This is a genomic window from Pseudarthrobacter xylosi (assembly GCF_055412765.1).
Genome location: NZ_JBVAYT010000008.1, coordinates 1 through 115,343 on the forward strand (window position 1 = coordinate 1; position 115,343 = coordinate 115,343).

The window sequence follows — 115,343 nt, forward strand, 5'->3', positions numbered from 1 at the left end:
GGGAGAGTAGGTCACCGCCGGAACATCATTAACGGTCGAGAGCCCCCCAACACACACGTGTTGGGGGGCACTCCCTTTTAACCACCCAAACACCCCGCACACCCAAGGACCCGCAATGGTGTCCCGGGAACCCCGCAGAAACTGCGAGACGCACCGCTGGGAGTGTGAACATTCCCACGACGGCGGCCTGGAGGCGGATCCATGTCACCTGTCGATGGGCTCTCGCCTAGAATTGACTGAGATGTACGGACTTCGAAGCGCTTGATTTCGGGTTGCGTAGCATAACGAAACACGGAACGAGCGGCTGCGATTGCGCCAGTGGTCGGCTCATAACAGGAGGAATCCCCATGGCTGAGCACAACGGCGGCAACCGCGGCGGTAACGACCGCGGTCCTTTCCGCGGCAATAACAATTCCGGCGGCGAGCCGCGGGGATTCCGTTCCCGGGACGACCGTAACTCTGAGGCGCCGAAGCGGGCGCCTGGCTCCGGTGAACGTAAGCCTTTTGGTGATCGTCCGCGCCGCGAGGGCGACGGCGAACGTCGTAGCTTCGGTGCTGGAGAGCGCAAGCCCTACGCTGGCGGCGGTGACCGCAAGCCATTCAGTGGGGGCGGTGACCGTAAGCCGTTTAGCGGTGGTGGCGAGCGGAAGCCTTACGGTGACCGTGACAACAAGTCCTTCGGTGACCGACCCCGTCGTGAGGGTGACGGCGAGCGGAAGCCGTTCAGCGGTGGCGGAGAGCGCAAGCCCTACGGCGACCGCGACAGTAAGCCTTACGGTGACCGCCCGCGCCGCGAGGGCGACGGCGAACGTCGTAGCTTCGGCGGCGGTGACCGCAAGCCCTACGCTGGCGGCGGTGACCGCAAGCCATTCAGTGGGGGCGGTGACCGTAAGCCGTTTAGCGGTGGTGGCGAGCGGAAGCCTTACGGTGACCGTGACAACAAGTCCTTCGGTGACCGACCCCGTCGTGAGGGTGACGGCGAGCGGAAGCCGTTCAGCGGTGGCGGAGAGCGCAAGCCCTACGGCGACCGCGACAGTAAGCCTTACGGTGACCGCCCGCGCCGCGAGGGCGACGGCGAACGTCGCAGCTTCGGCGGCGGTGACCGTAAGCCGTTTAGCGGTGGTGGCGAGCGGAAGCCTTTCGGTGACCGTGACAACAAGTCCTTCGGTGACCGCCCGCGCCGTGAGGGTGACGGCGAGCGTCGCAGCTTCGGCGGCGGTGACCGTAAGCCGTTTGGCGACCGCCAGGACCGTGCCCCCCGCAGCTTCGAGCGGGGAGATACCGGCCCCCGCCAGTTCGGCAGGGACCGTGCCGAAGACCGCCCGGTCCGTGTACCCAACGCGCGTGATCTTCGCAGCGCCAACCGTCCCGACCGCGAGCGTTCACCGCAGATCGACGACGATGTCACGGGCAAGGAACTGGACCGCGCCACGCAGCACCAGATCAAGACCCTCGAGGACAACAGCGCCGAGTGGGTGGCCCGCCACTTGGTAATGGCCGGACGCCTGATCGACGAAGAGCCCGAGCTGGCCTTCCAGCACGCCCTCGCCGCGAGCCGGCGTGGTGGCCGCTTGGCTGCCGTCCGTGAAGCCGTCGGACTCACCGCTTACGCCGCAGGACACTACGGCGAAGCCCTGCGCGAATTCCGGACCTACCGCCGCATCAGCGGTTCGAACGTCCACCTGCCCGTGATGGCCGACTGCGAACGCGGACTGGGCCGGCCTGACCGCGCCCTCGACGTGGTGCGGTCCGAGGAAGCCAATGACCTGGACGCGCCCGGCAAAGTCGAACTGGCCATCGTTGCAGCCGGGGCGCGCTCTGACCTCGGCCAGTTGGACGCTGCCGTGGCGGAACTTGAAATTGCCCAGCTGGACATCAACCGGGCGTTCTCTTACAGTCCAAGGCTCTTCCGGGCGTACGCAAACGCCCTGGCCGCCGTCGGTCGCGAAGATGAAGCAGCAAAATGGCAGAGGCAGGCCGTTGTGGCTGAAAATGCCTTGGGCATTGGTGCCGATGAGGAACCGGACATCGTGGACCTTGGCTGGGACGAGGAAGAGGAAGCCCGCGAGGAAGCACAGCGCCGGCGCCTGCTCGAGCGCGCTGCCGCAGACCCCGAGACCAGTGCCTCCACGCCTGCTGCCCGTTCCGAGGTAGCCGCGGACAAGACCGTTGTTGAGGCCGCCGGCGTGGATGCAGCCATCGATGACGTGGAATCGGATTTCTTCGAGTCCGATGACGCCGAAACTGACGAGGATTCCGTCGAAGCAGACGAGCTGGAAGCCGGCGACGCCGAGCAAGATGACGAAGAGCGCGACGCCGAGCCCAGCGGCGCAGACGACAACAACAACGGCAGCGATACCCACTCTGACGGACGGGACAGCTAGCCCGCTATGACTGAAGTGCCACTGATTTCCCTGTTCGACGCCCTTTTGGCGGACCTGGACGGCGTTGTCTACGCCGGCCAGCACGCTATCCCGGGCGCCGTGGATTCGCTGCAACAACTGGAGGGTTTGGGCATTGGCCTGGGGTATGTCACCAACAATGCCTCCCGCACTCCGGCGCAGGTGGCGGCGCATCTTCGTGAACTGGGTGCACCGGCAGACGACGAACAGGTAGTCAGTTCCTCGCAAGCCGCGGCTGAGCTCCTGGCATCACTCGTCGCCCCCGGAGCGCGGGTGCTGATCACCGGCAGCCCCGCCCTGGCACAGGAAATCGAGCTAGTGGGACTGACCCCTGTTTACAGCCAGGATGAGGGTCCGGTGGCCGTGGTCCAGGGATTCAACCCCGGGATCGGCTGGAAAGATCTGGCCGAGGCGGCGTACGTCGTGTCGGCCGGTGCACTTTGGATTGCTACGAACACCGATATGTCCATTCCCCAGGCCCGGGGCATCGCCCCGGGCAACGGCACCCTGGTGGCAGCAGTCGCCGCCGCCACCGGTCAGACTCCGCGGGTTGCCGGCAAGCCGGAGGCTCCGCTGTTCCACGCCGCCGCCAAACGGCTCGCGGCTGACCGCCCGCTGGTGGTGGGCGACCGCCTGGACACGGACATCCTCGGCGGCAACAACGCCGGGTTCGCCACCGTGGCGGTGCTGACCGGCGTCGACACCACGGCCAGCATCCTTGCCGCGCGTACGGCCGAGCGTCCTGACTACATCATCAATTCCCTCAGCGACCTCCACCGTCCCTACCCGGCCGTGGACCACACTGACGGAATGCACCGCTGCGGAGCCGCCACCGCGCGGGTCAGCGGTGACACCGTCCAGATCAGCGGCAGCGAGAGCGACCTGGATTCGTGGCGGGCCGCCTGTGCCGCTTGGTGGACTGCGGTCCCTGACGCAGACCGGGCCACCGAGCCCAAACTCGAGTGGCGCAATCATTAGACTGGTCCGATGACTGAGCTGAACGAAGTACATCCGGAAGCAGCCCAGCCAACCCCGGAATGGCCTGACAAAGCTGCGCCGGCCGCCACGGATCCGTCCGTTGCGGCCCTAATGGCCGTTCTGGACGGCATCCAGGGGCTGCCCGTATCTGAGCATGAAGCCGTTTACAGCGACCTCCACGATGCCCTGCTGCATGCGCTGAACGACGAGGCCCCAAACGGCGAAGGAGAAGCTTGAGCATGGCACGACTGGACCAGGCGCTCGTCGCCCGCGGCCTGGCCAGATCCAGGACCCACGCAGCATCGCTGATTGCCGAGGGCAAGGTGAGCTCCGCCGGCCAGATTCTGTCCAAGGCGTCCCTGCAGGTTGACGACGGCAAGGACCTGTCGGTCGAGCACACGGAAGCGGACAGCTACGTCAGCCGTGCCGGTCACAAGCTGGCGGGTGCTTTGGACGTATTCCCGGAAGTCACGGTTGCGGGCAAGAGGTGCCTGGACGCCGGGGCGTCCACCGGCGGCTTCACCGAGGTGCTCCTGCGGCGCGGTGCGGCACACGTGGTGGCGGTCGACGTCGGCCATGACCAGCTGGTCCCCCAGCTCCGCGCCGATGACCGCGTAGCCGTTCACGAGGGCCTCAACGTGCGCTACATGGCGCCTGCGGACATCGGCGGGGAGGCTGAACTCACAGTGGCCGACCTCTCCTTCATCTCCCTGACCCTGGTGGTCCTGCCCCTGGCGCTGTGCACGCAGCCTGGCGGTGACCTGGTGCTGATGGTGAAGCCCCAATTCGAGATCGGCAAGGACCGGCTGGGCCGTACCGGCGTGGTCACGTCCGAGCGCGAACGCCGGATGGCAGTGGAAAAAGTGGCCAATGCAGCGCTCGACGCCGGGCTGGACTTATGCGGCTTAGCGGCCAGCCCGCTACCTGGCCAGGACGGAAACGTCGAATACTTCCTGTGGATAAAGCGCAGGATGGCCCAAGAACTGCCTAAGATCGAAGAGCGCCTCGCAGCCATTGACGGTTTGCTTGGCCGAATCTGGCCGAACCACTAGAAAGCGGAACCCGATGAGCAGGCGAGTACTTGTCCTTGCCCACACTGGCCGCGAGGAATCACTGAAGGCCGCCTGGGAAGCCTGCGCCCAACTCCATGACTCCGGCATCGTCCCGGTCATGCAGGAATCTGAACTGCGTGACATGGAAAGATTCTTCGGGCAGCTCACCCAGCCGGTGGAAATCCTGCACGACCACGTCCAGTTACCGGACGTCGAACTGGTGATGGTCCTCGGCGGTGACGGCACCATCCTGCGCGCCGCAGAGCTGGTGCGCGAGGTTGACGTTCCCCTGCTGGGTGTCAACCTTGGCCACGTCGGCTTCCTGGCCGAGAGCGAGCGGGCAGACCTGGCCCAGACGGTGGAATGGATTGCCCGCCGCGACTACACGGTGGAAGAACGCATGACCATCGACGTCCAGGTCTGGGTCCGCGGCCAGAAGATCTGGCACACCTGGGCCCTGAACGAGGCCGCCATCGAAAAAGCCAACCGCGAACGCATGATCGAGGTGGTGACCGAAGTGGACGAGCGCCCACTGACGTCTTTCGGCTGCGACGGTGTAGTGGTGGCCACTCCCACAGGTTCCACCGCGTACGCGTTTTCCGCCGGCGGACCTGTGGTCTGGCCGGAGGTCGAGGCCCTGGTGATTGTTCCCATCAGCGCCCACGCGCTCTTTGCCAAACCGCTGGTGGTGTCGCCGCGGTCCCGGCTTGCCGTGGAAGTCCTCACCCGCACCGGTGCCCAGGGTGTGCTCTGGTGCGATGGCCGGCGCTCCGTGGACCTCCCGCCCGGCGCCAGGGTTGAAGTGACCAAGTCCGCCACACCGGTCCGGCTGGCCCGGACGCACCAGACGCCGTTTTCAGCGCGGCTGGTCAGCAAATTCGAACTCCCCATTCACGGCTGGCGCGGGCCCGTGCCGCAGTCGGAGACCATCCACACCGGACCCATCCCGATCGTCCGGACGCCTGGGCCCAGGCCGCCGCTCCAGCTTTCCTCCGGCGACCAGCCGGAGGACGACACCGATCCCGCGACCGCAAAGTGAACCATGCTTGAAGAACTGAGAATCCGCGATCTGGGCGTCATCACCGACGCCACATTGCCGCTGGGCCCCGGGCTGAGCGTCGTTACCGGCGAAACCGGTGCCGGCAAAACGATGGTGGTCACCGCCGTCGGCCTCCTGCTGGGTGCAAGGTCCGACGCCGGGGCCGTCCGGAACGGTGCGAAGAGCGCCACGGCGGAGGCCGTGCTCAAGCTCGATGCCGGGCACCCGGCGATCGCCCGGGCAGTGGAGGCCGGTGCCGACGTAGAGGAGTTCGACGGCGGCACTGAGCTCATCCTTGCGCGTCGCCTCGGTGCCGACGGGCGCAGCCGGGCCTTCCTCGGCGGGCGGGCAGCCCCGGTGGGCGTCCTCGCGGAGATCGGTGAAACCCTCGTGGTGGTCCACGGCCAGTCGGACCAGATCAGGCTGAAGGGGGCGGCCGCCCAGCGCGGTGCCCTGGACAAATTTGCCGGCGATGCGCTGGCTGGCCCGCTGGCCTCCTACCAGGCGCTCTACAGCCACTGGAAGGCCAGCCAGGCGGAGCTGGAAGCCCTCCGCAGCGCCGCGCGTGACAGGCTCCGCGAAGCAGAGTCGCTCGAAGTCGCGCTGGCCGAAATCAGCACCGTGGATCCGCAGCCGGGGGAGGACGAGTCCCTCAAAGCCGAGGCCGTGAAACTGGCCAACGTCGAAGAGCTCAGGATTGCCGCGAACACGGCGCACCAGGCGCTCATCGCGGAGGACTACGGGGACTCCGGCGACGCCACCACCCTCGTGGACGTTGCGAAAAGAACTTTGGAGCACGTGGCCGAGCACGATGCCGAGCTGGGGTCCGCCGCCGCCCGGTTGGCCGAAGTGGGCTTTCTGCTCAACGACATCGCTACGGAGCTGGCCAGCTACCAGGCCGGCCTGGACTCGGAGGGCCCCGAACGCCTGGCCGAGATCGAGGACCGGCGGGCCGCCCTGGCCACACTGGTCCGCAAGTACGCCCCGAGCATCGACGAAGTCCTGGTGTGGACGGAAAACGCCCGGGTCCGTTTCGACGAGCTGCAGGACGACTCCACCAGGATCGAAGCCCTGGACGCCGACGTGGTCCGAACCGAAGCGGAACTTCAGAAGCAGGCGGGCGCCGTCAGCAAAATCCGGGCCAAGGCCGCCAAGGACCTGTCCGGCCGGGTGAGCGCGGAGCTGAAGGCACTCGCCATGGCGGACGCCACCCTGGTGATTACCCGTGAGGCGGCGGCTCAGTTGACACCGCATGGAGCGGACGAGATCACGTTCCTGCTCCAGCCCCACTCCGGAGCCCCGGCCCGTCCGCTGGGCAAGGGCGCCTCCGGCGGCGAACTGTCCCGTGTGATGCTGGCCATCGAGGTGGTGCTCGCCGCGGTGGATCCGGTGCCCACGTTTGTGTTCGATGAGGTGGACGCTGGAGTCGGCGGGCGTGCCGCCGTCGAAATTGGCCGCCGGCTGGCCATGCTGGCACAGCACGTTCAGGTTCTGGTGGTTACACACCTGCCGCAGGTTGCCGCCTTCGCGGACCAGCACATCACCGTCACCAAGACATCCGTCAGAGGGGCCGACGGCGGCACCGCCACCGGGTTCACGTCCAGTGACGTTCGCCTCCTCAACGGCCCGGAGCGCGTGCGGGAGCTCGCCCGGATGCTGGCCGGCCAGGAGGATTCAGAATCGGCCCAGGCACACGCCCAGGAGCTCCTGGACGACGCAAAACTGCTGCCGCAGCGAGCCTGACCGCCTGCACCCCTTGCTCGCAGGGCGCCTCGCCCTGCACACTGGATCATTTGGGGAGACAGTTCCTGATCCGGGAAAGGCTCAATTGATGATAGGCTCGAATTCCGTGGTGCAGCGATCAAATTCCCGTGTAAATTCCCGGTTCCCGGGCTCGTCCAAGACGACCAAACACATCTTCGTAACCGGTGGTGTGGCGTCCTCGCTCGGTAAGGGGCTGACGGCTTCGAGCCTCGGTCACCTCCTGCGGGCACGCGGCCTGTCTGTAACTATGCAGAAGCTCGATCCCTACCTGAACGTGGATCCGGGCACGATGAACCCCTTCCAGCACGGCGAAGTCTTCGTCACTGACGACGGCGCCGAGACGGACCTGGACATCGGACACTACGAGCGGTTCCTCGACGAAAACCTCGAGGGCTCGGCCAACGTGACCACCGGCCAGGTCTACTCCACGGTGATCGCGAAGGAACGCCGCGGCGAATACCTCGGCGACACCGTCCAGGTCATCCCACACATTACCGATGAGATCAAGCGGCGGATGCGGCTTCCGGCCGAAGGCAAAAACGCGCCGGACGTCATCATCACCGAAATCGGCGGCACCGTGGGTGACATCGAGTCGCAGCCCTTCCTCGAGTCGGCCCGCCAGGTCCGCCAGGACATCGGCCGCGGCAATGTGTTCTTCGTCCACGTCTCCCTGGTTCCCTACATCGGACCCTCGCAGGAACTGAAGACCAAACCGACGCAGCACTCCGTGGCCGCCCTGCGCTCGATCGGCATCCAGCCCGAGGCAATCGTGATCCGCTCGGACCGTGAAGTCCCCGAGCCCATGCGCGCCAAGATCGGCCGCATGTGCGACGTCGATGTCGAAGCCGTCATCGGGTGCCCGGATGCACCCAGCATCTACGACATCCCCAAGACCCTGCACACGCAGGGACTGGATTCCTACATTGTCCGTGCCCTGGACCTGCCGTTCAAGGACGTTGACTGGACCAGCTGGGACAAGCTGCTCGAAGCAGTCCACAACCCCAAGCACCACGTGGAAATCGCACTGGTGGGCAAGTACATCGACTTGCCGGACGCCTACCTGTCCGTTACCGAGGCCCTGCGTGCCGGCGGCTTCGCCAACGACACCAAGGTCAAGATCCGCTGGGTACCCTCGGATGAGTGCGAAACCCATGAAGGAGCCGTGGCATCCCTGGACGGCGTGGACGCCATCTGCGTACCCGGCGGCTTCGGCATCCGCGGCCTCGAAGGTAAGCTGGGCGCCCTGAAGTACGCCCGCGAATCCAAGCTGCCGGTCCTGGGACTGTGCCTGGGCCTGCAGTGCATGGTGATCGAATATGCACGCAACGTTGTGGGCCTGGAAGGCGCTTCCTCCAGCGAGTTCGAACCGGATTCCAAATACCCGGTGATTGCCACCATGGAAGAGCAACTGGACATCGTGGACGGCAAGGGCGATCTTGGCGGCACCATGCGCCTGGGCCTGTACGAAGCCAAGCTCGACGACGGCTCGGTCATCGCAGAGACCTACGGCAAGACCACGGTCAGCGAACGGCACCGGCACCGCTACGAGGTCAACAACAAGTACCGCGACCAGATCGCTGCCGAGGGCCTCGTGTTCTCCGGAACGTCGCCGGACGGCAAGCTCGTGGAATTCGTTGAGCTGCCCCGGGAGGTCCACCCGTTCTACGTGGCAACCCAGGCGCACCCCGAACTGAGCTCACGGCCCACTCGGCCGCACCCGCTCTTCGCCGGGCTTATTAAGGCCGCCCTGGACCATCAGAACGCACAGGACGCGCCGGCCGCCAAGCCGTTGCGTACGGTTGCCGCGAAATAAAACCGAATAAGTAGAGGACGGCGCGATGCCCGGCACACCTGAAACCCCCCAAGCTGCACGGCAGGTTTCGGACGCACCGAGCCCGCGCCGTCTTCTGTCTACGGAGAAGGTCTATGAAGGCCGGATCTGGGATGTGGTGAGCGACAGCTTCCAGCTGAGCGAGACAGGGGAGTCCCTGACCCGCGACTACATCGACCATCCTGGCGCCGTGGCCGTCCTGCCCATGAACGATGCCGGCGAGGTGCTGCTGATCAGGCAGTACCGGCACCCTGTGGGCATGGACCTTTGGGAGATCCCAGCCGGCCTGCTGGATGTGGAAGGCGAGGATTTTGTGGTGGGTGCCGCCCGCGAACTCGCCGAGGAGGCGGACCTTGCGGCCGGCGAATGGAATGTCCTGGTGGACTTCTTCAATTCGCCGGGCTCCTCCAGCGAGGCCATCCGCATATATCTTGCGCGCGGCCTCACCGAGGTCCCTCACCACGAACGCCATAAGAGGACCGATGAGGAAGCCGAGATTGAGTTCCACTGGATCGCTTTGGACGACGCCGTGGCCTCGGTCCTGGAAGGCAGGCTGCACAACCCGTCCGCCGTCGTCGGAATCCTGGCTGCCGCTGCGGCGAAGGCTGACGGCTTTGGCGGACTGCGTCCCGCGGATGCCCCCTGGCCCGCGCACCCCAGCCAGCGTTGATGACGGCGACTACTGAGGCGGAAGCCCCGACGCCGCCGGTTCGGCCACTGACTGCCATCGACCTCGCCATCACCGAGTATCTGCAACATATGGGTGTGGAACGCGGCCTGGCCGCCAACACACTCTCGGCCTACCGCCGTGACCTGGCGCGGTACTCCCGCTACGTGACATCGGAGGGCTGCCACGCCCCGGACCAGATCACCCGCCACCACGTGACGGGGTTTCTGATGGCCCTCAACGACGGATCCGACGGTGGCACGGCCCTGGGTGTCAGGTCTGCTGCCAGGACCGTGGTGGCCGTCCGGGGACTGCACAAGTTCTGGGCCCTGGAGGGGATTACCACGACGGACCCCGCCAGCGACGTCCACCCGCCAATGCCGGGCAAGCGGCTGCCCAAGGCCATCAGCGTGGACGAAGTCACCCGGATCCTTGAAGCCGCGGGTACGGACACTCCCACAGGGCTCAGGGACCGTGCCCTGCTTGAATTCCTCTATTCCACTGGTGCACGGATCAGCGAGGCCGTGGGCCTGGACGTTGACGACATTGCCCTGCAGGAAGCCGAAGCCGGGCCCGCCGTGGTCCGCCTGTTCGGGAAGGGATCCAAGGAACGGCTGGTGCCGCTGGGATCCTATGGGGCGCGGGCTGTGGACGCATACCTGGTCCGCGGACGTCCGCTGCTGGCGGCGAAGGGCAAGGGCACTCCCGCCCTGTTCCTGAACGCCCGCGGGGGAAGAATCAGCCGGCAAAGCGCCTGGACCATCCTGAAGGCAGCCGCGGACAAAGCCAACATCACGAAGGATGTCTCCCCGCACACACTCCGCCATTCCTTCGCAACGCACCTACTCGAAGGCGGCGCGGATGTCCGCGTGGTGCAGGAACTGCTGGGGCACGCCTCGGTCACCACAACGCAGGTCTACACGCTGGTCACCGCTGACACCCTCAGGGAAATCTACGCAGCAGCCCACCCCCGCGCGCTGGGTTAACGTCCGCGGCCAGGTTACCGGCTATAGGGTTGAGGGCATGACGTTCACCCCTGTCACGCTGTGCTTCCTCACCCGTAAGTCCGCCGGGGTGCCACAGGTCCTGCTCGGCCTGAAGAAAACCGGCTTCGGCCGCGGCAAAGTGGTGGGGCTTGGCGGCCATGTTGAACCGGGGGAGACGGATGAAGAGGCTGCCTGCCGTGAAGTCCACGAGGAAGCAGGCCTGGTGGTCCGGCAGGAGGATCTGCACGACGCCGGCGTGGTCACCTTCGATTTCCCGGCCCGCCCGGAATGGAACATGAGCACCCGGCTCTTTGTCGCAGCGCGTTGGACCGGGCAGCCAGCCGAAAGTGCCGAGATCCGGCCGGAATGGTTCGACGTCGGCGCCTTGCCGGTGGACCGGATGTGGCAGGACGCGGCGCACTGGCTGCCGCTGGTCCTGGGCGGGTCTTTATTGCGGCTGACAGTGGTTTTGAACGATGACAACGAAACCGTCCGCGAAGTGCAGGACTACTCGACCCGCTGAGGCCGACGCTCAAAACGGCGGGCCGGTCACCTTCAAAGGTGACCGGCCCGCCGTCGTACGGTTGGGCCCACGCCGGCGAGGGACCCGAACCGAGCTTGCGAGGTTTGGGAGCCGGTGGGGAGGGTCAGGGTACGTGCCGTTCTTCCGGTCCGTTGTATTCGCTCAGCGGGCGGATCAGGGAGTTGCTGGCTGCCTGTTCCATGATGTGGGCGGTCCACCCGGTGATTCGGCTGGCCACGAACAGCGGAGTGAACGTGGGGGTGTCGAAGCCCATCAGGTGGTAGGTGGGGCCGGCCGGGTAGTCGAGGTTCGGCTTGATGGCCTTGGCCTCGTCCATGGCCTGTTCGAGGCCGTTGTAGAGACCCAGCAGCTCCGGGCGGCCGTAGTGGGCGATCATCTTGTCCAGCGCGGCTTTCATGGTGGGGACGCGGGAGTCACCGTGCTTGTAGACGCGGTGGCCGAAGCCCATGACTTTTTTCTTCTGGGCCAGTGCGTCCTCCATCCAGGCCTTGGCGCGGGTGGCGGCTTCGTCCAGTGATTCCTCAGGCCGGATGCCGATCTCGTCGAAGGTGTGCATCACGGCTTCGTTGGCGCCGCCATGCAGTGGGCCCTTGAGCGCGCCGATGGCCGCCGTCACGGAGGAATGAAGATCGGACAATGTGGACGTCACCACCCGGGCGGTGAACGTGGAGGCGTTAAAGGAGTGCTCGGCGTACAGGATCATCGAGACATTGAAGGCCTCCACGACTTCCGGGACCTGCTCTTCGCCGAACGCCATCCACAGGAAGTTTTCCGAGTAGCCCAGGTCATCCCGGGGCTCAACCACTTCCTGGCCGCGCCGGCGCCGCTGGTCGTAGGCGACCACCGCGGGCATGGCTGCGAAGAGATCCACGGCCTTGGCCATGTTGGCCTCGGGCGACGAGTCTTCCGCCAGGGGGTGCCGGGCGCCCATGACGGACGCTGCGGTCCGGCAGACATCCATCGGGTGGGCAGTGGTGGGAATTGTGTCAACGATCTGCTTCACCACAGGATCAAGGGCCCGGCCGGCGCGCTCGCGGGAAGAGAACGCGGACAGCTCTTCAGGGGTGGGCAGTTCGCCGTTCCACAACAGGAAGGCCACTTCCTCGAAGCTGCATTTGGCCGCGAGCTCCTGGACCGGATAGCCGCGGTACAGCAGCGAATTGGTATCCGAGTTGACCTTTGAAACCGCGGTGTAGTCCACCACGACGCCGGCCAGGCCCTTCTTAATATCGACAGCTTCCATGCTGTCCTCCTTCGTTCATTGGGCAAGCCCGGATGCGCCGGAATGCTTGCAGTCTCCTTGGTGGCTCCCGGGCCCTAGCGGACGCCGGGAATGTGGAAGTTGAAAACGCCGGTATCGAAGTGGTTGTAGGCCTCGTAGTCCACAAGGTCATAAAGCCGCGCACGGGTGAGCATGTTCTCCACCTGTGATTCCTGCGACCCTGTGGCCTTGATCGATTCCAGAGTACGCTCTGCTGCGCCCATGGCAATGCGTAACAGCGTGACCGGGTAGATGACCATGTTGACGCCTACGCTTTGGAGCTGGTCCACGGTGAACAGGTCGCTCTTGCCGAACTCGGTCATGTTGGCCAGGATGGGCACGTCCACGGCGTCGCGGATGGCCTGGAACTCGGAGAGGTCCCTCATGGCTTCCGGGAAGATGGCGTCCGCGCCGGCATCCACCAGGGCCCGTGCCCGGTCCTTCGCAGCTTCGATTCCTTCCACGGCCCGGATGTCGGTCCGGGCCATGATGAGGAAGTTCGGATCGCGGCGGGCGTCGGCTGCGGCGCGGATGCGTTTGGTGGCCGTGTCCTGGTCCACCACGTTCTTGCCGTCCAGGTGTCCGCACCGTTTGGGGTTGAACTGGTCTTCGATGTGGCAGCCGGCCAGGCCGGCGTTTTCGAGTTCCTGGATGCTGCGGGCCACGTTCATGGGCTCGCCGAAGCCGGTGTCCGCGTCCACCAGTGTGGGCAGGTCGGTCATGCGGGCGATCTGCCCGGCGCGGGTGGCGACTTCGGTGAGGGTGGTCAGCCCAATGTCCGGCAGGCCAAGGTCATTGGCCAGTACGGCACCGGAGACGTAAACACCGGCGAAGCCCTTTTCCTCGATCAGCCGGGCGGAGAGCGGGTTGAACGCGCCGGGGAACTGCTGGATGGTGCCGGACGCGAGCATGTCGCGCAACGCGATCCGCTTCTGTTCCGGGGTGGTCTTGGAATAAAGCATCTGGTTCTCCTGTGCGGGGTGGGTAGGCAGAGCTTAGAAGAGGCCGGCCGGTGCGTTGCTGAGGTCGATGACGCCCGGGGCGGCGGTGATGTTCAGCTGGTCCAGTTCGCCCGGGCCCAGGTCCGGAAGGCTTTCCGCGGCTGCGAGGAAACGCTCGATTTCCGCCTCGGCGACCAGTCCGGCTGCCAGGGTGCGGAACTTGTTGATGTACTGCTGGCGGGCGAAGGGCCGGGCGCCGAGCGGGTGGGCGTCGGCTACGGCGATCTGGTCGGTGATGACCGTGCCGTCGGTGAGGGTGATCTCTACGGAACCGCCGAAGGCCTTCTCGGCGATGTCCAGCGAGTGGTAGCGGCGGGTCCATTCGGCGTCTTCAACGGTACTGACCTTGTTCCACAGTTCCACGGTGTCGGCGCGGCCGGCCCGCTCGGGGCTGTAGGAGTCAACGTGGTGCCAGGAGCCGTCCTGGAGTGCCACGGTGAAGATGTACGGGATGGAGTGGTCCAGGGTTTCCCGGCTGGCCGTGGGGCTGTACTTCTGCGGGTCGTTGGCGCCGGAACCAATGACGTAATGCGTGTGGTGGCTGGTTTTGATCAGGACCGACTTTACGTTGGTGGGGTCGGTGGCCTCCGGGTGCTCGGTGTGCAGCTTGCGTGCGAGGTCGATCCAGGCCTGGGCCTGGTATTCGGCGGAGTGTTCCTTGGTGTAGGTGTCCATGATGGCGCGCTTAGCCTCCCCGGGAGTCGGGAGCGGGACCTCGTAGGAGGCGTCCGGGCCGTCCAGCATCCAGGCGATCACGCCGTCTTCGCCTTCGTAGATCGGCACGGGGGAGGTCTGGCCGCGCATGGAGCGGTCCACGGCTTCCACAGCCATCTTGCCTGCAAACGCCGGTGCGTGCGCCTTCCAAGTGGAGATTTCGCCCTTGCGGGACTGGCGGGTGGCGGTGGTGGTGTGCAGAGCCTGGCCGACGGACTGGAAGATGGTTTCGACGTCCAGGCCCAGGAGGGTGCCGATGCCGGCAGCGGCGGACGGGCCGAGGTGCGCTACGTGGTCGATCTTGTGCTTGTGCAGGCAGATCGCCTTGACCAGGTTGACCTGGATTTCGTAGCCGGTGGCGATGCCGCGGATCAGGTCCTTGCCGCTCGCGCCGACGTGCTGGCCGACGGCGAGGATCGGCGGGATGTTGTCGCCCGGGTGGGAGTAGTCCGCCGCCAGGAACGTGTCATGGTAATCGAGCTCGCGGACGGCCACGCCGTTCGCCCAGGCTGCCCACTCGGGGGAGACGCGGTCCGTGATGCCGAAGACGCCGGAGCCCTTGCCGTTGGTGGTCGGTGCGTGGGTCAGCGCCTGGGCACGGGCAGCCACGATCGGGCCGCGGTTCAGGGAAGCGATGGCCACGGAGGCGTTGTCGATGACGCGGTTGATGACCATCTCGGTAACCTCGGGCGTAACCTCGACGGCGTCGGCGGCGACGGCTGCGATCTTGTGGGCCAGCTGGTCTTCACGGGCGAGGTTCTCTTCGCTCTTGTAGACGCGGACGTGGTTGAGCTTAACCATGGTGCTCCTTCTTAGTGCTGTGGGTGGGTAGCTTTGACGTGGGAAAGGCTGCGGTGCAGGTGCAGGGTGGTGGCTGCTTCGGCGAGCCTGGCATTGCCTGCGGCGATGGCCTCGGCAATGGCCGCGTGTTCGACGGCGGCCGCGTGCAGTCGCGGTGCGTCATCGGCAGCGAGACGGCGGACCCGGACCAGATGGACCCGCAGGCTGCGCATCGCCTGGGCGAGGTAGGAGTTTGAGATGGCAGCGTCGATCGCCTCATCCAGCCGGCCCACCAGGGCGTAGTACTCATGCCGGGCAGGATCGGTGTCGCTGATCAGCTCCTGCGCCCGCAGAAGATCGGTGTGGAGCTTCGCAAAGACAGTGCGCTCGCCGCGAACGGCCGCGAGCGCAGCGGCCTTGCCCTCCAGGGTTTCGCGGAGCTCAAACATCTCATCGATGTCCTCCAGTGAGATGTCGGTGACGACGACGCCGCGGCCGCCTGCCGCCGTCGTCAGCCCCTCTGCGCTGAGCCGGCTCAGCGCCTCCCGGACCGGGGTGCGTGAGACGCCCAGGCGCTCCGACTGCTCCACTTCGGCGAGGACCGTTCCGGGCGTCAGGCGCCATTCGATAATGTCTTCCCGAAGCGTTGCATAGGCTTTGTCGCTGGCCCGCATGGTTCCTCCCGTCAATCTGCTCATGGGCACCAGTGTATACATGTAATGCCGAATAGCCCAGAAAAACCGGATCATCAGCGACATGGGTGCATGTATGTATACACAGACCTTGTCTGGGACGGGTGGGCCGCATAGCATGGTGGCAACACAGCGACGTGAACGGGAGCCCATGACGGTCAGCGGAAATTACCGGGAAGCATATTCGCGCAGCATCGAACACAAGGATGCCTTCTGGCTCGAGGCCGCGGGAGGCGTGACCTGGTCCAGGACTCCTGAAACCGCGCTCGATGGATCGGCCGCCCCGCTGTTCCACTGGTTTCCCGATGGCATGCTCAACACGAGCTACAACGCCCTGGACCGCCACGTTGAGGCCGGCCGCGGGGACCAGGCTGCGCTCATCTATGACTCCGCGATGCTGGGGATCAAACGCACGTACAGCTACGCCGAACTGACGGACCTCGTGGCGCGGTTCGCGGGTGTGCTGCGCTCGCAGGGAGTCGGCAAAGGGGACAGGGTGGTTATCTACATGCCCATGATTCCCGAGGCGGCCATCGCCATGCTGGCGACGGCCCGGCTCGGGGCCGTGCATTCGGTGGTCTTCGGCGGGTTCGCACCCAAGGAACTCGCCGCCCGCATCAAGGATGCCGGTCCGGCCGCGATTGTGACGGCGTCCGGCGGGATAGAGCCCTCACGCCGGGTGGAGTATCTTCCGGCGGTCGCCGAAGCACTCGAACTCGCCGGCGCCAGGCAGACGCCCGTCATCGTCAAGGACCGGGAAGGCTTTATGCATTCGGGCTCCGAGTATCCGGACTGGCTGGACTGGGACCGGTGCCTTGACGCTGCCGCCCCGGCGGCACCCGTGGACGTCGCAGCAACCGACCCCCTTTACATCCTGTACACCTCCGGCACCACCGGCACACCGAAGGGCGTTGTGCGCGACAACGGCGGCCATGCCGTCGCGCTCAGCTGGACCATGGCAAACATCTACGACGTCGGTCCGGGTGACGTGATGTGGACCGCGTCCGACGTCGGCTGGGTGGTGGGGCACTCCTACATTGTTTATGGCCCGCTGCTGGCCGGTGCCACCACGGTCCTCTACGAGGGAAAGCCCGTGGGGACCCCTGATGCCGGAGCATTCTGGCGCGTCGTACAGGACCACAAAGTCAACGTCCTGTTCACCGCGCCCACCGCCCTGCGCGCGATCCGCAAGGCAGACCCCCAGGCTGCGGAACTGGCCCACTACGACATCTCCACCCTGCGAACGCTGTTTGCCGCCGGCGAGCGGCTGGACACGGACACCTACCGCTGGGCAGGTGAGGTCCTGGGTGTTCCCGTGGTGGACCACTGGTGGCAGACCGAAACCGGCTGGGCCATCTGCGCCAACCCGCGCGGGCTGGATGACCTCCCCTTCAAGCCCGGGTCACCCACCGTGCCCATGCCCGGCTTCGAACTGAAGATTGTGGACGGCTCAGGGGCTGCGGTGCAGCCGGGGGAGGAGGGAAACATTGTCCTGCAGCTTCCCTTGCCTCCCGGTACCCTGACCACCCTGTGGCAGAACGACCACCGCTATGTGTCCTCGTACCTGGCGGCGTTTGAAGGCAGCTACGCCACAGGCGACAGCGGCTACCGGGACGCCGATGGCTATGTCTTTGTGATGGGCCGGACCGACGACATCATCAACGTGGCGGGCCACCGGCTGTCCACCGGTGCGATTGAGCAGGTCATCGCCAGCCACCCGGCCGTCGCCGAATGTGCCGTGATTGGCGTGGCGGATCCCCTCAAGGGTCAGCGCGCCAGCGGGTACGTGGTGCTCAAAGCAGGCGTGACCGCCAACGAAAACGAGGTGGTCCGCGAGCTGATCGCCCTTGTCAGGAAGGACATCGGGCCGGTGGCTGACTTCAAGCACGCCATAGTGGTCGAAGCACTCCCCAAGACCAGGTCAGGGAAGATCCTGCGCAAGACCATGCGCCAGATTGCCGACGGCGACGATTACGTTGTGCCCTCTACGATTGAGGATCCCGAGGTGATCGGGCAGTTGCTGGGTGTGCTCCGGCCGGAAGGCGCCGTTAATACCCGCGGCAGTAGCCCGGACGCAAAGAATGCTTGACTGACGAAGGAGTTCCAATGCCACAGGCTTTGACCTCACGGTTCCTGTTCGGTCCGGGACCGAGCAATTGCTACCCGGAAGTGACCGCCGCGTTGGCGCATCCGGTGATTGGGCACCTGGATCCGGTCTTCATTGAACGGCTCGACAACACCTGCGAGGGCCTCCGCACGGTCTGGGGAACTCAGAATGCCCGCACGCTGCCTTTGAGCGTCACCGGTTCAGGCGGCATGGAAGCGGCTTTTGTGAACACCGTTGACGACGGCGATGTGGCAGTGATCGCCGTCAACGGGCTCTTCGGTGAGCGTATGTGTGAGGTGGCCCGCCGCTGCGGCGCCACAGTGGTTCGGGTTGACCACGAATGGGGTACGCCCATCGACGTCGAACGCGTTCTGACGGCTCACCCGCGGCCGAAGGTGATTGCGGCAGTCCACGCCGAAACGTCAACGGGCGTCCTCTCCGACGTCGCATCGCTCGGGCAGAACAAGGGCGATGCCCTGTTGATTGTCGACGCCGTGACATCCATCGGCGGGCTCGAACTCCGCGCAGACGACTGGGGAATCGACGTCGGCTATGCCGGCACCCAGAAATGCCTCGGCGTGCCGCCGGGGCTCTCGCCGTTCACGATGACGGGAAGGGCCTTCGAACGAAGGATCAAGGATCCCCGCTCCTGGTACCTGGACGTCGGCCTGCTGGGCGGTTACGTCGGCGCCGCCAGCGGCAGCGGTCGAACTTACCATCACACGCCGCCGGTCACCATGATCGCCGGCCTGGAGGCGGGCTTGCAAAGAATCCTGGCCGAGGGACTGGACGCCGTCCAGGCGCGCCACCGCGCGGCAGGGGCGGCGTTGCAGGCGGGGCTCCAGCAGATGGGACTGGAGCTCTTCGCGGCCGAAGGCCACCGGCTGCCCAGCCTCACCACTGTCAAGGTCCCGGACGGCGTCAACTCCGCGGCCGTACGCCATCATCTTCTGGAGCATTTCAGCATCGAGATTGGCTCAGGGGCGGGCAAGTACGCTTCCAGCATCTGGCGGATCGGGCTGATGGGCCCCAACGCAAACGCCGCATCAGTGACCCTGGTGCTGGGGGCTCTGAAGGAAGCCATCTCCTCTGCCTAGCCGCGGGCTCTCCGGAAACACGTCTGTAGTTTCAGGGCCGCTTCCAGCCGTATTCGTTTTCCGGCCGGCCGGGCGTGCCGTAGCGGGGCGCCCGGGAGGCGATGCCGGCGTCGGCGAGGTATTCGAGGTAGCGGCGGGCCGTCACGCGGGACATTCCAAGCGCCGCCATGACTTCCGTGGCCGAAACGGATCCCGAGTGCTGTTTCAGGTAGTCCCGGACCGATTCCAGCGTGGAGACGGAGAGGCCTTTCGGCAGGGGCATTTCCGATGGCGCGCGCAGGCTTGCGAAGGCCTGGTCAACCTCGCTCTGGGACGCGCCGGTCCTCCCGGCCCCGGACCCGGGGGAGGCGAGCTGCTGCCGGAACAATCGGTAGCTGGAGAGTTTGTCTTCGAACGTGGCAAAAGTGAAGGGCTTGATCAGGTACTGGACCACGCCGATGGCCACGGCGCTCCGGACAATCGCCACTTCCCGGACCGCTGTGATGGCAATAATGTCCGCCAGGATTCCTGCCGCCCGCATCCGCCGGGCGATGTCCAGGCCGTGCAGGTCCGGCAGGTTCATGTCGAGCAGGACCAGCTCCACCGGCTGGCCGGCGGCCACCAGATCCGTCAGGAGCCTGAGAGCGGACTGGCCGTTCGGGGCCGTCCCGGCCAAAGTGAATCCGGACATCCTGCCCACATAGGCTGCGTGCGCGGCCGATGCCACCGGTTCGTCCTCCACGACGAGGACGCGGATATCGGTCACTGGAACTGCTCCTCTTTGTCGGTTCCGCCGGCCATGGCCGGCAGGAAGACATGGAAGCGTGCGCCGTCCTTGCCTGTGATGGTCATGGTACCGTCCAGACGCTGCACGGCCTGGCGAACGAGGGCCAAGCCAATTCCCCGCCCGAAAGGACTGGAACCCTTGGTGCTGTAGCCGTGCTTGAAGATGCGGTCCACGTCGGCCGGGTCTACGCCGGGGCCCGAATCCTGGACCATGATGTCCAGGCCCTCGGCGTCAGACTCCACGGTCAGCTCCACCTTCTTTGGTGACTCGCCGTCCGCGGCGGCGTCGATGGCGTTATCCAAGAGGTTCCCCAGGATGGTGACCAGGTCCTGGACGGCCAGGCCCGCAACGGATGCGGAACCTTGGACGGAGACCGCCAGGTTCACCCCGCGCTCATTCGCTTCGGCGGCCTTGCCCATGATCAGGGCGCTGAGGACCGGCTCGTCCACGGAACGGACCATCTTGTCGGTGAGCTGCTGGCTCAGTTCGAGGTCCTTGGTGGCGAACTCCAGAGCCTCCCGGGTCCGTCCCAGTTCCAGCAGGGAAACCATGGTGTGGAGCCGGTTGGCATGCTCGTGTGTCTGGGCGCGGAGGGCGTCTGACAGCGTCCGCATCGTTTCCAGTTCACTGCCCAGTGACTCTATTTCCGTGCGGTCGCGGATGGTGGCCACGGTGCCGTACACCGCCGGTGGCCTGTGGCCCGGGGAGTCCGTGCCTACAGCCGGTCCCTGGTTGACCACTACGATCCGGGGGCCGGTCAGATGGATTTCATCGTGTGACGTGCGGCCGGATTCAAAAAGACTCTTCAGGCTGGGGGCCAGCGGGAGGTCCGCCAACAGTGGGGGATTGGACGGGTCAGCGCCCGAATCGCGTGGTGCCAGCCCCAGCAGCTCGGCGGCCTGGTCGTTGTACATCACCACCCTCCCTCTGGTGTCGATCAGGATCAGCCCCTCGCGCACGGAATGCAGGACCGATTCGTAGTAGGCGAACAGCTGCGCCAGCTGCTCCGGACCCCAGCCCCTGGTCACGCGGCGCAGGTAGCGGCCCAGCAGTAATGAGGCCAGGGATCCGCCCACCAGCAGTGCCAGGCTGATGGCCAGCAGCGCCGGCAACCGGCCGGAGAGGGCAACGTCCACAGTCCGCACCGTTACGCCGGCCGCCACCAGTGCCCTGACGTTTCCTGCCGCATCCTTGACCGGAACCACCGTCCGCACCGACGGGCCCAGCGTTCCTGCGGTGACCTCGGTGAACACCTCCCCACGCAGCGAAGCCTCAATCGAACCGATGTACTGCTTGCCTATCTCTTCGTCCCGGGGATGCGTCCAGCGGGTCCTGTCCGGCGCCATGATGGTCACGAAGTCTGCACCCGATGCGGCCATAACGTTCAGCGCGAAGGGCTGCAGCAACGCGGTCGGGTCAGGGGCGTCGGCAGCCTGCAGGACCAGGGGGGCGGCGGCAACGGTCGCAGCTACGCCGGTCATCCGCCGGCCGGCTTCCTCGTAGCTCCGGTCCCGGGCGTCGAGGTACGCGGCTGTGCCGACGATGGTCGTAAAAGCCAGCACAATCAGCAAATTAGCCACAAACAGCCGGCGGGCAATACTCCAGCGGTGGATCATCAGCACCTCCCATGACCAATATGAACGCAACAGTGAGCTAAGTCACGGCAGGGCCAATGATGGATATCACACCGGACCGACGCGATGGGCCCAGAGACTTTGCCGCAGCGTCTATCAGATTATCCATAGAAGGAGACACATCATGGCTTCTCAACGAGGAGAGTCAGCAGCGCCTGCAAAGGCCGCCCGCAAGGGCCTGGACAAATCCCACTACCTTTACATGGCAGTTATAGCTGCCGTGATCCTGGGCGCCGTCGTCGGACTGCTGTTCCCCGAGGTCGGCAAATCACTGAAGCCGCTCGGGGACGGCTTCATCAAGCTCATCAAGATGATGATCGGCCCCATCATCTTCTGCACCATCGTCCTGGGCATCGGTTCCATCGCCAAAGCCGCCACTGTGGGTAAGGTGGGTGGCTTGGCCTTGGGCTATTTCGTCGTCATGTCCACCTTCGCCTTGGCCATCGGCCTGGTGGTTGGCAACCTCATCCACCCGGGCGAAGGCCTGAACCTCACGCCGTACGACCCTAACAAGAAGGCTGCTACGGACAGTACGGTCGATTTCCTGCTCGGAATCATCCCCGGTGACATCCCCGTGCTGCCAACGCTGCTCGCCGCGATCCTGGTCGGCTTCGCACTGCAGAAGATGGGCCCGCAGGGCGCCCCGATCCTGAGGGCAATCGGCTACGGCCAGGCCGTGGTGTTCCGCATCCTGATCATGATCATGTGGCTGGCCCCCGTGGGTGCCTTCGGCGCCATCGCCGCGGTGGTCGGCGCCACCGGCTTCCAGGCGATCGTGAGCATGTTAACCCTGATGGTGGCGTTCTACATCACGTGCGCACTGTTCATCGTGGTCATCCTCGGCGGACTCCTGCAGGTGGTTGCCGGAGTGAACATCTTCAAGCTGATGAAGTACTTGGCCCGCGAGTATCTGCTGATCTTCTCTACGTCCTCTTCGGAAGCCGCGCTTCCGCGGCTCATCGCCAAGATGGAACACCTGGGCGTCTCCAAGCCCGTCGTGGGCGTCACCGTGCCTACCGGTTACTCCTTCAACCTGGACGGCACCGCCATCTACCTGACCATGGCGTCGCTGTTCGTGGCGAACGCGATGGGTACGCCGATGGATCTCGGAGCCCAGATTTCCCTGCTGATCTTCATGATCATTGCTTCGAAGGGCGCCGCGGGCGTGACCGGTGCCGGCCTGGCAACCCTGGCCGCCGGTCTCCAAGCGCACGCGCCCCAACTGCTGGGTGGCGTGGGCATGATTGTCGGCATCGACCGCTTTATGTCCGAGGCCCGCGCACTGACCAACTTCACCGGCAACGCCGTCGCCACCGTCCTGATCGGCACCTGGGTGAAAGAGATCGACGGCGGGCAGGTTGAACGGGTCCTCTCCGGACAGCTGCCCTTTGATGAGCAGACCATGATGGCCGGCCACGGCGACCGCATGGGAACCACATCCGGCACCGCCGCGGAGCCGGCGCATGCCTGACCCGCGGACCTGACGAGGTGCAACCACCGCCCGCACAGCCCCGGCTGTGCGGGCGGTTCCTGCGTGCGGCGGCCCAACCTTCGACCTCTACTAGAAGGTAAAGGCTCAGAATCCGCCCAAAGTCAAGTTCCCTCAAATACCGTGTCGGGGCCTGTAGCCTAGGGTGAAAGCAGGATCGGCGCTGGAGCTCCAGCGGCAGGAAATCACCGTCATCGAAAGTGTGGATAGATACGTGAGCAGCGAACAGGGTTCGGCAACTCTGGAAGGCACGGAACTCGATCTGGAAGACGCCGTGATGGGTCCCACCGGGCGCCCCCACCGTGAATTTCCTGAACCAGCCCCGCTGTCGTCCCACGGTCCCGCGCGCGTGATCGCCATGGTCAACCAAAAGGGCGGCGTCGGTAAGACCACGTCCACCATCAACCTGGCAGCGGCGCTTGCCGAATACGGCCGCAAGGTACTGCTGGTGGACTTCGATCCGCAGGGTGCTCTGTCCGCGGGCCTCGGCATCAACCCGCACGAACTGGACCTGACGGTCTACAACGTCCTCATGGACCGCAAGGTGGACATCCGCGACGCCATCCACCAGACCGGCGTCGAAAACGTGGACCTGCTGCCGGCCAACATCGACCTCTCCGCCGCAGAAGTGCAGCTGGTCAACGAAGTAGCCCGTGAGCAGGTCCTGGACAGGGCCCTGAAAAAAGTGGAAGACGATTACGACGTCGTCCTGATTGACTGCCAGCCCTCACTGGGTCTGCTGACAGTCAACGCACTGACCGCCGCCCACGGCGTGATCATCCCGCTGATCTGCGAGTTTTTCGCACTACGGGCAGTAGCCCTGCTGGTGGAAACCATCGACAAAGTCCAAGACCGGCTGAACCCCGGCCTGCAGGTTGATGGTGTCCTGGCCACAATGTACGACGCCCGTACGCTCCACAGCCGCGAAGTCATCACCCGCCTAGTGGAAGCCTTCGGTGACAAAGTCTTCGAGACCGTCATCAAACGCTCCATCAAGTTCGCGGACGCCACCGTCGCGGCCGAGCCGATCACCAGCTACGCAGGTAGCCACATCGGCGCCGATGCCTACCGCCGCCTGGCCAAAGAGCTGATTTCGCGCGGCGGCGCACCCTAGCCACGCCGTGGCCGAGTCCAAACCCGGCTTTGAGGTGCGGCTGGCCAACTTCACCGGCCCGTTCGACCTTTTGCTCGGCCTGATCGCCAAGCATCAGCTGGATATTACCGAGGTGGCCATCGCCACCGTCACTGATGAGTTCATCAAGTACATCAGGAAGCTCCAGAAGCTCGGCGAGGAATGGGCGCTGGATGAAGCCAGTGAATTCCTGGTCATCGCCGCCACCCTCCTGGACCTCAAGGCGGCTCGGCTCCTGCCTGCCGGTGAAGTCGAGGACGATGAGGACATCGCCCTGCTGGAAGCGCGGGACCTCCTTTTTGCGAGGCTTCTCCAATACAAGGCGTTCAAACAGGTGGCGGCCCTGATGGCTGGAACCCTGGAACAGGAAGCCAGCCGGTTTCCACGTCAGGTTGCCTTGGAGGAGCATTTTGCCGCCATGCTTCCGGAACTCGTGTGGAAGCACTCGCCGGAGCAGTTCGCCCGCCTGGCAGAGTCAGCCCTGAAGCCCAGGACGCCAAGGCCCACGGAGGTGGGCCTTGCCCATCTGCACGGCAGTACCGTCAGCGTGAAGGAACAGGCCGAGATCCTGGGGCTCCGGCTCCAGTTGGGGAAGCCCCTGACTTTCCGTGCGCTGATCGCCGACGCCGATTCCACGCTCGTGGTGGTGGCCAGGTTCCTGGCCTTGCTGGAGATGTTCCGGGACAGGGCAGTGTCCTTTGACCAGGTATCGCCGCTGGGCGATCTCACCGTGCACTGGGCAGTGGATGGCCGGGACTGGTCAACCGAAAACCTAAGCGAAGAATACGAGGAACTGTCGTGAGCCAAGAACTTCCGGAGCCTGGGGCGGAGCCGGGCACGGACGTCCGGGATTTGCCCGGCGGTGCCAAGGCTGCACTGGAGGCGGTCCTGATGGTCCTGGACCAACCGGCCAGTGCTACTGAGCTGGCCAGCGGGCTTAACCTGACCGTCGCCGTCGTCGAGGAGCTGTTGGCGGAACTGCAGCGGGAGTATAGCGGCTATACTGTTAAAGCCCCGGACGTGGACCGTGCCAGCGATGCTGGTTTCAGTGCCACCCCCCGGGGTTTCGAATTGCGGAACATCGCCGGTGGCTGGCGGATCTACTCCCGCGCAGACTTCGCCGAAATTGTCGGACGGTTTGTGCTTGAGGGTCAGACGGCCAGGCTCACGCAGGCGGCTCTGGAAACACTGGCTGTCATCGCATACCGCCAGCCCGTCTCCAGGGCCAGGGTGTCTGCAATTCGAGGAGTCAATGTCGATTCTGTCGTACGGACATTGACGCAGCGCGGGCTGATCGAAGATTCGGGACATGATCCTGAGTCGGGAGCCATCCTCTACCGGACCACGTCGTATTTCCTGGAACGCATGGGAATCGGCTCCGTAGCGGAACTGCCCCAGCTTTCACCCCATCTTCCGGGGCTTGAGGGGATCGCGGAGTTCTACGACGCCGACAGAATGTAGGCGGGAAATCCCGCGTGCGCACACGAATATTCATAAGGGCAGATAATTTCTGCATGGCTGGCTAGGGTTGTTCTTGGACAACCAGCCGGCCAAATAACGAAGGACGGGTCATGACACAGGCGGGACGCCAGGGTTCACCACGTAACAGTTCGGGACGTAACAGTTCAGAACGCAATGCCGGACAGGGCGGCGCCAGCCGTAATCCGGCGCAGGGTGGCGCCAGCCGTAACCCTGCACAGGGCGGCAGCGGCCGCCCGAGCACGGCAGGCGGCGGTTTCCGCGCCGGCGCCGGCAAGCGTAACGCCGGATTCGGCGGCGGGGACCGGCCGTACAAGGCCCCGAGGCCGCGCGAGGAGCCATTTGTGGATCCGGGCGATGCTCCGGCGTCGCCGCCGGCCAGCCGCGGTGCCTCCGACTGGAAGCCCGCTGCCAGCGCCTCGGCGCGCAAGCCTGCCGCCCGCAAGCCGGGCGCCAACAAAGCTCCCGGCACCCCGGGCGCACTCAAGCCCAAGCCACGCACCGGCAAGCCCGGAGCCGCGGCCTCACGCGCGTTTGGCAGCGAACGTTTCGGCCAGAACCTTGGCCCCGTGCGGAAACCTGCCCGCAAGCGCGGACCCCGCGGTTCCGTTCCGCAGTCTGAAATGCACGACGCCGATGGCACTCGCCTGCAGAAGGTCATGGCCCAGGCCGGCGTGGCTTCGCGCCGCGTCTGCGAAGAGATGATCTCCGAAGGCCGGGTGGAAGTCGACGGCCAGGTGGTCACCGAGCTTGGTGTCCGCATTGACCCCAAGACAGCGGTCATCCACGTTGATGGCCTGCGCATCCAGCTGGATGAAAACCTCGTGTACATGGTCTTCAACAAGCCCAAGGGCGTGGTGTCCACCATGGAGGACCCCGACGGCCGTCCCTGCATCAGCGATTTTGTGCGGAAGACCCACCAAGGCGAACGCTTGTTCCACGTTGGCCGGCTGGACGTCGCCACCGAGGGTCTGCTGCTGCTGACGAACGACGGCGAACTGGCCAACCGGCTGACCCACCCGTCCTACGAGGTTCCCAAGACGTACCTGGTCCAGGTCCGTGGTCCGTTCCCGCAGGGAGTCGGCGCCCAGCTCCGGGAAGGTGTGGAACTTGAGGATGGATTTGCCTCCGTTGACTCCTTCAAGCTGGTGGACTCCACTCCGGGCCACGTGTTGATCGAAGTCATCCTTCATTCGGGCAAGAACCGGATTGTCCGGCGTTTGTTCGATGCCGTCGGATTTCCGGTCCTGCGCCTGGTGCGCGTCAAGGTGGGCCCCATCGGCCTGGGCGACCAGCGCCAGGGAAGCATCCGCAACCTTGGCAAGCAGGAAGTCGGCCACCTGCTGGCATCCGTAGGACTCTGAGGCATGTCCGCATTTCGCTCCCACGGGCGGGGACACCTTAACGGGCCGGTCGTGGTGATTGGCACCGGCCTGCTCGGTGCCAGCATCGGGCTGGGCCTGCGTGGACGCGGCGTGCCCGTGTTCCTGTTTGATCCGTCGCCGACCAACCAGGCGGTGGCCGTTGATATCGGTGCCGGCCAGCCCCTGGACCAACTCGGGGACGGGGCACCGGAGCTTGTGGTAGTGGCAGCACCGCCCGACGTGACCGCCGACGTCGTGGCCCGTGCGCTTGCCAACTACCCGGATTCCGTGGTGGTTGACATCGCCAGCGTCAAGGCCGCCATCCTGGCGGAGTTGCGCGGCCGCGGCGCGGACCTCACCCGCTATGTGGGCACCCATCCGATGGCCGGGCGCGAAAAGTCCGGGCCGGTTGCGGCCCGCGGCGAGCTTTTCACGTCCATGCCGTGGGTGGTTTGCCCGGGCCCGGAGTCATCCGCGGCGGCCGTGCAGACCGCGCGCTCCCTGGCGGCCGACCTGGGAGCTGTGGTTTCCCAGTTCACTGCCGACGAACACGACGAAGCCGTGGCTTTGGTGTCGCACCTGCCCCAGATCATGTCCTCGCTGCTGGCCAGCCGGCTGCAGGGGACGCCGCTTCACGCGCTGTCCCTTGCCGGCAACGGGCTGCGGGACGTCACGCGGATCGCCGCCAGCGATCCCACGCTGTGGGTCCAGATCCTGGGCGGCAACGCGGGGAAGGTCGTGGAAATCCTTTACGGGGTCCGCGAGGATCTGAACAGGCTCATCGGCACGCTCGAGGAACCCTTGGCGCCGGGCGCCAGGCTTGACCTGGCCCAGCTGATCAGCGAAGGCAATGCCGGGCAGGCCCGTATCCCGGGCAAGCACGGTGGGCCGCCGCAGGCCTACTCCTGGCTCACGGTCCTGGTTGATGACCGGCCAGGACAGATCGCGCAGCTCCTCACCGAAATCGGTGAGATCGGCGTGAACGTGGAAGACCTGCGGCTGGACCATTCCTCGGGCCAGAACGTGGGCATGGTGGAACTGTCCGTGCTGCCGAACAAGCATGACCATCTGATCGAAGCACTCAACGACCGCGGATGGCGGGTATTGCAGTAATGACACAAGAACTTCTTGACACCCTTCCGGCCTTGCGCGTCGGCAGGCCCCTGGTGGTTGCCATCGACGGGCCGTCAGGCTCCGGCAAGTCCAGCGTGAGCAAGGAAGTGGCCCGCCGGCTGCACCTTGCCTACCTGGACACGGGCGCCATGTACCGGGCCCTGACCTGGTTCTGCGTCACCACCGGAATCGACCTCAGTGACGCCGCCGCCGTGGAGCAGGCCGCCCGGGACCTGGTCCTGGAACTGAGCACCACACCGCGGGAGGACTACGTGCGCGTGGACGGGGCTGACGTCACGGACGCCATCCGCGAACCGGCAATTTCTTCGGCGGTCAGTACGGTGGCCACCACCCTAGGTGCGCGGACCGAACTGATCCGCCGGCAGCGTGAGCTTATTGAAAAGCACCACCGCCGCATCGTGGTGGAGGGCCGGGACATTACCACCGTCGTCGCGCCGGGCGCTGAAGTCCGCATGCTGCTGACGGCCAGTGAGGAAGCCCGGCTTCGCCGCCGCGGCATCCAGCTGGGCGGCACGCAGAATGCGGAGCAGCTCGCCGCCCAGGTCACCCAGCGGGACGCCAAGGATTCCACGGTGGTGAACTTCACCCAGGCTGCCGACGGTGTGGTCACCCTTGATTCGTCCGATCTGGACTTCGCCGAGACCGTGGACGCGGCGCTCGTGATCGTTACGAAGGTGCTTAACCGTGACTGACGGCGGCGCGCGTCTTCCCTCCGGCTGGACCATGACATGGAGCCGGCCGGTCGGCTGGCTCCTTGACCATGTGGTGTACCGGACGTCCGTCAGTGGCCGGGACAACGTGCCTACAGGCGGGCCGGTGATCTTCGCCGGCAACCACATCAGTTTCCTGGACGGGCCGGTGATGTTCGGCGCGTCGCCGCGTCCCATGCACATCCTGGTCAAGAAGGAGATGTTCAAGGGTCTGTTGGGCCGGGTCCTCCGGGCTTCCGGCCAGCTGCCGGTGGACCGCTCCGGGGACCGGGCAGCGCTGCTGCTGGGCAAAAACATGCTCGACGCCGGCCGTTGCATCGGGATTCTTCCGGAAGGTACGCGGGGGAGCGGTGCGGCAACGGACATCAACAACGGGGTGGCCTGGCTGGCGCTGAACTCTGGCGCCCCGGTGGTTCCCGTGGCGATCCTCGGCACCCGGACGGGCAACGAACATCTCGACACAGTACCCAGGCCGGGGCGGCGGTTCCATGTCAGCTTCGGCAACGCACTGACCCTCAGCCGAAACCCCGGCGAAACGGGCCGTGCTTCAATGGACAGGGCGGGAATGGAAATCCGCGCTGCGCTGGCGGGGCACGTCCAAGAGACCATCCAACACAGTGGGCAGCCTTTGCCCCACGCGGATTTCCGCACGAACTTCACAGCAGTAGCCGGGACGCCGGCAGATGACCACTAAGGAAAGTGCAATGAGCGATACGACTCAAACCTCCGGCCACTCCGGCGCCGGCGAAGACGAATACACGCCCACCGGCACGGACCAGGTGGCCGAGCGGCTGGCAGCCCTGGACGACGACGAAGCGGAGCTGCGCGCCGCGTCGCTCCGCGCCGGCCTGGCCGACTACGAGCTCGACGATGAAGACGCCGCCCTACTGAGCGGGGAGTTCGACGACGAGGACTTTGACGGTCCGGTCAAGCTCGATCCGGTGCTTGCTATCATCGGCCGTCCCAACGTGGGCAAATCCACCCTTGTGAACCGTATCCTGGGCCGCCGCGAGGCAGTGGTCGAGGATACTCCCGGCGTGACGCGGGACCGGGTGATGTACTCCGCACACTGGAACGGGCGCAACTTCACGGTCGTGGACACCGGCGGCTGGGAGCACGATGCCCGCGGCATCCACGCCCGGGTGGCCGAGCAGGCGGAAATGGCCGTAGAAATGGCTGACGCCGTGCTCTTCGTCGTCGACTCCGCGGTGGGCGCCACTGCAACGGACGAGGGTGTCATGAAGATGCTCCGCCGCAGCAAGAAGCCGGTCATCATGGTGGCCAATAAGGTGGACGACTTCGCCCAGGAAGCGGACTCCGCCACCCTGTGGGGCCTCGGCTTCGGCGAGCCTTACCCCGTCTCGGCCCTGCACGGACGCGGCGTTGCCGACCTCCTGGACCACGTGATGGACACCCTGCCGGAGTTCTCCACGATTGAGGGCCTGGAACGCTCGGGCGGACCCCGCCGCATCGCACTGATCGGACGCCCGAACGTGGGCAAATCATCACTGCTGAACAAGCTGGCAGGTTCCGAGCGTGTCGTAGTGGACAACACTGCCGGCACCACCCGTGATCCGGTGGATGAGTTCATTGAACTCGGCGACCGCACGTGGCGCTTTGTGGACACGGCGGGCATCCGCCGCCGCCAGCACATGGCACAGGGCGCCGACTACTACGCCTCCCTCCGGACGCAGGCAGCGCTCGAGAAGGCGGAGGTCGCCGTCGTTCTTCTCGCCGTTGATGAAGTCCTCAGCGAGCAGGACGTCCGCATCCTGCAGCTGGCCATCGAGTCGGGCCGCGCCCTGGTGCTGGCGTTCAACAAATGGGACCTGCTGGACGACGAACGCCGCACCTACCTGGAGCGCGAAATCGAGCAGGACCTGGCCCACGTGGCCTGGGCACCGCGGGTCAACATTTCCGCGCTGACCGGCTGGCACAAGGACCGCTTGGTTCCGGCCCTGGACCTGGCCTTGGAGAACTGGGACCGGCGCATCCCCACCGGCAAGCTCAATGCCTTCCTCGGCGAGCTTGTGGCGGCGCACCCGCACCCGGTCCGTGGCGGAAAGCAGCCGCGCATCCTGTACGGCACGCAGGCGTCCAGCCGGCCGCCGAAATTTGTGCTGTTTACCACCGGATTCCTGGACCCGGGCTACCGCCGCTTTATCACCCGCAGGCTGCGCGAAACGTTCGGTTTCGAGGGCACGCCCATCGAGGTCAACATGCGCGTCCGCGAAAAGCGTGGCAAGAAGCGTTAATTAGGACACGCCGGCGGCGTGCAGGCGGCAAAGTGTCACTTGCACCCTCCGGAATCGTGTAAGCTTTTCAAGGTGGTTCGGCCGGACTGCTGAGTTGAAATCCTGGCTAACATCAGGAGTAAACGCAGCGGAGAACGGCGGAACTAACGGGCTGTAGCGCAGCTTGGTAGCGCACTTGACTGGGGGTCAAGGGGTCGCAGGTTCAAATCCTGTCAGCCCGACCAAAACAGAAGCGTCCCGGAGAATTTTCTCCGGGACGCTTCCGTTTTGTGCCGTCCTGTTAGACGTTCCGTCGGGTTTCGTCACCCTGCCTATTTCAGGAACTTCGACGTCCTGCGGTCCGCCAGGATCTTCCCCTTTGTCTGGCACGTGGGACAGTACTGCAGGGACGTATCGGCGAACGACACCTCCCGGACTGTGTCGCCGCACACCGGGCACGCCTCGCCGGTCCGGGCATGGACCCGCATGTGGCTGCGTTTGACGTCCTTGAGCTCGTTGGGTGGCTTGCCCTCGGCTTCGGCCAGGGCAGTTCCGAGCACGCTGTGGATGGCGTCGTACAGCACCTGCACTGTGTCGCGGTCCAAGGACTTGGCTGTGGCAAAGGGAGAGATCCGTGCAGCATGGAGGATCTCGTCGCTGTAGGCGTTCCCGATCCCTGCGATCACGCTCTGGCTCCGCAGGACGCCTTTGATCTGCTGGGACGTGGAGCCCAGAATTTCCGCCAGCATGTCCGCGTCGAACGCTGCGCTGAACGGGTCCGGCCCGAGGGTCGCGATGCCCGGCACATCCTGGGGATCGCGCACCACGTACACGGCCAGACTCTTTTTGGTCCCCGCCTCCGTGAGATCCATGCCATGGGCACCGTCCGGACCGCTGAACGCCAGCCGGGCAGCGATGTAGCCCTTTCCCAGCCGGAGCTGGGTGCCGGTGGGGGAGTCCGTGAAACGGACCCACCCTGCCCGGGCGAGGTGGAAGACAAACGAAGGCCCGTCGGTGTCAAGGCTGACAAACTTTCCGAACCGGCTGACGCCGCGGATGGTGCAGTTCTCCAACGCGGTGAAGGGCGGATCCGCCGTCTTCAGCACGGCAAAGGAGACGATCTGGATCTTTCGTACCACCGCCCCGCGCAGGTGCTCGTCCAGGAAACCGGCCAGGCCTGCAACCTCAGGTAGCTCCGGCACGGCTTACCTGCGGTGAGTCTGGCTGTGGGTGGCGGCCCGTGCCTCAGGGACAGGCGAGCTGGCCGCAGGGTCATTGGCCGCCTTCGCCGCCAGGGAGCGCTCGGCATCTGCCTTCTTAAGCGCCTTCATCTTTTTGCCGCGCTGCCGCCAGACCCTCCACAGGACCAGGCCAACCACAAAGATGACAGCGGCGGCGATGGCTGAGATCTGCGTCCACATGGGGAACCAGGTGGCCTCGGTGCCAAGGATCCGCTGTCCGTTGTGGGCGGCCTGCGAGCTGCCGAACATGATTCCGGCGGTCAGTAGATTTGGGGACGCGAGGGCCACAGCGGCGAGGAGGATGGCTAGCTTCCAGGGCCAGCCCACGGATTTGCGGGTTGCCTGCCAGGCCACCAGGAGGGGGACGAACGTGAAAACGAACCCGTAGAACATTCCCACCAGGATGCCCGCACCAAGGTTGCCCTGGACCTGGTTGCGGATAACGTTCGCCCACCAGACCGGGAGAATGGCCGCGAAAGCAAAGTATGCGATGGCGAGTACCACCAGCGCCGCCGCAACGAGGATGATCCGCGCAGCCCAGTTCGCCTTTTTTGCGGGCGATTCCTGTGAGTGTGTTCTCATGCGTCTCATCATGTCAGAATCCTCCTCGAACGCCCGTGGAGTTGTGCCTATACTTTCAGCGGCGGCTTGTTTTCCAGGCCCCGTTGACATTGGTGATTGACCCGATGAAAGGCCCCTGATGAGCAACATTCCCGAAGACCTGTCCTACACTGCCGAGCACGAGTGGGTATCCGCACCGAGCGCCGACGGCGTGGTCCGGGTGGGCATCACCGACTTCGCGCAGGACGCACTCGGAGATGTTGTCTACGCCCAGCTGCCGGAAGCGGGTACTAAAATCACCGCCAACGAAGTAGTTGGCGAGGTCGAATCCACCAAAAGCGTCAGCGATATCTATGCTCCTGTGAGCGGCGAGGTCGTTGCACGCAACGAATCCCTCGATACCGATTCCGCTTTGATCAACTCCGATCCTTACGGCGACGGCTGGCTGATCGAGATCCGGCTTGCCGAAGCAGACGCCGTGGAATCCTTGCTCAGTGCATCCGAGTACGAACAGCAGGTAGGCTGAAGCTAACGGGTTCATCCGGTCCGGCCAAACGGCGTCTTCGCACGTCAGTGGCCGGATCCGGGCCCGGTAACGGATCCGCGAGGCGGATCCGCAGGGCAAATGTTGATTGCAGGCGTGAGAGCTGCAGCGAAAGAGGAGGAATCCATGGTTGGCCACGAACAGGACCCTGCCGAAGGCGAGCACGGCACAGGTGCAGCCAGGGCTTCGGAGACCACCTCGATTCATCTCACCCCCGTCCCCGACGAGCCCACGATCGCCCCCAAGCTGTCCATGGACGAGCGTTCATCCGTGGAGGCACTGCCGGCCGGTTCCGCGCTCCTGGTTGCCCACAGCGGCCCGAATGCGGGTGCCCGCTTCCTGCTTGACACGGACACCACCACGGCCGGCCGTCATCCTGACGCCGACATCTTCCTCGATGACGTCACCGTATCGCGGCGCCACGTCGAATTCCGCCGCACAGCGCGAAGCTTTGAAGTGGTGGATACCGGCAGCCTCAACGGCACGTACGTTAACCATGACCGCGTCGACAGTGTTGAGCTGAAGTCCGGGAACGAAGTCCAGATCGGTAAGTTCCGACTCACCTTCTACCTGAGCCCTGCCCGCGCAGCAGGCCGCGCCTGATCCCGGGACACTTGCCTGTGGCAATGGCACAACCGGAGCGCCGGGGGCCCCAAGTTTTGAACATCGGGGAAGTCCTCGCGCAGCTCAGCGGCGACTTTCCGGGTATGACCGCGTCGAAAATCAGGTTCCTGGAGGAAAAAGGCCTGATTAATCCGCGCCGCACTCCGGCCGGATACCGGCAGTACTCGGACAGTGACGTCGAGCGTCTCCGTTTTGTGCTGGCGCTCCAGCGGGACCAATACCTTCCACTGAAAGTCATCAAGGACTATCTTGATGCGATTGACCGGGGAGAACGGCCGGAGAACCTGCCGCCCGGCGTCGTGGTTTCGCCGCGGATCGTTTCGGATGAACTGGCCGCGGAGCTTCAGAACCGCGGCCGGAAATTCAGCGAGGAACAGCTGCGGACTGAATCCGGTGCCAGCGTTGCGTTGCTCCAATCCCTGCTGAGCTTCGGGCTGATCAGCCACAGCAACGGCAAGTTCGACGAGCACGCCCTCCAGGTTGCCCGCGCCTGCGTGCAATTGGAGAGCCACGGCCTTGAACCGCGCCACCTGCGGCCGTTCCAGGCCGCCGCGGAACGTGAATTCGGGCTCGTCGAGCGGGCAGTTGCGCCGCTCGCGTCCAGGCGCGATTCCGCGTCACAGGCGCGGGCTGCGGAAGCCGCCCGCGAAATCAGCGACCTCTGCCTGGTCCTGCACCGGGCCCTGGTCCAGGACCGTATCTCACGTATGGACATCTGATGATCGAAGTGGAGATCGTAGGCGTTCGCATCGAACTGCCGTCCAACCAGCCGCTCGTCCTGCTGCGCGAGATCCATGGCGAACGCCACGTGCCCATCTGGATCGGGACTCCGGAGGCAAGCGCCATCGCCCTGGCCCAGCAAGGGGTAGTGCCTCCGCGCCCGATGACCCACGACCTCCTGGTTGACGTGGTGGAATCCCTGGGCCACTCGGTTGTCAGCGTCAATATTGTGGCCGTTGAGGACAATATTTTTTATGGCCAGCTCCAATTCGAGAACGGTACCACCGTCAGTTCACGCGCGTCGGACGCCCTCGCGATCGCGTTGCGGGCCAAATGCCGTATCTGGTGTGCCGACTCCGTGATGGATGAAGCCGGAGTCCGTATCACCGAGCATGACGAGGGGGAGGACACTAATCCGGGCCCCACGGTGGACGAGGAGCGCGAACTGCGGCGGTTCCGAGAGTTCCTGGACGACGTTGAGCCGGAAGACTTCGACAGCTGAGGTCACGTTAAGGTTAAAGTTGAGCCTGAAAGTTCCGACACGCCTGCACCAAGGGGCCTAGATCTTTGACCTTGGGGCGCGGCGGGCCTAACGTCGAAGGTACCAAGCTCCCATTGCTTCCGGCAGCCGCGCAAGTCACACTGTAAAAGTACGACCCCCGCGAAATTACATGCATGGACTTCATGCGTGCACCGGCTGATGCAGTGGTCCCCCGGGAGCTTATACGAAGGAGGATCCAGGTGAGTCCCAAAGGCGAAGCAGGCGGGCTGAAGCAGCCCACAACGGCTGGTGTGGCTGTGCCCGCGACCGGTGCCCAGGGCCTCCTGTTTACCGAAGACCTGCCCGTCCTTGATGAGGACGCTGGATACCGCGGCCCCACGGCCTGCAAGGCGGCCGGCATCACGTACCGCCAGCTGGACTACTGGGCACGGACCGGGCTGGTTGAGCCCGCAGTCCGCGGCGCCGCCGGCTCAGGCTCACAGCGGCTCTACGGTTTCCGGGACATTCTCGTCCTCAAAGTGGTCAAACGGCTCCTGGACACCGGCGTTTCCCTTCAGCAGATCCGCACCGCGGTGGAACACCTGCGCGAACGCGGAGTGGAGGACTTGGCGCAGATCACGCTCATGAGCGATGGCGCGAGCGTCTACGAATGCACGTCTGCAGACGAGGTTATCGATCTTGTCCAGGGCGGCCAAGGTGTTTTCGGCATCGCCGTGGGCAGGGTCTGGCGCGAAGTGGAAGGCAGCCTGGCTTCCCTGCCGAGCGAACACGCCGTCGAACAGTCCTTTCCCGACGACGAACTGAGCAAGCGGCGCGCTGCCCGCAAGATCGGCTGACACCACAGGCTGACACAAAAACAACGAGAAGAGGCCACCCCGGCGGGGTGGCCTCTTCTCGTTGTCCGCGGAACCTGTGGCTGCAGCGGGGCACTGCAGCCAGGTGTTACCGCTGGGTTCGGTTCCGCAGGCCGCTTCCGGTCGCCAGGAGGTTGGCAAGGAGTGCGTCGAACAGCGCAGCGGATGACTTCGCGGACTCGCCGGGCCAGTGGTGCACCGGGTGGGCCGCGCCCTGGATCTGCTGCCAGTTCGCCTGTTCGGGGATGCGCGGGCTCAGGAGGAGGTCGCCGAACATCGATTCCATTTCCGCGAGCCGGTAGGTGTGTTCGGAGGAGCCTGTGCGCACGCGGTTGGCCACAATGCCGGCGGGAGACAGGTTCGGCGCAAATTCCTGCTTAAACAGCTGGATGGCGCGCATGGTCCGCTCGGTTCCCGCCACCGAGAAAAGTCCGGGCTCGGCCACCAGGGCCACCTTGTCGCTCGCGGACCAGGCCATCCGGGTCAGCCCGTTCAGCGACGGCGGGCAGTCTATGAGAACCAGTTCGTAGCGGTCGGCGCCGGCCAGGACTGCGGAAAGCCTGCGGAGGTCGCGGCGGCCCAGGTCGGGGCGGTCGTAGATGCCGGTGTAGGCCGAACCCACAGCGACGTCCAGTACGGCCGGTCCGGATCCGTTGGTGTGCGCCCTTGCCGTCCAGGAGCTGCCTGCGACATTGTCCGCCAGTTTGGCGCGGCGGGGGCTCTTGAGCATCCTGCCGATGTCCAGCTGGTCGCCGGCCTGGACGCCCAGGGCAGTGGTCGCGTCCGCATGCGGATCGAGGTCCACCACCAGTGTGGGGATGCCCGCGGCAAGCGCCGCAGACGCCAATCCTGTGGTGACGGAAGTCTTGCCGACTCCGCCCTTGAGGCTGCTGATGCTGACTACTTGCACTTGTGAGACCAAAACCTAACGCCGGCTGCCGTGTTGGGGGTAATGTTTGCTCCGGCACTGCCGAAGCCGGCGGCTCGAGCCGCCTTACTCATCATATGTGGCTGCGCCGGTGAATCCCGCCTTATGGGGACGCGGCATGGCACGGCATTGGTATGGGTGGCCGGTTCTGCCAGCCTCCGTGGATGCATGCGGGACATGACGGAAGTTTCTGTGACTGTGGCCACAATGATTTGTGTTTCTGAGCGCGGGTCTTAGACACTGTGACCACTTACCGATACACCCGCGATGATGCAGGAGAAGTATGTTTTCCAAGATTCTGGTGGCCAACCGCGGCGAAATCGCGATCCGGGCCTTCCGCGCCAGCTACGAGCTGGGCGCCAAGACCGTTGCTGTCTTCCCCAATGAGGACCGAAACTCGATCCACCGCCAGAAGGCAGATGAGGCATATCTGATCGGCGAAGAGGGGCATCCCGTCCGGGCCTACCTGGATGTTGCCGAAGTGGTCCGTGTGGCCAAGGAGGCAGGCGCCGACGCCATCTACCCCGGCTACGGCTTCCTTTCGGAAAACCCTGACCTGGCCCGCGCAGCACAGGAAGCGGGCATCACCTTTGTTGGCCCGCCGGCTGAGGTGCTTGAGCTGGCCGGCAACAAGGTGGCAGCCCTGAAGGCTGCCCGTGAGGCCGGGGTTCCGGTCCTGAAATCGAGTGAACCCTCGAAGGATATGGATGAGCTGATCGCCGCGGCCGACGAGATCGGTTTCCCCATCTTCGCCAAGGCCGTCGCCGGCGGCGGCGGACGCGGCATGCGCCGCGTCGACACGAGGGAAGCCCTTCCCGAGGCGTTGCAGGCCGCCATGCGCGAAGCCGATGCCGCCTTCGGTGACCCCACCATGTTCCTGGAGCAGGCAGTGCTCCGCCCGCGCCACATCGAGGTGCAGATCCTGGCCGACGCCGAGGGTAACGTCATCCACCTCTTCGAACGTGACTGCTCCATCCAGCGCCGTCACCAGAAGGTCATTGAGATCGCTCCCGCGCCCAACCTGGACGAAGGCATCCGTCAGGCCCTCTACCGTGACGCGGTGAAGTTCGCCAAGGCCCTGAACTACGTCAACGCCGGAACCGTGGAGTTCCTGGTGGACACTGTCGGCGAACGCGCCGGACAGCACGTCTTCATTGAAATGAACCCCCGCATCCAGGTGGAGCACACCGTCACTGAGGAAGTGACGGACGTTGACCTGGTGCAGGCGCAGCTTCGGATCGCTTCCGGCGAGACCCTCGCGGACCTCGGCCTCTCCCAGGAGACTGTCCAGCTCAAAGGCGCAGCGCTGCAGTGCCGCATCACCACCGAAGACCCGGCCAACGGGTTCCGGCCGGACGTCGGGAAGATCACCGGCTACCGTTCCGCCGGCGGCGCCGGTGTACGGCTCGACGGCGGCACCGTCTACTCGGGTGCCGAAATCAGTCCCCACTTTGACTCCCTGCTCGTGAAGCTGAGCTGCCGCGGCCGAGACTACCCGGCCGCCGTGGCCCGCGCCCGCCGTGCCCTCGCGGAGTTCCGCATCCGAGGTGTGTCGACCAACATTTCCTTCCTCCAGGCCGTCCTCGATGACGCCGACTTCATTGCCGGCAACGTTGCCACGAACTTCATCGACGAGCGTCCCCAGCTGCTGAAGGCCCGGGTCTCCGCCGACCGCGGCACCAAGCTCCTGACCTGGCTGGCCGAAGTCACCGTCAATAAGCCCAACGGTGAGCTGAAAGTGCACTCGGATCCGGCAGCCAAACTCCCCGCCGTCGGCGAGGGGCAGGCCGCACCGGGATCGCGCCAGCGCCTGCTGGAGCTTGGCCCGGAAGGATTCGCCAAGGCCCTGCGTGAGCAGACCGCCGTAGCTGTCACCGACACCACCTTCCGCGACGCCCACCAGTCCCTGCTGGCCACTCGGGTGCGGACCCGCGACCTCGTGGCCGCCGGTCCCGCAGTCACTGCCCTCCTGCCGGAACTCCTGTCCGTTGAGGCCTGGGGCGGCGCAACCTACGACGTTGCACTGCGCTTCCTCGGCGAGGACCCCTGGGACCGGCTGGCCGCCCTGCGGAAGGCGCTGCCCAACGTATGCCTGCAGATGCTGCTGCGCGGCCGGAATACGGTGGGCTACACGCCCTACCCGGAGGAGGTGACGGTGGCTTTCGTCAACGAGGCCGCCGCCACCGGAATCGACATTTTCCGCATCTTCGATGCCCTGAACGACGTGAACCAGATGGCGCCCGCCATCCGCGCTGTCCGGGCTACCGGCACAGCAGTGGCTGAAGTAGCACTGTGCTACACCGGCGACATGCTGAACCCGGACGAGAAGCTGTACACGCTGGACTACTACCTGGAACTGGCCCAGCGGATCGTGGACGCCGGCGCGCACATCCTGGCGATCAAAGACATGGCGGGCCTGCTCCGCCCGGCAGCGGCCGCCAAACTGGTGGCTGCACTGCGCGAACGCTTCGACCTCCCGGTCCACCTCCACACCCATGACACGGCCGGCGGTCAGCTGGCCACCCTGCTGGCGGCAGTTGACGCCGGCGTGGATGCTGTTGACGTTGCCTCCGCCTCGCTGGCCGGCACCACCAGCCAGCCCTCCGCCTCCGCCCTCGTGGCGGCGCTGGCGCATACCCCGCGGGACACCGGCTTGAGCCTTGACGCAGTCAGCTCCCTTGAGCCGTACTGGGAAGCCGTGCGCCGCGTCTACGCGCCGTTCGAGTCAGGCCTTCCGGGCCCCACCGGCCGTGTCTACCAGCATGAAATCCCGGGCGGCCAGCTCTCCAACCTGCGCCAGCAGGCCATGGCTCTGGGTCTGGGGGAGCGCTTCGAAGCGATCGAGGACATGTACACCGCGGCGGACCGGATCCTCGGCCGCCTGGTGAAGGTCACGCCGTCGTCCAAGGTGGTGGGCGACCTCGCCCTGCATCTCGTGGGCCTCAACGCAGATCCCGCGGACTTCAACGAAAACCCGCAGAACTACGACATCCCCGACTCCGTCATCGGCTTCCTGTCCGGCGAACTCGGAGACCCGCCCGGAGGATGGCCGGAACCTTTCCGCACCAAGGCGCTCCAAGGCCGCAGCATCAAGGTCCGCGACGTCGAACTCAGCGCCGAGGACAGCGCCGCGCTCCAGGGTGATTCCAAAACCCGTCAGAGCACGCTGAACCGCCTGCTCTTCGAGGGCCCCACCAAGGATTACCTCAAGAGCGTGGAGACCTACGGCAACATTTCAGTCCTCGACACCCGTGACTACCTTTACGGCCTTCAGCGCGGCGCCGAGCACGAGATCCAGCTGGAAAAGGGTGTCCGGCTGATCGCCTCGCTGGAAGCCGTGTCCGAGCCAGACGAAAAGGGCATGCGCACGGTCATGTGCACGCTCAACGGCCAGTCCCGCCCCGTAGTGGTCCGTGACCGCTCCGTGGTGAGCAACGTCAAGGCCGCCGAGAAGGCAGACCCGGCCCAACCCGGCCACGTTGCCGCGCCGTTCGCCGGCGCCGTCACGGTGACCGTCAAGGCCGGCGACACGGTCAACGCCGGTGACACGGTGGCTACCATCGAAGCGATGAAGATGGAGGCCTCCATTACGACGCCGACGGCAGGCAAAGTCGCGCGGCTCGCTATCTCAGCCGTGGAGCAGGTCCAGGGCGGGGACCTTCTCCTGGTCGTGGAGTAGCCCCACTTAAACCAACGCGGGGTCACTTACCGCCCATTGGGAGCCATCCCATGGGCGGTAAGTGACCCCGCGTTGCTGTTTGCTCAGGACGCGCGCGGCGCGCCGTACATTTCCTCGATGACTGTCTCGAAGTCTTTCATCACCTGGGCCCGCTTCACCTTCATGGACGGCGTGAGGTGGCCGGACGCTTCCGTGAAGTCCGAAGCGACGATCCGGAACGACTTGATGGCCTCCGCCTGTGACACCGAGGCGTTTGCCTGCGTGATGAGGTCCTGCACGGCGGCCTTGACCACCGGGTTCTCGACCGCCTCGTCAAGTGTTGTGGTGGCGGGCAGCCCGTGCCGGTGGAGCCAGCCCGGCAAGGCCTCCTGGTCCAGGGTCACCAGGGCGCCGATGAACGGCCGGTTGTCGCCAACCACCAGGACCTGGGAGACCAGCGCGTCCGCCCGGATCTGGTCCTCCAGCAGGGCGGGAACCACGTTTTTGCCGCCGGCTGTGACAATAATTTCTTTCTTGCGGCCGGTGATCCAGACGAAGCCGTCGTCGTCCAGGCGGCCGATATCACCGGTGCGGAACCAGCCCTCGGCAAACGTATCCGCCATGAGGTCATCGCGTTTATAGTAGCCGTGCATCACGCACACGCCCTTGGCGAGGATCTCGCCGTCTTCGGCGATTTTCACCGAGTTGCCAGGCAGCGGCTTGCCCACTGATCCGATCTTGATCCGGGACGGGGTGTTCACGGTGATCGGCGCCGTGGTCTCGGTGAGGCCGTAGCCCTCGAGCACCTGCAGACCGATGCCCTGGAAGAAGTGGCCCAGGCGCTCTCCCAGCGGCCCGCCGCCGGACACAGCGTGGGCAACGTGCCCGCCCATGGCGGCACGTAGCTTGCCATAGACCAGCTTGTCGAACAGTGCATGGCGGAGCTTGAGGCCCAGGCCGACGTGCCCTGCCTGCCGGGCTTTGGAGAACGCGATGGCGGTCTCTGTGGCCTTGTGGAAGATCGCCCCCTTGCCGCCGTCCTCTGCCTTCGTCAGGGCCGAGTTGTACACCTTTTCGAAGACGCGCGGGACGGCCAGGATGAATGTGGGCTCGTAGCTCTGCAGGTCAGCCAGCAGGTTCTTGATGTCCGGGGTGTGGGCCACAGTGGTTCCGGCGGCCATGGCCAGGACGGAGATGAAGCGAGCAAACACGTGCGCCAGCGGCAGGAACATGATGGTCTTGGCGTGCTCGTGCACAATCTCGCCGATGATGGCAAGGGCGTTGTCGGAGAGCTCAACGAAGTTGCCATGCGTGAGTTCGCAGCCCTTGGGCCGGCCTGTGGTTCCCGAGGTGTAGATAATGGTGGCCACGTCGTCAAGGTTGGCGGCACTGCGGCGAGCCTCAAGGTCCGCGTCGCTGACGTCCCGGCCGGCCTCACGGACGGCGTCCAGTCCGCCGCCTTCAAGCTGCCAGACGTGCTGGAGCGCGGTGAGGCCTTCGGAGGTGGCGGCCTGCCGGATGATGTCCTCATGGTGGGTGGCCTCGCCGAATGCGGCCACGGCCCCGGAGTCACCGAGGTTCCAGGCGACCTGTGACGGGGAGGAGGTCTCGTAGATGGGCACCGAGACGGCGCCGGCGAACCAGATGGCGAAGTCGATGAGCGCCCACTCGTAGCGTGTGCGGGACATGATGCCCACCCGGTCGCCGGCTCCCACGCCGCTGGCCATCAGGCCCTTTGCAAGAACTTGGACGTCCGCAAGGAAGTCTGTGGCGGAGACGTCCCGCCAGGCGCCTGCGGAGTCCAGCCGCGAGAAGAGTGCCGGGTTGCTGGGCTTGGCTGCCTGCCGAAGCACAAGATCGGTGATGTTGGTTTCCGGTGGGACAACAACCAGGGGCGGAACACTGAATTCGCGCACTATAGCTCCTTTGATATCCATAGACCCGCACAGGGTATGCCTAAAGACTAATACGCCTGTAACTTGGCCGTGCAGAATCAAACCTACTGGCCAGTAACATAGGAGTCAAAGAGGAGTGTGAAGGCCAGGGGCCCCGGCTTCCGGTGCTGCCCGCCCGGGGCGCCCTAGAATGAAGCACTATGTATGTAACGCCCCCCGGCGAGCCGGCCGCACCGCCCCGACGTCCAGCCCCCTGGCGGCGGCGGCCGCTGGGATTGAAGGCCCGGCCCAGGCAGGTGGAAACGTTCCGCGAGCACCTCCGGCTCGGGCGCAAGGGGCTGGCCATCGGCATCGATATCGGCGGCACCAAGGTCGCCGCCGGCGTGGTGGACGCTGACGGAAGGATTCTAAGCGAGGCCCGGCGGTCCACGCCCGGCAGCGACCCGCGCGCTGTCGAGCAGGTCATCGTGGAACTCGTGGACGAACTGGGAGCAGGCCACAGGGTCTGGTCAGTGGGCATCGGTGCGGCCGGTTGGATGGACCTGGACGGCGGAACCGTGCTTTTCAGTCCGCACCTCGCCTGGCGCAACGAGCCGTTGCGGGCAAACCTTCAGCGCCTCCTGCGACGCCCTGTGCTGCTGACGAACGACGCCGACGCCGCGGCCTGGGCGGAATGGCGCTTTGGTGCGGGGCAGGGGGAGGACCGGCTGGTGTGCATCACCCTCGGTACAGGTATCGGCGGCGCCATGGTGATGGACGGGCGGGTGGAGCGCGGCCGGTTTGGTGTGGCCGGCGAGTTCGGCCACCAGATCATCATGCCCGGCGGGCAGCGCTGCGAGTGCGGGAACCGGGGGTGCTGGGAGCAGTATGCGTCGGGCAACGCCCTCGGCAGGGAAGCGAGGATCCTGGCGCGCGCCAATTCGCCGGTTGCCCAGGAATTGCTGGCCACCGTCGGCGGTGATGCGGAGCAGATCACCGGGGCGATTGTCACCGAACTGGCACTCGCCGGCGACGCGGCCTGCCGCGAACTCCTTGATGAAGTGGGCGAATGGCTGGGCCTGGGACTGGCGAACCTGGCGGCATCGTTGGATCCTGGACTGTTTGTGATCGGCGGGGGACTCTGCTCGGCAGGGGACCTGCTGGTGGAGCCCGCCCGTAAGGCCTTCGCCCGGAACCTCACCGGCCGGGGCTTCCGTCCGGCGGCCGGCATCGAGCTGGCAGCGCTCGGACCAAACGCGGGGCTCATCGGAGCGGCCGATCTATCCCGCGTCAGCAGCCGCATGCGGTGACGCGTGCTCCTCAGACGCGGGCGCCGTCGTCGTTGTCGTCTTTTTCCTGGGGCAGCTTCATGATCAGGTAGACAACAGCGAGGATGAACACTGCCACCATGCCCACTATCGCCAGCAGTGGTGCGGACCGCCAGAACATAACGGCCAGGAGCAAGGCAAGGGGCGCACCAATAGCGCCGAGCCAGGCCAGCATGGTCAGGGGATCCGTCCCGGCAAGGCTCGGCGGTTCTTCCGGCACAAAGTCCCCGGCGTCGTCCTCGACGGCATAGTCTCGCGGGCCGAAGGCCTCGGTGCCGCCCTGGCCGTAACCAGCGGTACCCTCGGTGGCCTTCGCACCGTCACTGGCGCCGGACGTTGCCGCCTGCCGTTCGGCCGCGGACAGTTCGGTGGGGGCTGTGCCCGCCAGGCCGAGCGGATCAAAGTCACGGAACGTCGCGGACCTGCCAGACCCGGCCACGGCGTCCGCGTCCCCTGGATCTGCAGTTTTAGCTTCGCCACCCGTGGCGTCGGGGCCCGGGGCATTCGGGCCGGTGGAGATGGCACCTGCCGCGTCTGTGCCGGTAGGGGCTCCGGGCTCTTCTTCCAGCCGGGCCACCAGGTCCAGCCACACGGCATCGTCCTGGTTTGCGCTCTGGTCCGGTGAACCGGAACCGGGCCTATTCATGGGCGGTACCCTCCTGGACGTGGGCTGTTGCTGTGCCGGCAACCACCGCCCGGATGAAGTCGGCGGATCCCCGGAAGATCTCCTCGGCGTCGTTGTCAAGCGTTGCCACGTGGTAGCTGTTATCCAGCGTGGTCAGTGTCAGCGGAGCGTTGGTCAGGCCGCGGCGCAGCGCTGCCACACTCGTGTCCGAGACCACGTGGTCCACGGTGGATCGGAAGACCCGCACAGGCGCAGTGATGCGGGGGAGCAGCCGGATGGTGTCCTTGAACATCTTGTTCAGCTCATGGGCCGCAGCTACGGGCGTTCGCGGGTAAGCTCCCTCGTCCATCCCGGGTTTGAGGATGTCGTTGGCAATGGCCGGGGTGCTCTTCAGTACCAGTTTCAGGATGCCGGCCAGGGGCGCGCGGGGATCATCGATGACGAGGCCAGGGTTCACCACGATCACGCCCGCCACGGGCCGGGTGGCCGCAATTCTCAGCGCCAGCGCACCGCCCATGCTCAGCCCGGCGACGAAGACATGGTCGCAGTGGGAGTCCAGGTCCAGGTAAGCGTCGTCCAGCGCGCCATGCCACTGGGGCCAGCGCGTGCGCCCAAGGTCCTGCCAGCTGGTGCCGTGCCCGGGCAGCAGCGGCATGCGTACGGCGAAGCCGGCGTCGGCGAGCGACTGGGCCCACCCGCGCAGCCCGTGCGGGCTGCCCGTGAATCCGTGTGAGAGGACCACCCCGATCCGGGCTCCGTCGCCGTTGATGGTGCTGCTGAAAGGGCTGTGGTCCGGTATGCCGGTCATGAAGTCTCCGAGGTGGTGTGAGGTGTGGCCGCGGTTCGGGCTGACGGGGCAGTGCTGGGTGTATGGGCAAGGAAGAAGGCGCTGGAACGGGCAAAAATCTCGGGCGCATCAACATCCAGGGTGGCCACATGCCCACTGTTGGGCAGGTCCACTACTTCCACCAGCCGTGGGCCTAAACGCTGCCGCAGCGTCAGGAGCGAGGTGGCCGGCACCACGACGTCCGATTGGGACTTGAAGACCTGCACCGGGGCGGAGACCTGGTGCAGTCCGCGGGTGGCTGTGCCGAAAAGCTTCTTGAGCTCATGCACGGCTGCTAACGGAGTCCGCGAATAGTCGCCGTCATTGGTGACTCCCGCCGTCGGCTGTTCCTCCTGGATGGGCAACGTGGTGCGCTGGAAATATTTGAGCACTCCGATGACCCGCACGCGGCGGTCATAGAAGCTGAGGCCGGGATTCACCAAAGAGACGCCAGCAACGGGATGCCTGGCGGCCGTCAGCAGCGCGATGGCGCCGCCCATCGAGAGGCCGGCCACAAAACAGCGTTCCGTCCGGGTGCTCAGCTCCAGGTACGCCGCTTCGAATGTCCCGTACCAGTCACGCCAGTTCGAGCGCGCGAGCTGCCGCCAATCCGTACCGTGGCCAGGCAGGAGCGGCACCGACACCGCGAATCCCTGCGCGGCGAGGTGCTCTGCCCAGGGCAGGACGCTTAAGGGGCTGCCGGTGAAGCCATGACAGATGGCGATCCCGGTGGTGGCATTGGGTCCGTGGCCGGGGTAGCTGAAAGCGGCAGGCCGGGGCGCGATGCTGCTTTCTGTCATGACACCATCGTGTCATTGTTCGGGACAAATCTCACTAGAGTAGGGTTGCATTGAAGTGCTGGCCCGGCCCGACGAAGGGCCGGCCGGCCGGCTTCCGGAGGGGTTCATCACGTGTTCTATTGGGTCATGAAGAGGATCTTCCTGGGGCCGGTGCTACGGCTCCTTTTCCGTCCCTGGGTCAAGGGCTTGGACAACGTTCCGGCGCAGGGGGCGGCGATTATCGCCTCGAACCACCTGTCTTTCTCCGACTCCATCTTTATGCCCCTGATGGTCCGCAGGCCTGTGGTTTTTCTTGCCAAGTCCGAGTACTTCACCGGAACCGGCCTCAAAGGCAGGCTGACGGCCTTGTTCTTCAGGCTCACCAACCAACTGCCCATGGACAGGTCCGGCGGCGCGGCATCGGCCGTGTCGCTCAATGCCGGCATGGATGTCCTGACCGGCGGTGGTCTGCTGGGCATCTACCCTGAAGGGACCCGCAGCCCTGACGCACGCCTCTACCGGGGCAAGGTGGGCGTCGCCAGGCTCGCTCTGGAGGCCGGGGTGCCTGTGATTCCCGTCGCAATGATCGGCACGGACAAGGTTCAGCCCATCGGCAAGCGGATGCCGAATATCCGGCGGATCGGCATGATTTTCGGTGCTCCGCTGGATTTCAGCCAGTATGCGGACCAGGCGGAGGACCGGCTGGTCCAGCGCAAGGTCACCGACGAGATCATGTTCGAGCTGATGAGGCTCTCCGGCCAGGAGTACGTGGACGAGTATGCGGCCGTGGTCAAGCTCCGCCTTGCGGGAACACCGGCAACCGAGGCTGGCGGTGCCTCCGCGAAACCCGTCGAATCCGAAGACGGTGCTGAGGGCACTGAGAACGAGGGTAAGGATCCTGCAACCGGCTGACTGTGACGGCGCTCTCGCTACGCGTGACGGTCAGGTGTCCTGAAGCCAGCCGCGCACATTAGTCTTAGATAGTGACTGAGCTATCTGCAAAACCTGCCTTTTCGCTGTCCAGCACCGCCCAGAGCGGAGCAGCCAATTATCCTGGCCTTGATGACTGGCGTGACCTTCCCGTTTCCCAGCAGCCCAGCTGGCAGGACAAGGACGTTTTCGACGCATCTGTCGGGGAACTTTCCGTGCTCCCGCCGCTGGTTTTCGCCGGCGAAGTGGACGTTCTCCGTGAACGGCTGGCAGCTGCGGCGGAGGGCAAAGCCTTCCTTCTGCAAGGTGGCGACTGTGCTGAGACCTTTGAAGCCGCAACGGCGGATAAGATCAGCGCCCGGGTCAAGACCATCCTCCAGATGGCAGTGGTACTCACCTACGGTGCAGCGATGCCGGTCATCAAGATGGGCCGGATGGCCGGCCAGTTCGCCAAGCCCCGCTCTTCCAATGACGAGACCCGCGACGGCGTGACCCTCCCGGCGTACCGCGGCGACATCGTCAACGGCTACGAGTTCACTCCCGAGTCCCGTGGCCATGATGCCGCCCGGATGCTCAAGGCCTACCACACGTCCGCCTCCACCCTGAACCTCATCAGGGCCTTTACCCAGGGTGGCTTCGCGGACCTGCGGTCCGTGCACCAGTGGAACAAGGGCTTCACCGAAAACCCGGCGCACGCCCGCTATGAGTCGCTGGCCCGTGACATCGACCGCGCCATCAAGTTCATGGCGTCCTGCGGCGCTGATTTCGAAGCACTCAAGCGGGTGGAATTCTTCGCCAGCCACGAGGCCCTGCTGCTGGACTACGAGCGTGCACTGACCCGCATCGATTCGCGGACCGGTTTCCCGTATGACACCTCGGCGCATTTCCTGTGGATCGGGGAGCGTACGCGCGAACTTGACCACGCGCACGTTGACTTCCTCTCACGCGTCCGGAATCCCATCGGCGTGAAGCTGGGTCCGTCGACAACCGGCGACGACGCCCTCCGCCTCATCGACAAGCTGGACCCTGAGCGGGAGCCGGGCAGACTGACGTTCATCACGCGCATGGGCGCGGGCAATATCCGCGAGAAGCTTCCCGCCATCGTGGAGAAGGTCACTGCCTCCGGCGCCAAGGTTCTCTGGGTCACCGATCCGATGCACGGCAACACAGTCACCTCGCCCAACGGTTACAAGACCCGCAACTTCGACGACGTCATTGACGAAGTACGCGGGTTCTTCGAAGTGCACCAGGCCCTGGGCACGGTTCCCGGTGGCCTCCATGTGGAGATGACCGGTGACGACGTCGCGGAATGCCTGGGCGGTGCCGATCCGGTGGATCAGGAATCGTTCCTCGACAAGTACGAGTCGGTCTGCGATCCGCGCCTGAACCACATGCAGTCCCTGGAAATGGCGTTCCTGGTGGCTGGAGCACTGGCCAAGAACTGACCGCCCGGCACGGGAGCCGGGCTTCCGTGGTGGTGTGGCCGGCAGTGCGCCGGCTACACCACAGTCAGGGTAACGACGGAGCCTTCAGGCACCTTCTTCTTCACGGGGTCCTGATCACGAACCGTGCCGAAGAAGCCGCCGAGGATATTGTTTACCCGTACCTCGAAGCCCAGCGCACGCAGCGCTTCTTCGGCTTCTTTGGCTTGTTTGCCGATGAAGCTGGGAACTTCAACGAGCTTGGGTCCGTCGGAAATCGTCAGCGTCACTGTGCCGCCCTTGGTCAGGGTGCCGGTAGCGGGTGACTGTGCGGCAACTGACCCCTTGGGCACGTTCCTGTCGTTGACTTCGTCCTTCGCGACTTCGGCTTTGAGGCCGGCCGCTTCGATGGCGTCGACGGCGGCGTTCTCCGCCAGTCCCACCACTGACGGGACCGGGATCGGCTGCGGCCCCTTGGAGACCAGAAGATTCACCGGGGTGCCGTGGCGCGCGGGAGTCGCGGCTGCCGGATCCTGCGAGAGCACGACGCCGGCGGCAACGGTGTCGTCAAATTGTTCAGTTACGGTGCCCAGCGCCATTTCGCCCTGGTTCAGCGCATTTTTCGCGTCATCAAGCGTTCCGCCGGTCAGTTTCGGGAGTTCATAGAGTTGGGGGCCCTTGGAAACAAACAAGGACACCGGCTGGAACTTCCGGGTCTCCGTGCCGGCAGTCGGGTCGGAGCCCACTACGAGGCCGGAGGGAACGTCGTCGTCAAAGACATCGTTGGTCCGTGACTGGAACCCCGCCTCGTCCAGCAGTCGCTGGGCCTGGGCCACTGACTTGTTGGCGACCGCCGGAATGGTGCCCGGCGACCCGGGACCCATGCCGAAGAACCAGCCGGCCCCTGTGGCAAGCAAAGCGATGATGACCAGGACCACCACCCAGAGGACGCCGCGGCGCCGCGGGTTGCCTTCCTGCAGGTTCCGGACCGGTGTCGCCGCAGCCCGCGCCCTTGCCTTCTCGTCCTCCCTGTCGAGCTTGCGACGGGCCCGTTTGCTAAGGGGGACCGCATCCCGGGCCGCCGTCTGATCATCGGGCCCGTGCTGCGTTTGCTGCCTGTCATGCGCTTCCGGCCGGTACTGTTCGCCCGGCCGGAAGTCGGGGTCGGGCGGAAACAGGGCATGCAGAGCCTGCGGTGGGTGCTGTGGCTGGGGCCGGGAGAAGGACGACATCACGGCGGTGGGATTGTTGGTGCGGGCGATGACCTCGGTGTGGTTCTGCTGTCCTTCCGGCGCCGCTGCCGGCGGGATAAGGTCCAGTTCGGCGTCCGTGAGGTTGGTCCGGATGTGGCGCAGTTCCTGCAGCAGGGCGTTGCCGTCCACCGGGCGGTTCTCGGGATCGTTTGCGGTGCACCACTGGACGAGTTCATCCACCTCAGCGGCGAGGCCAGGCACCAAGGCCGAAGGCGGACCGACCGATTCATTCACGTGCTTGTACGCAACCTGGATGGGGACCTCGCCGTCGTACGGCTGCTGGCCGGTCAGCATCTCATAGAGCATGATGCCCACGGAGTAGATATCACTCCGGGTGTCAGCCTGTTTTCCCAACACAAGCTCGGGGGAGAGGTAACCGACGGTACCGATCAGGGTCCCGGTGCTGGTGGATGTCGTCACCGCACGGGCCAGCCCGAAGTCGCCGATCTTGATCCGGCCGTCGTCCGCGATCAGGACGTTCTCCGGTTTCACATCCCGGTGAACCAGCCCCGCGGCGTGCGCCGCGCCGAGGCCCTGCACTACCGGATCAATCAGGGCAAGGGCCAGCCGGGGAGGCAGCGCACCTTTGGATCTGATGACGTCCCGGAGGGTGTGGCCCTTGATGTGTTCCATTACCAGATACGCCGTCTGGCCGTCGTTGCCCTGGTCCAGGACTCCCACAACGTGGGCGTGGGACAGCTTCGCGGCGGCCTTCGCCTCGCGGCCCAGCCGGTCCAGGAACGTCTCGTCGGTGGCGAGGTGGGGATGGAGGACCTTGAGGGCAACATCGCGCTCCAGCCGGAGGTCCGTTGCCAGATATACGGTGGACATACCCCCGCGCGCGAGTTTGGAGCGGACGGCGTAGCGGTTGTCCACCAGCGTTCCAACGAGACGGTCTGACACTTGTTCCTGCACCCTACGATCCTAATCCCGCATGGAAAAGGGTCCGAACCGACGTGCGGTCCGGACCCTTATCGTTATCCCCGGGCTGGCGTCAGCAAGCCTGCGGCACGGAGGCCTAGCCGAAGTTCTTCTGGTGCGCCTTGATGGCAGCTACGTAAGCCTTGGTGTCGTCGTACATGCCGTATTTGCTGACGGAGTACTGGCCTTGGTAGTACCCCGCTATCGCTGTTTCTTCGTCCGTGCTGGTGGCGATAAGCCGCTTGATGATAGCCACGCCGGCCGTTGCGTTGTCGTAGGGGTCCAGCAGGTTGAGCTTGCGCCCAACGAGGTCCGAGGCCCACTGCCCGGAGGAGGGGATGACCTGCATGGTGCCGATCGCGTTGGCCGGTGACACAGCACGCTGGTCAAAGCCGGACTCCTGGTGCGCGAAGGCCAGGGCCAGGGAGGGGTCCACCCCCATCTGGCGGGCCGTGTCGGCCACAATTGTGCGCATCTCAGAGCGGGACGGTACGGGGGAGGCGTTCAGCAAGGCCTTGTTCTCGTTGGCGGAGCTCACTACGGCCGCGGGGTAAGTGAAGCCGAGGAAGTGGCTCGGGACCAGCGGAGCGGCGGGGGCGGCCGGGGCCGCCGGGGCGGGCTGGGTGGAGGAAGCGGGCTGGATGGAAGCGCCGGGAATGACCAGCTTGTTGCCGGGGTAGATGACAGTAGTCATGCTCAGCTGGTTGGCGGCCAGGATGTCCGAGAGCTTGACGCCGTGCCGGGAGGCGATCGCTGACAGGGTGTCCCCGGACTTGATCGTGTATGAACCGCCGGGAGCAGGAGCGGCAGGAGCTGGTGCTGCGGGAGCGGAAGTGGGCTGGACGGCCGCAGCCGGGGCCGCGGGGGCGCCCGCGCCCACGTTGATCTTCTGGCCCGGGTAGATGATGGAGCGCATGTTCAGGCTGTTCCAGCTGAAAACATCGGACAGGCTGACGTTGTGCCGGGCCGCGATGGCGCCGAGAGTATCGCCGGCCTTTACCGTGTAGCTGCCTCCGGTGTTGGCTGGAGCAGCCGCGGCCGGGGCCGCCGGCGCAGGCGCGGCGGCGGAACCCGAGCCGGACAGCTTTATCTTCTGGCCGGGGTAGATGATGGTGTTCGGCTGGAGGTTATTGAGCTTAAGGACCTCATAGACGTCCAGCCCGAACTTGCCAGCGATTCCGCTGACGGTATCGCCGCGGGCAATGGTGTACTCCGCGGGCGCTGCCGGCTGCATGGGCTGGAAGGCAGCCGGAACAGTGGTGGACACCGAGGCCGCCGGGATCAGGGCAACCTTCGCCTCGGCGGCCTGGGCCTTCATCGCGGCGGCAAGGGTTGCCGGGATTGCACGGGCAGGTGCCTCTGCGGCAGCTGGCTGGGCGAAGGCCAATGACGACAACACAACCGCAGGAAGCGCCGCCGTGGTGACCGCAATCATGGGCAGGCTCTGCCTGGGGGGCTGCTTTGGCGAGCGGGACGTCGTCATGGAAAGAATCCTCTTCTTCAACTGCCGGGGGCCGGGACATGCGATGTGACTATTGATACTAGTGTTACTTAAGTTATTGCTGTTACAAATGTGATCTATGTGAATCTCTCATGAAAGTCCGCATAGCACAAGAATTCGGCCCCACGCAGAATAAAGAGTTTTATGGAGTGTCGCGTGATTCGCGGCAGTGGCGGCGAATCACGACTATGCGGCAGGGCTCCGGCCGTGGCAACCTTGATCCGTGAGTAACGTAGAAAGCCTTGTGGGCGAGTGGCTGCCCCTGCCTGATGTCGCGCAGTTGTTGGACGTTTCGATTACGAGAGTCCATGGCCTTATTGATGAACGCGCGTTGGCGGCCCTGCGGGTCGGGGAGCGGCGGATACGTTCAGTTCCAGCCGCATTTATCCTGGACGGCCAGGTTGTTGACAGCCTCAAAGGGACCATTGTTGTCCTGGCGGACGCCGGCTATTCCGACGAGGACCTGATCGTCTGGCTGTTTACCCCCGACGAATCGCTCCGCGGCCGGCCGATTGATGCCTTGCGGGAAGGCCGCAAGACGGAAATCAGGCGCCGGGCACAGACCCTGGCCTGGTAAACAGCACAAAGGGCCCGGCCGGCGCCGGGCCCGCGGAAGCGGCGGAGACCAGCGCTAACCTCAGGATGCGCGGCTGACCGTGGCTTCCGCCAGCTTCCGCAGGGCAGTCTTGGGCAGTTCGTCCAGGGGCAGCTGTTCCAGTGCGTCGTACGCCGCGGCCCCGAACTCGTTGATCAGCACTTCAGTTGCCTGGAGTGCCCCCGACTCTTCGATGATCCGGCGGATCTCGGCCACATCGGCGTCGCCCAGGTCAGGGCTGCCCAGCTTCGCGTCGATAAATGCCGATTCTGCGGCTGATGCCTGGCCCAGCGCGAGGGCAATGAGTACCGTCCGCTTTCCTTCGCGGAGATCGTCGCCTGCCGGCTTGCCTGTCGTGACGGGGTCTCCGAAGACGCCCAGGACGTCGTCGCGCAGTTGGAACGCCTCGCCCAGCGGCAGCGCGAAGGCTGAGTAGCCCCGGAGCAGGTCGTCCGGAGCGCCCGCCAAAGCGCCGCCAAGCGCCAGCGGGTGCTCAGTGGAGTACTTAGCGGACTTGAACCTGATAATGGACTGTGCTCTCGTCACCGCTCCGGCCCGGTCCCGGACAGGACCGGCCACTTCCTCCAGGATGTCAAGATACTGCCCCGCCATCACCTCGGCACGCATGAGGTTAAAGATCAGCCGCGCCCTGCTGCCCGCAGCCGCCTGTTCGCCGATGTCGGTGAAGGCCTCCTCGCTGAAGGAGAGGCATAGATCCCCTGTGAGGATCGCGGCTGCCTGCCCAAACCGCTCGCTGTCCAGGGCCCAGCCTTGCGCGTGGTGCAGCTGGCTGAAGCGGCGATGCACGCTTGGCCCGCCGCGCCGCGTGTCCGAGCGGTCAATGATGTCGTCATGGATCAGGGCAGCTGCCTGGAAGAGTTCGAGGGCCGATCCCGCCGTCACGATTTCCTCGGCCGCCGGATCGCCGCCCGCGCCGCGCCATCCCCAGTAACACATCAGGGCGCGGAGCCTCTTGCCGCCCGTCACCAGATTGGAAATGGAGCCCATAATGGGATCGATATCGGGCGAAATGGCGATCATGAGCGATTGCCGCGTGGTGAGGAAGTCCGTCAGCTCACCGGCAACAGCGGCAACGAATGCAGCCTGCTCGGTCCGCAACTGCTCCGGAACACTCACTTGGCAGACTCAGCAGCCACGTTGGCGCCGATGGTGAACGTGGAGACACCGGCGGCCTCGACGGCGGCGATGTTGACTGTCTCGGAGTCGTTCCGGACGAAGTCTTTGGAAGCGACGGCGCCCACAGCGTCCCCGGGGACGGCTTTGAATCCCTGCGCTTCAAGGTGCTTGGTGTAGAAATCCACGACGGCGGCAGTCGGGGCGCTGATGCTGGCCACAAGTGCTGCGGTGGCCGGCGTTGACGTCTTGTCAAAGCTGCTCGAAATCACTGTGGCGCCAGTCATCACGGGGAGCAGCGTTTCGGGGAACCCCTCGACGATTGTCCCCAAAGTGGCGGACGTTCCCGGCAAAGCCGTTGGGCTGGCGGAGGCGATGACACTGGCGCTGCCCGAGGCTGGTGCAGATGTAACTGAGGAGGATGATGCCACTCCAGGCTCCGCGGGGCTGCAGGCAGCGAGGGCGAGTATCGCGCCGGCAGCGAGTGCCGCTAATCCTGTTGGCTTAAGACTTTTCATGACGGTCACAGGGACTGTCCTCCTGGTGTTGTTGCCGGATTCAGCCTCCAGTTTAGTCAGTACCAACCGATACAATTGCCGGTGTGGGGCCTGAGCGGAACAACCAGTACACCGAAGCGGGTCTTCGTGAGCTCCGGCGTAACTGCATCATGCACGTGGACATGGACGCATTCTTCGTCGCAGTGGAGCTTCGCACCCGGCCGGATCTCCGCGGCAAACCGGTGATCGTCGGATTTCCTGCGGACCGCTCGGTAGTACTCTCGGCGTCGTATGAAGCCCGCGCCTTCGGAGTGAAGTCCGCCATGCCCATGGTGGTCGCAGCCAGGATGTGCCCCAAAGCCGTCATCATTGAACCGCGCCACAAGCTGTACTACGAGGTTTCCGCCCAGCTGATGGAAATCTTCGAGTCCATCACCGATCTGGTGGAGCCGCTGAGTGTCGACGAAGCGTTCCTGGACGTCGGTGGCGCCATCCGCCGGTTGGGACCCCCGCGCGACATCGGTGAACTGATCCGACGCCGGGTGGCCGCCGAATTGGGCATTACCGCCTCGGTGGGAATAGCAGCCAGCAAGTTCGTAGCCAAAATTGCCTCCACACGTTGCAAACCTGACGGGCTCTTGCAGATCGGACCCGACGAGACCGTGCCCTACCTCCACAGTCTGCCCGTTGGGGCGCTGTGGGGCATCGGAGCCAAGACCGCGGACGTCCTGGCCCGGATGGGCATCAGGACCGTGGCGGACGTGGCGGCCACGCCGGTGTCCTCCCTGAAGAAAATGCTGGGTGCCACCGGTGAACACGTCTACCGGCTGTCGTGGGGGATCGATCCGCGGCCTGTGACCCCCGTGAGACTTGAGAAGAGCATCGGCGCTGAAGAGACCTTCGCCGTGGATACCGGCGACAACGCCCTGATCGCACGTGAGCTGCTGCGGCTTTCGCACCGGACGGCAGGACGGCTGCGGAGTTCGGGGATGGTGGCACGGACGGTGGCGTTGAAACTCCGGTATGCCGATTTTTCCACCATCTCCAGGAGCCGCACTGTCCACACACCAGTAGACAGCGCCCAGCTTATTTATGCCGTGGCCATGCAGCTCCTGGAATCATTAGGGAGCCGGCCCATGACCGTGCGGCTTGTTGGCATCCGGGCCGAGCAGCTCGAAGCCACCGCCCACACGTCCCTCCAGCTCAGCTTTGACCGCAGGGATGACAACTGGCGGGCAGCAGAACAGGCATTGGACGAGGTCAGCCGGAAGTTCGGAAGCAAATCGATTCTCCCCGCCAGCCTGCTGGATTCCGGAAACGGGACTTAGGGCTGCGGTCGGCACGTTGCGTGTTTGGTTCAGGGAGGTGATGGCCGTCTTTCAGAACAGCCCCCGACAAACTATCCTTATATATACATAGTTTTCAGTTATTGCCGGACTTCTTGGACATGCTGCAGTTCCGAAGCCCTGCATGCCGGTGTTCGCATTCCGCCATCGCCGGCGGGGCGGGAACCTCCCGGGCATGCCGGTCGTTATTGGAGCAGTAGTACGGGATGGGACCAGCCCGGACGTTGGCCTACTTAAGGAGGTCGTGATGCCGCTCTCGGAGCACGAACAGAAGCTGCTGGAGCAGCTGGAGAAGCAGCTGCACGAAGACGATCCGAAATTCGCGAATTCCATGGGTTCGGATCCCGGGCGAACGTGGTCCACCCGTCACATCGTGATTGGTGTGCTCTGCACCCTGGCGGGGATCGCCCTGCTCCTGGTCGGTGTGACGGTCCAGAACATCTTTGTCGGTGTCCTGGGCTTTGTGGTTATGGGCGCCGGTGTGTACTTCGCCACAATGCGCAACGCTGCTGGCGGCAAGCAACGCTCCGCACCCGGCACAGGTAAGTCGGGGAAACCGCGGAGTTCATTCATGTCTAACTTGGAAGAGCGCTGGGACGAGCGCCGCCGCGACGAATCCTAAGGCAGGGCCTGTAAAGCCGGTGCCATGGCCATAGGTTCAGGCCTGCCCTCCATTTCGCTCCCCTCGGTCAGGATGACCGCAGCAGAAGACCCGCCACGGCGGGTCTTCTGCGTTTAACCTGCAGCAAGTAGCAGCCCACCCATGCCCTCTTGCGCGCTCAAAACAACCCCTGTTGCGATCTGGATGGGCCGCCGGACGCCCGCGGATGCGCCGCCTGAGCCCGCTTTGAGTCCGACGGCGGCACGGCGCCGCCGTCGGGTACTTACGGTTCGAGCCGAAACGGCGACAGACCCTCCACTTCCATCCACCGCCAGCTCCCGCGCTATTCGGGGGATTGTGGCCTGAAAAGGGGGGACTCTTGGCCTGATTCGCGTTGACTGTGGTGGAAAGTGGAGTAATGTGGAGGACATAAGAGGGTAGTTGCAACACAGGGGATATTGCAGTTCCTGACGGCAGACGGGCGGTGGGCCAGTGTTTCTGGGCACACACTCGCCACGTCTGGACGAAAAGGGCCGAATTATCCTCCCCGCAAAGTTCCGTGAGGAGCTTGCCAGCGGACTTGTTCTCACCAGGGGACAGGAACGTTGCATCTACGTCTTCAGTGAGCAGGAATTTGCACGTGTCCACGAGCAAATGCGGGAGGCGCCCATTTCCTCCAAGCAGGCCCGGGACTACATCCGCGTCTTTCTCTCTGGAGCCTCTGACGAGGTACCTGACAAGCAGGGGCGCATAACCATTCCGGCCGCGCTCCGGGAGTACGCAGGCCTCGGCAGGGAACTGGCCGTCATTGGTGCAGGAACCCGGGCCGAGATCTGGGATGCCCAGGCCTGGAACGAGTACCTCGCGGAGAAGGAAACCGCCTTCTCCGAAACCGACGACGCCATTCCGGGGATTCTGTGATCACCTGAACGGCCAGGCGGAAACCGCTTCTTGAACGAGATCTCCAGCCGCCCATCAGACAGTCAACCTGGCCTCACTTCCCCGGAGCCAGGCCGGCAGGATGATAGGCGCGGATGGGGATCTGGCTCAAGAAGCACACCAACACTCACGGCAAGAAAGGACGAAGGCATGAACGATGACCCGAAGCCAACGTCCGAACGCCATGTGCCGGTCCTGAAGGACCGGTGCATCAATTTGTTGGCCCCCGGCTTCGAAGCTGCCCGCCTCCGAGGTGAAACCCCTGTCGCCATTGATGCGACCCTCGGCATGGGCGGCCACTCCGAAGCCATGCTGGAGCGTTTCCCAGATCTGCACCTGATCGGCATCGACCGTGACGAGGAAGCACTGGCGCTGGCAGGGGAGCGCCTGGCGCGCTTCGCATCCCGTACAGACCTGGTCCACGCCGTCTACGACGAAATCGACGACGTCCTCGAAGACCTGGGTGTCGCGCAGGTCCACGGCATCCTGATGGACCTGGGCGTGTCGTCGCTGCAGCTGGACGAGCGCGAGCGTGGCTTCGCCTACTCCTTTGACGCTCCGCTGGACATGCGGATGGACACCAGCCGTGGCCAGACCGCAGCGGATGTGGTCAACAACTACAGCGAAGAGGATCTCGTCAGGATCATCCGGAAGTGGGGCGAGGAGAAGTTCGCCGGCCGGATCGCCAACAGGATTGTCGCGGCGAGGACTGCCAAGCCTTTCGCCACCACGGGGGAACTGGTGGAACAGATCCGCTCCGTGGTTCCGGCTGCAGCCGCCAAATCGGGCGGCCACCCCGCCAAGCGCACATTCCAGGCACTGCGCATCGAAGTGAATGAGGAGCTGGACGTGCTGGAGCGGGCCGTTCCGGCAGCCGTGGCAGCAACGGCCCTGGGAGGACGCATCGTGGTCATGTCCTACCACTCCCTCGAAGACAAGATCGTCAAGTCAGTTTTCCAGGCTGGCTCCAAGTCCTCCGCACCGCTCGGATTTCCGGTGGAGCTTGAGGAACACAAAGCCTTCCTCAAAACCCTCACCAAGGGCACCGAGGTACCCACCGCCGTCGAGATTGCAGAAAATCCGCGCGCAGCCTCCGCCAGGCTGCGGGCCGTGGAACGTATCAGAGCCAGGAGCGAAGCATGAGCACTGCCGCCGTCAAGAACTTCCCGGTCGTCTCCGGCAGCAGCGCCCCGGCGATCAGGTCGCTGCCCTCGGGCGCCGGCCGCAGGGAGCGCACGCCCCTGTCTGTGGTCCGTTCCGCCCCCAAGAAGCGCCGCGCACCGTTTGTGGTTATGTGTTTCGCCCTGCTTGCTGTTGCGCTCGTCGCCGTGCTGGTCCTGAACATCTCAGTCTCTACCTCCCAGTACCAGCTGGTGGAACTGAGGGGCAAGCAGGGCACGCTGACCAAGCAGAACCAGGACCTGACACAGCAGGTCCAGAACTTCGAGGCTCCCCAGAACCTGGCAGCCAAGGCCTCAGACCTGGGAATGGTAGCTTCGACGGTTAAAGGCCAGATCGACCTCTCCACTCTTGCCGTTACGGGTAAGGCAACCCCTGCTGTTAAGGGTGGCGCGGCTGGGTCGGTTATTCCTGCCCCGGCAGTCGAGGGAATGATCATTGTGGTTCCTCCGGCAACTTCCGGGGAGCCGCTGGCGAACCGTAAACCGGCTACCCAGGAGCCGGCAGCGGCGCCTGCCGCGGCAGCCCCGCCGGTTGAAGCACCCGCTCCGCCAGCACCTGCCGCGGAGCTCCACGGCGGTTCGGTACCGGTCCCCGAACAGAAGGTGCCCGGGCTCTAACCGGTAGCCGCTGAAGGACAGCCAGTCAGGCACTAAACAGGCAACAACGGCGAGCAGCAAGGGAATCACGGTGGCGCAGAGGACCGGCAAGGCAAAAAGCGGCAAGGCCCCTAACGCCACAAAACGGCTGCGCCTCGGCCTGGGCATTATGCTGACGCTGCTGTTGGTGGTGGGCGGCAAGCTCTTTTTCGTCCAAGGACTCGACGTCGGCGGGATGGCCGCCGCTGCGCTCGATTACCGGATGCGCGAGACTTCACTCCCTGCCGAACGCGGTAGCATCCTGGACTCCGACGGGACGGTCCTGGCGAACAGCGTGATCCGCTACAACATTGTGGTGGACCAGACCACCAACACGAAGACCGATAAGTTCTGGCGTCTGGAGGAAGGCGCCGACAAGCTGGTTGAAGTCAGTCGGGAGCAGGGCATCAGCGAACTCGCGGCTGTCCTGGGCATGGATACTGACGACCTCAGGAACGCCGTGACGGGCGAATCGAAATACCACATCGTGGCTAAGGACCTAAAGCCGGACGTTGAGCTCAGGGTCTCGGATCTGAGTATTCCCGGCATCGTCACCGAGGGTGTCAGCAAACGCGTGTACCCCAACGGTTCCGTGGCCGGCGGTATTATCGGCTTCCTCCAGGACGGAAGCACCGGCCAGGCGGGGATCGAACAGACCCAGGACGGGCTGCTGCGGGGAAAGGACGGCAAACGGCTCTTCGAGATCGGCGCGGACGGTCTTCGGATTCCCGTCGGCGTGGATGAGCTGACACCCCCGGAGGACGGCAAGGACGTGAAGCTCACGCTCAATTCCGATCTCCAGTATTTCGCCCAGCAGGCCATCCAGAGCCAGTCGGACAAACTCGGTGCCGAGTGGGGTGCCATCATCGTAATGGACGCCAAGACCGGCAACCTGATTGCGATGGCCGATACCAACGCGCCGGACCCGAACGATCCCGGCCGTGTGGCCGCCAAGGACCGCGGCGTTCGCTCCGTGACTGCCGCATATGAGCCCGGATCGGTGCAGAAAATGATCACCGCGGCTGCCCTGATTGAGGAAGGAAAGTCCAGCCCGCTGGACACCTTCACGCTCGGTCCCTCGTACACTGTGGACGGCCAGACGTTCACGGACTCTTTTACCCATGGCACCGAAGAGCGCACGCTCGCCGGCATCCTGGGCTGGTCCATGAATACCGGCACCGTGGCGGCCGGCTCCCGGCTCACCAAAGACCAAAGGCACGACTGGCTTAAGAAATTCGGTATCGGCGAAGCGCCGGACATCGGGCTGCCCGCCACCGCATCTGGCATTCTTACCCCGGCCGACCAATGGGACGGCCGCCAGGAATACACGGTGCTTTTCGGCCAGGGTGTGGCCCAGTCGACACTGCAGACGGTCCGCGCTTTCCAGACGATCGCCAACAATGGTGTGATGCTCCAGCCGCGCCTGATTGATGCATACGTGTCACCGGACGGAACAGAAGAGGCGGTTGCCCCGCAGCCTTCCCGCCAGGTGGTGTCCGACGGCACCGCGCAGCAGGTCCAGGACATCCTGGAAAGCGCCGTGACCGAAGGCCAGATCAAGGACGCCGCGATCGACGGATACCGGGTGGGGGCAAAGACCGGAACGTCTGAATCTCCGTGCGACGACGGGAAGTCAGGGTTCTGCGGCTACACCGCTTCTATCGTGGGTATGGCACCGATGGACGACCCGCGGTTTATTGTTGAGGTGGTACTGCAGCGTCCGAAGGGCAGCATCTACGGCATCACGCAGGGGCCGGTGTTCCGTTCGGTCATGAGCCAGGCCCTGCGCACCTACAACGTCCAGCCGTCCACGGGTGTACCGGCCAGGCTGCCGCAGTACGCCAAGTAGCATCAAGCCAGGCAGCAGTTACCAAAACGCCCGCAGCGGAAGCAGTCTCCCGCGGGCATGATCCACTAGCACCACCATCGGAGATTCCCTTGTCAGACCAGAACGCATCAGCCAGCAACGCGGGGCCGGCAGGGGAACCAGCCTCCGCGCGGTTCAGGCCTACGGCCGTTGCTGCGGTCCGCCTGGACACGATCGGAGACCAAATCGGTGTGCAGGTCCCGGGTGCCTCCGCTGGCGTCAGCATCACGGGAATTTCACTGAACTCGCGAACCGTGGAACAGGGCGACCTGTATGTGGCGCTGCCGGGTGCTTCCCACCATGGCGCTGACTTCGTTTCGCAGGCGGTCGGCAGGGGAGCGGTGGCAGTATTGACCGACGACGCCGGCGCACGCCTTCTCGCGCTTTCGGCGGACTCTGCCGAAGCATCGGTCCCGGTGCTTGTGGTGGACGGGCCGCGCAACGTGGTGGGGCCGCTGTCCGCCTTGATCTACCAGAGCCAGCCAACAGCCGGGCGGACGCCGCGCTTGTACGGTGTGACGGGAACCAACGGCAAGACCACCACCACGTACTTCATCAACGCCCTGCTCCGTGCGCTCGGGCAGCAGACCGGCCTGATCGGAACCATCGAAATCCTGGCCGGCGGAGCGCCGGTTCCCAGCCTCCTGACCACACCCGAGTCACCGGATCTCCACGGCTTGCTCGCCCTCATGCGGGAACGGGGGCTGGACGCGGCGTCCATGGAAGTGTCCTCCCACGCCGTGTCCTTCCAGCGGGTGGACGGTGTGCTCTTCGACGTTGCCGGTTTCACGAACCTGACACAGGACCATCTGGACCTGCACGGCACCATGGAGGACTACTTCGCCACGAAGTCGGAACTGTTCACACCGGGCCGTGCCCGCAGGGCTGTGGTGACGGTCGACGACGAATGGGGCCGCAGGCTTGCCGCCACGGCACCGATCCCGGTCACCACCCTCTCAATGACACCCGGGGGTGCCGCGGACTGGGCCGTCACGGCCACCGCAGCGCGGGGGCTGGGAACCGACTTCACAGTGCAGGGCCCTGAGGGCATCAACCTCAACGTCCACACCGGCCTTCCGGGCGCTTTTAATGTCGCCAACGCGGCACTGGCCACGGTTATGGTCTTAGCCAGCGGAGTGGACGCCGCCACCGTGCAGGCCGCCCTGGACCACCATGACCCCTTCACCGTGGCCGTCCCGGGGCGCATGCAGCTCGTCTCCGAAGAACCTGCGGCCGTAGTGGACTTCGCCCACAACACGGATGCACTGGCACGCGCACTGGAAGCGGTCAGGTCACCGCTTCCCGGCTCCCGGGTGATCGTGGTTTTCGGAGCCACCGGACAACGCGACCAGGGCAAGCGGCCCGCCATGGGCGCCGTCGCCGCGAACATGGCCGACATCGTGATCGTCACGGATGACGACCCCCACGACGAGGACCCTGCGGCCATCAGGGCGGACGTGCTGGCGGGCGCACGGTCGGCGCGCGAACGGGAATCACCGGGGTGTGTCATCGAAGAGGTTTATCCCCGCGACGCCGCCATCCGGCGAGCCGTTGAACTGGCCGGTCCAAGCGACACCATCCTGGTGGCCGGCCGGGGCCATGAGGTCTGGCAGGAAGTCAAGGGCGTCAACCTGGCGCTCGACGACCGGGTGGAACTGCGGAACGCCTTGACAGCCAGGGGATTCAACGTTCTCCGAGACGACCGGATAGAGTCCTAGACCGAGATGATTGCACTTACTGCGGCGGAAATCGCCGATATCACACACGGCCGCCTGGACGCCGATCCGGGGATCACACCCCTGTCGGTGGTCACTGATTCGCGGGAGGCCGCCGCCGGGTCCTTGTACGTGGCGAAACCTGGCGAGCACGCCGACGGCCACGACTTCGTTGCCGCGGCCTTCAGCCGCGGTGCTGTGCTGGTTCTCGCTGAGCGCCCCGTGACGGGGCCGGACGGCGTTAACTATCCGGCTGTCCTGGTCGAGGATGCCGTGCTGGCCATGGGCGCCCTGGCCGCCGAAGCGGTCCGTCGGATCCGCCTGGCCCGGACTGCTGCAGGCGATGCCCTGACCGTCATTGGAATCACCGGTTCCGCCGGGAAAACCACCACCAAAGACCTCCTCGCCGGCATCCTCAACCAGCAGGGCACCACCGTTGCGCCGCAGGGGTCCTACAACGGCGAGGTGGGCGTGCCTCTTACAGTCTTCCGCGCCGACACCCACACGCGGTATCTGGTGATCGAGATGGGCGCCACGGGCATCGGGCACATCCGCTACCTGGCCGACATGGTGAAGCCTGACATCGGCGTCGTCCTCGGCGTCGGCACTGCCCACGCCGGGGAGTTCGGCGGCGTGGACAACATTGCCCGGGCCAAAGGCGAACTGGTGGAGTCCCTCGCCGCCGGCGGCACTGCCGTTATCAACCTCGATGACGACCGCGTCGCTGCCATGCGCAGCCGCACCGGCGCGACCGTGCTGGGTTACTCGGCCGAAGGACGCCCTGACGCGACCGTAAGGGCCGTGAATCCGGACACAAACGCCGAGGGCAACCCGGAATTTGAGCTCATCCTGCCCGGCGGCGAAGCAGGCCTGCACGTCAGCAGCCGCCTCATCGGCGCACACCACACCGGCAACCTCCTCGCCGCAGCAGCTGCCGCGCACGCGGCCGGCGTATACGGCAAGGACATCGCCGCATCGCTGAGCACGCAGTCAGCAGCAAGCCGTTGGCGGATGGAACGCACCGAACGTGCTGACGGCGTGACCATCATCAACGATGCCTACAACGCCAACCCGGAGTCCATGCGGGCGGCCCTGCGCACCCTGGCGGACCTTGGCCGCGGACGGCGCACCTGGGCCGTCCTGGGCGCCATGCTGGAACTGGGACCTGATTCCATCCGTGAACACACCGTTGTGGGCACCCAGGTGGTCCGCCTGAACATTTCCCGGCTGGTCGTCGTCGGCCGCGAAGCCCGCGCACTTTACGTTTCCGCCGTCCAGGAGGGTTCCTGGGGCGATGAATGCGTTTTCGCCGAAACTGCCGAGGACGCCTATGCGCTCCTGAACGCCGAGCTTGAGCCCGGCGACCTGGTGCTCTTCAAGTCGTCCAACAGTGTTGGACTGCGGCACCTGGGCGATCGGATAGCATTACCCCCACAATCCACGGAACCCGCCCATGAAGGGAGCGAGCTGCTGTGATTGCACTACTGATCGGCGCAGGACTTGCCCTGCTGTTTGCCTTGGTGGGAACGCCGCTGTTTATCCGCTTGCTTGTGCGCAAGAGCTACGGACAGTTCATCCGCGATGACGGACCCACCTCCCATCACACCAAACGCGGCACGCCCACCATGGGCGGCACCGTGGTGGTGGGCGCGGTCCTGCTCAGCTACGGACTGACCCACCTGATCATGTGGATGATGAACCCGGATTCGGCAGGCCCCTCGGCCTCGGCCCTGATCCTGCTTTTCCTGATGGTCGGCATGGGGCTGGTGGGTTTCCTGGACGATTTCATCAAGATCTCCCGGCAGCGGAGCCTTGGCCTCGATGCGAAGGCCAAGCTCATCCTCCAGGCTGCCGTGGGCATAGCCTTCGCGGTCCTGGCACTGAACTTTCCCGACCCGGACGGCCTGACGCCGGCCTCGACTAAAATCTCCCTGGTCCGTGACATTCCCTGGCTGGACCTGGCCTTCGCCGGCACGGTGGTTGGCGCAATCCTCTTTGTGCTCTGGTCCAACCTGATCGTCACCGCCGCGACCAATGGCGTGAACCTCACTGACGGACTGGACGGGCTGGCTGCCGGTGCATCGATCATGGTGTTCGGTGCCTACACGCTGATGGGCATTTGGCAGAACAATCAGGCGTGTGGATCACCGCGCGAGGCCGGCAGCGGCTGCTACTCCGTCCGCGACCCCCTGGACCTGGCGCTCCTGGCCGCCATCCTGAGCGCCGCCCTGGTGGGGTTCCTCTGGTGGAACACCTCCCCGGCGAAGATCTTTATGGGCGACACCGGGTCGTTGGCCATCGGTGGTGCGATCGCCGGTTTCGCCATCCTCTCGCGCACGGAACTCCTGTTGGGACTCATCGGTGGCCTGTTCGTCCTGATTACCCTCTCCGTGATCATCCAGGTGGGCTACTTCAAGGCCACCGGCGGTAAACGTGTCTTCAAGATGGCCCCGCTGCAGCACCACTTCGAACTCCAGGGCTGGGCAGAAGTCACGGTGGTGGTCCGGTTCTGGATCCTGGGCGGGCTCTTCGTGGCCGTGGGCCTGGGCGTCTTCTACGCTGAATGGGTTGTGCTCCTGTGACTGTTTCCCCCCGCCTGCAAAACCTGGTCAGTTGGGATTCCGATTGGGCAGGGCTGCGCGTTGCAGTCACCGGCATCGGAGTGTCCGGGTTCGCCGCGGCAGATACCCTCATCGAACTCGGTGCCCGGGTGGTTGTGGTTGACGCCGCCACTTCCGAGACAGCCAAAGCACAGGCAGACACCCTGAAGATCGTCGGCGCCGTGGACGTGCTCCTGGGCGAGGACGCCGTCAGCAGCATCCCCAAAATCGATGGCAGCTTCCCCGAACTCATCGTGACCTCCCCGGGGTGGCGTCCCGACCAGGCGCTCCTGGCAGCCGCTGCACGCGCGCACATTCCGGTCTGGGGCGACGTCGAACTTGCCTGGCGACTGCGTGTCCGGGCAGGGCACAAAACTGCTGACTGGCTGACCATCACCGGCACCAACGGCAAAACCACCACTGTGGGCCTGACCGCGTCCATGCTGCAGGCCGCCGGCCTTAAGGCCATCGCGGTCGGCAACGTGGGCACCCCCATCCTGGACGCGCTCCGGGACCCCGTGGAGTACGACGCCTTTGCGGTTGAACTGTCCAGCTTCCAGCTGCACTGGGCGGAATCGCTGTCGCCTGTGGCCAGCGTCTGCCTGAACGTGGCTGAGGACCACGTCGACTGGCACGGGTCCTACAATTCCTACCTCGCGGACAAGGCAAAGGTCTACGCGCGGACCCAGAAGGCGTGCATCTTCAACGCGGAGCAGATCGAGACCGAACGCATGGTTGAAGACGCCGACGTCGTCGAGGGCTGCCGTGCCGTAGGTTTCACCACGCTCACCCCGGCCATCAGCATGCTCGGTGTGGTGGAGGGCCTGCTGGTGGACCGTGCGTTTATTGAGGAACGCAAGGACAGCGCCGCCGAGCTGGCCTCGATGACCGACCTGGGCCAGTTTGCGCCACGGCATATGGTGGCCAACGCCCTAGCGGCGGCTGCCCTGGTCCGGGCCTTCGGTGTGGATGCGAAGGCAGTGCGCCAGGGGATCCAGGACTACGTGCCCGGCAACCATCGCATCCAGCCGGTCGCCAAGCAGAACGGCGTGCTCTGGGTCAACGATTCCAAGGCCACCAACCCGCACGCAGCGGCAGCGTCACTGGCCACCTTTGAGAACGTCATCTGGATCGCGGGCGGGTTGTCCAAGGGCGTCAGCTACGACCACCTGGTCCGGGACCACGCGGCCAGGCTCAAGGCTGTGGTGCTCATCGGCACGGACACCGCCGCGCTGGCGGACGCCTTGCAGCGACACGCACCGGATGTCCCCGTAATCACGACGCCGGCGGGCGACACTGAAAATATGCAGACTGCCGCAACAGGCGGAGCCACCACGGGCAGCTCGCCGGATTCCGGTGCGGCCGTGATGTCCCGGGCCGTTGCGTCAGCGGCTCAGCTGGCGGCATCAGGCGACACCGTGCTGATGGCCCCGGCAGCTGCTTCCATGGATCAGTTCTCTTCCTATGCTCACCGCGGCGACGCCTTTATTGAAGCTGTCCGCGAGCTGGTGGAAGGGCAGGCCCAGACCGGCGAGGAGTAACAATGGTCAGCACGCCCACCCGGTCGCCGGCCTCACGGCCGCACTCCGGGAAACCCGCTTCGCCCGTAAAGTCCACCATCACCCTGCCGGACCGGATTCGACGCATGTACCGGGCATTCTGGTCAACGCTGGAAGGAACCGGTACCTCGAAAAACGGCTCAACGTATTACCTGATCCTTGGTTCCACGCTGGCCCTGACCGCAATCGGCATCATGATGGTGCTGTCGGCCTCAAGCGTCGAATCCATAGCTGCCGGAAAATCGCCGTACGGCGACGCCCTCAAGCAGGGTATGTTCGCGGCCATCGGCATTTTCACGATGTTTGTCCTCTCACGCATCAACGTGGTCTGGCTGAAGCGCCTGGCCTGGCCGGGGCTGGGCGCGGCCCTCGTCCTTCTGGTCCTGGTGCAGCTGGTCGGTGACGAAGTCAACGGAAACAAGAACTGGATCGACCTCGGCGGTATCACCTTCCAGCCGTCCGAGGCGTCCAAGCTGACGCTGGCGCTGTGGCTGGCCACCGTCCTGGCCAGGAAAGGGAAGCTGTTGCGGCGCTGGCCCCACGTGCTGATCCCGGCCGTTCCGCTGGCAGGTGCGGTGATCGGCCTGGTCCTGCTGGGCAACGACCTGGGGACAGCCATGATCATCATGATGATCACCGCTGCCGCCCTCTTCTTCGCCGGAGTACCGCTGTACCTGTTCGGGTTCGCCGCCCTGGCGGCCTCAGCCGGCACTGCCGTCATGGCCATCACCAGCTCAAACCGCATGTGCCGCATCACCTCGTGGTGGACCGGCCAGTCCTGCGCCGACGGCATTGACGCCAACTACCAGGCCACCAACGGGCTCTACGGGCTCGCGTCCGGAGGCTGGTTCGGCGTCGGCCTCGGCCAAAGCCGGCAGAAATACAGCTGGATCCCGGAAGCCCACAACGACTTCATTTTCGCCATCATCGGCGAGGAGCTCGGCCTGGTGGGCACCGTCGTCGTGCTTGTCCTCTTTGCCATCCTCGGGGCTGCCATTTACCGCGTAGTGGTGGCTCAGGAAGATATGTTCCACCGGGTGCTGGCGGGCACCATCATGGTGTGGCTGCTGGGGCAGGCCACGGTCAACATGGCCGTGGTGACAGGGCTGATGCCTGTGATCGGCGTGCCGCTGCCGTTCATTTCGTACGGCGGGTCGGCACTTCTGATGTCGCTGTGCGCCGTTGGGGTGGTGCTGTCGCTGGCCCGCGAACAGATGGCGCCGGCCCTCCGGCCGAAGAAAATGCTCAAATTCGGCGCCCGGAAGGCCGGGGGTGCCACCGGCCGCACACCTGCCGGCCGCAAAACTGCCAGCCACAACACCGCTGGCCGTAAAACAACCGCACCCAAAACAACCGCAAGAAAGCGTACGTAGCTCCAGATGACTTCCCAGAACCTGTCCATTGTCCTGGCGGGCGGCGGAACCGCCGGCCACATCAGCCCCCTGCTGGCCATCGCGGCCGCCCTGCGTGCGGCCGCGCCCGGTGCCAAGCTGCTTGCTGTGGGTACGCCTGCCGGCATGGAAACCCGGCTGGTGCCCGCCGCCGGCCTGGAACTGGCCACCATCGATCGTGTGCCATTTCCGCGGAAACCTTCCGTTGACCTGCTCAGGTTGCCTGCACGGCTGGCCGGGGCGGTCAGGCAGTCCGGACACATCCTCGACGAAGCCTCGGCCGACGTCCTGGTGGGCGTTGGCGGCTATGTCTGCACACCGCTGTACCTCGCCGCCCGGCGCCGGGGAATCCCCATCGTGATCCACGAGGCCAATACCAGGCCTGGCCTGGCCAACCGGGTGGGATCGTTCCTGACCCGTCACGTGGCCACCGCCTTCGACACCACGCGCCTGCGTCACGCCCGCCATGTGGGCATGCCCATGCGGACCGAAATCTCCAGCCTGGACCGGGTCGCTGCCCGTGCCGCCGCCCGCGAAGCCCTGGGCCTGGATCCCACCACGCCCACACTGATTGTGACCGGCGGTTCCTCCGGCGCCCAGAGCATCAACCGCGCGGTGGCCGCCGCCGTCCAGGACCTTGGCGCGGCAGGAATCCAGACCCTCCACATCACCGGCCGCGGCAAGACGGTTTTGGGGCCCGACGGCGGCCCCCTCGCCGCACCGGGCTACCGGCAGGTGGAGTATGTGGACGGCATGGAACAGGTGTACGCCGCCGCGGACGTGCTGCTCGCACGGGCCGGCGCAGCCACCGTCTGCGAAGTGGCCGCCGTCGGAGTGCCGGCAGTGTTTGTCCCGCTGCCCATCGGCAACGGGGAGCAGGCGCTCAACGCGGCGGGGCTCGTGAACGCCGGTGGCGCACTCCTGGTCCCGGATAAGGACTTCACCGCGCAGTGGGTGGCGAGCCAGCTCATTCCCCTGGTCACAGACCCCGGCCGCCTGGCCACCATGGCCGCCAGCTCACGCCGCCTTGGCATCAGAAACGCCGATCAGCGCATGGCTGATCTTGTCCTGGAAGCGGTATCCGCATGACCCCCGCAAGTATCCGCAGCCAGGAATCCCTGGGCCGCGTCCATTTCATCGGCATCGGCGGGGTGGGAATGTCCGCCGTGGCGCGCATCATGGTGGCCCGCGGAGTTGCCGTCAGCGGATCGGATGCCAAGGACCTTCCGGTGATGGCGGAACTGGCCGCCGCCGGCGCGAGGATCGCCGTGGGATACGCCGCAGCCAACCTGGGCGATGCCAAGACCGTGGTGGCCGGCTCGGCGATCCGTGCGGACAACCCCGAACTGGTGGCCGCGCGTGCTGCCGGCCTGCCGGTGCTGCACCGCTCAGAGGCGCTGGCGGCCACCATGAGGGAGGACCTTGTGGTGACCGTGGCAGGCACGCACGGCAAGTCCACCACCACAGCCATGATCACCGTCCTGCTCCAGGGCGCCGGGATGGATCCCTCGTTTGCCATCGGCGCCAACGTGCCTGCGCTCGGCGTCAATGCCGCCCACGGCACGTCCGGGGTCTTTGTGGCCGAAGCGGACGAATCCGACGGGTCCTTCCTGAACTACCGGCCCAGGATTGCCGTGGTCACCAATGTCGAACCCGATCACTTGGACCACTACGGCACCGCCGAAGCCGTCTACGAGTCCTTCGACCGCTTTACGGCGCTGCTTCCGGCCGACGGCGTCCTGATTGCCTGCGCTGATGACGCGGGGGCCGCGGCCCTTGCAGAGCGCACGCTCGCACGCGGCAACACCCGGGTGGTGTTGTACGGCACTTCGGATGCGTCGGATCTGGTACTGCACGACGGCGGCCCGGGGGACGTGGCAGTCTCCTCACCCGCCGGACGGTTCGCCCTGAACCTGCAGGTCCCGGGCCGGCACAACGCGCTGAACGCCGCCGCCGCCGTCGCCGTCGCACTGGAGCTGGGGGTCGACGCCGACGCTGCCGCAGGTGCCCTGGCGAACTTCTCGGGCGCTTCCCGGCGCTTTGAGCTGAAAGGGGAGGCGCGCGGCGTACGCGTCTATGACGATTACGCCCACCACCCCACCGAGGTGCGGGCCGCCCTGACGGCTGCCCGGTCCGTGGCCGGCGGGCACCGCGTCCATGTCCTGTTCCAGCCGCACCTGTTCTCCCGCACCAGGGAGTTTGCCAGGGAGTTCGCGGAAGCGCTGAACCTTGCGGACACCGCCCTAGTCCTCGATATCTACCCCGCGCGCGAAGATCCCATCCCAGGTGTCACCAGCCAGCTCATCGGCGAACACCTGGCCGCCGGCGGACGCCTGGTGGAGCCGGGCAGGGCGGTTGCTGCCCTTGCGGACGCCGCCGGCCCCGGCGATATCATCCTGACCGTCGGCGCAGGGGACGTCACAGCCTTCGGGCCCCAGATCGTGCAGGCCCTCGGTGGGTAGTCCGCGCCGGCCCAACTACGCTTCACCGGGCAGGCGGCAGCCACCCGCGCCTGCGGAACCGCAGGTCATCTCGGCCTCCAAGAGTGCCCCGGAAGCGGATACCCCTTCTTTGCCCGGCCGGAAGAAAGTGAAGGATGCGGGCAGCAAGCGGTCAGCGGACAAGGCGCCACAGGGTCCCGACAAAGCTACGCAAAGCACTGACAATGTGCTGGTGTTCCCCGAGCCGCCCGCAAAGCGCCGCAAACGGAACATCATGCTGACGCTGGGCACTGTCCTGGCGCTGCTCTGCGCGCTGCTGGCCGCCGCAATCTTCTCGCCGGCCCTTGCCGTAGGCACCGTATCGGTGTCCGGGACCCGGCTCGTCACGACGGAGCAGGTCCAGGCCGCGCTGGAACCGCTGAAGGGCAAGCCCCTGCCCCAGATCAGCGATGAGGAGGTCAGCCGCCTCCTGGCGCCCCTCGTCCAGATCAAATCCGTTTCAACCCAGGCGCGGCCGCCGTCCGGCCTGGTGGTCCAGGTGCATGAGCGGGTTCCGGTGGCACTGGTCAAGCAGGGGGAGCAGTACCAGTTGGTGGATGTGGACGGCGTGGTGCTGGCCAGCCCCGCGGACCCGGCCACGGTTTCCCTGCCCGTGATCGACGGTGGCGCCGGAGCCATCGGCAAGGACCTTTTCCAGGCCACCGCAGCGGTCCTGGGTGCACTTCCGCTGGATGTGCTGTCAAAGCTGTCCAACGCGTCCGCGCAGTCCGTGGATGCCGTGGAGCTCAAACTGGTGGACGGCCAGACCATCATTTGGGGGAATGCGGGGGAGAAGGAGCTCAAAGCCAAGGTGCTCGGAGCCCTGCTCAAGGTTCCCGCGGACCCGAAGAACCCGGTCCGTGTGTACGATGTGAGCGCGCCCCGGCATCCGGTGACGCGCTGATCGCTTTATTTACCCGGTATTCCCGCGACACGCGGCTCCGGTTATTGAATGTCTGAACCATAGGAAATAGCGTTCCAGACATGAGTTACTTGACATAACTATAACCTTCAACTCGAAGGTTAAGGTTCGAAGCTTCAAGCCCGACTCCACAGTTTTCGCAATAGGACACGAACAAGGGACACGTAACGTGGCAGCTCCGCAGAATTACTTGGCCGTCATCAAGGTCGTCGGCATCGGCGGCGGTGGCGTGAACGCAGTCAACCGCATGATCGAGGTCGGCCTCCGGGGTGTTGAATTCATCGCCATCAACACAGATGCCCAGGCTCTGCTGATGAGCGACGCCGACGTCAAACTCGACGTCGGACGTGAACTGACCCGCGGGCTCGGTGCAGGCGCCAACCCCGAGGTTGGCAAGCAGGCTGCGGAGGACCACGCCGACGAAATCGAAGAGGTCATCCGCGGCGCAGACATGGTCTTCGTCACCGCCGGTGAAGGCGGTGGCACCGGAACCGGTGGCGCCCCCGTGGTTGCGCGCATCGCCCGCTCCTTGGGTGCGCTGACCATCGGCGTTGTTACCCGTCCGTTCACCTTCGAAGGCCGCCGCCGAGCGGGCTCCGCCGAGGCCGGCATCGACGCCCTGCGCGACGAAGTCGACACCCTGATCGTGATCCCGAACGACCGCCTCCTGTCCATCAGCGACCGCAACGTCTCCGTCCTGGACGCTTTCCGCTCCGCTGACCAGGTCCTGCTGTCCGGTGTCCAGGGCATCACGGACCTCATCACCACCCCCGGCCTCATCAACCTCGACTTCGCGGACGTCAAGTCCGTGATGCAGGGCGCGGGTTCGGCGCTGATGGGCATCGGATCGGCCCGTGGCGAAGACCGTGCGGTGAAGGCTGCTGAGCTCGCTATTGCGTCACCGCTGCTGGAAGCCTCCATCGACGGCGCCCACGGTGTCCTGCTCTCCATCCAGGGCGGTTCAGATCTGGGCCTCTTCGAAATCAACGAAGCTGCCCGCCTGGTCCAGGAAGTGGCCCACCCCGAAGCCAACATCATCTTCGGTGCCGTGATCGACGACGCACTTGGTGACGAGGCCCGTGTCACGGTCATCGCCGCCGGTTTTGACGACGTCAAGGCCACTTCCCCTTCGATGGACCAGTCGCAGCCGCAGGTTGCGCCGCAGCGGCCCGCAGCGGCCCCCGCTCCGGCCCAGGCGCCTACATCGGGTGGCAGCCACCAGCACAACGTCCAGCCCGTTCATGCAGGCGTTGGTGCGTCAGGCCTCAGCAACTGGGGCCAGCAGCGCCCGTCGGCGGTTCCCGCCGATTCAGGGTTCGACGTCGACCTGCCCTCAGTTGTGGAGCCGGACCTCTCAGGGAACCGCGCCGATGACCTGGATGTCCCCGACTTCCTGAAGTAGGGCCCGGGTTGTTCTATTGGCGGGCCGAAGTCTCTGCTGGCGTGAGTGTGGCGTTTACAGACACCCAGGCCGGCAACCTCGCCCTGCACGTTGGCGACAACGCCGCTGACGTTCTCCAGCGCCGCGAGGCGTTGGAGAACGCGGCAGGCATGGCCCGTGGTTCCCTCCGGTTCATGGAGCAGGTCCACGGCACAGCCGTTGAAATGATGGAGCCGGCCACGCCTGCGCCGACCGCCGATGCCATGGTGTCGCGGGGATTGCCGCTGGCGGTCATGGTGGCCGACTGCATCCCCGCGGTGCTTGTGGGGCAGGGGCCGGACGGTCCGATCCTCGCCGCTGTGCACGCAGGCCGCCCGGGGATAGAAAACGGTATTCTCACGGCGACGGTGGAGCAGATGCGCTCTGCCGGGGCCACAGGCATCCGGGCCTGGTTGGGCCCGTCAATCTGCGGCCGTTGCTATGAAGTGCCCGCCGGCCTTCGCGCCCAAGTGGCAGCCCAGGTGCCCGCAACATGGGCGGCCACATCGTGGCGCACACCGGCACTGGATCTCCCGGCGGGGGCTAAGAGCCAGCTTGAAGCAGTCGGCGTTGGTATTGAATATGCGGGTCCGTGCACGCTCGAGCACGAAGAGCTTTTTTCCTACCGCAGGTCCCACACGACCGGGCGCTTTGCCGGACTGGTGTGGTCACATGAATGAGGACGTGGTGGAGAACAACCCGGCACGGATGGCTGACCTGGCGGAACGCCTCGCCGCCGTGCAGCGTCGCATTGAAGCCGCCGTCCAGGATGCAGGCCGGATGGGGGAACTGCCCACGCTGATTGTGGTCACCAAGTTCCATCCGGCCGCGGACATCAGGCGCCTCGCCTCGCTGGGCGTCCGCGACGTCGGCGAGAACCGGGATCAGGAAGCCTCCTCGAAGGCCGCCGAACTGGCAGGACTCGGCCTCAACTGGCACTTTGTCGGGCAGTTGCAGAGCAAAAAAGCGAAATCCGTGGCCAAGTACGCCCGCGCGCTCCATTCGGTGGACCGGCTGGCCCTGGTGGATGGCCTGGAGCGCGCTATCGCGGCGGAACAGGACCGGACGGGCCGGGGAGACTTGGCGTGCTTCATCCAAGTCAGCCTCGACGACGACGCCGGCGCCCACCGCGGCGGCGCGGCTGCGGCGGAGGTGCCGCTCCTTGCCGAGCGGTTGGCGGCCGCGGCAGGACTGGAACTGGCGGGTGTTATGGCCGTCGCCCCGCTAGGCACCAGTCCGGAGGCGGCCTTCGAAAAGCTGGCAGCCATCTCGGCGAGGTTGGTGGCCGAGCACCCCGGCGCAACAGCCATCTCGGCGGGCATGAGCCAGGACCTGGAAGCGGCCATCCGTTTCGGTGCGACACACCTGCGGATCGGTTCCGATATTCTCGGATCGCGTCCTGACGTGGGGTAGCGTCGAACCCATAGGAAGTGAGTGGCGGGGGATTCAAGGCTGTCAAGTCATTGGGCGGCCCGCCTACGGACACGATTAGGAGTCGACCATGGCCGGCGCTCTGCGCAAGACAATGATCTATCTTGGGCTCGCCGATGGCGATGAACACTACGAGTCCGAGCACACCACAACACGTAAGGACGAGGACGATTCGATGGAAGTTGACCGCGAGGAACGCCGTGCACCGGCACCCGTCCGCGATGTCAGCCGCGAGTCATCCCACGCCCCCGAAGAGGAATACCGCGCACCAGTGACCCCCATCAAGCGTGCGGCCTCGAGCCGCGAAGAACCGTCCGGGCTTCGGCAGATCACCACGATCCACCCGCGGTCCTACAACGACGCCAAGCTCATCGGTGAGAGTTTCCGTGACGGCATCCCTGTCATCATGAACGTGACCGACATGGGCGAAGCGGACGCCAAGCGTCTCGTCGACTTCTCGGCCGGTCTGGTTTTCGGACTCCGGGGCAGCATCGAACGGGTCACCAACAAGGTTTTCCTGCTGTCGCCGTCGTACATTGAGGTCATTGGCGATGACAAAAAGGTCAGCGAGACCCAGGCCAGCTTCTTCAATCAAAGTTAGCCCTGAGCTTATTCCGGATGCCAGGCAGGTACACCTGTCTGGCATCTGTGCTGAAATAGACAAGAAACATTGGCAGGGCACCGCGGTATCCGGAATGGACATGGAGATATGAGTTAAGTCATGGGAATTGTTTTCGGACTTGTCTATATCGCCCTTTTGCTGTTCTTCGTGGCGCTGATCATCCGGCTTGTCTTTGACTGGGTCCAGATGTTTGCCAGGGAATGGCGTCCGCGTGGTGTTGCCCTCGTGGCGGCCCACACTGTGTACTCGATCACGGATCCGCCGCTCAAGGGACTCCGGAGGCTGATCCCGCCGTTGAGGCTCGGAGGGGTGACCTTGGACCTCGGGTTTCTGGTCCTGTTCATCGCCGTAAGCATCGCGATGGCGGTCACCAGGGGTTTCGCGTAACCTTCGACAAGACCTAGCAGCGCAGGCGGAGTTCCTGGAATTGGAACTCCCTCTGGGCCGCGAAGAAATCTCCGGTTTGACACCCAGTGTTGAATTAGAGGAACCAGACAAAATTTAGGTACCGTAGTTTTGACGGCCGGAAGGCCTACTGACTAACTAGACCAATGAGGTGACCAGATGGCTTTGACGCCAGAAGACGTTGTCAACAAGCGCTTTCAGCCGACCAAGTTCCGCGAAGGCTACGACCAGGATGAAGTTGATGACTTCCTGGACGAGATCGTTGTGGAACTCAGGCGCCTGAACCAGGAGAACGACGAGCTCCGCAAGAAGCTTGCAGAATCAGGTTCCGGCGTGCCGGCCAGCTCCGCTGCGTCCGCCCCCGTGGTCGAGAAGGTTCCCGCCCCCGTCAAGGCTGACAAAGTTGAGTCCCCGGCGAAGGCTGAAGTCGAGACTAAAGCTCCCGAGGCTGCCAAGAAGAAGGAAGCCGAGCCGGCCGCACCTGTTGCAGCCGTACCGGCTGCTGCGCCCGCCGCAGCCGCTGGGAGCACGGTATCGGCCGAGTCCGCTGCAGGGCTGCTCGCTATGGCGCAGCAGATGCACGACCGTCACGTCGCCGACGGTCAGTCGCAGAAGGACAAGATCATCGCCGAGGCCCAGATCGAGGCCAGCAGCCTGGTCAACGATGCCCAGGAGAAGTCCCGGAAGATCCTCGGTGCCCTCGAGCAGCAGCGCTCCGTCCTGGAACGCAAGGTAGAGCAGCTCCGCGGCTTCGAACGCGACTACCGCTCACGCCTGAAGGCCTACATTGAAGGCCAGTTGCGCGACCTTGACGCCCGCGGTTCCGTAGCGGCCCCTGAGGTTGAAGCGAACTAGTTCGCCAAGCACGTATTCTGAGAACCGGTGGCTGAGGATTCCTCGGCTGCCGGTTTTTGGGATTTAACATCGGTTTCACAAAATGAAAGCACCATGACTGACCACCTCGCCGCTGACGCCGCAAACCCTTCTCCTTCATCGGCCCGCCCCCGGCGGGCACTCCTGCTCTCGCTCTTCGCCGGCTTCGCGGTCTTTGCGTACGTCCTGGACCAGCTGACAAAACTGTGGGTGACGTCCTCGATGGTGGAGGGTGAACGTATCCCAGTGCTGCCGCCGCTCCTGCACTGGTACTTCATCCGTAATTCCGGCGCCGCATTTTCGATCGGTGAAAATGTCACGTGGGTGTTCTCCATCATCATGGCCGGCGTCTCCATCGCCATCCTGCTCCAAGTGCGCAAGCTGGGCTCGGCCTGGTGGTCGCTGGCACTGGGACTTCTCCTGGGCGGTGCCCTGGGCAACTTGACGGACAGGCTCTTCCGGGAGCCCTCGTTTGGCATGGGGCACGTGGTGGACTTCATCCAGCTGCCAAATTTTGCGATCTTCAACATCGCAGATTCCGCGGTGGTTTCAGCAGTAGTCATCATCTGTATCCTGACGTTGCGGGGGATCGCCCTTGATGGCTCACGGCACGTTGCGGCGCCACGGAAAGAGGCGGCCCAGCCGAAGGACACGGACGGTGTCTGAGCGTGTAGTGGTCGCCGACGACTTCGGCGGAACACGGGCGGACGCCGGGCTCGCCAAGCTGATGGGGATTTCCCGGTCGATGGCCGCGACCCTCATTGCCGAGGGCAACGTGGTGAGCCGCGGCAAGAAGCTCGGCAAGTCCGCGCGGTTGGTTGTCGGCGATGTCCTGGAAGTGACGGTGCCTGAACGACGGGACCCGCTCGAAGTGGTGGAGGAAGTTGTGGAAGGCCTGAAAATCCTGCTGGACGACGACGAATTTGTTGTTGTGGACAAGCCGGTGGGCGTGGCCGCGCATCCTTCCCCCGGTTGGGTAGGACCCACCGTGGTTGGCGGTCTCGCCGGAGCCGGATTCCGGATCTCGACGTCGGGTTCCCCCGAACGGGTGGGGATCGTGCACCGGCTCGACGTCGGTACGTCCGGAGTAATGGTGGTGGCCAAAACGGAGCGCGCCTATACGGCCCTGAAGCGGGCCTTCAAGGAGCGCACCGTGGACAAGGTCTATCACGCGGTGGTCCAGGGCCTACCGGACCCGCTGGAGGGCACTATCGATGCACCAATCGGGCGCCACCCCGGACACGACTGGCGCTTTGCGGTGATCGAAGACGGCCGGCCGTCGATCACGCACTATGAGGTTCTGGAGGCATTTGGCAAGGCCACCCTGGTGGAGGTGCACCTTGAGACTGGGCGCACACACCAGATCCGCGTCCACTTTTCGGCGTTGCGGCACCCATGCGCCGGAGACCTTACCTACGGGGCGGATCCTCGGCTCGCCGCCACCCTGGGCCTGACCCGGCAGTGGCTCCATGCCCGGCAGCTCGGCTTCGACCACCCGGCAACGGGGGAGCGCGTCACCGTTACCAGCGAATACCCGCAGGATCTGGCCTTTGCCCTCGAAGTCCTGGAGTCGGGGGAAGCCTAGCGGCTGGGTCGCTGGGCCATGGGCGCCCGGCCAGCGCTTAGAATGGTGCGGTGACTTCCAGCAATGCCTCGTTCGTCCATCTCCATAACCACACCGAATACTCCATGTTGGACGGCGCGGCCCGCTTGGGTGAGCTCTTCAACGAGACTGAACGCCTCGGGATGCCGGCCCTCGCCACCACCGACCACGGCTACCTGTTCGGGGCCTTCGATTTCTGGAAGCGCGCCACGGACCAGGGGATCAAGCCGATTATCGGCGTCGAAGCCTACGTCACCCCCGGTACCGCGCGGACGGATAAGAGCCGTGTCCGCTGGGGCGAGGAACACCAGCGCAAGGACGACATCTCCGGCGGTGGCTCCTACACCCACATGACGCTGTTGAGCTACAACAACGTCGGCATGCGCAACCTCTTCCGGGCCTCGTCCATTGGCTCGCTGGACGCAGTCTTCGGCAAGTGGCCGCGTTTGGACCGTGAGCTCCTGAACACATACTCCGAAGGCCTGATCGCCACCACCGGCTGCCCTTCGGGGGAGGTGCAGACCCGGCTGCGGCTGGGCCAGTACCGCGAGGCCAAGGAAGCCGCCTCGGAATTCCGTGACATTTTCGGTGCGGAGAACTATTTCTGCGAACTGATGGATCATGGCCTGGACATCGAACGCCGGGTCACTGGAGACCTGCTGCGGCTGGCCAAGGACCTGAACCTGCCACTGGTGGCCACCAACGACCTGCACTACACGCACGAACACGACGCGAAGGCACACGAGGCGCTGCTGGCCATCCAGTCAGGTTCCACGCTGCTGGAACCGTCGTATGACAACGGCGGCTCCCGCTTCGCGTTCTCTGGCAGCGGCTACTACCTCAAGTCCCCGCAGGAGATGCGTGAGCTGTTCAGGGACCACCCGGACGCTTGCGATAACACACTCCTGATCGCCGAGCGCTGCGATGTGTCGTTCAACACCGGCGCCAACTACATGCCGCGGTTCCCCTGCCCGCCGGGCGAGGACGAGACGTCCTGGCTGGTCAAGGAAGTTGCCACGGGGCTGGATTACCGGTACCCGGGCGGCGTCCCTGACAAAGTCCGCACACAGGCTGACTACGAGCTCGAAGTCATCACCTCCATGGGGTTCCCGGGATACTTCCTGGTGGTGGCCGACTTCATCAACTGGGCGAAGAAAAACGGCATCCGTGTCGGTCCGGGCCGTGGCTCCGGAGCCGGTTCGATGGTGGCGTACGCCATGCGTATCACGGACCTTGATCCGCTCCTGCACGGCCTGATCTTCGAGCGGTTCCTCAACCCGGACCGTGTGTCCATGCCTGACTTCGACGTTGACTTCGATGACCGTCGCCGGTCTGAGGTCATCGACTATGTGACCCGGAAATACGGCGACGAGCGCGTGGCAATGATTGTCACGTACGGCACCATCAAAACCAAGCAGGCGCTGAAGGACTCCTCCCGTGTGTTGGGCTACCCGTTCAGCATGGGGGAGCAGCTGACCAAGGCGCTCCCGCCGGCCGTGATGGCCAAGGACATCCCGCTCGCCGACATCCAGAACAAGGACTCGAAGCGCTACAGCGAGGCAGGCGACTTCCGCCAGCTGATCGCTAGCGATCCCGAGGCCGCGAAGGTCTTCGAGACTGCCCTCGGCATTGAGGGGCTGAAGCGCCAGTGGGGCGTGCACGCCGCAGGCGTCATTATGTCCTCGGACCCCATCATCGACGTCATCCCGGTCATGCGTCGTATCCAGGACGGCCAGGTGATCACGCAGTTCGATTACCCCACCTGTGAGGGCCTGGGCCTGATCAAGATGGACTTCCTCGGCCTGCGGAACCTGACGATCATTTCGGACGCCCTGGAGAACATCAAGCTCAATCGCGGCCTGGACCTGGACCTGGACAGCCTGGCCCTGGACGACGTGGCCTCGTATGAACTGCTGGCCCGTGGCGACACCCTGGGCGTTTTCCAGCTTGATGGCGGCCCGATGCGGTCCCTGCTGAAGCTGATGAAGCCTGACAACTTCGAAGACATCTCCGCCGTGCTGGCTCTTTACCGGCCCGGTCCGATGGGCGCCAACGCGCACACTGACTACGCGCTGCGCAAAAACGGGATCCAGGAAGTCATCCCGATCCACCCCGAGCTCAAGGAACCCCTTGCTGAAATCCTAGGCGGGACCTATGGCCTGATCGTCTATCAGGAGCAGGTGATGGCCGTAGCCCAGAAACTCGCCGGCTATTCCCTCGGGCAGGCAGATATCCTGCGGCGCGCCATGGGCAAAAAGAAGAAATCCGAGCTGGACAAGCAGTTCGCAGGCTTCTCCCAGGGCATGCAGGACAACGGCTACTCCATGGCCGCAGTGAAGACCCTGTGGGACATCCTGCTGCCCTTCTCCGACTACGCCTTCAACAAGGCCCACTCGGCCGCGTATGGCGTGATCTCCTATTGGACCGCGTACCTGAAGGCCCACTTTGCGCCGGAGTACATGGCTGCCCTGCTGACGTCGGTCGGTGACGACAAGGACAAATCGGCAATCTACCTCAACGAATGCCGGCGCATGGGAATCACCGTGCTGCCGCCGGACGTGAACGAATCAGCGCTGAACTTCACCCCGGTAGGCACCGACATCCGCTTCGGCATGGGCGCCATCCGCAACGTGGGCGTCAACGCCGTCGAAGCCATGGTGGCCGCGCGCGAAAAGGAAGGCGCCTACACGTCCTTCAAGGACTACCTCATGAAGGTCCCCGCGGTGGTCTGCAACAAGCGGACCATTGAATCCCTGATCAAGGCCGGAGCCTTTGATTCCCTCAATCACCACCGGCGTGCGCTGGCGATGATCCATGAAGAGGCCATTGACTCCGTCATTACCCTCAAACGAAACGAAGCGATCGGCCAGTTCGACCTCTTCGCCGGTTTCGAGGAGGCCGAATCCGAAGCGTCGCTGAGCATCGAGATCCCTGACCTGCCGGAATGGGAGAAGAAGGACAAGCTCTCCTTTGAGCGCGACATGCTCGGCTTGTATGTGTCAGACCACCCGCTGCAGGGCCTGGAAGGACTCCTCAGCCAGCACGCGGACCAGTCCATTACGTCAATCATCGGCGAAGACGGGCCGCACGACGGCGCCATCATCACCATCTCGGGCATGATCACCTCACTCAGCCGCAGGATCGCCAAGGCGAGTGGCAACGCCTATGCCCGTGCCGAAATCGAAGACCTCGGCGGTTCGATGGAGGTGATGTTCTTCGGCCAGGTCTATGGCCCCATCGCCTCGGTCCTTGCCGAGGACCTGATCGTGGTGGTCAAGGGCCGCCTGCAGCGACGTGACGACGGTGCCGTAACGCTGAACTGCATGGAACTGTCCGTTCCGGACCTCAGTGAAGGAACCAACGGGCCCGTGCTGATTTCGATGCCCACCCACAAGGCAACCGAGGCTGTTGTCACCGAACTCGGCGATGTCCTTCGGAACCACCGGGGGAACTCTGAGGTCCGGCTGCACCTGCAGGGGGACACCCGGACGGAAGTCATGGGCCTGCCCGTCCATCTCAGGGTCAACCCCAGTCCGTCACTTTTCGGTGACCTGAAGGTGCTCCTGGGCCCAACCTGCCTGGATAATTAGAGTCAGATCTCGTAGTCCAGGGGGACCGGCTGGCCATAGCCGCCGGAGTGGTACAGGAGCGGCGAGCCGTCGTCGCCCACTTCGCCGTCCACAACCTCGACAACCACCACGGCATTGTTCTCGAACGAGAGCCGCATCTGGATCTTGCCGATCAGCCAGCCCGCGACGTCTTTAAGGATCGGGACGTCGTGCGGGCCAAGTTTCCAGTGGTCCCCGCCGAACCTGTCCTTGGTGCGCGCGAAACGGTCCGCCAGCGCCTGGTTTTCCAGGCCCAGCATGTGGACACCGAGGTGGGTTGCGTTGGCCACGGCCGGCCAGGAACTTGAACTGCGGGCCATGTTGAAGGTGAACCGCGGCGGCTGTGCGGAAAGTGACGCCACTGACGTGGCGGTAAAGCCGTAGGGCTCGCCCTGGTAATTCACGGTGATGATGGCGACCCCGGCCGCATGCCGCCGGAACATTTCCTTGAAAGTGCCCTCGAACGGCGTCTTGTCTGTCATCTTGAACGGGCTCCCTGGAAAAAGCAGGCTGAAATGGACTCTGCCTTAAGGGTATTAGTCCCCGCCGGACAGGGAGGAATCCCCGGACCCGCCACGTCATCTGTCAAGACTGCCCACGTCATCTGACCGGACACTCCGGGATTTGTTAAGGTTTGTTTCATGAGAGAACACATCAGCCGCCGGTCCGCCGTGCTGCCGTGGAAATGGTTTGCCGCTGCTGCTGCCGGTGGTGTTCCTGTCGGCCTGTTGTGGTGGCTGCTCGCGCCGGGCGGCTTGAACCTGATCACGCGCGACCCCGCCCTGGCAGCGGGGACCAATCCGGACGTATGGCTGCCCAGGGACCTCACCCTTGCTGGACTTTGCGTGTTCGCTGGGTGCTTGGTGGCCGTCTTCCTGACCGATAAAGGCGGCCGCGATGCGCAGGCGGCCTTTCTCCTGGGCATGGCCGGTGGATTGGGCGGGGCCCTGATCGCGTGGCTGACCGGCGTCCTTGCGGGCCAGCTCTGGGGCGGACCCGCAGACACGTCGGTCAATGCCAGCGTTGCGTTCTCGCTCCGGTCCCTGCCCGTGCTTGTTTTGTGGCCGGCCGCGACCGCCGCGTCCGTGTTTGTCCTGAGCCTGGTGAACCTGCTCAGGAGCGGTCCCGGGATTACGGGCACGCCGGTAGCCGAAGGCAGGGCGCCCGGCGCGTAAAATGGACCGGTGACCATTTCTCCTGAATTTCCAGCCACACCTACTGCCGCCGCTGTCAGCTTCCGGACAGTCGATCTTCGCGGCAGGGGCCTGACCCTCGCCGGTTTACGCGCCGCTGTTCCCCGTGCGCGGCAGCACACCGTGGCGGATGCAGAACAAAAGGTCCTGGACATCATCAAGGCCGTCCGCGCCGACGGCTTCACCGCCCTTAGTGACCTGGCACTCCGTTTCGACGGAGTCCAGCAGGTCCACCCGCGGGTCCCGGCAGCCTCGCTTGCCCGGGCGCTGGCGGAGCTGGATCCGGCGGTCCGCGGAGCGCTGGAAGAATCCATCAGCCGCGCCCGGCGCTTCGCGGACGGTCAGCGGCCGCGCGATCTCGACGTCGAACTCGGCGACGGCGCGCTGGTGAGCCAGAACTGGGTTCCGGTCTCACGGGTGGGTTTGTACGTGCCCGGCGGCCTCGCCGTCTATCCGTCGTCGGTCATCATGAATGTTGTCCCGGCCCTGGCCGCGGGAGTGCAGTCCATCGCCCTGGCGTCGCCGCCGCAGAAAGACTTCGGCGGCCTCCCGCACCCCACCATCCTCGCGGCAGCGGCCCTGCTCGGCATCGACGAGGTCTACGCGATCGGCGGGGCACAGGCCATCGCTGCTTTCGCCTACGGCGTGGAGGCAAATGACGCCGGGCCCGCGTTGGAGCCCGTTGATGTGGTCACGGGTCCGGGAAACATATTTGTGGCGACGGCGAAGCGCCTGGTCAAAGGTGTGGTGGGAATCGATTCCGAGGCGGGGACCACCGAAATCGCCATCCTGGCTGATTCGACGGCGCAACCTGACCTCGTGGCAGCAGACCTGATCAGCCAGGCGGAGCACGACCCCCAGGCGGCGTCCGTGCTCATCACGGACTCGGAGGACCTTGCCGCGGCAGTCCGGGCCGAACTGGACCGGCAGGCGGCCGGCACCAAGCACTCCGCGCGCGTAGCTGAGGCACTGTCCGGCCCGCAGTCGGGAGTGGTCCTGGTGGAGGACCTGGAACAAGGCATCGCCGCGTGCGACGCCTACGCCGCTGAACACCTCGAAATCATGACCGCGGATGCGCCGGCGGTAGCAGCCCGGATCCGGAACGCCGGGGCGATCTTTGTGGGGGACTACAGTCCCGTCAGCCTGGGCGACTACTGCGCCGGATCCAACCACGTCCTGCCCACCAGCGGGACGGCCGCGTTTTCCTCCGGACTGAATGTCACCACCTTCCTGCGCGCCATTCAGGTCATCAACTACAGCCGCGCCGCGCTGAAGGAAGTCAGCGGCCACATTGTGAGCTTGTCCGGTGCCGAGGACCTGCCGGCGCACGGTGAAGCTGTCACGGCACGCTTCCGCTAGGCCGTTGACGCAACGGATGCATCGCCGGCCGCGGTCACCACTACATGTGGTAATTACAGGATTGTTATTCCGCAACATGTAGTCGTAAACTGAGGGACGGAGAGGTCCGCCGGGACCGGAAACATCGGCGCCGGAAGACATCGAGGGAGGGGACACCATGTACTGTCCATTTTGCCGCAATCCGGACTCCCGTGTTGTGGACAGCCGCATGGCCGATGACGGCTCGGCCATCCGCCGCCGCCGGCAGTGCCCGGAATGCGGCCGCAGGTTCACCACCGTCGAAACCACCAGCCTTTCGGTGATCAAACGCTCCGGGGTGGGTGAACCCTTCAGCCGCAGCAAGGTTATCAACGGCGTGCGTAAGGCATGCCAGGGCAGGCCGGTCAGCGAAGATGACCTGGCGCTCCTTGCCCAAGAGGTGGAGGAGCAGATACGGGCTTCCGGCGCCGCCGAAATCGACGCCCATGAAGTTGGCCTGATCATCCTTGGTCCGCTGCAGAAGCTTGACCAGGTGGCCTACCTCCGCTTTGCCAGCGTGTACCAGGCGTTCGAATCCCTCGAGGACTTCGAGACCGCCATTGCACTGCTCCGCCATGAATCAGCGGAAGAAGGCACGCAAAGCCCGGCGCCGTCCGCCAAGAGCTCCGAAAAGAGCCCCCTCTAAACTCCGGTGGTGGCCGCGGAGGGGAAGCCGCCGCCACCACCGGCACCGGCTGCCTCTCGGCGCCGGTCAGCCCACGGTTATTTTGTGAGCTTGTGCTTCACGGCAATCTCGACGGCGGCGCCGACGATCCCGGCCTCATTCTTGAGTTCGGCCGGCACGATCGGGGTCCGCAGTTTCATGTGCGGCAGGTATTCGTCGGCGCGCTTGGAGATTCCGCCGCCCACGATGAACAGTTCGGGCGAGAAGAGGAATTCCACGTGGGAGAAGTAGCGCTGCAGCAGCACGCTGTATTCCTCCCAGGTCAGTCCGTCCCGTTCACGGGCCACGGCCGAGGCTTTGCTTTCGGCGTCAAAGCCGTCGATCTCCAGGTGCCCCAGTTCCGCGTTGGGGACGAGGCGGCCGTCGAAGATGAATGCGGAGCCGATTCCGGTGCCCAGGGTGATGACCAGGACAGTTCCGTCCACACCCTTGCCCGCTCCATAACGGGCTTCCGCCAGACCAGCGGCGTCGGCGTCGTTGATGACCTCCACCGGACGGCCAAGCCGTGCGGTGAACAACGCGTCAATATCGGTGTTGAGCCAGCTCTTGTCCACATTGGCCGCCGAATGGACCACGCCGTGCTGGATGATGCCGGGGAAGGTGACTCCTACCGGCGAGTCCGCGGCCGGAGCCTCGGGGCGGCTTGAAAGCTCGGCAACAACCTGCGCCACAACGTCGGCTACGGCGTCAGGGGTGGCGGGCTGGGGCGTAGGTACGCGGAACCGCTCACCCAGGAGCTTGCCCTTTTTCAGGTCGACAATGCCGCCCTTGATTCCCGTGCCGCCGATGTCAATGCCGATCAGCGGGGCGTTCTTGTGCGACTTCTCGTCCTTCTTGGCCAATGTTGTTCCGTTCGTGGCTGGGCGGGCTGGTCGGCCGGACGGCTGACCGGAAAAATTTTCAGGGGAGCGTGAGGATTTCGGCGCCGGCCTCTGTTACCAGCAGGGTGTGCTCAAACTGGGCGGTGCGCTTGTGGTCCCGGGTGACAACTGTCCAGTCGTCCTCCCACATGTCCCATTCGACGGTGCCGAGGGTCAGCATGGGTTCGATGGTGAACACCATGCCGGTCTCGATCACCGTGTTGTAGGCCGGCGCTGCATCATAGTGCGGGATGATCAGACCCGTATGGAACGCTTCGCCGACGCCGTGCCCGGTGAAGTCCCGCACCACGCCGTAGCCGAACCGCTTGGCGTAGGACTGGATGGCGCGGCCGATCACGTTGATCTCCCGGCCGGGGGCCACGGCTTTGATGGCGCGGTTGAGGGATTCCCGGGTGCGCTCCACCAGCAGGCGTGATTCGTTGTCCACGTCACCCACCAGGAACGTGTGGTTCGTGTCGCCGTGGACGCCGTTGATGAAAGCCGTGATGTCGATGTTGAGGATGTCGCCGTCCTGGACCACCGTGCTGTCCGGGATGCCGTGGCAGATCACTTCATTGAGCGAGGAGCACAGGGACTTCGGGAACCCGCGGTAGCCCAGTGTGGACGGGTAGGCATTGTGGTCCAGCAGGAATTCGTGGCCCACCTTGTCCAACTGGTCGGTGGTCACTCCGGGCCTGATGTGGTTGCCCACCTCAACGATGGCCTGTGCCGCGATCCGGCTGGCGATCCGGATTTTCTCAACGGTCTCGGCGGATTTGATCTCGGAGCCGGTGAACTTGGCCGGTCCGGGCTTGCCCACGTATTCCGGGCGCGGGATGGACGCGGGGACGGGGAGCTGCGGGCTGACGGTTCCCCGGGTCAGGGTGCCGGTAGGTGCAGTCGAGGCTAGGGAAGGCATAGATTGATCATATAAGGCACCGCATTAGCCCAAGTAACTGGAAGCCCCAAGCTGTCCGCATCGACGTTCAAGTTACGTGGATCACGGCCGGGCCGCCGCCAGCCGGAACGAGGAGCACCGATGACTGAGTACTGGTACAACGTAAACACCCACGAGGTGGAGGAAGACGCACTCTCGGACTGGAGCCAGCTGATCGGCCCCTACAAAACGCGGGAAGAGGCCGAACATGCCCTCGAAAAGGTCCGGGCCCGCAACGAGGCCTGGGACAAACAGGACGACCAAGACTGACACGCGAGGGGCCCCTGGCGAGCTTGGGGAGTGCGTCAGACGCTAGAAGGAGTGTTCCGGGCCGGGGAACTGTCCTGAGCGGACGTCATCACCGTACGCCTTCGCCGCGTCACTGAGCGTCGTGCGCAGGTCGGCGTACTGCTTGACGAACTTCGCCATCCTGCCGCCGCGGAACCCGGCCATGTCCTGCCACACCAGCACCTGCCCTGTGGTGGCATTGCCGGCGCCGATCCCCACCGTCGGCACGCTGACCGCCGCGTCAACGGCGGCTGCCGTGTCCGCTGGAACCATTTCCATCAGGACGGCGAACGCCCCCGCCTCAGCCAGCGCCACGGCGTCGTCAATCAGGCGCTGCGCATCATCCCCGCGGCCTTGGACCCGGTAACCGCCCAGCGCGTGTTCACTCTGGGGGGTGAAGCCGATATGGGCCATGACCGGGATGCCCGCCTGGACCATGGCCCGGACAGTTTCCGCGTAGTATTGTCCGCCCTCGATCTTGACCGCATGGGCCAGCCCCTCCTTGAGGAACCGGACGCCTGTTTCCACACCCTGCTGCGCCGATACTTCGTAACTGCCGAACGGCAGGTCTGCCACCACAAGGGCGCGCTTTGCGGACCGTGCCACGGCGCGGCAGAGGGGCAGGAGTTCATCCACCGTGACCGGCAGGCTGGTCTCGTTGCCGAAAACGTTGTTGGATGCCGAATCGCCCACCAGGAGCACCTCGATACCGGCCTGGTCGAAGATCTCCGCGCTGTACTGCTCATAGGCGGTCAGCATGGCGAAGCGTTTGCCGTCCCGCTTGGCCTGCTGCAGGTGGTGGATGCGCACCCGGGGTGCGGGCTTCGCGTTTACTTCCGACGACGGCGCCTGCACCGGTGCAGGTCCGTTTCCGTAAGGTGCGTGTACTTCAGCGGACGCGCTTGACTCAGAGCTATTGGTTGAGGCCATGGCAAGAGCGTAATGCGGCAGCAGCAGGCATAGCCACCGTGGACGGGCCGGCGGGCCGTGATCCGCGTCATATTCAGGGGCCTGCACGGGCCATTTCTGCCACTGGTTACCGCGGCCGTCAATGGTTGCTGTGTTAACGCTGTGTTACGTGCGGTGCCGTCGCCCACATGGGAGCCGATTGCTTAGTAAAGTGAAGGTGAACTGCTGCCGGCCGCCGCTTCCGCGGACCCGGGGCATGAACGATTGACCGGAGAAGAGGCCATTATGGACCGCCAGCAAGAGTTTGTCCTGCGCACAATCGAGGAGCGCGACGTACGGTTCGTACGTTTGTGGTTCACCGACGTCGTGGGTTCACTCAAATCGGTGGCACTCGCCCCGGCCGAGGTTGAAGGTGCCTTCGAAGAAGGGCTCGGTTTCGACGGTTCAGCCATCGAAGGCCTGGCACGCGTGTTCGAATCGGACATGCTGGCGCAACCGGATCCGTCCACGTTCCAGATCCTGCCTTGGCGTGGCGAGACGGAACAGACTTCGCGCATGTTCTGCGACATCCTGACTCCGGACGGCGAACCGTCGGCCGCGGACCCCCGCAATGTCCTCAAGCGCACGCTGGCCAAGGCCGCGGACATGGGGTTTACGTGCTACACGCACCCGGAGATCGAGTTCTACCTCCTCAAGTCCCAGCAGCCCGGGCCCGACGGGGCGCCGATACCCGTTGACGAAGGTGGCTACTTCGACCACGTTCCCGGCGGCGTGGCCCAGGATTTCCGCCGCACGGCCGTGACCATGCTGGAATCCGTGGGTATTTCGGTTGAGTTCAGCCACCATGAAGCCGGTCCCGGCCAGAACGAGATCGACCTGCGCTACGCGGACGCCCTGCAAACGGCGGACAACATCATGACGTTCCGCACGGTGATCAAGGAAGTGGCCCTCCAGCAGGGCACCTACGCCACGTTTATGCCCAAGCCCTTCACTGACCACCCCGGCTCCGGGATGCACACCCACTTCTCGCTGTTCGAGGGCGACACCAATGCATTTTATGAGGCGGGCGCCGAATTCCAGCTCTCCAAAACCGCCCGCCAGTTCATCGCGGGCATCCTGAAGCACGCCCCAGAGTTCACAGCTGTGACCAACCAGTTTGTGAACTCCTACAAGAGGCTTTGGGGTGGCGGCGAAGCGCCGAGCTACCTCAGCTGGGGCCACAACAACCGTTCGGCCCTGGTCCGGGTCCCGCTGTACAAGCCCGGCAAGGGCCAGTCGGCCCGCATCGAATACCGTGGCATTGATTCGGCAGCGAACCCCTACCTTGCCTATGCCGTCCTGCTGGGGGCCGGGCTGAAGGGGATTGAAGAAGGCTACGACCTGCCCGCCGCAGCAGAGGACGACGTCTGGTCACTGAGCTCCGCCGAGCGCCGTGCCATGGGCCACGACCCCCTACCCGCCAGCCTTCACGATGCCATCAGGTCCATGGAGGACTCGGAGCTGATGCCGCAGATCCTCGGTGAGCAGGTCTTCGAGCACTTCCTGCGCAACAAGCGTGCCGAATGGCAGGACTACCGGCTCCAAGTGACGCCCTACGAACTCCAGCGCAACCTCGGCATTCTCTAGGCGGCGGTGAGCCTCGCACGCCGCCTCATCTCAGCCGGCTTCAGTGACCTGGAGAAGGGTGAGCGCTTCCTTGCTGCCCCGGAACTGGACGGCCTCGACCCGGACAGGATCTTCGCCGGCCTGCAGCTGGCCGCCAACCCCGACACCGCCCTGCAGTCTCTAGTGCGGCTGATTGAAAAGCACCCCGGCCTCCGGGAGCTGGCGGCGGCCGATCCGGAGACCAGCGAGCCGCTCTACCGGGTACTCGGGGCCTCCGAAGCGCTGGGGGAATTCCTCATCCGGCACCCGGAACACCTCGACGCCTTCGACGTCGCGACCAGTCCCGAGCCATTGCAGGCAGATCCGGAACAGCTCCGATCTGTCCTCCTGAAATCCGTCCGCGCGGAGCCCGCGTCAGCCCGGCCGGTGGCGGGAATGACCGGAACCGACGCTTATGCCGCGTTGCGCTCGGCCTACCGCCGTGGGGTGGTGGACCTGGCGGTCAAGGACATGTGCGCCGCTGACCCGCTGGACTTTATGCCCGCCGTCGGGGCTGAGCTCGCTGACCTCGCGGGGGCCGCGATCGAAGCTGCGCTGGCAGTTTCCCGTGCCGAGGTCGCTGAGCAGTTCAGCGCCGGGGAAGTGGCCGCAGTTGGCCTGGCCGTCATCGGGATGGGCAAATGCGGAGCGCGGGAACTGAACTATATTTCCGACGTCGACGTTATCTACGTGATCGACGCCGGCGACCTCGACGACGCCCGTGCCAACACCATCGGCACAGCTTTGGCCACCGGTATTTCCCGGGCCATCTCCTCGGTGGCGCGCGAGCCCGGCCTCTGGGAAGTGGACGCCAACCTACGGCCGGAGGGCAAGTCCGGCCCCTTGGTCAGGACCCTCGCTTCGCATGAAAGCTATTACGCGCGTTGGGCCGAAAGCTGGGAGTTCCAGGCGCTCCTGAAGGCACGGACCATCGCCGGTGACAGGGACTTGGGGGAGCGCTACGAAAAGGCCGTGGCCCCATTGATCTGGAGCTCCGCGGGCCGTGAAGGGTTCGTGGAGTCCGTGCAGGCGATGCGCCGCAGGGTTACCGAGCACATCCCGGCGGCGGAGGAGCAGCGGCAGATCAAGCTTGGCCGCGGCGGCCTCAGGGACGTGGAGTTCACCGTGCAGCTGCTCCAGCTGGTGCACGGAAAATCCGACGAAACCATTCGGCGCAGGGATACCACCGCGGCCATCGCGGCACTCTCGGCCGGGGGCTATATCGGCCGGACCGACGCCGCCGCTTTCGATCACGCGTACCGGTACCTTCGCCTCCTGGAACACCGCATCCAGCTGTTCCAGCTCCGGCGGACGCACCTGATGCCCGTCAGCGAGGCGGCGCAGCGAGCCCTCGCGAAGGCTGTGCTCAGCCCCTTCTCCAATGACAGGCCGCCGCCGGCTTCGCTACTGGCCACCTGGCAGAAGACCAAACGCTCTGTCCGTGAACTGCACGAACGAATTTTCTACCGCCCGTTGCTTAACACCGCGGCCAAACTCAGCAGCGAGGACGCCAGGCTGACGCCTGAAGCCGCCCAGGGCCGCCTCGCCGCGCTGGGCTATCGCGACCCACAGGGGGCGATGCGGCACATCGAGGCGCTCACGGCCGGCGTCAGCCGGCGGGCAGCCCTGCAACGCCAGCTGCTGCCTATCCTGCTGGACTGGCTCGCCGAAGGCGTTGATCCCGATGCTGGCCTGCTCGCGTTCCGGCGCGTCAGTGAAGCCCTCGGCACCACCCACTGGTACCTGGGCATGCTCCGGGATTCCACGGCGGCCGCTGAACGGCTATGCCACGTGCTCTCCAACTCACGGCTGATTGCGGACCTTCTGGAAGTTTCGCCGGAATCGGTGGCATGGCTGGGTACCAACAAGGACCTTGTGCCGTTGGGCTTTGAAGCCCAATGGCAGGAGATCACGGCCAAGATGTCCCGGCACTCGGACCCGGAAAACGCCATCAGGCTGATCAGGCTGATCAGGCGCCGGGAGATCCTCCGGATCGCGATCGCCGATTCTGCCGGGATGCTCAACCAGGACCAGGTGGGCGCGGCGCTGGCGGACACGGACCGGGCAGCGGTGCTTGGCGCCCTGCGTGTGGCCGAAGGCATCGTTTCCGCCGAGGGACCGCTGAAGACCGCGCTGCTGGTGGTGGCCATGGGCCGGCAGGGCGGCCGCGAGATCGGCTACGGCTCTGATGCCGACGTGATGTACGTGCACCGCGCGTTGCCGGGCTTCACCGACGAGGAAGCACAGGATCAGGCGGCCCGGATTGTGGCCAAGGTGTCCAGCCTGCTCACCCAGCCGCTTAAGCCGGCGATCATGGCCGAACGGGTGCTGCAGATGGACGCCGATCTTCGGCCCGAAGGCAAAAACGGCGCCATGGTCCGCTCCCTCGATTCGTTCGCCGAGTATTACCGCCGCTGGTCGTTGATCTGGGAAGCGCAGGCGCTGCTGCGGGCCCGGCCCATGGCGGGTGACGACGCCCTGGCTGAGGACTTCCTGGCCCTCATCGACCCGATCAGGTACCCGGAGTCGATTTCAGAACAGGATGTCCGGGAGGTGCGCAGGGTCAAAGCGCGGGTGGAAGCGGAGCGGTTGCCGCGCGGCGCCGACCCCGCACGCCACCTGAAGCTTGGCCGCGGAGGACTGAGCGACGTCGAATGGCTGGTGCAGCTCCTTCAGCTCCAGCACGCGGCCAAGCACCCGGAACTGCGGACAACGTCCACGCTGGCGGCGCTTGAAGCAGCGGCTTCGCTGAACCTGCTCACGGCTGCCGACGCGAAGCTGCTGGCCGACGCGTGGCGGCTCGCCAGCCGGATCCGGTCCGCCAACGTCATCTGGAGCGGCAGGGCGTCGGACCTGCTGCCATCCGCACGGGGGGACCTGGAGGCGGTGGCCCGCTGGTGCGGCTACGAACCAGGCCACGCGGCCGCCCTGGAAGAGGACTACCTCCGCCTGAGCCGGCGGGCCCGGGGCGTGTTCGAGAAGGCCTTCTACGGCCATTAGCGGCTGTTTGAATCCTGCCCGGAAGGCTGCAGACAGCCGGAGAGGTGCGGTGCTAGGTTGGGGGCCATGGCAACGCAAATTTACGTGAACCTGCCCGTTAAGGACCTGAAACGGTCCGTCGATTTCTTCACCGCTTTGGGCTTCTCGTTCAACCCGGACTACACCGACGAGAACGCGACCTGCATGATCATCAACGACAACGCCTTTGTTATGCTCCTGGTAGAGGGCTTCTTCAAGACCTTCACCTCCAGGGACGTGGCCGATGCGACCAGTTCCACCGAGGCCATCATGGCCTTTTCGGTGGACAGCAAGGAAGACGTCGACGCAACCGTACGCAAGGCGTTGGCCGCCGGCGGCGCCCCGTCGCAGGAGGTCCAGGACTACGGCTTTATGTACAACCACAGTTTCCAGGACCCGGACGGGCACCTGTGGGAGGTCCTCTGGATGGACCCTGCCGGTCCATCGGCCGACGACGGGGCTCCCGACGGATCAGAAGGACAGCCGACCTGAAAACCCGGGTGGATTCGGTTTGGCTCATCGCCCTGGATGACCTCGACGGTGATGCCCTTGCCATCCAACTGGGTGAGGTAGCCAACCTTGAACTGGGCCCAGGACAAAGCAGCTTCGTTGGTGACCCGCTCCGCATGGTCCTGGCGGGACTGGAGGAGGATTCGCGGTTCCCCTATGTCGTGGAGGCTGCGGGCTACGCTGTTGGCGTGCTGACCCTCCAGGCCGGTGCCGCGCGCTTGGCCGGCTGGCCGGACGAGGATTCTGCGTGGCTGCTACGCGGTTTCCTGATCGACAGGCGCCACCAGGGGCAAGGCCTAGGACCGCTGGCGGCATCGTCCGCAGTGGAGGCCGCCGCGAAACTGACCGCCAGGCGTGGAACCCACGAGGCCGGCGTCGTGCTTTCCGTCAACGAAACCAACCCCGCCGGGCTGGCCGCGTACAGGACTGCCGGCTTTGCGGACCAGGGGCAGTACCTGGGCGGCAGTTCCGGACCGCAACGGACCATGTACCGGAGCTTTACGGGATAATTCGCCCAGACACGGCGGCCGGGCATTGCCTCCGGCCCCGCATTGACCGATCATGTGGATTGGCGGTGTTCTTCAAACCTTGTTGGGGGGAAGGCTTGAAAAGTCTTCGTCTCGGGGAGCACATGTCAGGGGGCTGGTTCCTGGTCTCAGCACGTCTGGAGCCAGCCTCCACCTTTGGGACAAAAAAGTCCGCCCGGGCCGCAGCACTGATGCTGGCGGCCCGGGCGGACTCTTTGGCGGACTGAACGGGTTCAGCCGCGGATCTGGCTAGACGCCGTAGTAGAGCTCGAACTCGTACGGGTTCGGGCGCAGGGACAGCGGACGGATCTCGTACTCGTACTTGTACTCGATCCAGGTGTCGATCAGGTCCTGGGTGAACACGCCACCGGCCTGCAGGAACTCGTTGTCCTCGCGCAGCGCCTCCAGTGCCTCTTCCAGCGAACCCGGAGCCTTCGGGATGTCCTTGGCTTCCTCGGCGGGCAGCTCGTAGAGGTCCTTGTCGATCGGAGCCGGCGGTTCGATGCGGTTGCGGATGCCGTCAATGCCGGCCATCAGCTGGGCAGCAAAGGCCAGGTACGGGTTGGACGAGGGGTCCGGAGCGCGGAACTCGATGCGCTTGGCCTTGGGGTTGGAGCCCGTGATGGGGATGCGGATACCGGCGGAGCGGTTGCCCTGCGAGTACACCATGTTGACCGGAGCTTCGAAGCCCTTGACCAGGCGGCGGTAGGAGTTCACCGTCGGGTTGGTGAAGGCGAGGACGGCTGAGGAGTGCTTCAGCAGGCCACCGATGTACCAGCGGGCCATGTCGGACAGGCCAGCGTAGCCCTTTTCGTCGTAGAACAGCGGCTCGCCATTGGTCCACAGCGACTGGTGGCAGTGCATGCCCGAACCGTTGTCGCCAAAGACCGGCTTCGGCATGAAGGTCACGGACTTGCCCCAGGCATCGGCCGTGTTCTTGACGACGTACTTGAACTTCTGCAGGTCGTCTGCGGCGTGGGTCAGGGTGGTGAACTTGTAGTTGATTTCAGCCTGGCCGGCGGAGCCTACCTCGTGGTGGCTGCGCTCGACCTCGAGGCCTGCCTCATCCAGGGCGACGCACATGGCGTCACGGAGGTCAGCCTGCTTGTCGGTGGGGGAAACCGGGAAGTAGCCGCCCTTGATGGGGGTCTTGTAGCCGAGGTTTCCGCCCTCTTCTTCGCGGCCGGTGTTCCAGTGCGCTTCTTCGGAGTCGATCTTGTAGAAGCTGCCCTCGGGGGAGGACTGGTACTGGACGTTGTCGAAGACGAAGAATTCGGCTTCCGGAGCGAAGAACGCGGTGTCGGCGATGCCCGTGGAGGCGAGGTAGGCCTCAGCCTTTTCGGCTACGCCACGGGGATCGCGGTGGTAAGGGTCTCCGGTGCGGGGGTTCACGATGGAGAAGTTCAGCGCAAGGGTCTTCTCCATGCGGAAGGTATCCAGGAATGCGGTGGTAACGTCCGGGATCAGCTGCATGTCGGATTCGGCGATGCCCTGGAAACCGCGGATGGAGGAACCATCGAAGAGCTGGCCGTTGATGAAGAAGTCCGCGTCGACGCTCTTTGCCGGCACGTTGAAGTGCTGCTGCACACCAGGGAGGTCGGTGAAGCGGATATCGACGAATTTAATTTCTTCGTCCTTGATGAACTTGAGGACTTCGTCCGCAGTCTTGAACATCTATGCTCCTTACGCATATGTAATAACTGGCTGGCAAGCCAACTGATCCAGCGCAATCCGAAGGGCAGGGAAACCAAGTTTCCCTGCTTGGCAGGTATTGCTTGAAACTTCTATCAGCCTATGGACACGTCATTTCCCGCCAGTGTCCACATTGTTTCGGGCAGGTTACAGAATGCCCTGTTCAGGTTACAGAATTGTCCTGATCAGGTAACGCTATCCGGTGCCCGTAGTGCGGTCCAACGGTTTCCACTCTGTGGTCGGCGGTGAGTCGGTAAGCTTGGACGGTGGTAGATCGCAATGACATTGGCTCCTGGCTCAGCGGACCGGACACGTCCGGCATCTCAAGGTACCCGGGGGAGCGCTTGGGAATGCCCGAATCCGGTTCCGGCTCCATGGCCAGGGCAGGCAGGCGCATTCTCGCCATCGTTCTTGACTGGGGGATCGCCCTGCTGATCAGCAATTTCGCCTTTGGCGGTGACGCCTGGGCCACGCTGGCGGTATTCGCCGCTGAACAGATACTGCTCATTGGCACCCTTGGTTACAGCATCGGCCACCGCGTGGCCGGGATCCAGGTGCTGCGCCTGGGTGGCGGACCCGCTGGCCCGATGGCCGCCGCGGTGAGGTCAGTGCTGCTGTGCCTGGTCATTCCTGCCGTAATTTTTGATCCGGACCAGCGGGGACTGCACGACAAGGCGATGAATACTGTCCTCGTCCGGCGCTAGCAGCAATCAGGAACCTGGCGACGGCGGTTTGCCGGCACCTCGCGCGCGGAATCCAGGGCGGTGCGGGGTCAGACCGCCGCCGTTTCCTTTGTCTCGGCAGGAACGCGCATGCGTGGCGTCAGGTAGCCGCGCTTTCCGGCCCAGCGTTCGAACGCGACAGTGGCGAACGGGAACACTGCCGACAGTCCTGCGAACAGGGCCACCACGAAGGGCCACCGCTGGATCCGCCACAGGGCGAGGGCGGCGATGCCGTAGCCCACAAACAGCGCACCGTGGATGGGGCCGGCGATCTCCACGCCCAGTTCGGTGGTCTTGGCGATCCACTTGAAGTACATGCCCGCCAGGAGCGCAGCCCAGCTGAAGCCTTCGGCAACCGCCAGGACGCGGAAGGTCCGGATAACGAGGGTTCTAACGGGAATCGTCATGTAGCTACTTCCAATCACTGTGCCCGCCTGGTGGGCGGCGTCCGGCAGACAAAAACCGCCCTGGTTCCGGCGAGCCGGAACCAGGGCGGTTCGAGAGTCTTAGCGTCCGCGGTTGGGACGCGCTTTGTAGGGGTCGATGCCCTTGGGAATCGGGAGGCGGTTACCCAGCGAGGAAATGCGCTTGGAAACTGCATTCACCTCAAGTTTGGTCAGTTCGTTCTTGAGCTTGCCCATCTTCTTCGCTACCTGGCTGATGGGGACCTGGCCCTCACCCTTGCCACTTTCGATCAAATGGACCGTAACGTTCGGGAGGATGCGGGCAAGGCGCTTACGCTCCGCGTCGAGCATCGGCTTAACGCGGATGGTGGGGCCTTCGCTGACAAGGACGACGCCGGGACGTCCGACGGCGCGGAACACGGCGTCCTGCGTGCGGGGGTTTACGGCGACCGGTTGGTCCTCGGTGATCCAGCCGCGCTTGAGTGTGCCCAGTGCCGCGCCTGAGGCTCCCGGCTGGTTCTCGATCTGGGCGAAGGCGGCGCGTTCGGCACGACGCGAGAGAATCAGGGTGGCGCCGAGGAGGCCCAGCGGAATGCCGATGAGCAGGCCGGTGATCCAGTTCTCCAGCCAAAAACCCACCAGGAAGCTGACAGCCACAACACCCAGGAAAACCAGCAGCATCAGCCACGGGACCATGGGATCATGGCGGCGAGTCATGTTAAAGACTTCGCCGATCTGCTTGAGCCGGCTGGGCTTCTTGACCTTTGCTTCTTTTGGCTTGCGCGAGAAGAGGCCACGCTTCGGGGCGTCAGAGGCCGCCGGAGTGCTGTTACTGGAATCAGGGGAGTTCGCCATAGTTCCTCAATTCTACGTGATTTATGCCTGAGGGCCGGACGCCGGAGAATGTCCAGCGCCGGCCCCCAGGGATACCAAACTACGGCTTAGGAATGTGCGGCGAGCAGTGAGCTGGCTTCCTGGCGGGTGCTGCCGGAGGACTCGATGTGGGCGAGCTGGGCCGGGATTTCCCAGCCCTTCTTCCGCATCGCGGTGGCCCAGAGCCGGCCGGCCCGGTACGAGGAACGGACCAGCGGCCCGGACATGACGCCGAGGAAGCCGATCTCCTTGGCCTCGTCCTGCAGGTCCACAAACTCCTGCGGCTTGACCCACCGGTCCACCGGCAGGTGCCGTTCGGACGGGCGGAGGTACTGGGTGATGGTGATCAGGTCGCAGCCGGCCTCGTGCAGGTCCCGCAGCGCCTCGGAGATCTCCTCACGGGTCTCGCCCATGCCCAGGATCAGGTTCGACTTCGTCACCATCCCGAGCTTCCGGCCCTGGGTGATGACATCCAGGGACCGCTCATACCGGAACGCCGGCCGGATCCGCTTGAAAATCCTGGGCACCGTCTCCACGTTGTGCGCGAAGACCTCGGGCTTGGAATCGCAGATCGCCTCAATGTGCTCGGGCTTGCCGGAAAAGTCAGGGATCAACAGTTCGACGCCGGTGCCCGGGTTCAGCTCGTGGATCTTCCGGACCGTCTCGGCGTACAGCCACACACCCTCATCGGCCAGATCATCCCGGGCCACCCCCGTCACGGTGGCGTAGCGCAGCTGCATCGCCAGGACCGAGCGGGCCACCTTCGTGGGCTCAAACATGTCCACCGGGGAAGGCTTGCCCGTATCGATCTGGCAAAAATCACAGCGGCGGGTGCATTCGGACCCGCCGATCAGGAACGTGGCTTCCTTGTCTTCCCAGCACTCAAAAATGTTCGGGCAGCCGGCCTCCTCACACACCGTGTGCAGGCCTTCCTTCTTGACCAGGTTCTTGAGCTGGACATACTCCGGACCCATCTGGACCTTCGCCTTGATCCACTCCGGCTTCCGCTCCACAGGTACTGCAGAGTTCCGCTGCTCAACGCGCAGCAGCTTCCGGCCTTCTGGTGCCAGTGTCACAGGAGTGCTCCCTCAGGGCTTGAAACGAGTGCTTCTTCGTGCTTGCGAAATTCTTCCATGAACCGGTCAGCGATATCGCCCGGGGCGATGTTCCTGCCGGTTTCGATGGACATTGTGGTGACGCTGGCGTCGGTGATGCCACAGGCGATGATCTGGGCATAAGGCGCCAGATCATTGTTGCAGTTGATGGCGACGCCGTGCATTGTGACCCCGTCCAGGACGCGGATGCCGATCGCTGCAATCTTCCGGTCCGGGCCTTTGCTGTCAGCGGTGATCCACACGCCGGCCCGTCCCTTGATGCGCTCAGCGTTGATGCCATAGTCGGCAATAACGGCGATCATGACCGCTTCAAGCCGCTCAACATAGTCTCGGATGCCTGACCGGTTCTTCAGCTTGAGAATCGGATACGCGATCAGCTGGCCGGGGCCGTGCCAGGTGAGCTTGCCGCCGCGGTCCACCGCCACAACAGGCGTACCGTCCAAGGGGCGCTCGTGCTCTTCTGTGAGCTTGCCGGCTGTGTAGACGGCGGCATGTTCAAGGATGAGGACGGTACTGGGAGCCTCGGCTGCGACGACCTTGCCGTGGATCACGCGCTGCAGATCCCAGCCGCGGGTGTAGTCAACGAAATCCGGGGCGAGACCCACCTGTGAAAACTCAAGAGTCATGCCGTCCAGCTTAGACCCCGATCCGCGAGGGATCCGGCTATAGTGGCGGAGCTCTCATGCCACCGGCGGATCCAGTGAATGCCCGTGGCCTGTGGATAACTTCTGCAGGCATTCCTCGATTCCGCTAGACATGAGTCATGGATGATTTCACTGCCCCGGTGGTTCCAGGTTTCCTTGTGGGCCGCATCTTGGGCCGCGGCGGTAGTTCAACAGTGTGGCTGGTATCCGAAGAGAGGTCCGGCCGGGAGTTTGCCCTGAAATGCCTTGGTGAAGGGCCCGCCGGGGTGGCCGGTCGCGGCGAAGGCAGGGAGCCCGGGGGCGAGGCCGAGGAAGCCATCCGCCGTGAAATCCGTATTCTTTCTGTCCTCTGCCATCAGCACCTGATCAAGGCACACGACGCCGTCCGTTTTCACCGTTCGGCGGGATCAGCGGGGTCGGGCGGAGGGTCAATAGGGCTGCTGCTGGATTACGCACCTGGCGGTTCCCTCGGAGACTTGGTCGGCAGCAGGGGCAAGCTCACCATTGGGGAGACGGTCACGGTGCTCACCCCTGTTGCCCAGGTACTTGGCTACCTGCACGGCCAGGGGTTCACCCACGGTGACGTATCGCCCGGGAACGTCCTCTTTACGGGGCATGGCAAGCCGATGCTCTCCGATGTCGGCATTGCACGGATGGTGGGTGATGTTTCAGTGGTGCCGGACCATGGCACCGCGGGGTTTATGGATCCGGCACCGGTAGACGCCGTAAGGGCCGGGCTGCAGCCGGAACGTGACGTCTATTCGGTGGCGGCACTGGGGTGGTACTGCCTTACGGGCCAGCCGCCACGCCGGACTGCTGATCGCCCACCCCTCTCGCTCCTGCTCCCTGACGTTCCAGCCGAGCTGGCCGCTGCCTTGGAGGCGGGACTCAATGAGGACAGGCGGCTGCGACCCACGGCTGTTGAGCTGGCGACGGCGGTCTACCGCAGTGCCCCGCCGCTGCCGGTGGACCTCGCTTCCTCGGTCCACGCCACGGTTATTCCGCAGCTGCTGACGCGGCGCCGCGTCCCGGAACGTCCCCATGGCGCGCTCCGGCGTGGCCTCCAGGCCTGGCGGCGCCGGATCTCGACGTCGCGGTGGTCCGGGCTGGTGGGGGCTCGGCAGGTCCTTCCGTTCCCGGCTGCGGACGAAAGGGAGATGCCAGTGGTTCGCGAGCCAATGCTCCGCCTACCGGAGGCCAGGGCGCGAGAGGCCGGCAGTCAGGCCTCGCCGGTCCATGCGGTCGACGGTGAAAAGACGGCGCCGCGCGGCAGGCATGCCGTGGAACCTGGCTCAAACGATCAAGAACCAATCCCCGGGGCGAAACGTCGGGCTGTGCCGTCCCGGAAGTCAGTGGACGCCGTCGCGAACCGGCGAGTTGGGCGTGTGGGGAGGGCCGGCCGCAACCGGGGAACCGTGCCGCTGGCGTCGGGAGCCGTTGCCATCCTGGCAGGCGTTACATGGGCCGCCGGCGCCTTTGGGGCAGGCGGACCGTGGGCCCTACCCGCTGGACCAGAGGTGGTGGCTGCCGGTGAAAGGACCCGTGGGCTGGCGGACGCGGAGAGCGCGGATACCGGAGAGGCGGACACCATGCTCGCCGCGGCAGGCGTCCCGGCCGCCGCCGCGGTGCAGCTGGATTCGGCCGACCCGCTCGACGCAGTCCGGGGACTGGCCGCTGTGAGGTCCCTGGCGTTCAGCTCCGGCCGGCTGGAGCTGCTGGACATGGTTAATGCTCCGGGATCGGCGGCCTCTGCCGCGGACGCAGGCCTCAAGGCTGAACTCCAGGGGTCCGGCCACGTCCTGGCCGGCTTCACCACTTCCGTATCGAACCTGCAGGTCCAGCCCGGCAGTCCGTCCGGCCAGGTTGTTGTCAGCGTCACGTCCGCCACGTCGCCCTATGAGGAAAGGAATGCGACCGGAACCGCCGTGGCAACGGGCGCGCCGGTGGCCGCACAGAGCCTCCGGCTGGTGTTGGTCTCCGTGGACGGCCGCTGGCGGATTTCGGATGTCCTGCCGGGGTCCTGACGGGTTGCCTCAGCGCGTTTGCCCAGCCCACTGACAGAGGCTCAGTGCTTGCCGGCCACCCAGGCGGCAGCCTCGGCCAGTGACGGGTGTTGCCACGTGAAGCCGGCTGCCTCGAGGGCCGCCGGTTCCATCCGCTGGCTGGACAGGATAAGTTCGTCGGCCAGATGCCCCATCACCAGGCGCAGGGCCGGCGACGGTACCCGGAAAAATGCCGGCCGATGGAGCGCGGATGCCAGCGCGCCGATCAATGCGTTGACGTCAGCGCTTTCAGGGGCGCAGACATTGACCGGTCCGTGCAACCCGGTGTCGGCGAGGAACATAAAGGCCGCGGCGACGTCCGGAAGCGTAATCCACGGCCAGTACTGCCTGCCGTGGCCGAGTGGACCGCCCAGACCGAGGCGAAGCAGCGGCAGCATCGGACCCAGTGCGCCACCTGCGGGGCTGAGGACAACCCCGGTGCGTGGGGTGACCACGCGGACACCGGGCGGCGCCTGATGCGCGGCCGCCTCCCATTCGACGCAGATTCGGGACAGAACGCCCGAACCCGGCGACGCACCCTCCCGGAGTTGGGCGGACCCCGAATCGCCGTAGTACCCGGACGCCGACTGGCTGATAAACGTGCGCGGCGGGCTGTCAAGCGTGGCCATGGCGGCGGTCAGAGTGCCGGTGGCAGCCAACCGCGAAGTCAACAGCTCGTCGATGCGGCGCCTGGTCCAGGGTCTGTCCCCGATCCCGGCACCGGCGAGGTTGATCACGGTGTCCGCTCCGGCCAAGGCCAGGGGGTCCAGCCGATGCGCTGCCGGGTCCCAGCGGACTTCGGCCGCGGATGTGGGCTCGCGCCGGACGAGGGTGGTCACGTCATGGCCAGCCAATCGCAGCGTTGCGGACAAGTGGGTCCCGATCAGCCCTGAGGCTCCGGCAATAACGATGTGCATGATCCATCTCACCACGGCCCGCACGCCGCCGGTACCTCCCTCGGACCATACCGGGAGTTGACTATGATCGAACGATGACTTCTTCGAGCTACTTCCGGTTTCCGCATGTCCACGGCGATCTGGTCACGTTTGTGGCAGAGGACGACGTATGGATCGCACCACTCAGCGGCGGCCGCGCGTGGCGGGTGTCGTCACTGCAGCTGCCCGTCCGGAATCCGCGGTTTACGCCTGACGGCAAGCGGCTGGTCTGGACTGTTATCCAGGGGACCGCACCGGAAGTGGTCTCGGCGGAGGTGGACGGCGGTGGCTACCGGCAACTGACATATTTCGGCCACGCCACAACCAAGGTCAAAGGCTTCACCGCCGCCGGCGACGTAGTGGTGACCAGCGCGTTCCGCCAGGCTGAAAACCGGCATACCTACGCTTACAGCGTCCCGGTCGACGGCGGGTCGGCTGAGGAGCTCCCCTTTGGGCCCGTCGAATCCGTAGCCTTCGGCCCTGAAGTTGGGGACGAGCGGCCGGTTGTCCTGGCCAGCGTGCTCTCCCGTGAACCGGCCTGGTGGAAGCGGTACCGCGGCGGCACCGCGGGCAAGCTCTGGATTGACACCGACGGAAACGGCGAGTTCGAGCGCCTGGTTCCCCACCTGGACGGAAACCTCACAGATCCGCTGTGGGTGGACGGGCGCATCGCCTTCCTGTCCGACCACGAGGGTTACGGAAACCTGTACTCGGTGCTGCCCGGCGGCGGCGATCTCCGACGTCACACGGACCACGAGGACTTCTACGTCCGGCACGCGTCCACCGACGGGAAGCGGGTTATCTTCGAATCTGCGGGCGAACTCTGGATCTTGCACGACCTGTCGTCTGCCGCGGTACGGCTGGACATCTCGCTGGGCTCCGCGTCGCAATCGCGCCGCCCGGGCCTGCTGAAAGCCTCCAAACACCTGGGCGCGGTGGTGCCGGATGACAGCGGCTCTGCCAGCGTCGTAGAGGCCCAAGGCACCCTTCACTGGCTCCGCCACAAGGACGGCCCGTCCCGTGTCGTTGAGGCCACCCCGGGCGTCCGCGCGCGGCTTCCCAAGCCGCTCGACGGCGGCCGCCTCGCCTATATCGCAGATCACGACGGTGTGGAGGCGATCTACATCAAGGAGATTGCCGCGCCAGTGCCCGACACTGTGGTTCCCGCCGTCACGGCAGCCCCCGTCCCAGCGCCCACCGCAGCGGATCGGGACCAAGCGGAAGCGCCACTGCCCCGGCCCGTTCCGGCGGCGACATCATCCGCAGCGGTGGCTGCCGACGTCGTTGTCCCGGTGCCGGATGACTCCCCGGCCGGCCAATCCCCGGCCGACGTGACCCTCAGCCCGGCGGGATCCGCCGTCAACGCAGGACCGTCACGTCTGACCCGCATCGCCTTCCCCAAACCGTCACGCGCCAGCGCCCTGGAAGCGAGCCCCGATGGCCGGTGGATTGCGGTGGGAACCTCCTTCGGCGACATCTATGTGGCGGACACAGCCACCGGGGACCTGTCCCTGGTCACCAGCATCGGCGTGGGGACCATCGCGGAACTCGCGTGGTCTCCGGACTCGCAGTGGCTGGCTTGGTCCGAACCCGTCACCTCGTTCGGCTCCCGGAGCCGGCTCCGGCTGGCCAACGCCACGGATCCGGCGGGCGGCATCGTCGAGGTCACTGACGGCCGTTTCTGCGACCTGTCCCCAAGTTTCACGCCGGACGGAAAGTTCCTGGCCTTCCTGTCCAACCGGAGCTTTGATCCGGTCTACGACGGGCACTCGTTCGACCTGTCCTTCCCGAGCCCCATCAAGCCGTACCTGGTGGCACTGGCGGCCACAACGCCGTCGCCGTTTGGCCCTGCTGTTGACCTGGCACCCGCCGCAAGCGCGGACGGCACGGACAGTACGGACGGCGCAGAGGCAGACGCCGCGGCAGGCGCTGCACCAGTGAGTGCGGTTCGTGTGGATCCGGCCGGGTTGGCGCACCGAGTCATCGGCGTTCCCGTGCCCCAGGGCAACTACACGTCACTGACGTCAACGGAGGGCGCACTGCTGTGGCTGGACTGGGCCCTGGCCGGCGTCACCGGTGACGGCAAAGCCAGCCAGGAAGACAAGGACGCCCGCCCCAGCCTGGTCCGGTTCGACCTGGCCCGCCGGAAGTCCGCCACGCTGGTGGAAGCCCTGGACAGCTACCGGCTCTCCGGCGACGGCAAGAAGGTGGTGCTCGTCAACGACAAGCAGATCAGCGTGGTTCCTTCTGCTGCCAAAGCCGATGAGGAATCCGGCCAGCTGGTCAAGGTGGACCTGGGCCGCATCCGCGTGATGATGGATCCGCTCAGCGTCTGGGGCCAGGCGTTTGACGAAGCCTGGCGCCTGCAGCGCGACTTCTTCTGGGCCGAAGACATGGCAGGACAGGATTGGGAATCGATCCACAAGCGGTACCGGCCGATCGTTGACCGGCTGGGGTCCCACGACGACCTGGTGGACCTGCTCTGGGAGCTGCACGGGGAACTGGGCACCTCGCACGCCTACGTCCGGCCGGCAGCGGTTACCGAAAACGGCAGCAATGGCCAGGGCCGGCTCGGCGCAGACTTTGTTTTCACAGCGGCCGGCTGGGAGATCACCCGGATCCTTGCCGGGGAGTCCTCGGACCCGCTGGCAACCTCGCCGCTGACCCGGCCCGGCGCTGCCGCGATGGCCGGGGACGTAGTACTGGCCATTGACGGTGTGCCGCTGTCCGCCACGGTGAGCCCCGCGATGCAGCTGGTGGGCGCTGCCGGACGGGCTGTGGAGCTGACTTTGCGCAACGGAGCCGGGCACGGCGTCGAGGCAGGGGAGCAGCGGCGGATCGCAGTGATCCCGGTCAAGGACGAGGAACGGCTGCGCTACCAGGAGTGGGTGGCCGCGAACCGCGGGATCGTCCGGGAGGCCTCCGGCGGCCGCTACGGGTACCTGCACATCCCGGACATGATGGCCAACGGCTGGGCACAGCTGCACCGCGACCTGGACACCGAAACTGCCCTGGACGGACTCATCGTGGATGTCCGCCGGAACCGTGGCGGCCACACGTCCCAGCTGGTGGCGGAGCTGATTGGCCGGAAGGTTACCGGCTGGAGCATGCCGCGTGGCGAACGTCCGCGGACCTACCCGCACCACGCGCCTCGGGGTCCGGTGATCATCCTCGCCGATGAATTTGCCGGCTCCGACGGCGATATCATCACCCAGGTCTCCAAATTGCGGGGGATCGGCCCGGTGATCGGCACCCGCACGTGGGGCGGTGTGGTGGGGATCGACAACCGGTTCTCCCTGGCCGACGGCACCGGCGTGACCCAGCCGCGGTACGCCACCTGGTTCGGTGGCGGCGTGGGCTGGTCCGTGGAAAACTACGGCGTGGATCCAGACATCGAAGTGCTGTACCCGCCGCACGCCTATGCCGCGGGCAGGGACCCCCAGCTGGAATACGGGATTGGTGCGCTCAAGGAAATGATCCAGGAGTTGCCTACCGACAAGCCCCCGGTCCGGGAAGGCTACCGCCGCCTGAAGCCCGCGCCGCTTCCGGACCGCCGGCACGGCGACTAAGGCCGGCCCCGCACCAACAGAACAACGAAGGCCCTGCCCCTCCCGGTTTAGTCCGGGCGGGGCAGGGCCTTCTCGGTTTCAGGTGCCGTCAGCGTCCATAGCGAACGCGGCAGGCGCCTGGGTGGATCAGGATTCCAGGGATGCGTCCAAAGTGATCTGGATGCTGGCCAGCGCGCCGGAGACCGGGCAGCCGGTCTTGGCCTCGCCGGCGATCCGCTGGAACTCCTCTTCGGAGATGCCGGGGATCTTGGCGGACATCGTCAGGTGGCTCCCCGTGATGCCGGTGCCGGGAACGAACGTCACGTCGGCTTTGGTGTTGACTTCGTCCGGAGCATGTCCGGCCTGGGCGAGCATGTTGCTGAACGCCATCGAGAAGCAGCTCGCGTGCGCTGCAGCGATCAGTTCTTCCGGGCTGGTCTTGCCTTCGGCCGCTTCGGTGCGGGCCTTCCAGGTAACCTCAAACGTGCCCAGGCCGGAGCTGTCCAGCGTGGTCTGACCCGACCCTGTCATCAGATCGCCGTTCCATACTGTGTGCGCAGTGCGTGTTGCTGCCATGTCCACTCCTCAAAGTCGGTTCGAACCGGGACCGGCCGTTGCCTGGCCCCGCCGGTTCCAATCCTAGGGATTGAGCGGCGGCCCTGCACACGGTGTCCGCTCTCAGTGGATTGTGACCGTGCGCCCGGCCGCCTGCCGACGGATGCCAGGCGGTGGATCCGCGTGGCCGTTAACAGCGACGGCGCCGCTCCCGGACGAGGGGAGCGGCGCCGTCGTGAGCGGTTCAGCCGGCGATCAGTTCCAGAGCGTGGCGATGGCCACGTTGAGCAGCGCAAGTCCGCCAACTCCGTGGGCCAGGCCCTTGCTGATGTCCTCGCCCTTTTTGTATTTGCGGCGGCCGATGAAAGCCAGCACGCCGACAGCCAGGGCGATCACGAACTTGATGCCCAGCTTGAAGTAGTTCGCGTCCATGTCGAGGGCAGGGATCAGGCCCATCAGCACAATGCCGGTGATGAGCTGAAGGGCCGCGCCATCGAACTGCCGGGGGTGGACCGTGGGGGTCTTCATGTTCCCGATCCAGATGCCGACGATCATGGCGGCGCCGACGATGTGCAGGAAGACCACGATGTTGTACACGATAATCATGCGACCAGTCTACGCAGAGCTTCTACGCCATGTAGTAAGGCGGTCGCCGGGTTTTTCTGTGTCGGCGGAAACAGGGAATCCAGGTGTTAAAGCGCGACGGCGGTGCTCGCGTTCCAGTGGTTTCCCACCGGTGCGTGCACCGCCGTCGTTCGGTTTTGCTTGGGGCTAGAGTCCCAGGTCGGCCTCGAAGGCGCCTTCTTCAAGGCGGGCCTTCAGGGTCTGGAGGAAGCGTCCTGCGTCCGCGCCGTCCACCAGGCGGTGGTCGTACGTGAGGGACAGGTACATCATGGAGCGGATGGCGATCGAGTCGTCACCGTTCTCATCGGCCACCACCACGGGGCGCTTGACGATCGCGCCGGTGCCCAGGATGCCCACCTGTGGCTGGTTGATGATCGGGGTGTCGAACAGGGCGCCCACCGAACCGATGTTGGTGATGCTGAACGTTCCGCCGGACAGTTCGTCCGGGCCGATCTTGCCATCGCGGGTGCGCCCGGCAACGTCGGCGATCTTGCCGGCCAGCCCGGCCAGGTTCAGGTTTCCGGCATCGGTGATGACCGGAACCAGAAGGCCCTTGTCCGTGTCCACGGCAATCGCCAGGTGCTCGGCGTTGTGGTAGGTGATTTCCTGCTTGTCCTCGTCGTACGCAGCGTTGAGCTTGGGGTGCTGCTTGAGGGCCTCGGCCACGGCCTTGGCGATGAACGGCAGGAACGTGAGCTTGACGCCGTTCTGGGCCTGGAACGAGTTCTTGGCCTTCAGGCGGAGCTTGGCCACCTTGGTCATGTCCACTTCGTGCACCTGCGTGAGCTGCGTGGAGATTTCAAGGGATTCGCGCATGCGGCGGGCGATAACCTGGCGGATGCGGGGGGCCTTCTGCGTGGTGCCGCGCAGGGATGATGCAGCCGGGCCGGCCGGAGCGGCGGACGGCTTGGCCGTTGCTGCTGCGGGCGGAGCGGCCTTGGCTTCTGCCGCGGCAAGGACGTCCTGCTTGCGGATGCGTCCACCAACGCCGGTGCCGGACAGTGATGAGACATCCACACCGTGCTGGTTTGCGAGCTTCCGGACCAGGGGCGTCACGTATCCCGACTCGCCGCCGCCGGCTGCAGGCTCGGCTGCGGGTGCCGGGGCTGAAACGGGAGCAGGTGCTGCTGCCGCGGCCGGTGCCGCCGGAGCGGCCTCTGCCTTGGGTGCAACGGGAGCAGGTGCCGCGGCGGGCGCCGGTGCCGCAGGCTCAGCGGCAGGCGCCGGAGCTGCTGCCGGTGCGGAGGCTGCGGGGGCAGCCGCGCCGGAGCCAATGACGGCGAGGACGGCGCCAACTTCGGCCGTTTCGTCTTCGTTGACCCGGATTTCCTGCAGCGTTCCCGCGACGGGGGACGGGATTTCGGTGTCAACCTTGTCCGTGGATACTTCGAGCAGCGGCTCATCCACTGCAACGGTGTCGCCGACGGCCTTCAGCCAGCGGGTGACAGTTCCTTCGGTGACGCTTTCGCCCAGTGCCGGGAGGGTGACGTCGTGGCTTTCGCCGTCCGAGGCGGCGGGAGCTGCCGCTGCGGGAGCTTCTGCAGCCGGTGCTTCGGCGGCGGGTGCTGCTGCGGCCGGAGCCTCTTCGGCGGGTGCCTCTGCAGCCGGTGCGGCGGGGGCTTCTTCGGCCGGGGCAGCTGCTTCGGGGGCGGCGCCGCCGCCGGAGCCGTCGCCGATGCGGACCAGGGGAGCGCCGACTTCGGCGGTCTCATCTTCAGCAACGAGGATTTCCTCGATGATGCCGGCAACCGGAGAGGGGATTTCGGTGTCTACTTTGTCGGTGGAAACCTCGAGCAGCGGTTCGTCCACCTCTACCCGGTCACCTACCTGCTTGAGCCAGCGGGTGACGGTTCCTTCGGTGACGCTCTCACCGAGGGCGGGCAAGTTAACGGATTCAGACATGTCGTCCCCGTTCTCCTTATTGATCTTTTGTGCGGATGATGGCTGGCTTGTTCGAGCTTAGTGCACCCGGCGGATCACGCCGGGTGCACTGGGCCCTGTTGTCTTGCGGTGGTGCGGGCGGAACTGCTAGCCGTGCAGGGGCTTTCCGGCCAGGGCCAGGTGGGCCTCGCCCAGGGACTCGTTCTGGGTCGGGTGTGCGTGGACCAGCTGGGCCACGTCCTCCGGGTAGGCTTCCCAGTTCACGATCAGCTGGGCCTCGCCGATCTGCTCGCCCATGCGGGCGCCGATCATGTGGACGCCCACCACGGGGCCGTCTTTCTGGCGGACCAGCTTGACCAGGCCGCTGGTACCCAGGATGGAGCTCTTGCCGTTGCCGGCGAGGTTGTATTCCTGGGTCTGGATCTGGTCGTCACCGAACTTGGCCTTGGCGGCCTTTTCCGTGTAGCCCACCGTAGCAATTTCGGGCTCGGAGTAGGTGACCTTGGGGATGTTGACGTCTTCGACGACGACGGGCTTCAGGCCGGCGATTTCCTCGGCGACGAAGATGCCCTGCTGGTAGCCGCGGTGTGCCAGCTGGACGCCGGGGACGATGTCGCCGACGGCGAAGACGTTGCCTACACCGGTGTGCAGGCGCTCGTTGGTGATGACGAAGCCGCGGTCGATGGTGATCCCGGCCTCTTCGTAGCCGAGGTTGGCAGTGACCGGGCCGCGGCCGACTGCCACAAGCATGAGGTCCGCTTCGAAGGTCTTGCCGTCCACGAGGGTGACCTTCACGCCGTCGGCGTTCTGCTCCACGCCCTGGAAGAAGGTGCCGGTGGAGAACTTGATGCCGCGCTTCTTGAAGGCGCGCTCGAAGGCCTTGACGATCGTCGCGTCCTCGTTCGGGACCAGCGAGGGCAGGCCCTCGATGATGGTGACGTCGACGCCGAAGGACTTCCAAACCGAAGCGAACTCGACGCCGATCACGCCGCCGCCCAGGATGATCGCGCTCTTGGGGATGAAATCCATGGTGAGGGCCTCGTCGGAGGTGATGACCTTGCCGCCGATTTCCAAGCCCGGCAGCGAGCGGGAGTAGGAGCCGGTCGCGAGGACAATGTTCTTGCCCTTGTACGCGGTGCCGTTCACTACTACGGTGTCGGCGCCCTGGAGCTTGCCTTCGCCTTCGATGACGGTGATGCCCTTTTTGCCCTTGATAAGACCCTGCAGCCCCTTGAACTTGCCGGCGATGATCCCGTCTTTGTAGGCGTTGACAGCAGTAATGTCGATGCTGTCAAGGGTGACGTTGACGCCGTACTTTGCCGAATCGCGGGCGTGGTCGGCCAGTTCAGCGGAGTGCAGCAGGGCCTTGGTGGGTATACAGCCGTTGTGCAGGCAGGTGCCGCCGAGCTTGCCCTTTTCAATGAGGCCAACGGTGAGGCCGAGCTGAACGGCACGCAGGGCAGTTGCGTAGCCGCCGCTGCCGCCGCCGAGTACCAGGATGTCGAATTCTTGCGCAGTTGCCTGATCGGCCACTAAAACGCTCCCTCGCGTGAACGATGACACGAGAGTACGCATCATCTGGTCTTGGAACTTCCCTGCCGTGATTATGCCAGCAGGACAGTTCCCTTTCATTTGTGACTACCGGAGTTCACCTTAGCGAACCACTAATACATGCTCCACCTTGCCGTGGCGTTTGTGGGGCCCTTGTGGTGAGTGTCACGCGGCTGTGTGTCCAAGGATTCACCGTGGTGTCACAAAGCCGCGTGACAGTTCAAAAAGCTGGTCAGGCAGCTGCCGTCAGCAGGTCCTCGACGTAGGCCACCAGTGTGCGGACGGTGCAGCCCGTGCCCTGCTTGTGCGTGTAGCCGTAAGGGCTTCCGTTGTTGAAGGACGGACCGGCAATGTCGATGTGCGCCCAGGGGATCTGTTCCCCGTCCTTGCCCTTTCCCACAAACTCCCGCAGGAAAACAGCCGCGGTCATCATGCCGCCGTGGCGTTCACCGATGTTGGCGAGGTCGGCCACCTGGGAGTCGATGCTGGGCCGCAGTTCCTCCGGCAACGGCATGGGCCACACCAGTTCGCCCGCACGGTCGGCGGCAGCCTTGATCGGACCGGTCACGCTGTCCGAGCCCATCACGCCGGCCGTCCTGTTACCGAGGGCGATGAGCTGCGCGCCAGTGAGGGTGGCGACGTCGATGATGGCATCGGGGTATTCCAGGCTGGCCGCGACGATGCCGTCTGCCATGACCAGGCGGCCTTCGGCGTCGGTGTTCAGCACCTCAACCGTCTTGCCGCCGAACATGGTCAGGACATCCGCGGGCCGTGAGGCCGCACCGGAGGGCATATTTTCCGCGATGCAGAGCCAGGCGGTCGCCTTTACCGGCAGGCCGAGTCCTGCGATCGCCAGCACAGTATTAAGGACGACGGCGGCACCCGCCATGTCGCTCTTCATGTCACCCATGCCAAGCGCCGGCTTGATCGAAATTCCGCCGGTGTCGAACGTGATGCCCTTGCCCACCAATGCGATTTTTGCGGTGGCCTTTGTGGGTGCGTATTCGACCTTCACCAGGCGGGGCTGGCGGGTGGACCCCTTACCCACGCCCATGATGCCGCCGAAGCCCTCCTTTTCGAGGCGCTTTTCGTCCCAGACCGTCACCTTGACCGGCAGGCCCTTGGCCAGCTCCTTGGCGGCGTCGGCGAAGGATTCGGGGTACAGGTGGCTGGGCGGCTGGTTGACCAGGGACCGCGTGGCGTTGACGGCTTTACCGATCAGGCCCGCCCGCGTCAGTGCATCCTGAAGCGCATTACCGGCAGCAACGTCCGTGTAGATCACCGCGTTGCGGACCGGTTCCTTCAGCCCGTCGCTGGAGGACCGGTACTCAGTGAAGGAATAGGCGCCCAGGGCGGCACCCTCGGCGACCGCTGCGACGTCGGCGACTCCCGCCGTCGGGAGGGCGAGGACAACGGTGGCCAGGCCGCCGAGCTGGCGGACCGCGGAACCGGCGGCACGCCGCAGCGCCTCTTCGGTGAGCGGACGGCCGGCGGCCACCTTGCCGACGCCTGCGAGAACCAGAACCCCGGCACCCGTTTCCGGCAGTCCCGGCAACCGGACGATCTGGTCAGCGGCGCCGGTGACGCCAAGAACCTTGAGGGAGTCGGTCAGGGCTTCCGCCGACTTTGCGGTCAGCGGGTTCGCAAGCAGGACGGGGCCGTCCGATCCCTGTCCCACGCCGATGACGACGGCGTCACTGGGGGTCCTCTTCAGGTCCTTGGCGAGGGTACTAAGGTTGATTTCAGTATTCTTGACCACGGGGTAAGTCCTCAATTCTCGAAAAGGCTGTTCGCGCTGGTATGGATGTCAGGCGCTCGGCCATGGAAGTCCGGCGGCCGTCCGATCGGGACGTCGCCGGGTGCCGGTAATCCCGTCCGGCGGGCCATTCACGATCGTAGCCGCTGCGGGCCGCGTCGGCGGAATCTCCTGAGACCTGCGCCACACCGGCTGGTGGAATTCCGGGGTGCCTGGCCGCGTTGTACAAGATATTCACCCGACTGCTTGAAAGGACGACGCCGTGCTTGAACGGATTTCCGGTTCCCTGCTGGACCCCGATGCGCTCTATGCGAGCAACATCGAGCTGTTCCACAGCCCGGCGCTCCGCGGGCTGAACCTGGTGATGGGCTTTACCGGCTTTGCCGATGCCGGCCACGTGGTGCGGCAGATCAATGCGGAGCTCCTGGACACCCTCGACGCCGAGCCGGTGGCTGTGTTCGATGCCGACCAGCTCATCGACTACCGGTCGCGGAGGCCCCACATCTCCTTCGTGGAGGATCATCTGCAGGACTATCAGGAGCCGAAGCTGGCGCTGTACAAGCTGACGGACGGGCTCGGCAGCCCCTTCCTGCTGCTGGCCGGTTTTGAACCTGACCTTCAATGGGAGCGGTTCGCACGCGCCGTCGTCGGAATTGTGGACAAGCTGGACGTGAACCTGGTGACCTGGATCCACTCCATTCCCATGCCTGTGCCGCACACGCGCCCCGTGGGTGTGACCGTCCACGGCAACCGTCCCGAACTGATCGAGGGCATTTCGGTCTGGAAGCCCACCGTTGACGTTCCCGCGGCCGTGGGGCACATTCTGGAGCTGAGGCTGATGGAGGCTCAGCGCAATGTTGCCGGCTACGTGATCCACGTTCCGCACTACCTTGCCGATGCGGAATACCCGCCGGCCGCCGTAGCCGGACTTGAATTTCTCGGTGCGGCGACGTCCCTGATGTTGCCCGCGGACCGGCTGCGCGAAGCGGGCCGGGAAGTGGGCCGCCAGATCGCCGAGCAGGTCGCGGCCTCGGAAGATGTGCAGCAGGTGGTGTCGCGGCTGGAAGAGCGGTACGACGAGAAGGCCGAAGGCACCGTCCGTCGCTCACTCCTGGCCGACGAAAATGACGAACTGCCGAACGGGGACGAGCTGGGCGCGGCAGTGGAGGCCTACCTGGCCCGCGAGAACCCGCACCCGTAGCCCGCACCCGAAGCCCGCCCCGCGGCGTCCGCCTGGCAGACGCCTGCCCGGGGTGGGGCAGCAGCCCGGGCATAATGAGGGGGTGACTGCACCCCGAGCCTGGCTGATCTGGACCGTCGGCATCTTCGCCTACCTTGTGGCCGTCTCCCAGCGAACCTCATTCGGGGTGGTGGGGCTGGAGGCCACCGAGCGGTTCCATGCCGGCGCGTCCGCCATCTCCTTCTTCACGGTGCTGCAGCTACTGGTCTACGCGGGCCTGCAGATCCCCGTCGGCCTCCTGGTGGACAGGTTCGGCTCGCGCATCATGATCGCCGGTGGAGCCGTCCTCATGGGACTTGGGCAGCTCCAGCTGGCCTTCGCCGATACCATCCCCGGCGGTGTGGCGGGGCGGGTCCTTGTGGGCGCCGGCGACGCCATGACCTTTATTTCCGTGATCCGGCTCATTCCCTTGTGGTTCGCGCCGGCCCGGGTTCCGCTGGTCACGCAGCTGACGGGCATGTCGGGCCAGCTGGGCCAGCTGTTCAGTGTGCTGCCGTTCGCCTTTGTCCTGCATTCCTTTGGCTGGACCCCCGGCTTCCTGATGCTCGCTGGCATGGCGGGCCTGGCGGTGGTGCTGGTGCTGGTCCTGTTGAAGGACCACCCGCCGGGAGCGTCCGCCCCCAAGGCGCAGCAGGGGTTGAAGGCCACAGGCGCCTCGCTCGCGCGGGCCTGGCGCCAGCCGGGTACCCGGCTGGGGATGTGGAGCCACTTCACCATCCAGTTCAGCGGCACCGTGTTCGCCATGACGTGGGGATATCCGTTCCTGATCTCGGGACAGGGCCTGGATGCCGCAACCGTGGCCGGCCTGATGACCTTGTACGTTGCCGCGGCGATGGCCGTGGGCCCTTTCATCGGGCAGTTCGTGTCCCGCCACCCGCTTCGCCGGTCAACCATGGTGTTGCTCATCGCCGGCGCCACGGCCGCTGCCTGGGCCGCGGTGCTGCTGACGCCTGGCCGCGCCCCGCTGTGGCTGCTGGCGTGCCTGGTGGTGGTCCTGGCCATCGGGGGGCCAGGATCGATGATCGGTTTTGATTTCGCGCGGACGTTCAATCCCGCGCACAGGATCGGAACCGCAACGGGCATCGTGAATGTGGGCGGCTTTATCGCGGCCCTCGTGGCGATCTTCCTGGTCGGCCTGGTGCTGGACGTCCTGCTCGCCAGCGGCTATTCCGACGGCGTCCTGTACGGGCTCGAACCTTTCCGGATCGCACTCAGCGTTCAGTTCCTGCTGCTGGGCTTCGGTGCCGCCATGACGATAGTCTGCCGGCGCAAAGTGCGGCGCCAAATGGCAGCGCAGGGTGTTGTGGTGCCGCCGCTCCTCCGGGCCATGGCGCAGCAGCGGCGGGCAAACCTGGCCCGGCGGCGCCAGCCTTCCGAGTCCACGGACCGCGCGGGCAAAGACTGACACTTGTCCTCCACATCGGCCCTCCTGGGGCGGTTGTTGACATAGCGGAAGTTGCCACTTCAACCCTGCCGGTGGTTCGCCAAAGCTGGAATCATGAAACCTTCAGAACACCTGACCGTCCGAGGCCCAGAAGACATCCTCGGTTTCATTCCGCATTCCCTGGGCTACTGGCCGGCAGACAGCCTGGTTGCGATGACCCTGCAGGGGAACCGGCTGGGAGCAACCCTGAGGCTGGATCTGCCAGGCCCGGAAACCCTCGCGGACCCGCGGGGCTATGCCCGCACGGTACGCGACTATCTCAAGGCTGACGGGAATGCCGACGCCGCCCTGCTGGCCTGCTTCACCAACGACGGCTGGATGGAACCCCCGGGAACCTACCGCGGGCTACTGGACGCACTGCAGTCGGTCTTAGGGGCCGCCGGGATGCCGGTACGGGACGCCTGGTATGTCGGTGATGCATTCTGGCGTGATGCCTATTGCACCGACCCGTCCTGCTGCCCCTCGCCGGGCCGGTCCGTTCAGGCGATCCGGGACAGCATGCTAAACGCCGAGATGGTCTTCCGCGGCAGCAGCGTCGGGCCCGCGCCGGAGGACCAAGGTCCCGCGCCCGCAGCAATGTCGGCGGAGTCCAGGGCCCGGCTGCGTGCAGCCGAGGCGGCGTGGATGGTCCCGCTGGATCTCCGCCGGGGCAGCAGGGGACAGTTCGACGCGCTACTTGACTCGTGGGAACCGCTGTTCCTTTCCGGCCAGTGTCCGGCCGACCCCCTCATCCAAGGTTTCCTCCGCGCATCACTCCGTGTACCTTCCTGGCGGGATGCAGTCCTGGTGATGGCCGCCGCGGGCAGGGCTGCCGCATGTGCCGGTGCGGACCAGTTTGGGATCTTCGACGCCAAATGCCAACTGGCGCCCGTGCGTCCCCGGGGCGCTGGTGTCCAGGGAACCGGGTCCGGCACCGCGGTTGTCACGCCTGGTCCGGTGCCGGGCGCAGAGCCCCCGGTACCGGGCTACGGCGAGGTCCTGCTGGGCCTGGAGCCGA

Annotated in this window: 100 protein-coding genes and 1 tRNA gene (1 of these 101 running past the window's edge); 69 read left to right on the top strand and 32 right to left on the bottom strand. The window is 65.2% G+C overall.

Annotation, left to right across the window (positions count from 1 at the left end):
- The first annotated feature begins 347 nt into the window (after positions 1 to 347).
- The 10 genes from ACZY1F_RS16075 (at position 348) to ACZY1F_RS16120 (ending at position 11,242) form a co-directional block, all read left to right on the top strand.
- A complete protein-coding gene (locus ACZY1F_RS16075) occupies positions 348 to 2,384 on the top strand; it encodes a hypothetical protein (RefSeq protein WP_463942995.1) in 2,037 nt (678 codons plus the stop codon).
- A 6-nt stretch (positions 2,385 to 2,390) separates the two neighbouring features.
- Positions 2,391 to 3,380, top strand: a complete 990-nt coding sequence (locus ACZY1F_RS16080) for an HAD-IIA family hydrolase (RefSeq protein ID WP_463942996.1) — start codon at positions 2,391 to 2,393, stop codon at positions 3,378 to 3,380.
- A 9-nt stretch (positions 3,381 to 3,389) separates the two neighbouring features.
- On the top strand, positions 3,390 to 3,617 hold the full coding sequence (locus tag ACZY1F_RS16085; RefSeq protein ID WP_463942998.1) for a hypothetical protein: 228 nt from the start codon (positions 3,390 to 3,392) through the stop codon (positions 3,615 to 3,617).
- Positions 3,618 to 3,619: 2 nt separating this feature from the next.
- Positions 3,620 to 4,432: a TlyA family RNA methyltransferase gene (locus ACZY1F_RS16090; RefSeq protein ID WP_463943287.1), complete on the top strand. Its 813-nt coding sequence runs from the start codon at positions 3,620 to 3,622 to the stop codon at positions 4,430 to 4,432.
- A gap of 13 nt (positions 4,433 to 4,445) precedes the next feature.
- Positions 4,446 to 5,471, top strand: a complete 1,026-nt coding sequence (locus ACZY1F_RS16095; protein WP_463943000.1) for an NAD kinase — start codon at positions 4,446 to 4,448, stop codon at positions 5,469 to 5,471.
- Between the two features lie 3 nt (positions 5,472 to 5,474).
- Positions 5,475 to 7,214 (top strand): DNA repair protein RecN, encoded by a 1,740-nt coding sequence (gene recN, locus ACZY1F_RS16100; protein WP_463943002.1) that lies wholly within the window; start codon positions 5,475 to 5,477, stop codon positions 7,212 to 7,214.
- A gap of 88 nt (positions 7,215 to 7,302) precedes the next feature.
- Positions 7,303 to 9,048: a CTP synthase gene (pyrG, locus tag ACZY1F_RS16105; RefSeq protein WP_463943004.1), complete on the top strand. Its 1,746-nt coding sequence runs from the start codon at positions 7,303 to 7,305 to the stop codon at positions 9,046 to 9,048.
- A 25-nt stretch (positions 9,049 to 9,073) separates the two neighbouring features.
- Positions 9,074 to 9,736: an NUDIX domain-containing protein gene (locus tag ACZY1F_RS16110; RefSeq protein WP_463943006.1), complete on the top strand. Its 663-nt coding sequence runs from the start codon at positions 9,074 to 9,076 to the stop codon at positions 9,734 to 9,736.
- Positions 9,736 to 10,719 carry a site-specific tyrosine recombinase XerD gene (gene xerD / locus ACZY1F_RS16115; protein WP_463943007.1) on the top strand — a complete coding sequence of 328 codons (984 nt, stop codon included), beginning with the start codon at positions 9,736 to 9,738 and terminating at the stop codon, positions 10,717 to 10,719. Before ACZY1F_RS16110 ends, xerD begins: the two co-directional genes overlap by 1 nt.
- A 37-nt stretch (positions 10,720 to 10,756) precedes the next feature.
- A complete protein-coding gene (locus ACZY1F_RS16120; RefSeq protein WP_463943008.1) occupies positions 10,757 to 11,242 on the top strand; it encodes an 8-oxo-dGTP diphosphatase in 486 nt (161 codons plus the stop codon).
- A gap of 124 nt (positions 11,243 to 11,366) precedes the next feature.
- Here the strand turns inward: ACZY1F_RS16120 and ACZY1F_RS16125 are convergent, their stop codons facing one another.
- The 4 genes from ACZY1F_RS16125 to ACZY1F_RS16140 all read right to left on the bottom strand — a co-directional run bounded on the left by ACZY1F_RS16125 (position 11,367) and on the right by ACZY1F_RS16140 (position 15,693).
- Positions 11,367 to 12,506: a bifunctional 2-methylcitrate synthase/citrate synthase gene (locus ACZY1F_RS16125; RefSeq protein WP_463943010.1), complete on the bottom strand. Its 1,140-nt coding sequence runs from the start codon at positions 12,504 to 12,506 to the stop codon at positions 11,367 to 11,369.
- A 74-nt stretch (positions 12,507 to 12,580) separates the two neighbouring features.
- Positions 12,581 to 13,486 carry a methylisocitrate lyase gene (prpB, locus tag ACZY1F_RS16130; protein WP_463943011.1) on the bottom strand — a complete coding sequence of 302 codons (906 nt, stop codon included), beginning with the start codon at positions 13,484 to 13,486 and terminating at the stop codon, positions 12,581 to 12,583.
- 33 nt (positions 13,487 to 13,519) lie between these two features.
- A complete protein-coding gene (locus ACZY1F_RS16135; protein WP_463943013.1) occupies positions 13,520 to 15,040 on the bottom strand; it encodes an MmgE/PrpD family protein in 1,521 nt (506 codons plus the stop codon).
- An 11-nt stretch (positions 15,041 to 15,051) separates the two neighbouring features.
- Positions 15,052 to 15,693: a GntR family transcriptional regulator gene (locus ACZY1F_RS16140; protein WP_463943288.1), complete on the bottom strand. Its 642-nt coding sequence runs from the start codon at positions 15,691 to 15,693 to the stop codon at positions 15,052 to 15,054.
- A gap of 169 nt (positions 15,694 to 15,862) precedes the next feature.
- Between ACZY1F_RS16140 and ACZY1F_RS16145 the strand changes: the two genes are divergently transcribed.
- Together ACZY1F_RS16145 and ACZY1F_RS16150 are read left to right on the top strand one after the other, a co-directional pair.
- Positions 15,863 to 17,800: an AMP-binding protein gene (locus ACZY1F_RS16145; RefSeq protein ID WP_463943290.1), complete on the top strand. Its 1,938-nt coding sequence runs from the start codon at positions 15,863 to 15,865 to the stop codon at positions 17,798 to 17,800.
- A 17-nt stretch (positions 17,801 to 17,817) separates the two neighbouring features.
- Positions 17,818 to 18,915, top strand: a complete 1,098-nt coding sequence (locus ACZY1F_RS16150; RefSeq protein ID WP_463943015.1) for a pyridoxal-phosphate-dependent aminotransferase family protein — start codon at positions 17,818 to 17,820, stop codon at positions 18,913 to 18,915.
- 31 nt (positions 18,916 to 18,946) lie between these two features.
- On the opposite strand, the gene ACZY1F_RS16155 is transcribed toward ACZY1F_RS16150, so the two are convergent.
- Both ACZY1F_RS16155 and ACZY1F_RS16160 read right to left on the bottom strand, forming a co-directional pair.
- On the bottom strand, positions 18,947 to 19,660 hold the full coding sequence (locus tag ACZY1F_RS16155) for a response regulator (RefSeq protein ID WP_463943017.1): 714 nt from the start codon (positions 19,658 to 19,660) through the stop codon (positions 18,947 to 18,949).
- On the bottom strand, positions 19,657 to 21,297 hold the full coding sequence (locus tag ACZY1F_RS16160) for a sensor histidine kinase (protein WP_463943018.1): 1,641 nt from the start codon (positions 21,295 to 21,297) through the stop codon (positions 19,657 to 19,659). The genes ACZY1F_RS16155 and ACZY1F_RS16160 overlap by 4 nt, the downstream gene beginning before the upstream one ends.
- A 142-nt stretch (positions 21,298 to 21,439) precedes the next feature.
- Here ACZY1F_RS16160 and ACZY1F_RS16165 point away from each other — a divergent pair, with 142 nt between their 5' ends.
- The 10 genes from ACZY1F_RS16165 (at position 21,440) to ACZY1F_RS16210 (ending at position 31,102) form a co-directional block, all read left to right on the top strand.
- Positions 21,440 to 22,786: a cation:dicarboxylate symporter family transporter gene (locus ACZY1F_RS16165; RefSeq protein ID WP_463943020.1), complete on the top strand. Its 1,347-nt coding sequence runs from the start codon at positions 21,440 to 21,442 to the stop codon at positions 22,784 to 22,786.
- A 232-nt stretch (positions 22,787 to 23,018) separates the two neighbouring features.
- Positions 23,019 to 23,918 (top strand): ParA family protein, encoded by a 900-nt coding sequence (locus ACZY1F_RS16170; protein WP_282330569.1) that lies wholly within the window; start codon positions 23,019 to 23,021, stop codon positions 23,916 to 23,918.
- A 7-nt stretch (positions 23,919 to 23,925) separates the two neighbouring features.
- Positions 23,926 to 24,738: a segregation and condensation protein A gene (locus ACZY1F_RS16175; RefSeq protein ID WP_463943021.1), complete on the top strand. Its 813-nt coding sequence runs from the start codon at positions 23,926 to 23,928 to the stop codon at positions 24,736 to 24,738.
- On the top strand, positions 24,735 to 25,397 hold the full coding sequence (gene scpB / locus ACZY1F_RS16180; RefSeq protein WP_463943023.1) for an SMC-Scp complex subunit ScpB: 663 nt from the start codon (positions 24,735 to 24,737) through the stop codon (positions 25,395 to 25,397). Before ACZY1F_RS16175 ends, scpB begins: the two co-directional genes overlap by 4 nt.
- 110 nt (positions 25,398 to 25,507) lie before the next feature.
- Positions 25,508 to 26,779 carry a pseudouridine synthase gene (locus ACZY1F_RS16185; protein ID WP_463943025.1) on the top strand — a complete coding sequence of 424 codons (1,272 nt, stop codon included), beginning with the start codon at positions 25,508 to 25,510 and terminating at the stop codon, positions 26,777 to 26,779.
- Positions 26,780 to 26,782: 3 nt separating this feature from the next.
- Complete coding sequence (locus tag ACZY1F_RS16190; RefSeq protein ID WP_463943027.1) at positions 26,783 to 27,892, top strand: prephenate dehydrogenase; 1,110 nt, start codon at positions 26,783 to 26,785, stop codon at positions 27,890 to 27,892.
- The gene (gene cmk / locus ACZY1F_RS16195) at positions 27,892 to 28,605 is read left to right on the top strand and encodes a (d)CMP kinase (RefSeq protein ID WP_463913239.1); all 714 of its coding nucleotides are present in this window, start codon (positions 27,892 to 27,894) and stop codon (positions 28,603 to 28,605) included. The genes ACZY1F_RS16190 and cmk overlap by 1 nt, the downstream gene beginning before the upstream one ends.
- A gap of 31 nt (positions 28,606 to 28,636) precedes the next feature.
- Positions 28,637 to 29,317, top strand: coding sequence for a lysophospholipid acyltransferase family protein (locus ACZY1F_RS16200; protein ID WP_463943292.1), 681 nt, complete (start codon positions 28,637 to 28,639; stop codon positions 29,315 to 29,317).
- A gap of 10 nt (positions 29,318 to 29,327) precedes the next feature.
- A complete protein-coding gene (gene der / locus ACZY1F_RS16205; RefSeq protein ID WP_193340025.1) occupies positions 29,328 to 30,878 on the top strand; it encodes a ribosome biogenesis GTPase Der in 1,551 nt (516 codons plus the stop codon).
- Positions 30,879 to 31,025: 147 nt separating this feature from the next.
- A tRNA-Pro gene (locus tag ACZY1F_RS16210) sits at positions 31,026 to 31,102 on the top strand.
- A gap of 87 nt (positions 31,103 to 31,189) precedes the next feature.
- Here ACZY1F_RS16210 and ACZY1F_RS16215 read toward each other — a convergent pair.
- Positions 31,190 to 32,059 (bottom strand): Fpg/Nei family DNA glycosylase, encoded by an 870-nt coding sequence (locus ACZY1F_RS16215; RefSeq protein ID WP_463943028.1) that lies wholly within the window; start codon positions 32,057 to 32,059, stop codon positions 31,190 to 31,192.
- A gap of 3 nt (positions 32,060 to 32,062) precedes the next feature.
- On the bottom strand, positions 32,063 to 32,680 hold the full coding sequence (locus tag ACZY1F_RS16220) for a hypothetical protein (protein WP_463943030.1): 618 nt from the start codon (positions 32,678 to 32,680) through the stop codon (positions 32,063 to 32,065).
- Between the two features lie 118 nt (positions 32,681 to 32,798).
- Here ACZY1F_RS16220 and gcvH point away from each other — a divergent pair, with 118 nt between their 5' ends.
- The 5 genes from gcvH to ACZY1F_RS16245 all read left to right on the top strand — a co-directional run bounded on the left by gcvH (position 32,799) and on the right by ACZY1F_RS16245 (position 35,885).
- Positions 32,799 to 33,185: a glycine cleavage system protein GcvH gene (gene gcvH / locus ACZY1F_RS16225; RefSeq protein WP_463943032.1), complete on the top strand. Its 387-nt coding sequence runs from the start codon at positions 32,799 to 32,801 to the stop codon at positions 33,183 to 33,185.
- A gap of 144 nt (positions 33,186 to 33,329) precedes the next feature.
- Positions 33,330 to 33,806, top strand: a complete 477-nt coding sequence (locus ACZY1F_RS16230) for an FHA domain-containing protein (protein WP_463943033.1) — start codon at positions 33,330 to 33,332, stop codon at positions 33,804 to 33,806.
- Positions 33,807 to 33,829: 23 nt separating this feature from the next.
- On the top strand, positions 33,830 to 34,546 hold the full coding sequence (gene ftsR, locus ACZY1F_RS16235; protein ID WP_463943035.1) for a transcriptional regulator FtsR: 717 nt from the start codon (positions 33,830 to 33,832) through the stop codon (positions 34,544 to 34,546).
- Positions 34,546 to 35,049 (top strand): bifunctional nuclease family protein, encoded by a 504-nt coding sequence (locus tag ACZY1F_RS16240; protein ID WP_463943037.1) that lies wholly within the window; start codon positions 34,546 to 34,548, stop codon positions 35,047 to 35,049. Before ftsR ends, ACZY1F_RS16240 begins: the two co-directional genes overlap by 1 nt.
- Positions 35,050 to 35,288: 239 nt before the next feature.
- Positions 35,289 to 35,885: a MerR family transcriptional regulator gene (locus tag ACZY1F_RS16245; RefSeq protein WP_463943038.1), complete on the top strand. Its 597-nt coding sequence runs from the start codon at positions 35,289 to 35,291 to the stop codon at positions 35,883 to 35,885.
- Between the two features lie 106 nt (positions 35,886 to 35,991).
- Here the strand turns inward: ACZY1F_RS16245 and ACZY1F_RS16250 are convergent, their stop codons facing one another.
- A complete protein-coding gene (locus ACZY1F_RS16250) occupies positions 35,992 to 36,813 on the bottom strand; it encodes a ParA family protein (RefSeq protein ID WP_463943040.1) in 822 nt (273 codons plus the stop codon).
- A 301-nt stretch (positions 36,814 to 37,114) separates the two neighbouring features.
- Here ACZY1F_RS16250 and ACZY1F_RS16255 point away from each other — a divergent pair, with 301 nt between their 5' ends.
- Entirely contained in the window at positions 37,115 to 40,510 is a 3,396-nt protein-coding gene (locus ACZY1F_RS16255) for a pyruvate carboxylase (RefSeq protein ID WP_463943041.1), read from the top strand.
- Between the two features lie 83 nt (positions 40,511 to 40,593).
- Here ACZY1F_RS16255 and ACZY1F_RS16260 read toward each other — a convergent pair whose 3' ends face one another.
- Entirely contained in the window at positions 40,594 to 42,405 is a 1,812-nt protein-coding gene (locus ACZY1F_RS16260) for an AMP-dependent synthetase/ligase (protein ID WP_463943043.1), read from the bottom strand.
- Between the two features lie 179 nt (positions 42,406 to 42,584).
- Here ACZY1F_RS16260 and ACZY1F_RS16265 point away from each other — a divergent pair, with 179 nt between their 5' ends.
- Positions 42,585 to 43,673 carry an ROK family glucokinase gene (locus ACZY1F_RS16265; protein WP_463943045.1) on the top strand — a complete coding sequence of 363 codons (1,089 nt, stop codon included), beginning with the start codon at positions 42,585 to 42,587 and terminating at the stop codon, positions 43,671 to 43,673.
- Positions 43,674 to 43,683: 10 nt separating this feature from the next.
- Here the strand turns inward: ACZY1F_RS16265 and ACZY1F_RS16270 are convergent, their stop codons facing one another.
- Genes ACZY1F_RS16270 through ACZY1F_RS16280 form a run of 3 tightly spaced genes read right to left on the bottom strand, consistent with a single transcriptional unit; the run spans position 43,684 to position 45,942 of the window.
- Positions 43,684 to 44,337 carry a hypothetical protein gene (locus ACZY1F_RS16270; protein ID WP_463943047.1) on the bottom strand — a complete coding sequence of 218 codons (654 nt, stop codon included), beginning with the start codon at positions 44,335 to 44,337 and terminating at the stop codon, positions 43,684 to 43,686.
- A complete protein-coding gene (locus ACZY1F_RS16275; protein WP_463943049.1) occupies positions 44,330 to 45,124 on the bottom strand; it encodes an alpha/beta hydrolase in 795 nt (264 codons plus the stop codon). The genes ACZY1F_RS16270 and ACZY1F_RS16275 overlap by 8 nt, the downstream gene beginning before the upstream one ends.
- Complete coding sequence (locus tag ACZY1F_RS16280) at positions 45,121 to 45,942, bottom strand: alpha/beta hydrolase (RefSeq protein ID WP_463943051.1); 822 nt, start codon at positions 45,940 to 45,942, stop codon at positions 45,121 to 45,123. Before ACZY1F_RS16280 ends, ACZY1F_RS16275 begins: the two co-directional genes overlap by 4 nt.
- A 111-nt stretch (positions 45,943 to 46,053) precedes the next feature.
- On the opposite strand from ACZY1F_RS16280, the gene ACZY1F_RS16285 reads away from it, so the two are divergent.
- Together ACZY1F_RS16285 and ACZY1F_RS16290 are read left to right on the top strand one after the other, a co-directional pair.
- Positions 46,054 to 46,833 carry a lysophospholipid acyltransferase family protein gene (locus tag ACZY1F_RS16285; protein WP_463943053.1) on the top strand — a complete coding sequence of 260 codons (780 nt, stop codon included), beginning with the start codon at positions 46,054 to 46,056 and terminating at the stop codon, positions 46,831 to 46,833.
- 71 nt (positions 46,834 to 46,904) lie between these two features.
- A complete protein-coding gene (locus tag ACZY1F_RS16290; protein ID WP_463943055.1) occupies positions 46,905 to 48,296 on the top strand; it encodes a class II 3-deoxy-7-phosphoheptulonate synthase in 1,392 nt (463 codons plus the stop codon).
- Between the two features lie 53 nt (positions 48,297 to 48,349).
- Here the strand turns inward: ACZY1F_RS16290 and pknB are convergent, their stop codons facing one another.
- Both pknB and ACZY1F_RS16300 read right to left on the bottom strand, forming a co-directional pair.
- Entirely contained in the window at positions 48,350 to 50,440 is a 2,091-nt protein-coding gene (pknB, locus tag ACZY1F_RS16295) for a Stk1 family PASTA domain-containing Ser/Thr kinase (protein ID WP_463943056.1), read from the bottom strand.
- Positions 50,441 to 50,543: 103 nt separating this feature from the next.
- Entirely contained in the window at positions 50,544 to 51,929 is a 1,386-nt protein-coding gene (locus tag ACZY1F_RS16300; protein WP_463943058.1) for a LysM peptidoglycan-binding domain-containing protein, read from the bottom strand.
- A gap of 241 nt (positions 51,930 to 52,170) precedes the next feature.
- Here ACZY1F_RS16300 and ACZY1F_RS16305 point away from each other — a divergent pair, with 241 nt between their 5' ends.
- Positions 52,171 to 52,524: an Rv2175c family DNA-binding protein gene (locus ACZY1F_RS16305; RefSeq protein ID WP_058929391.1), complete on the top strand. Its 354-nt coding sequence runs from the start codon at positions 52,171 to 52,173 to the stop codon at positions 52,522 to 52,524.
- Between the two features lie 60 nt (positions 52,525 to 52,584).
- Here ACZY1F_RS16305 and ACZY1F_RS16310 read toward each other — a convergent pair whose 3' ends face one another.
- Complete coding sequence (locus ACZY1F_RS16310) at positions 52,585 to 53,679, bottom strand: polyprenyl synthetase family protein (RefSeq protein WP_463943060.1); 1,095 nt, start codon at positions 53,677 to 53,679, stop codon at positions 52,585 to 52,587.
- Positions 53,676 to 54,203, bottom strand: coding sequence for a hypothetical protein (locus ACZY1F_RS16315; protein WP_463943061.1), 528 nt, complete (start codon positions 54,201 to 54,203; stop codon positions 53,676 to 53,678). Before ACZY1F_RS16315 ends, ACZY1F_RS16310 begins: the two co-directional genes overlap by 4 nt.
- Positions 54,204 to 54,343: 140 nt before the next feature.
- On the opposite strand from ACZY1F_RS16315, the gene dinB reads away from it, so the two are divergent.
- The 23 genes from dinB (at position 54,344) to dnaE (ending at position 81,354) form a co-directional block, all read left to right on the top strand.
- Positions 54,344 to 55,501, top strand: a complete 1,158-nt coding sequence (gene dinB / locus ACZY1F_RS16320) for a DNA polymerase IV (protein ID WP_463943294.1) — start codon at positions 54,344 to 54,346, stop codon at positions 55,499 to 55,501.
- A 265-nt stretch (positions 55,502 to 55,766) separates the two neighbouring features.
- Positions 55,767 to 56,141 carry an SCO2097 family morphological protein gene (locus ACZY1F_RS16325; protein WP_463943063.1) on the top strand — a complete coding sequence of 125 codons (375 nt, stop codon included), beginning with the start codon at positions 55,767 to 55,769 and terminating at the stop codon, positions 56,139 to 56,141.
- A gap of 471 nt (positions 56,142 to 56,612) precedes the next feature.
- The gene (mraZ, locus tag ACZY1F_RS16330) at positions 56,613 to 57,041 is read left to right on the top strand and encodes a division/cell wall cluster transcriptional repressor MraZ (protein ID WP_058929387.1); all 429 of its coding nucleotides are present in this window, start codon (positions 56,613 to 56,615) and stop codon (positions 57,039 to 57,041) included.
- 168 nt (positions 57,042 to 57,209) lie between these two features.
- The gene (gene rsmH, locus ACZY1F_RS16335; RefSeq protein ID WP_463943065.1) at positions 57,210 to 58,202 is read left to right on the top strand and encodes a 16S rRNA (cytosine(1402)-N(4))-methyltransferase RsmH; all 993 of its coding nucleotides are present in this window, start codon (positions 57,210 to 57,212) and stop codon (positions 58,200 to 58,202) included.
- On the top strand, positions 58,199 to 58,858 hold the full coding sequence (ftsL, locus tag ACZY1F_RS16340) for a cell division protein FtsL (protein WP_463943067.1): 660 nt from the start codon (positions 58,199 to 58,201) through the stop codon (positions 58,856 to 58,858). The genes rsmH and ftsL overlap by 4 nt, the downstream gene beginning before the upstream one ends.
- 70 nt (positions 58,859 to 58,928) lie before the next feature.
- A complete protein-coding gene (locus ACZY1F_RS16345) occupies positions 58,929 to 60,725 on the top strand; it encodes a peptidoglycan D,D-transpeptidase FtsI family protein (RefSeq protein WP_463943069.1) in 1,797 nt (598 codons plus the stop codon).
- An 89-nt stretch (positions 60,726 to 60,814) separates the two neighbouring features.
- A complete protein-coding gene (locus tag ACZY1F_RS16350) occupies positions 60,815 to 62,461 on the top strand; it encodes a UDP-N-acetylmuramoyl-L-alanyl-D-glutamate--2,6-diaminopimelate ligase (RefSeq protein ID WP_463943071.1) in 1,647 nt (548 codons plus the stop codon).
- Between the two features lie 6 nt (positions 62,462 to 62,467).
- Positions 62,468 to 63,934 carry a UDP-N-acetylmuramoyl-tripeptide--D-alanyl-D-alanine ligase gene (locus tag ACZY1F_RS16355; RefSeq protein ID WP_463943073.1) on the top strand — a complete coding sequence of 489 codons (1,467 nt, stop codon included), beginning with the start codon at positions 62,468 to 62,470 and terminating at the stop codon, positions 63,932 to 63,934.
- Positions 63,931 to 65,040: a phospho-N-acetylmuramoyl-pentapeptide-transferase gene (mraY, locus tag ACZY1F_RS16360; RefSeq protein WP_058929381.1), complete on the top strand. Its 1,110-nt coding sequence runs from the start codon at positions 63,931 to 63,933 to the stop codon at positions 65,038 to 65,040. The genes ACZY1F_RS16355 and mraY overlap by 4 nt, the downstream gene beginning before the upstream one ends.
- Positions 65,022 to 66,599, top strand: a complete 1,578-nt coding sequence (gene murD / locus ACZY1F_RS16365) for a UDP-N-acetylmuramoyl-L-alanine--D-glutamate ligase (RefSeq protein ID WP_463943075.1) — start codon at positions 65,022 to 65,024, stop codon at positions 66,597 to 66,599. The genes mraY and murD overlap by 19 nt, the downstream gene beginning before the upstream one ends.
- A 2-nt stretch (positions 66,600 to 66,601) precedes the next feature.
- Positions 66,602 to 67,990: a putative lipid II flippase FtsW gene (gene ftsW / locus ACZY1F_RS16370; protein WP_463943077.1), complete on the top strand. Its 1,389-nt coding sequence runs from the start codon at positions 66,602 to 66,604 to the stop codon at positions 67,988 to 67,990.
- A gap of 6 nt (positions 67,991 to 67,996) precedes the next feature.
- The gene (gene murG, locus ACZY1F_RS16375; protein ID WP_463943079.1) at positions 67,997 to 69,097 is read left to right on the top strand and encodes an undecaprenyldiphospho-muramoylpentapeptide beta-N-acetylglucosaminyltransferase; all 1,101 of its coding nucleotides are present in this window, start codon (positions 67,997 to 67,999) and stop codon (positions 69,095 to 69,097) included.
- Positions 69,094 to 70,470, top strand: coding sequence for a UDP-N-acetylmuramate--L-alanine ligase (gene murC, locus ACZY1F_RS16380; protein ID WP_463943081.1), 1,377 nt, complete (start codon positions 69,094 to 69,096; stop codon positions 70,468 to 70,470). The genes murG and murC overlap by 4 nt, the downstream gene beginning before the upstream one ends.
- Positions 70,463 to 71,392 (top strand): cell division protein FtsQ/DivIB, encoded by a 930-nt coding sequence (locus ACZY1F_RS16385; RefSeq protein ID WP_463943083.1) that lies wholly within the window; start codon positions 70,463 to 70,465, stop codon positions 71,390 to 71,392. The genes murC and ACZY1F_RS16385 overlap by 8 nt, the downstream gene beginning before the upstream one ends.
- Positions 71,393 to 71,579: 187 nt before the next feature.
- Positions 71,580 to 72,812: a cell division protein FtsZ gene (gene ftsZ, locus ACZY1F_RS16390; protein WP_248761656.1), complete on the top strand. Its 1,233-nt coding sequence runs from the start codon at positions 71,580 to 71,582 to the stop codon at positions 72,810 to 72,812.
- An 8-nt stretch (positions 72,813 to 72,820) separates the two neighbouring features.
- On the top strand, positions 72,821 to 73,510 hold the full coding sequence (locus tag ACZY1F_RS16395) for a purine nucleoside phosphorylase YfiH/LACC1 family protein (protein WP_463943084.1): 690 nt from the start codon (positions 72,821 to 72,823) through the stop codon (positions 73,508 to 73,510).
- Positions 73,503 to 74,243, top strand: coding sequence for a YggS family pyridoxal phosphate-dependent enzyme (locus ACZY1F_RS16400; protein WP_463943086.1), 741 nt, complete (start codon positions 73,503 to 73,505; stop codon positions 74,241 to 74,243). Before ACZY1F_RS16395 ends, ACZY1F_RS16400 begins: the two co-directional genes overlap by 8 nt.
- 88 nt (positions 74,244 to 74,331) lie before the next feature.
- Positions 74,332 to 74,862 (top strand): cell division protein SepF, encoded by a 531-nt coding sequence (locus tag ACZY1F_RS16405; protein ID WP_056342219.1) that lies wholly within the window; start codon positions 74,332 to 74,334, stop codon positions 74,860 to 74,862.
- 120 nt (positions 74,863 to 74,982) lie between these two features.
- Complete coding sequence (locus tag ACZY1F_RS16410; RefSeq protein ID WP_160669932.1) at positions 74,983 to 75,270, top strand: YggT family protein; 288 nt, start codon at positions 74,983 to 74,985, stop codon at positions 75,268 to 75,270.
- Positions 75,271 to 75,447: 177 nt separating this feature from the next.
- Positions 75,448 to 76,143 (top strand): DivIVA domain-containing protein, encoded by a 696-nt coding sequence (locus ACZY1F_RS16415; protein ID WP_463943088.1) that lies wholly within the window; start codon positions 75,448 to 75,450, stop codon positions 76,141 to 76,143.
- A gap of 93 nt (positions 76,144 to 76,236) precedes the next feature.
- Positions 76,237 to 76,827 carry a signal peptidase II gene (gene lspA, locus ACZY1F_RS16420; RefSeq protein WP_463943090.1) on the top strand — a complete coding sequence of 197 codons (591 nt, stop codon included), beginning with the start codon at positions 76,237 to 76,239 and terminating at the stop codon, positions 76,825 to 76,827.
- Positions 76,820 to 77,746, top strand: coding sequence for an RluA family pseudouridine synthase (locus tag ACZY1F_RS16425; protein ID WP_463943091.1), 927 nt, complete (start codon positions 76,820 to 76,822; stop codon positions 77,744 to 77,746). Before lspA ends, ACZY1F_RS16425 begins: the two co-directional genes overlap by 8 nt.
- 50 nt (positions 77,747 to 77,796) lie before the next feature.
- On the top strand, positions 77,797 to 81,354 hold the full coding sequence (gene dnaE, locus ACZY1F_RS16430; protein WP_463943093.1) for a DNA polymerase III subunit alpha: 3,558 nt from the start codon (positions 77,797 to 77,799) through the stop codon (positions 81,352 to 81,354).
- 2 nt (positions 81,355 to 81,356) lie between these two features.
- Here the strand turns inward: dnaE and ACZY1F_RS16435 are convergent, their stop codons facing one another.
- Positions 81,357 to 81,854, bottom strand: a complete 498-nt coding sequence (locus tag ACZY1F_RS16435) for a flavin reductase family protein (protein ID WP_463943094.1) — start codon at positions 81,852 to 81,854, stop codon at positions 81,357 to 81,359.
- A 159-nt stretch (positions 81,855 to 82,013) separates the two neighbouring features.
- Between ACZY1F_RS16435 and ACZY1F_RS16440 the strand changes: the two genes are divergently transcribed.
- The 3 genes from ACZY1F_RS16440 (at position 82,014) to nrdR (ending at position 84,588) form a co-directional block, all read left to right on the top strand.
- Positions 82,014 to 82,547, top strand: a complete 534-nt coding sequence (locus ACZY1F_RS16440) for a hypothetical protein (protein WP_463943096.1) — start codon at positions 82,014 to 82,016, stop codon at positions 82,545 to 82,547.
- Between the two features lie 9 nt (positions 82,548 to 82,556).
- Positions 82,557 to 83,924 (top strand): histidinol dehydrogenase, encoded by a 1,368-nt coding sequence (hisD, locus tag ACZY1F_RS16445; protein WP_463943097.1) that lies wholly within the window; start codon positions 82,557 to 82,559, stop codon positions 83,922 to 83,924.
- A 157-nt stretch (positions 83,925 to 84,081) separates the two neighbouring features.
- Complete coding sequence (nrdR, locus tag ACZY1F_RS16450; protein WP_463913318.1) at positions 84,082 to 84,588, top strand: transcriptional regulator NrdR; 507 nt, start codon at positions 84,082 to 84,084, stop codon at positions 84,586 to 84,588.
- Between the two features lie 77 nt (positions 84,589 to 84,665).
- Here the strand turns inward: nrdR and ppgK are convergent, their stop codons facing one another.
- A complete protein-coding gene (ppgK, locus tag ACZY1F_RS16455) occupies positions 84,666 to 85,469 on the bottom strand; it encodes a polyphosphate--glucose phosphotransferase (protein WP_463943099.1) in 804 nt (267 codons plus the stop codon).
- Positions 85,470 to 85,527: 58 nt separating this feature from the next.
- The gene (map, locus tag ACZY1F_RS16460; protein ID WP_463943100.1) at positions 85,528 to 86,406 is read right to left on the bottom strand and encodes a type I methionyl aminopeptidase; all 879 of its coding nucleotides are present in this window, start codon (positions 86,404 to 86,406) and stop codon (positions 85,528 to 85,530) included.
- A gap of 120 nt (positions 86,407 to 86,526) precedes the next feature.
- On the opposite strand from map, the gene ACZY1F_RS16465 reads away from it, so the two are divergent.
- Positions 86,527 to 86,694: an SPOR domain-containing protein gene (locus tag ACZY1F_RS16465; RefSeq protein ID WP_141140108.1), complete on the top strand. Its 168-nt coding sequence runs from the start codon at positions 86,527 to 86,529 to the stop codon at positions 86,692 to 86,694.
- A 42-nt stretch (positions 86,695 to 86,736) separates the two neighbouring features.
- Here ACZY1F_RS16465 and panB read toward each other — a convergent pair whose 3' ends face one another.
- Positions 86,737 to 87,642: a 3-methyl-2-oxobutanoate hydroxymethyltransferase gene (panB, locus tag ACZY1F_RS16470; RefSeq protein WP_463943102.1), complete on the bottom strand. Its 906-nt coding sequence runs from the start codon at positions 87,640 to 87,642 to the stop codon at positions 86,737 to 86,739.
- Positions 87,643 to 87,906: 264 nt separating this feature from the next.
- On the opposite strand from panB, the gene glnA (ACZY1F_RS16475) reads away from it, so the two are divergent.
- The 4 genes from glnA (ACZY1F_RS16475) to ACZY1F_RS16490 all read left to right on the top strand — a co-directional run bounded on the left by glnA (ACZY1F_RS16475) (position 87,907) and on the right by ACZY1F_RS16490 (position 93,302).
- Positions 87,907 to 89,247, top strand: a complete 1,341-nt coding sequence (glnA, locus tag ACZY1F_RS16475; protein WP_248761644.1) for a type I glutamate--ammonia ligase — start codon at positions 87,907 to 87,909, stop codon at positions 89,245 to 89,247.
- A 6-nt stretch (positions 89,248 to 89,253) separates the two neighbouring features.
- A complete protein-coding gene (locus tag ACZY1F_RS16480; protein WP_463943104.1) occupies positions 89,254 to 92,265 on the top strand; it encodes a bifunctional [glutamine synthetase] adenylyltransferase/[glutamine synthetase]-adenylyl-L-tyrosine phosphorylase in 3,012 nt (1,003 codons plus the stop codon).
- Positions 92,266 to 92,331: 66 nt separating this feature from the next.
- Entirely contained in the window at positions 92,332 to 92,775 is a 444-nt protein-coding gene (locus ACZY1F_RS16485) for a VOC family protein (RefSeq protein ID WP_463943106.1), read from the top strand.
- Between the two features lie 8 nt (positions 92,776 to 92,783).
- Positions 92,784 to 93,302, top strand: coding sequence for a GNAT family N-acetyltransferase (locus tag ACZY1F_RS16490; protein ID WP_463943107.1), 519 nt, complete (start codon positions 92,784 to 92,786; stop codon positions 93,300 to 93,302).
- A 267-nt stretch (positions 93,303 to 93,569) separates the two neighbouring features.
- On the opposite strand, the gene glnA (ACZY1F_RS16495) is transcribed toward ACZY1F_RS16490, so the two are convergent.
- On the bottom strand, positions 93,570 to 94,994 hold the full coding sequence (glnA, locus tag ACZY1F_RS16495; protein WP_463913336.1) for a type I glutamate--ammonia ligase: 1,425 nt from the start codon (positions 94,992 to 94,994) through the stop codon (positions 93,570 to 93,572).
- 284 nt (positions 94,995 to 95,278) lie between these two features.
- Between glnA (ACZY1F_RS16495) and ACZY1F_RS16500 the strand changes: the two genes are divergently transcribed.
- Entirely contained in the window at positions 95,279 to 95,716 is a 438-nt protein-coding gene (locus tag ACZY1F_RS16500) for an RDD family protein (protein ID WP_463943108.1), read from the top strand.
- Positions 95,717 to 95,784: 68 nt separating this feature from the next.
- On the opposite strand, the gene ACZY1F_RS16505 is transcribed toward ACZY1F_RS16500, so the two are convergent.
- From ACZY1F_RS16505 to lipB, 4 genes are all read right to left on the bottom strand, one after another.
- On the bottom strand, positions 95,785 to 96,141 hold the full coding sequence (locus ACZY1F_RS16505; protein ID WP_463943109.1) for a DUF3817 domain-containing protein: 357 nt from the start codon (positions 96,139 to 96,141) through the stop codon (positions 95,785 to 95,787).
- A 99-nt stretch (positions 96,142 to 96,240) separates the two neighbouring features.
- Positions 96,241 to 96,993 carry a DUF4191 domain-containing protein gene (locus tag ACZY1F_RS16510; protein ID WP_463913344.1) on the bottom strand — a complete coding sequence of 251 codons (753 nt, stop codon included), beginning with the start codon at positions 96,991 to 96,993 and terminating at the stop codon, positions 96,241 to 96,243.
- Positions 96,994 to 97,079: 86 nt separating this feature from the next.
- A complete protein-coding gene (gene lipA / locus ACZY1F_RS16515) occupies positions 97,080 to 98,087 on the bottom strand; it encodes a lipoyl synthase (RefSeq protein ID WP_463943110.1) in 1,008 nt (335 codons plus the stop codon).
- Positions 98,084 to 98,752: a lipoyl(octanoyl) transferase LipB gene (gene lipB / locus ACZY1F_RS16520; RefSeq protein WP_463943112.1), complete on the bottom strand. Its 669-nt coding sequence runs from the start codon at positions 98,750 to 98,752 to the stop codon at positions 98,084 to 98,086. Before lipB ends, lipA begins: the two co-directional genes overlap by 4 nt.
- Before the next feature lie 137 nt (positions 98,753 to 98,889).
- On the opposite strand from lipB, the gene ACZY1F_RS16525 reads away from it, so the two are divergent.
- On the top strand, positions 98,890 to 100,794 hold the full coding sequence (locus ACZY1F_RS16525) for a serine/threonine protein kinase (protein ID WP_463943113.1): 1,905 nt from the start codon (positions 98,890 to 98,892) through the stop codon (positions 100,792 to 100,794).
- A 41-nt stretch (positions 100,795 to 100,835) separates the two neighbouring features.
- Here ACZY1F_RS16525 and ACZY1F_RS16530 read toward each other — a convergent pair whose 3' ends face one another.
- Positions 100,836 to 101,729, bottom strand: coding sequence for a TIGR01777 family oxidoreductase (locus ACZY1F_RS16530; protein WP_463943115.1), 894 nt, complete (start codon positions 101,727 to 101,729; stop codon positions 100,836 to 100,838).
- A gap of 74 nt (positions 101,730 to 101,803) precedes the next feature.
- On the opposite strand from ACZY1F_RS16530, the gene ACZY1F_RS16535 reads away from it, so the two are divergent.
- Positions 101,804 to 105,316, top strand: coding sequence for a S41 family peptidase (locus tag ACZY1F_RS16535; protein ID WP_463943117.1), 3,513 nt, complete (start codon positions 101,804 to 101,806; stop codon positions 105,314 to 105,316).
- Between the two features lie 126 nt (positions 105,317 to 105,442).
- On the opposite strand, the gene ACZY1F_RS16540 is transcribed toward ACZY1F_RS16535, so the two are convergent.
- From ACZY1F_RS16540 to ACZY1F_RS16560, 5 genes are all read right to left on the bottom strand, one after another.
- Positions 105,443 to 105,871, bottom strand: a complete 429-nt coding sequence (locus tag ACZY1F_RS16540; protein WP_463943119.1) for an OsmC family protein — start codon at positions 105,869 to 105,871, stop codon at positions 105,443 to 105,445.
- Positions 105,872 to 106,105: 234 nt separating this feature from the next.
- A complete protein-coding gene (locus tag ACZY1F_RS16545) occupies positions 106,106 to 106,456 on the bottom strand; it encodes a hypothetical protein (RefSeq protein ID WP_463943120.1) in 351 nt (116 codons plus the stop codon).
- A 165-nt stretch (positions 106,457 to 106,621) separates the two neighbouring features.
- Positions 106,622 to 108,376, bottom strand: coding sequence for a 2-oxoglutarate dehydrogenase, E2 component, dihydrolipoamide succinyltransferase (gene sucB, locus ACZY1F_RS16550; RefSeq protein ID WP_463943121.1), 1,755 nt, complete (start codon positions 108,374 to 108,376; stop codon positions 106,622 to 106,624).
- 126 nt (positions 108,377 to 108,502) lie between these two features.
- On the bottom strand, positions 108,503 to 109,888 hold the full coding sequence (lpdA, locus tag ACZY1F_RS16555; protein WP_463943122.1) for a dihydrolipoyl dehydrogenase: 1,386 nt from the start codon (positions 109,886 to 109,888) through the stop codon (positions 108,503 to 108,505).
- Positions 109,889 to 110,138: 250 nt separating this feature from the next.
- A complete protein-coding gene (locus ACZY1F_RS16560) occupies positions 110,139 to 111,665 on the bottom strand; it encodes a leucyl aminopeptidase (RefSeq protein ID WP_463943123.1) in 1,527 nt (508 codons plus the stop codon).
- A 259-nt stretch (positions 111,666 to 111,924) separates the two neighbouring features.
- Between ACZY1F_RS16560 and ACZY1F_RS16565 the strand changes: the two genes are divergently transcribed.
- From ACZY1F_RS16565 to ACZY1F_RS16575, 3 genes are all read left to right on the top strand, one after another.
- Positions 111,925 to 112,863 carry a proteasome assembly chaperone family protein gene (locus ACZY1F_RS16565; protein WP_463943125.1) on the top strand — a complete coding sequence of 313 codons (939 nt, stop codon included), beginning with the start codon at positions 111,925 to 111,927 and terminating at the stop codon, positions 112,861 to 112,863.
- A gap of 82 nt (positions 112,864 to 112,945) precedes the next feature.
- The gene (locus ACZY1F_RS16570; protein ID WP_463943126.1) at positions 112,946 to 114,307 is read left to right on the top strand and encodes an MFS transporter; all 1,362 of its coding nucleotides are present in this window, start codon (positions 112,946 to 112,948) and stop codon (positions 114,305 to 114,307) included.
- 93 nt (positions 114,308 to 114,400) lie between these two features.
- A protein-coding gene (locus ACZY1F_RS16575) for a DUF4192 domain-containing protein (protein WP_463943128.1) crosses the window boundary here: on the top strand, positions 114,401 to 115,343 show its 5' portion. 284 nt of this gene lie beyond the right edge of the window; the window shows 943 of its 1,227 coding nt (coding positions 1-943); its start codon is at positions 114,401 to 114,403; the stop codon falls past the right edge of the window.

Bases quoted from the DNA above. Each gene is read 5' to 3' on its own strand.
- ACZY1F_RS16075 (WP_463942995.1), top strand. From the start codon at position 348: ATGGCTGAGCACAACGGCGGCAACCGCGGCGGTAACGACCGCGGTCCT.
- ACZY1F_RS16080 (WP_463942996.1), top strand. From the start codon at position 2,391: ATGACTGAAGTGCCACTGATTTCCCTGTTCGACGCCCTTTTGGCGGAC.
- ACZY1F_RS16085 (WP_463942998.1), top strand. From the start codon at position 3,390: ATGACTGAGCTGAACGAAGTACATCCGGAAGCAGCCCAGCCAACCCCG.
- ACZY1F_RS16090 (WP_463943287.1), top strand. From the start codon at position 3,620: ATGGCACGACTGGACCAGGCGCTCGTCGCCCGCGGCCTGGCCAGATCC.
- ACZY1F_RS16095 (WP_463943000.1), top strand. From the start codon at position 4,446: ATGAGCAGGCGAGTACTTGTCCTTGCCCACACTGGCCGCGAGGAATCA.
- recN (WP_463943002.1), top strand. From the start codon at position 5,475: ATGCTTGAAGAACTGAGAATCCGCGATCTGGGCGTCATCACCGACGCC.
- pyrG (WP_463943004.1), top strand. From the start codon at position 7,303: ATGATAGGCTCGAATTCCGTGGTGCAGCGATCAAATTCCCGTGTAAAT.
- ACZY1F_RS16110 (WP_463943006.1), top strand. From the start codon at position 9,074: ATGCCCGGCACACCTGAAACCCCCCAAGCTGCACGGCAGGTTTCGGAC.
- xerD (WP_463943007.1), top strand. From the start codon at position 9,736: ATGACGGCGACTACTGAGGCGGAAGCCCCGACGCCGCCGGTTCGGCCA.
- ACZY1F_RS16120 (WP_463943008.1), top strand. From the start codon at position 10,757: ATGACGTTCACCCCTGTCACGCTGTGCTTCCTCACCCGTAAGTCCGCC.
- ACZY1F_RS16125 (WP_463943010.1), bottom strand. From the start codon at position 12,506: ATGGAAGCTGTCGATATTAAGAAGGGCCTGGCCGGCGTCGTGGTGGAC.
- prpB (WP_463943011.1), bottom strand. From the start codon at position 13,486: ATGCTTTATTCCAAGACCACCCCGGAACAGAAGCGGATCGCGTTGCGC.
- ACZY1F_RS16135 (WP_463943013.1), bottom strand. From the start codon at position 15,040: ATGGTTAAGCTCAACCACGTCCGCGTCTACAAGAGCGAAGAGAACCTC.
- ACZY1F_RS16140 (WP_463943288.1), bottom strand. From the start codon at position 15,693: ATGCGGGCCAGCGACAAAGCCTATGCAACGCTTCGGGAAGACATTATC.
- ACZY1F_RS16145 (WP_463943290.1), top strand. From the start codon at position 15,863: ATGACGGTCAGCGGAAATTACCGGGAAGCATATTCGCGCAGCATCGAA.
- ACZY1F_RS16150 (WP_463943015.1), top strand. From the start codon at position 17,818: ATGCCACAGGCTTTGACCTCACGGTTCCTGTTCGGTCCGGGACCGAGC.
- ACZY1F_RS16160 (WP_463943018.1), bottom strand. From the start codon at position 21,297: ATGATCCACCGCTGGAGTATTGCCCGCCGGCTGTTTGTGGCTAATTTG.
- ACZY1F_RS16165 (WP_463943020.1), top strand. From the start codon at position 21,440: ATGGCTTCTCAACGAGGAGAGTCAGCAGCGCCTGCAAAGGCCGCCCGC.
- ACZY1F_RS16185 (WP_463943025.1), top strand. From the start codon at position 25,508: ATGACACAGGCGGGACGCCAGGGTTCACCACGTAACAGTTCGGGACGT.
- ACZY1F_RS16190 (WP_463943027.1), top strand. From the start codon at position 26,783: ATGTCCGCATTTCGCTCCCACGGGCGGGGACACCTTAACGGGCCGGTC.
- cmk (WP_463913239.1), top strand. From the start codon at position 27,892: ATGACACAAGAACTTCTTGACACCCTTCCGGCCTTGCGCGTCGGCAGG.
- ACZY1F_RS16200 (WP_463943292.1), top strand. From the start codon at position 28,637: ATGACATGGAGCCGGCCGGTCGGCTGGCTCCTTGACCATGTGGTGTAC.
- der (WP_193340025.1), top strand. From the start codon at position 29,328: ATGAGCGATACGACTCAAACCTCCGGCCACTCCGGCGCCGGCGAAGAC.
- ACZY1F_RS16220 (WP_463943030.1), bottom strand. From the start codon at position 32,680: ATGAGAACACACTCACAGGAATCGCCCGCAAAAAAGGCGAACTGGGCT.
- gcvH (WP_463943032.1), top strand. From the start codon at position 32,799: ATGAGCAACATTCCCGAAGACCTGTCCTACACTGCCGAGCACGAGTGG.
- ACZY1F_RS16230 (WP_463943033.1), top strand. From the start codon at position 33,330: ATGGTTGGCCACGAACAGGACCCTGCCGAAGGCGAGCACGGCACAGGT.
- ftsR (WP_463943035.1), top strand. From the start codon at position 33,830: ATGGCACAACCGGAGCGCCGGGGGCCCCAAGTTTTGAACATCGGGGAA.
- ACZY1F_RS16240 (WP_463943037.1), top strand. From the start codon at position 34,546: ATGATCGAAGTGGAGATCGTAGGCGTTCGCATCGAACTGCCGTCCAAC.
- ACZY1F_RS16255 (WP_463943041.1), top strand. From the start codon at position 37,115: ATGTTTTCCAAGATTCTGGTGGCCAACCGCGGCGAAATCGCGATCCGG.
- ACZY1F_RS16265 (WP_463943045.1), top strand. From the start codon at position 42,585: ATGTATGTAACGCCCCCCGGCGAGCCGGCCGCACCGCCCCGACGTCCA.
- ACZY1F_RS16270 (WP_463943047.1), bottom strand. From the start codon at position 44,337: ATGAATAGGCCCGGTTCCGGTTCACCGGACCAGAGCGCAAACCAGGAC.
- ACZY1F_RS16275 (WP_463943049.1), bottom strand. From the start codon at position 45,124: ATGACCGGCATACCGGACCACAGCCCTTTCAGCAGCACCATCAACGGC.
- ACZY1F_RS16280 (WP_463943051.1), bottom strand. From the start codon at position 45,942: ATGACAGAAAGCAGCATCGCGCCCCGGCCTGCCGCTTTCAGCTACCCC.
- ACZY1F_RS16300 (WP_463943058.1), bottom strand. From the start codon at position 51,929: ATGACGACGTCCCGCTCGCCAAAGCAGCCCCCCAGGCAGAGCCTGCCC.
- dinB (WP_463943294.1), top strand. From the start codon at position 54,344: ATGCACGTGGACATGGACGCATTCTTCGTCGCAGTGGAGCTTCGCACC.
- ACZY1F_RS16325 (WP_463943063.1), top strand. From the start codon at position 55,767: ATGCCGCTCTCGGAGCACGAACAGAAGCTGCTGGAGCAGCTGGAGAAG.
- rsmH (WP_463943065.1), top strand. From the start codon at position 57,210: ATGAACGATGACCCGAAGCCAACGTCCGAACGCCATGTGCCGGTCCTG.
- ftsL (WP_463943067.1), top strand. From the start codon at position 58,199: ATGAGCACTGCCGCCGTCAAGAACTTCCCGGTCGTCTCCGGCAGCAGC.
- ACZY1F_RS16355 (WP_463943073.1), top strand. From the start codon at position 62,468: ATGATTGCACTTACTGCGGCGGAAATCGCCGATATCACACACGGCCGC.
- murD (WP_463943075.1), top strand. From the start codon at position 65,022: ATGGGTTGTGCTCCTGTGACTGTTTCCCCCCGCCTGCAAAACCTGGTC.
- ftsW (WP_463943077.1), top strand. From the start codon at position 66,602: ATGGTCAGCACGCCCACCCGGTCGCCGGCCTCACGGCCGCACTCCGGG.
- murG (WP_463943079.1), top strand. From the start codon at position 67,997: ATGACTTCCCAGAACCTGTCCATTGTCCTGGCGGGCGGCGGAACCGCC.
- murC (WP_463943081.1), top strand. From the start codon at position 69,094: ATGACCCCCGCAAGTATCCGCAGCCAGGAATCCCTGGGCCGCGTCCAT.
- ACZY1F_RS16400 (WP_463943086.1), top strand. From the start codon at position 73,503: ATGAATGAGGACGTGGTGGAGAACAACCCGGCACGGATGGCTGACCTG.
- ACZY1F_RS16405 (WP_056342219.1), top strand. From the start codon at position 74,332: ATGGCCGGCGCTCTGCGCAAGACAATGATCTATCTTGGGCTCGCCGAT.
- ACZY1F_RS16410 (WP_160669932.1), top strand. From the start codon at position 74,983: ATGGGAATTGTTTTCGGACTTGTCTATATCGCCCTTTTGCTGTTCTTC.
- ACZY1F_RS16415 (WP_463943088.1), top strand. From the start codon at position 75,448: ATGGCTTTGACGCCAGAAGACGTTGTCAACAAGCGCTTTCAGCCGACC.
- lspA (WP_463943090.1), top strand. From the start codon at position 76,237: ATGACTGACCACCTCGCCGCTGACGCCGCAAACCCTTCTCCTTCATCG.
- ACZY1F_RS16435 (WP_463943094.1), bottom strand. From the start codon at position 81,854: ATGACAGACAAGACGCCGTTCGAGGGCACTTTCAAGGAAATGTTCCGG.
- ACZY1F_RS16440 (WP_463943096.1), top strand. From the start codon at position 82,014: ATGAGAGAACACATCAGCCGCCGGTCCGCCGTGCTGCCGTGGAAATGG.
- nrdR (WP_463913318.1), top strand. From the start codon at position 84,082: ATGTACTGTCCATTTTGCCGCAATCCGGACTCCCGTGTTGTGGACAGC.
- map (WP_463943100.1), bottom strand. From the start codon at position 86,406: ATGCCTTCCCTAGCCTCGACTGCACCTACCGGCACCCTGACCCGGGGA.
- ACZY1F_RS16465 (WP_141140108.1), top strand. From the start codon at position 86,527: ATGACTGAGTACTGGTACAACGTAAACACCCACGAGGTGGAGGAAGAC.
- panB (WP_463943102.1), bottom strand. From the start codon at position 87,642: ATGGCCTCAACCAATAGCTCTGAGTCAAGCGCGTCCGCTGAAGTACAC.
- glnA (WP_248761644.1), top strand. From the start codon at position 87,907: ATGGACCGCCAGCAAGAGTTTGTCCTGCGCACAATCGAGGAGCGCGAC.
- ACZY1F_RS16485 (WP_463943106.1), top strand. From the start codon at position 92,332: ATGGCAACGCAAATTTACGTGAACCTGCCCGTTAAGGACCTGAAACGG.
- glnA (WP_463913336.1), bottom strand. From the start codon at position 94,994: ATGTTCAAGACTGCGGACGAAGTCCTCAAGTTCATCAAGGACGAAGAA.
- ACZY1F_RS16505 (WP_463943109.1), bottom strand. From the start codon at position 96,141: ATGACGATTCCCGTTAGAACCCTCGTTATCCGGACCTTCCGCGTCCTG.
- ACZY1F_RS16510 (WP_463913344.1), bottom strand. From the start codon at position 96,993: ATGGCGAACTCCCCTGATTCCAGTAACAGCACTCCGGCGGCCTCTGAC.
- lipB (WP_463943112.1), bottom strand. From the start codon at position 98,752: ATGACTCTTGAGTTTTCACAGGTGGGTCTCGCCCCGGATTTCGTTGAC.
- ACZY1F_RS16525 (WP_463943113.1), top strand. From the start codon at position 98,890: ATGGATGATTTCACTGCCCCGGTGGTTCCAGGTTTCCTTGTGGGCCGC.
- ACZY1F_RS16530 (WP_463943115.1), bottom strand. From the start codon at position 101,729: ATGCACATCGTTATTGCCGGAGCCTCAGGGCTGATCGGGACCCACTTG.
- ACZY1F_RS16535 (WP_463943117.1), top strand. From the start codon at position 101,804: ATGACTTCTTCGAGCTACTTCCGGTTTCCGCATGTCCACGGCGATCTG.
- ACZY1F_RS16540 (WP_463943119.1), bottom strand. From the start codon at position 105,871: ATGGCAGCAACACGCACTGCGCACACAGTATGGAACGGCGATCTGATG.
- ACZY1F_RS16545 (WP_463943120.1), bottom strand. From the start codon at position 106,456: ATGATTATCGTGTACAACATCGTGGTCTTCCTGCACATCGTCGGCGCC.
- sucB (WP_463943121.1), bottom strand. From the start codon at position 108,376: ATGTCTGAATCCGTTAACTTGCCCGCCCTCGGTGAGAGCGTCACCGAA.